Source organism: Arthrobacter sp. EM1, assembly GCF_029964055.1.
GTDB lineage: Bacteria > Actinomycetota > Actinomycetes > Actinomycetales > Micrococcaceae > Arthrobacter.
Genome location: NZ_CP124836.1, coordinates 3,493,451 through 3,608,793, shown reverse-complemented (window position 1 = coordinate 3,608,793; position 115,343 = coordinate 3,493,451). Strand labels below are relative to the sequence as shown.

Sequence of the window (115,343 nt, the reverse complement as noted above, 5' to 3'; positions counted from 1 at the left end):
CGGACGTTACCGGCGTTGTTGATCAGCAAGTCCACGGCATCCCACGCCACGACTGCCTCGACCACCCGGTCCACGGCGCCCGGCATGCTCAGGTCCTGCACAAGGATTTCGGCACTGCCGCCGGCGGCTTGAACCAGAGCAGCGGTTTCCTTCAGCGTTTCTTCCCTACGGCCCACGAGCAACAAGTGCGCACCGCGGGCGGCGAACTCGAGGGCCAGGGCCTGGCCGATGCCCTGACCTGCGCCGGTGATGATGCCTCGGCGGTTGCTGAGATCCATCTGGGGATCCTTCCGGTTTGAGGATGCCGGACCACGATGACGTCCGGCGGGGTGTTCAGTGAGTGTCAACCCACACCGTCCGCGGGCTATTCCGAAGTGGATGGGCCGCGACGGACCACCAGCGGAGGTAACGGGTTGGTTACGGGTTTGGGGTGACCCATCCGGGGTGGGGGGTGTTCCCGAAGTACTCCTGACAGACCAAGCCGGACCCGCTGGATTCATTGTCAGGACCGCACCGCTTACGGTGTGGCCGCGGGAACGGATACATCCACTGAACTACTTTCAAGGAGCATTCCCATGCGCACATCGATCAAGACTTTCGCCGGTATCGCCGCGGCCGGTTCGCTGATGTTCTCCCTGGCTGCCTGCAGCCCGGCCAGTAACACCTCCGCCGCTCCGGCGTCCTCCTCGGCCTCGATGTCCGCCGAGGCGCCCAAGGCGCTGGCCTCCATCCCGGCCCTGACCGGGACCTCCACCGCCGTGAAGCTCGATGCCTCCTTCGCCAAGGCCCTTGAGACCCTGAAGCTGACCCCGGGCACCGTCGGGACCGCGGCACTGACCGATGGTTCGCTGATCTTCCCGATCACCGGCGGCAAGGTCGATTACTACGACCCGGCCAAGGACTACCGCCCGTTCGTCCAGGGCCTGATCAGCCACGCCGGTTCCGGGTTCTCCCTGACCGCCGGAGACACCAAGGTTGACCTGACCAACTTCACCATCGACCCGGGCACCTCCAAGCTCTACGGCGACGTCGCGGTCAACGGCACCACCGCCGCGAAGCAGGCCTACATCTTCAACCTCGACGGCTCCACCCTCAAGCCCCTCGCCAAGGCCGGCGACACCGCCGTCCTGGAAGGCACCCGGGTGCTGATCTCCGACACCGCCGCCGGCCTGCTGAACAAAACCTTCAAGACCGACGCCGTGAAAGCCGACATGCTCGTCGGCATCGCCAAAATCACCGTCAACACCAAGTAACACCCACCCCTAAATCCTGCCGGTCGAATTGGCGGGCAAGCGAAACAGTGAAGCCACGGCTCTTGGGGGCCGTGGCTTCGCTGTTGCCTGAGCAAGTTTGTGTGTGTTCCCGCGGGCTGGCCAGCGGGATCGACATCCCGGAGCCGTTCGCGCCCCTTTCAGGCGGCCGGGCCGCCGCGAAGGGGTGCGTTGGCAAATTCGAGCATGCCTTCGTCAAAGCCCACGGCCGGGGACCAGCCAAGCTCCGTCTTGAGCAGCTCAGAGGACGCCGTGACGTGGCGGACGTCGCCCAGCCGGTACTCGCCGGTGACCACAGGCACGGGGCCGGAGCTGAACCGGGACAGGGCGGTTGCAACGTCGCCGATCGTGTGGGCTTCATCGGCTCCGACGTTGTAGACCCGGAATCCAGCGCCACCGCCGGCGCCCAGGGACTCGATGGCGGCGATATTCGCGGCGGCCACATCCCGGACGTGAATGAAGCTGCGCCGTTGCGCACCGTCTTCGAAGACCCGGGGCGCTTCACCCCGGGCCAAGGCCGAACGGAACAGTGACGCGACGCCGGCGTAGGGCGTATCCCGCGGCATCCGCGGTCCGTAGACATTGTGGTAGCGCAGCGCCACCGCTTCGCCGCCTGTGCTTCGCGCCCACGCAGCGGCAAGATGCTCCTGGCTCACTTTGGACGCGGCATAGACGTTGCGCGGGTCAAGGGGCGCGTCCTCCGTGACCATCGCCGGGTCCAGCAGGGCGCCGGTCGCCGGGTTGCGGGGATCGTAGACGCCGGCGCGCAGGTCCGCTTCGGCGCGGGGCCCGGGCCGCACCGGGGCACCGGTCACGGAGTCGGTGTAGGCACCCTCGCCGTAGACCACCATGGAGGAGGCCAGGACCAGCCGCTGGATACCGCGGCGTTCCATCGCGGCCAGCAGGATCGCCGTCGCGTAGTCGTTGTTGCGGATATAGTCGGGCGCGTCAGCGAAGCTGACCCCGAGGCCCACTTTCGCACTTTGGTGGCAGACCGTGTCGATGCCGTCCAGCGCACCGTGAACGGCGTCGGGGTCTGTGACGTCTCCGGTCAGCAACTCCACCCGGGGATCAAACGCCGGCGGTCCGTGATGGAGGCCCGGGTCCAGTGAATCCAGGACCCTCACGGACCAGCCGTTGGCGAGGGCGGCGTCGACGATATGGGAACCGATGAATCCGGCGCCGCCGGTGACAAGGAGCCTCATGAGGCGGACACCGCCCGGCGCACAACCGGTAACGCCAGCACACGGTCCACCGCCGTCGGATCCATCAGTGGACGGGGTGCGTAGTCATCATCGACGGCGGCAATCGTCGCCTCCAGCACAGCCAGGACAGTACCCTGGGCGTTCTTCAGCCGAGCAAACACGGCGTCGGCGGTGACCGGGTCCGAACCGTCGTGGCCGGTATCCGAGTCCGTAATGAATGCCAGATTCGCGAAGCCCATGTTCAGTTCGGCGGCGAGGACGGGTTCGGGGTACTGGGTCATGCTGATGATGTCAGCGCCCCCGCTGACGTACCAGGCGGATTCGGCTTTCGTGGAAAAGCGCGGCCCGTTGACAACCACCACGGTCCCCCGCAAAACATGGGAGACATCCTGGGCCAGCAACGCGGTAGCGAGGTGTGCACGCAGTGCCGGGCAGAAGGGCTCCGAGGCCGGCAGGTGCTGCACGCCGGCCGGCTCGACGCCGTCGGCAACTGTGCCGTCGTAATAGCTATCGGCGCGCCCCCAGGTCCGGTCGATCAGTTGGTCCGTGACCACAAACGTCTCCGGCCCGTAGCCTTCGTGCAGGCCGCCCACCGCCGAGGACGATATAACAGCCTTGACGCCAAGGCTTTTTAAAGCCCAGAGGTTGGCCCGGTAGTTGATCTTCTGGGGCGGGAGAGAGTGGCCGCCGCCGTGGCGGGGCAGGAATGCCACGGTCCGGCCGGCCACCTCGGCCAGCGTGATGGGGCCCGACGGCGGTCCGAACGGAGTCTCGACGTCGACGGTGTCCTTGACGACTGCGCCAGGGAGCCCGTACGTGCCGGATCCTCCGATGATTCCGATGCGCGCCTGCGCCGTGCCGGCAAATGATTGTTCCATAGGAACCATCCTGTCATCCGGGGGGAGGTGCCGCGGCGGGCCCGCCGCGTTCAGCGGAGTTTCCCGGCACTGTCGATGCCGTCCCACGCAGCTTTCTTCGCGGGCCGCGGCTCAATGTTTTCTGGACTCGCAGGGGCCGGCGGCACCGTGGGCGCAGGAATGATGGTGTGATCTAGCTATGGAAAAGCTCACCAACGCCTTGGCCGCCAGATTTGCCTCGCCGACGCGCAGCACCCGGCTGACTGTGGTGTTGGGACGCTGGCTGGGGCTGAGCTTCACCATCTGTTTCCTGACGGGCCTGTTCAGCCACGGGCTCCAGGAACCACCGTCGTGGATGTTTTTCCTTACCCGCCCTGCCTGGATTTACCAGCTGACCCAGGGAGTACACGTAACGGCCGGCATTGCCGCCATCCCGCTCCTTCTGGCGAAGTTATGGTCGGTGTATCCCGAACTGCTGACCTGGCCACCGGTTAAGTCCGTGGTGCACGGCCTGGAACGGGGTTCCATCGCCCTGTTCATCGCCTCTTCCCTGGTGCAGCTGACGACTGGCCTGATCAATACCTACAAGTGGTATCCCTGGCCATTCCCGTTCCGCGAAACCCACTTCTGGCTGGCCTGGGTCATCTGGGGGTCCCTGCTGCTCCACATCGCCGTCAAACTTCCGGCGATCATGGAGAACTGGCGCGCCCGTTCCGGCAGTGGTCCGGCGGACGAGACGGCGCCGGGCCGCTGGTCCCGGCGCGCGTTCCTGACCGGGGTCGCGGCCAGCACGGGGGCCCTGGTGGCCACAACCGCCGGTCAGTCCTTTTCCTGGCTGGACCCACTGAACCTCTTCGCACCCCGGAACATGGGCACGGGGCCCCAGTCCGTTCCAGTGAACCGCACGGCCGCCGACGCGAAAGTTGCGGACCTGGCGGGTTCCACGGACTGGAAGCTGAAAGTTACACATCGGGGAACCAGCCGTTCGTACACCCTGGCCCAGCTCAAAGCACTGCCGCAGTCCGAGCAAGAGCTTCCCATCGCCTGTGTTGAAGGCTGGAGCCAGACGGCCCGCTGGCGGGGCGTCCGGATCCGGGACCTGGTCAGTGGCGTCGGCGCCCCGTCATCCTCCACCCTGCGCGTCACCAGCCTGGAACCGGAAGGCGCCTACCGGACGATGCTGATGCCCGCAGCGTATGTGCAGGATGAGCAGACCCTGGTGGCCCTGGAACTTAACGGCCAGACGCTCGATCTGGACCACGGGTACCCGGCCCGCGTCATCGCCCCCGGACGCCCGGGTGTGCTGCAAACAAAGTGGCTGCAGACTGTGGAGGTCCTGTGAAAACCGCGAAGATCTACCGGATCGTCCTGGGCACGGCAGGGGTGGCGGTGATCGGCTACGGGCTCTTGGGGCTGCCGACCCAGCTCGGGCCGGCCCAGCTGCTTGGGCTGCTGCTCTGGCTTGCGGTGGCCGTCCTGCTCCACGACGGCGTCATCGTCCCGCTCGCCACCCTGGCCGGAGCGGGCCTGACCCGGATGGGCTCACGACTGCGTCCGGCGTCGACGGCAATCATTCGCGGCGCGCTCCTGACGGGCGCCGTGGTCACCCTGATCGCGGGTGTGCTGCTCAAGGCGCAGTCCGTGGCACGTAACACCAGCGCGCTGGAAGCCGACTATGCCGCCAACCTGCTCTGGTTCTGGGCGACCTTGGCAGTCGTCGCCGCAGCCCTGGTCTACGTCCTGGAGCGCGTCGGCTCCGGAGCCGGGGAGAGCCGGTAAAAGACGCGGCCCTGGAGCCGTTGGATGTGCGTGACGGTCCAGCCGCCGGTGTCGGCCCGGGCCGCCAGACCAGGACCGCCGGTCCGTGCCCAGCGGAACGGCTCGCTGCGGTTCCCATGTTCGTCTTCGAGGACGGCGGGGTAGGCGGTGTCGAGGTATTCGTCCGCTTCGACCTCCACCAGGAGGGTGCCGCACGCGGTGATCAGCTGGCGGCAGCGGCGCAGCAAAGCGGTGATGCTGCCCCCGATGCCGATGTTGCCGTCGAGCAAAATTATGGACTGCCAATCACCGGTGTGGGGGACCGACGCGAAAACGGACTGCTCCAGCGCCTGCTCGCCGCGGTTGACTGCGCGGCGGACGGCTTCGGCGCTGGTGTCCAGGCCCAGAGCCTGCAGCCCGAGTGACCGGGCGGCGGACAGCAGCCGGCCGGGCCCGCAGCCGACGTCCAGGACCGGGCCGCGTAGGCTCGCCAGCAGCGACCGCTCGAGCCCGTTCGCGTCCTCACACCAGCCGCTGACGTCAAATTCCACGGCCTCGGTGTGATAGTGCCGGCCCTCGGGGCGCAGCGTCAGCTTACCTGCACCGAGTTGCAGGGCCCGGGCGTACGGCTCTGCGTCGCCCTGGCCGAACACGGCAGCGGGGGCAGCCGCGGCGACGGTCACCGCAGCGCTCCTTCCAGGGGGCGTGACTTCGGCGCCGGGTCTGCGGCAGTCCTGGCGGCGTTGTCTACGGCGTGTGCGAAGTCAGTGTCGGGGATCTCCGCCGCGATCTGCAATGCGTCGCTGAAGTAGTCCATGTCCCGGAGTTCGGGGAGGGACCCGACGGTGAGCCCGGCGGCGGTCAGCCGGGCATGCTGCGCAGTTCCGGTGGTGTCGGTGGACATCGGCACGCCGCGGATCAGGGCGCCGTCGGGCCGGCGCAGGGCCAGGGCCCAGAAGCCGCCGTCGGCGGCCGGGCCGAGCCAAGCGTCGCGGCTCGCCTGCACGGTGGACCAGTCGCGCAGGAGCGCTCCAAGGTGGTCCGCCGCGACCTGTGGGGTGTCCATCCCGACGATGAGCAGCGGCCCGGTGGTGGCGTCGCAGATCGCGGCGAGCCGTTCGTCCAGCCCGCCGGTTACTTGCGGGACGACGGTGTAGCCTGCTGCGTCCGCGGGCGAAGGAGTACCGTCCATAACCAGGATCCGGTGCCGGACCGGGAGAAGCCGGACGGTCGCCAGGGTGCGGCTCAGGCTCGCCTGGGCCAGTGCCGCCGCATTTTCTGGGCTCAAGGGCGGGCTCAGCCGGGTTTTGACCCGGCCCGGCACGCACTCTTTGGCGATGACCGCCACGGTAAGATCCACGCTCTTTTCCATAACCATCATTCGTTGCCGGCCGCGCCGCGGACCGGTCCGGACGGCAACGCAGCGGAGGCCTCGGTGACGGCCTTGGCGGCCCGGAGCTGCGCGGACATGTCCTTTACCGCCGTCAGGGTGCCCCGGAGAGTCCCGGTGACCTTCGACTTGCCGGTGCGGGGGGCATAGGGAACGGGCAGCTCCACGATCCGCCAACGGCGCAGGTTTGCCTTGAGGAACATCTCCAAGGGATAGCCGCTGCGCCGGTCCGCCAAGCCGAGGGAAAGCAAACCCTCACGGCGGGCGACCCGCATTGGGCCCAGGTCCGTGATCCGTTCCCCGGTTAGGCGCCGGAGCCGCCACGCCAGTACGAGGTTGGCGATGCGGGCGTGCAGCGGCCAGGAACCGCGCTGGGGCCGGCGGCTACCCAGCACCAGATCCGCAGTACCGCCCAGGACAGGCCCGGCCAGCTCCGGCAGCCCGGCCGGATCCAGCGAGCCGTCGCAATCGCAGAACGCCACAAACTCCGACGTCGCGGCGAGGAGGCCGGCATGCGCGGCGGCGCCGAAACCCTTCCGTGCTTCATGGACCACTGTCGCACCCAGGCTGGCTGCGAGTTCGGCGGAGCCGTCGGTGGAGCCGTTGTCCACAACGATGGCACGGTATCCTTCGGGCAGCCGGGAGAGCACCCACGGCAGGGCACCGCGCTCGTTCAGACACGGGAGAACAACATCCACCAGGGCTGCGGTCATTTCAAACATCCTTATCAGGAGACGGATCAGGCAGCGCTGCTTCGCCCTGTAATCATTACGGTATACGCACAGTGCCACGGACCTCCAACAGGAGGTACCGTGGCACGCCCCGCCGGTGCAGACCCTGCACCGGGCGGCTTTTGCGGGTGGGTGTTACTTGGTGTTGACGGTGATTTTGGCGATGCCGACGAGCATGTCGGCTTTCACGGCGTCGGTCTTGAAGGTTTTGTTCAGCAGGCCGGCGGCGGTGTCGGAGATCAGCACCCGGGTGCCTTCCAGGACGGCGGTGTCGCCGGCCTTGGCGAGGGGCTTGAGGGTGGAGCCGTCGAGGTTGAAGATGTAGGCCTGCTTCGCGGCGGTGGTGCCGTTGACCGCGACGTCGCCGTAGAGCTTGGAGGTGCCCGGGTCGATGGTGAAGTTGGTCAGGTCAACCTTGGTGTCTCCGGCGGTCAGGGAGAACCCGGAACCGGCGTGGCTGATCAGGCCCTGGACGAACGGGCGGTAGTCCTTGGCCGGGTCGTAGTAATCGACCTTGCCGCCGGTGATCGGGAAGATCAGCGAACCATCGGTCAGTGCCGCGGTCCCGACGGTGCCCGGGGTCAGCTTCAGGGTCTCAAGGGCCTTGGCGAAGGAGGCATCGAGCTTCACGGCGGTGGAGGTCCCGGTCAGGGCCGGGATGGAGGCCAGCGCCTTGGGCGCCTCGGCGGACATCGAGGCCGAGGAGGACGCCGGAGCGGCGGAGGTGTTACTGGCCGGGCTGCAGGCAGCCAGGGAGAACATCAGCGAACCGGCCGCGGCGATACCGGCGAAAGTCTTGATCGATGTGCGCATGGGAATGCTCCTTGAAAGTAGTTCAGTGGATGTATCCGTTCCCGCGGCCACACCGTAAGCGGTGCGGTCCTGACAATGAATCCAGCGGGTCCGGCTTGGTCTGTCAGGAGTACTTCGGGAACACCCCCCACCCCGGATGGGTCACCCCAAACCCGTAACCAACCCGTTACATCCCGGCCAGGGAAAAGCACAGCTATTGTCGGCACAGCAACGAGCTAAAGTGATTGAGTGGCGGTCTTTTCAATCAGAATCGATCGCTGCAGCTAAGAAATCGCTGCACCTATGAACAGGAACTACATGACACTCGACCGGACCGAGCGCCTCGCCGCCGTACTCGACCTGCTCGCCGAGTCCGGCCAAATTGAGGTGGATGACATCATCAGAAGCCTCGGCGTCTCAGCGGCGACAGCCCGGCGGGACCTCGACACCCTTGCAGCCCAGCAACTGCTCACCCGCACGCGCGGCGGGGCGATTGGGCAGTCAGTGGCGTACGACCTGCCGCTGCGCTACAAGCGCGAGCAAAACGCGCCGCAAAAGCTCCTGATCGCGCGCGCAGCAAGCGCGCTCGTGGCGCGCGGCGCCGTCGTCGGGCTCTGCGGCGGTACCACGAGCACAGCGATTGCCGGCGTGCTGGGCGCCAGGGCGGACATTATGGAGGCGTCCCCGCACGCCACCCTGACAGTTGTGACCAACGCACTCAACATCGCCGCCCAGCTGGCGATGCGCCCACAGATCAAGACGGTGGTCACCGGCGGGGTGGTGCATTCGCGCTCGTACGAACTTGTTGGCCCTTACAGCGACGCGGTGCTGCAGCAGGTGCGGATGGATATCGCGTTCATCGGCGTAAACGGCATAGATCCGCAGGCTGGCCCCACCGTAAACGATGAACGCGAGGCAGCCGTTAATTCCCTGATGGCAGCGCGCGCCAGCAGGGCCATGATCGTGGCCGACTCCAGCAAGATCGGCCGCATAGCCTTCGCCGGGTTGGGCGAACTGCACCGATTCGACGGGCTCATTACCGACGACGGAATCACCCCAAAGCAGCAGGCCGATTTCGCCGACCAGGGCCTCGAGGTGATTGTCGCATCATGAGCCGCCCTCCCACCTGCATCATCCATTCCGCCCGCCTGGTCACCGGCGGGTCGAGCACCGCCGACGCCTGGGTCGCTTTCACGGGCGATACCGTGTCCGCCGTCGGATCCGGCACCGGCTGGCAGGCTTTCGGCGCCAGGGCCGGGGAGATAACGGATGCCGCCGGCCGCCCGCTCGTCCCCGGCTTCATCGACATCCACTGTCACGGCGGCGGCGGATTCGCTTTCGACGTTGAAACCAACGGGCACGCCGGACCCGATGCCATCGGCAAAGCCCTGGCCGTGCACCATCGCCACGGCACCACCCGCGCCGTACTCTCACTCGTCACCGCCCGCCAGAGCGACCTCGAGTCCCGGCTCGCCGCCGTCGCCGACGCGGCCGAAACGAACCCACTGGTGCTCGGCGCGCACCTTGAGGGACCGTTCCTCGACAACGACTTTCGCGGGGCGCACAACCCGGCGCTGCTGCGCTCCCCAGACGCCGAGTCGATCACACGGCTCCTGGCCGCGGCGAGGGGCCACCTTCGGCAGTTGACGCTCGCACCCGAACTGCCAGGGGCCGCGGCCGCCATCCGGACGCTTGTCGACGCCGGAGTCGCCGTGGCCGTCGGACACAGCTCGGCCGACTACGCCACCGCCCTGGCGGCGTTCGAGGCCGGCGCTTCGATCCTGACCCACGCCTTCAACGGAATGCAGGGCATCCACCACCGCGCCCCCGGTCCGGTTGCTGCCGCAACCCGCTCGCCCGGCGTCACGCTGGAGATAATCAACGACGGCGTGCACGTCCACCCGGAGGTGGTCCGCCTGGCCTTCGCCGGCGCGCCCGGCCGGATCGCCCTCATCACCGACGCCATGGCGGCCACCGGCTCCGAAGACGGCGAGTACATGCTCGGGTCGCTGGCCGTGACCGTGACCGGCGGAGTAGCCCGCCTCGCCGGCAACGGAACCGGTGGCGAGGGAGCAATCGCCGGCTCTACACTCACCCTGGACGCGGCCCTGCGCAGGGCGGTCACCGAGGTGGGCATCCCCCTCGAAGAGGCGGTCACTGCCCTCACCGAGACTCCTGCCCGGGCCATCGGCCGCGGCCATGACCTGGGCCGGCTCGCAGTCGGCTACGCCGCCGACGCGGTGCTGCTGGCCGATGACCTCACGGTCGACTCGGTATTCGCGGCCGGTCGACGCCTGCCGGCCTAAGGCACGGCCCTTGGGGCGATCTTGTCACGTCCGGCAACGGCACCGCCGCCGTGGCCGTGGCCGTGGCCGTGGCCGTGGCCCCCAGCACACGACAGGGTAGAAAATAATTTTCGACTGTGGTTACATGAGTGGATAATTATTTTCATCAAAGTCAGGCCAGTTAGTCCGCTACCACGTTTCAATGAGGAGACCGCATGCAGAAGCGCTATCTATCCGTCGCCATGGCCGCAGTCATGGCGCTTGCACTGTCCGCTTGCGGCGGCGGTTCCGCCGGGGGTGACGCGAGCAATGCCGAAGGCAAAACGCTTAACGTCTGGATCATGAAGGGCACCAACCCTGATTCCGAGGGGTTCTTCAAGTCCGTCGGCGAGGAGTTTACGAAGGAGACGGGCGCCAACCTCAACGTCGAGTTTGTACAGTGGGCCGATGCCCATGACCGCTTCGTCACGGCCATCGCCGGCAACACCACTCCGGATGTTGCCGAGACCGGGAATACATGGACGGCCGAGTTCGCTGACGCCGGCGCACTCGCCCCGATCGGCGACAAGGTCAAGGAAGCCGGAATCAACGACGACCTCGTAAAAGGCCTGCTCGAATCCGGCACTTACGACGGCGAACTCTACGGTATGCCCTGGTACGCCGGGGTGCGCTCGATCGTCTACCGAACTGACGTGTTCGAAGAGCTTGGACTGACCCCGCCCACCACCTGGCAGGAACTGGTCGACGTCGCAACTGTCATCAAGGCCAAGCGCCCCGACCTGATCCCCTTTCCGGTTCCCGGCGATGCCGAGATGCTCGCTTATCCATGGGTTTGGGGTGCCGGCGGCGACATCTCGGTGCAGAAGGGCGGGAGCTGGGCTTCCGGACTGGCCGGCGACAAGGCCCGCGAGGGAATCCAGTTCTACACGGGCCTGGCCACCAAACACGGCTTCTCCACTGCGGGCGCGACCACCTGGAAAGAAACCGACGTGCTCGACAACTTCGCCAGGGGCAAGGTCGCGATGGCGATCTCCGGATCCTGGACTCCGGCCAGCATCGTCGGGAAGGCTCCCGAGCTCAAGGGCAAGCTGGGCGCGATCCCCATCCCCGGCAAGGACGGCGGCATCAGCCCTTCGGTCCTCGGCGGCTCACACCTGAGCGTCTTCAACACGGCCAAGAATCAAGACCTCGCCTGGGCGTTCGTCAAGTTGTTGGGCACCGGCAAGTTTGCACAGGAGTGGGCCGACCAGAGCGGATACTTCCCGGGCCTCAAATCGATGCTGAACGAGACCATAGCGTCGGCTGACCCACTGGTGAAGTCGTTCGCCAAGCAGATGGTCGACGGCGGCGGATCCGTTCCCGTCACTCCCAAGTTCGGTGCGGTGCAGGCAAAAAAGACCACCAACACGATGATCCAGGCCATCCTGTCCGGCCAGAAGAATGTTGATGCCGCCACAACCGATGCCGCCGCGGAGATGGACAACATCATGAACGGCAACACGACTCCATGACCGTCAAGCTTCAGCAACCGCCCGTGAACGAGGGACGCAAGCTCCCATCGTCCACGGGCGGCCGTGCGCCGAAACGCCGGCGGCTCCTCACCATGGCTAAGGCCCGGCCGTGGCTGCTGCTCGCCCCCGCACTCATTCTGTTGGCCGGGTTGCTGCTCTGGCCGCTGGCGCGGGTTTTTATCTTCTCCTTGCAGGATTACGGCCTGCGCCAGATTGTCAGCGGCAAGACCAATTTCATCGGGCTGGAGAACTACGCCGAGATCTTCGGCGACTCATCCCTGTGGACTGTGGTGCTGCCGAATACGATCGGCTTCGCCATCGTGGCGGTCGCCTCGACAGTCATCTTCGGAACATTGGTCGCCTTGCTGATGGCCTCGCTCAGCCCGTCCTGGCGCACTATAGTCGGCAGCGCCGTTATGGTCGCCTGGGCGATGCCGGCCGTCACCGGCACCTACGTCTGGATCTGGATCTTCGACGCTGACCAGGGGCTTGTCAACGAGACCCTCAAAAGCCTCGGCCTGATGAGTGATTCCTTCAACTGGTTCACCAACCCGGTGACCTTTTACGGAATCGTAGCCCTGAACATCGTCCACCACGGCTTCCCGTTTGTGGCGATCACGGTGCTTGCGGGCCTGCTCGGCGTGCCGAAGGAGATGCTTGAGGCCGCCGAGATGGACGGTGCCGGCCCGGTGCGGCGCTTCTTCCAGATCACCTACCCCACCATCAAGCCGGTTTTCTCGGTGGTGGTCATCCTCTCGACCATTTGGGACTTCAAGGTCTTCGCCCAGATCTACCTGATGCCCGGCGGCTCAGGCTCCAACCGGGAAGTGCTCAACCTGGGCGTCTGGTCCTACGTGGAATCGTTCGGACAAAACCGCTACGGTTTCGGCGCAGCCATTGCCGTCCTCCTCACGGTGCTGCTCCTGGTCATCACCGCCATCTATGTGCGCACCTTGTTCAAGGAGGAAAAGGTATGAGGCAAGCCTCACTCGGCCGGAGGCTCGTCAAGGCCAGCCTGGTCGCCCTGCTCCTGGTTTTTACCCTGTTCCCCGCGTACTGGATGATCTCCAGCTCCTTTGACGCGAAGGCTTCCAGCGGCGGCCAGTCCCTGCTGCCCCGGGAGTTCACTCTCGCCAACTACGATTTTGTCCTCACCGAAGGCGGATTCGGCACCTTCCTCCGCAATTCGGCGATCGTCGCCTTTTTTACGGTGACCATCTCGGGCATCGTGGCCCTGCTGGCCGCCGTCGCGGTGGCGCGCTTCCGCTTCAAATTCCGCACCGGCATCCTGATCATGGTGCTCACCGTGCAGATGGTGCCGCTTGAGGCCCTGGTCATTCCCCTGTTTGTGCAGGTGCGCGACCTGCAGATGCTCAACTCGCTGCTGGGCCTCGTCGTTGTCTACCTGGCGTTCTCCCTGCCCTTCGCCATCTGGATGCTGCGCGGCTTCGTCGCAGCCGTCCCGGTCGAGCTGGAAGAGGCAGCCTACATCGACGGCGCCACCTGGGGGCGTATGTTCCGCTCGGTGATGCTGCCACTCGTGGCGCCCGGGCTCGTTGCGACAAGCGTCTTCTCGTTCATTGTTGCCTGGAATGAGTTCATCTTTGCGATGACCCTTCTGGGCGGGTCGGCCGAGAACTACACAGTGGCCATCGGCCTCAAACAATTCTTCGGCGTACATTCCAACGATTGGGGACCGGTCATGGCAGCCTCCACCATCATCACTATTCCGGTCATGATCTTCTTCATCCTGGTGCAGGGCAAGCTCAGCAGTGGTCTCGTGGCCGGGGCCGTGAAGGGATGACCGCGGCCACGGACCCCACGCTGCGCCGGCTGGTCAACGGCGTTCTCTGGCCAGGCTTCACCGGCCTCCGCGTCCCCGAATGGCTCGCCCGGGCACTCGACGAAGGCCTGGCCGGGGTGGTCTACTTTGGCCACAACATTAACGAGGACGATGCCGAGCAGCCCGCACGGCTCTCCGCCGAGTTGCGGGGCATTCGGCCCGAGGTACTCATCGGTATCGATGAAGAGGGCGGGAATGTGTCCCGGCTCGACTCTTCGCGGGGGACCCTCCTGCCCGGGCATGCCCAGCTCGGTGGCCTCAACGACCCTGAGGCCACCGAGGCCGTCGGCCGGATGATCGGCCGCCGGGCCGCATCTGCCGGTGCCAACATCGTGCTTGCCCCGGTGGCCGACGTAAACACAAATCCGGCAAACCCGGTGATCGGCGTGCGGGCGTTCGGCCGTGACACCGGCCTCGTGGCGCGCCATGTCGCCGCCTTCATCCAGGGCCTGCAGGACTCCGGAGTGGCCGCGTGCGTCAAGCACTTCCCCGGGCACGGGGACACGCACACCGATTCCCACCTTTCGCTCCCCCGGCTCGATCTCTCCTGGGCCGAGATCGAGCGCGACCACCTGCCGCCGTTCCATGCGGCAGTCGCCGCCGGAGTGCGGGCCGTGATGACGGCGCACATCGTGGTGCCCGAACGGGGCGAGCTTCCTGCAACCCTCAACCCGGGCATCCTCACCGCGCTGCGTGAGACCGGCTTTGCCGGCACGATCGTCACCGACGCCCTCGACATGGCGGCCATCCGGGCGTCTTTCGGCGCCGGGCCGGGCGCCGTGCTCGCCCTGGCCGCCGGAGCCGAGCTGCTGTGCATCGGCAATCCGTCCAATCTTGGACCGAACGGCGGCCGCAGCACCGACCAGGCCGACTACCTTCAGGTGCGGGGAGCCCTCTTCGACGCCCTCGACGGCGGCGTGCTTACCCCGGGCACTTTGGAGCGCGCCGGGCGGTCGGCTGCACGGCTTGGGCTGCCGGCCGACCTCGATGGGCGTCCCGGCGCCCCTGCCCCCAGCGCCGCACAACAGGCCATCGACGCTGCGCTTATGGTGCGCTCGGCCATCACAGTGCGCGGCGCCGCGTCCCTCGTCCAGCAGCGGCTGGCGCTGCTCGACGTGAGGGCACGGGCCACCCTTGCCGTTGCGTCCACCACCGATACCTTCACCACAAGCCTTTCACGGGCATATAAGCTGGACCGCTTTGCACCAGGAACGGACGAGGCTGCGGTGGCCAAAGCGGTCGCTGCGGTCCCACCCGGCAGCGGCCTGGCAGTGCTGGTGGACCGGATCGCTTCCGCGGGCGCGCAGCGGGAGGCCCTGGCCCGAATAGCCGGCCTGCGCCCCGACGCCGTCGTTATCAACGCTGGGCTGCCCTCCGCTGCCACCCTTCCGCTCGCCGTCATCGATGCCTTGGGTTCGTCAAGGATCACGGCGGACACCGTCAGCGCCATCCTGCAGGGTGGAAGACCATGAAGATCCTCTCGCTGCAGTCCGGAACGTCCGCAGACGGCATCGACGTTGCGATCGTCGACATCACTGCGGACGGCAGCCGGGGGCCCGATGCCTGCCGCACCCCGTGGCTGACCCTGCGCCCGCTGCTCACCCGCACCGTGGCCTGGACCCCGGAGTTGCGCACGCGCGTTCTGGCCTTGGCGGACGGGGGCAGCATCGACGCGGCCGAGCTATGCCGGCTGGACACCCGGATGGGCCAGGAGTTCGCCTCGGCGGCGGCGGCCGCGATCAAGCACCTTGGCACGTCCGTGGACCTGGTTGTTTCGCACGGACAAACGCTTTTCCACTGGGTGGACGGCGGTCACGCCCGCGGAACACTCCAACTGGGCGAGGCCGCCTGGATCGCTGAAGCAGCTGCCGCGCCCGTGCTCTGCAACCTCCGGGCGGCCGACATCGCCGCGGGAGGCGAGGGCGCTCCGCTAATGGGCGTCTTCGACCGGGCCTGGCTCGCCGCGGCCGCAGCGGACACCGGCGGTTCGGTGGCCACCGTCAACTTGGGAGGAATCGCGAACCTGTCTGTCGTAAGCTCCGACGGAACGGTGATGGCCTGGGATTCCGGCCCCGGAAATGTGCTCATCGACGCGGTCGTTGCACGAGCCAGCCACGGCGTGGACGGCTTTGACGCCGACGGCCGGCTCGGGGCTGCGGGGAAGGTCAACGACCGCCTACTCGCCTCGCTTCTCCAGCATCCCTACTTCCTCAGACCGGCACCCAAGTCGACCGGCCGTGAGACCTTCGGGCTGCCCTTCGTGGATTCCGCCCTCGCGTCGGTCGGCAGAGACTCGCCGATCGCGCTTGCGGACCTTGTGGCCACCCTGACCCGGCTGACCGCCCGCTCGATCGCTGCGTCCCTGCGCAGCAGCGGGGCCGCACAGCCGGCTCGCCTGATCGCGTCGGGCGGCGGCGTGCGCAACCCGTCGCTGATGTCGGCGCTTGGCGCGGAACTGGTCCGCGACGGCAGTGACCTGGTCTCCTCAAACACCTGTGGCATCGATCCCGATTTCAAGGAGTCGCTGATGTTCGCCCTGCTCGGATTCCTCAGCTGGCATGGCGTCCCGTGCGAACTACCCGCGAGTTCGCCGGGCCGCGCCCGGGTGGCAGGCCACATCGCCGCCGGGCCGAAGCCCTTGCGCATGCCGGAGCCGCTGAACGGGATCCGCGGCCTGCGCGTGCTGGCGCCACAGCACCGCACTCCGGCCGGCCCGGGGACAATCCTGTGAGCGGGCCGACCGTGCTGGCCGTCGACCTCGGCAAGACATCCTGCCGCGTCCGCCTCAGCCGCGGCACCGCGGTACTTGGCGACGCAGCCCATCAAGGCTCACCCGGCCTGGCCGAAGACCATGGCGCCGAACTGGCACGCCACGCTATCCTCGGCGCGTTGGCTGGACTTCACCCCGACGTGCAGCGGATGCTCCCGGACCTCGACGGCATCGGAATCGGCGCGGCTGGCGCCGTGGCGGCACCGGACGCGGTGCAACGGCTCATCAGGGTGCTCCGGGCCGATTTCGACGCCCCGGTCGCCGTCATCAGCGACGGCCTCTGCGCGCACGTTGGCGCGTTCGCCGGAGGACCGGGCACGGTCCTCATCGCCGGCACCGGAGCCGTCGTCTTTACCCTCGACGACGGCGGGCTGATTCGCCAGGTCGACGGGCTCGGACCGTGGCTCGGCGACGAAGGCAGCGGGCGCTGGATCGGCCAGCAGGGGCTGCAGGCAGCCCTCCGGGCCGGTGACGGCCGTGGCCCGGAGACCACCCTGCGACCGGTCGCTGCCGGACTTGCCGGCGGACTCGCCGCGTTGCCGGGCTGGGTATCGGCGGCCGGAAGTCCCGCCCGGACCGTCGGCACCTTTGCCCCCACCGTGATCACCCACGCCAGCGACGGCGACGGCGCAGCCACGGCCATCGTCGCGAAGGCGTGCGCCCTGCTTGCACTCGCCTGCAGTGCGGCCCGACCCGACGGCGGTCGCGTCTGCGTCACTGGCGGTCTTGTCTCCCATCCCTACTTCCGGGCCGCCCTCGAGGCTGCCCTGACCGATGCCGGCCTCTCGCTCATTTCGCCGCGGGGAGACGCACTGGCCGGCGCCGCACTCATCGTCCACTCCCGGGCACTACCCCATGAGAAGAGAATCATCCGTGGCTAAGCCGCAGCGACAAGACCACCCTGACCACGCCGATCTGCGCGATTCACTAGCAACGCTCGCCACGGAGCAGGTAAGCGAGAGGCATCCGGATCTGGACCTGCTCTCGGTTGCCGAGCTCGTGCGCGCGATGAACGAGGAGGACGCCGCAGTCGCCGCCGCCGTCGCCGGTGCGAGCTCAGCCATCACTGCCGCAGTTGAGGGCATCGTGGACCGGATGAGCGCAGGCGGGCGCCTGATTTACATCGGCGCGGGCACCGCCGGGCGGATGGGAATCCTGGACGCCAGCGAAGCACCGCCCACCTTCGGCACTGACCCCGGCCGGGTGCTCGGGGTCATCGCCGGCGGACCCGGCGCAATCCACGCCGCCGTTGAAAACGCCGAGGATGACGATCTCGCCGGAGCAGTTGACCTGCGCTCGGTGGGCGTTTCAGCCCAGGACGCAGTGATCGGCATTTCGGCGTCGGGCCGCACTCCGTATGTTCTCGGCGCCATCGAGTACGCGTCGTCGGTTGGGGCGTTCACGGCCGGCCTGGCATGCAATCCGGAATCTGAACTCGGGCGGGCGGCCGACGTCGCCATCGATGTTGTCGTCGGCCCGGAAATCCTTACCGGATCGACCAGGCTCAAGGCAGGCACCGCGCAGAAGATGGTGCTGAACATGTTGAGCACCATTACGATGGTGCGGCTGGGCAAGACCTACCGCAACCTAATGGTGGACATGCAGGCCACCAACGAGAAACTGCGGGCCCGCGCCGAGAGAACCGTTATGCTGGCGACACAGGCGAACGCAGTCGAGGCCGCGCGTGCGCTCAATGCCGTCGACGGCTCCGTGAAGGCGGCAATTTTGGTGCTATTGACTGATCTGGACGCAGGAACCGCCCTCCGGCTGCTCACGGCACACCGGGGTTTCCTCAACGAGGCCATTGGCGCAGCCTTAACTGACGGAGGAGCGGTGCATGGCCGCTAATGCCCTGCTGATGCTGCGGCAGGCACTGCCCGGCCTCAGCACCGCGGATTCCCGGATTGCCCGGGCCGTCATCGACAACCCCACCATCCTTGACCGCACGATCACGGAGGTTGCGACTTTGTGCAAAACTTCCCCGGGCACGGTCGCGCGGTTCTGCCAAAAAGTAGGCTTCTCAGGCTACCGGGAGTTCCGCATCGAGGTGGCGGCAGCGGCAGGCCGGGAGCAGGCACAGCGCGACCGTTTCCAGGTGGACGACGGCGAAATAAACCGGACCGACAGCGCCGAAGACGTGGTTGCCAAGATCGCCTACCAGGAGGTGCAGGCCATCGAGGAGACGGCCAAGGCGCTTGACCTCGCAACACTGGACCGGGTGGTGACCGCCATCTCGGCCTCGCCCCGCATTGACGTGTACGGCTTCGGTTCCAGCGGCCTGACCGCACAGGACCTGCAGCAGAAGCTGTATCGAATCGGGCTTTCGGCCACTTCCTTCTCCGACATGCACCTGGCCTGGGCTTCCGCGGCGCTTCAGCGCCCTGGCGGAGTCGCCGTCGCCATCTCCCATTCTGGCCTGACCAGCGAGACGAGTAATGCATTGAAAATCGCCCGCGCCGCCGGGGCGACAACAGTGGGAATCACCAATTCCGCCGACTCACCGTTGGCCGAACACTGTGACTTTGTGCTCACTACCCAGGCGAGGGAGAATCGCTACCGCGCCGGCGCCATGTCCAGCCGCATCGCCCAGTTGGCCCTGGTCGACATTCTCTTTGTGCGCATCGCCCAATCCATGTACGACGATATGACGGAGTCACTTCGGCTCACCTATGAGGCCGTTCAGAGCCACCGGATGCGGCCGGACGTCGGAACGGCGAATTAGATCCCTTGCCAGGCCGGCTTGTTAGCCCAGGCATAGCGGAAGTAGTCCAGGTTCGTAAGCCTGCCCGCCGCGGCCTCGTCGACGACGACAGTGGCGTGCGGGTGCAACTGGATCGCCGAGCCGGGCTGGCTGGACGTAACCGGACCTTCCACGGCGGCGGCGATCGCCGCAGCCTTACCGTGCCCAAAGGCGAGCAGGACCAGGTGGCGGGCACGCATGATCGTGCCGAGCCCCTGGGTGATGCAGTGTATGGGCACCTCAGCGGGCGAGTCGAAAAAGCGGGCGTTGTCGGCACGCGTCTGGGGGGTGAGCGTCTTCACCCGGGTCAGTGATGCAAACGAGGAGCCAGGTTCGTTGAAGCCCAGGTGACCGGTGCGTCCGATGCCCAGTAGCTGCAGGTCCACACCCCCGGCGTCGACGATCGCCTGCTCGTAGTCGGCGCCGGCGGTGGGAAGTCCGGCGGGGTCCCCGCTGGGCACCCGGATCCTGCCTGGTGTCAGCCCGAGGGGCGCCACGACGTCACGGGAAATAACTGCGCGGTAGCTTTCCCGGTGCCCGTCCGGCAAGCCGACGTACTCATCCAGCGAGAAACCGCGCATCCGCGATACGTCGAGCGGTCGTGCGGCGAGCGAGCGGGCGAGGGCGCGATACACGGGAAGCGGTGTGGAACCGGTCGCGAGACCCAATACCGCCTCCGGCCTGGCCGCTATCAGCTCGCGGATAGCTCCGGCGACGAGTTCGCCCGCGGCATCCTCGTTCTCAACAACAATGACTTCGGCCATCGCGCACGCACCCTTCGAAGTGATCAATTATGACTCAATAGTAATCGTTTCGATCACTAGTAATCATATTGGCGCGTTACACATCGTTGTACATGCGGTGTCCAGCGGTCGGGCGGCTGGCGCGAGGCGGCACGTGCCTCCGATCGGGTCCGGGCCCTACGTGCGGGTCTTGAGGATTTCCGCGAGCCACGTCAGGGCTGCGTTCCTGGAGGTGAAGAATTCGTGCGGATAACGGGTGTGCCTGGTCATTGCGGCAGCGATCACGCGGTCCACTGCACTGGATCCGAGGACCGCGATGGCCAGCACGCCTGAGGTCTGGGCAAACTCGCGCCTGGCCGCGGCACTGATTTCCACATCGGTCATTTCCGAGAGCATCGGCATCGGGATTCCGCCCGTGATCCGTTCCACGGCCAGCATGGCATCCTTGGCGTCCTGGACGTCAACGAAGGAGCCGGGGCGCCAGACGGATTCTATGATCCCGCCGCGGACACTCAGGGAGTTCTTACCCTCCGCGGCGAGAGTTCGTTCAGGCATCATTGTGATAATCCTAAGCCTCGGCCGGACATCCGCACGACAGCAGCGCCCCGGGGCGGCGCTGCCTGCGGTCCGGTGAAGCCAAAAAAGGGCCCGGCCGGTTCACGCCGGCCGAGCCCTTTTCCGCGGACGGGATTAGGCCAGCGTGGCGGTGTCAATCACAAAACGGTACCGCACATCTGAGGCCAGCACCCGCTCGTAGGCCTCGTTGATCTTGTCGGCCCCAATGACCTCGATCTCGGCACCGAGCTTGTGCTCGGCGCAGAAGTCCAGCATTTCCTGGGTCTCCCGGATGCCGCCGATCAGCGAGCCGGCGAAGGACCGGCGGCCACCGATCAGCGAAAAGACGTTCAGCGAGAGCGGTTCGGCCGGGGCGCCGACGTTGACCATTGCGCCGTCGACGGCCAGCAGGGACAGGTAGGCGTCCAGGTCGATCTTCGCGCTGACCGTGTTCAGGATCAGGTCGAAGGAGCCGGCCAGCTGCTCGAACGTGGACGGATCGCTGGTGGCGAAGTAGTGGTCCGCACCCAGGCGCAGCCCGTCCTCCTGCTTCTTCAAGGACTGCGAGAGCACCGTGACGTCAGCGCCCATCGCGTGTGCGATCTTGACGGCGACGTGGCCCAGCCCGCCAAGGCCAACAACCGCGACCTTTTTGCCGGGGCCGGCGCCCCAGTGGTTCAGCGGCGAGAAGGTGGTGATGCCTGCGCAGAGCAGCGGCGCGGCGACGTCGAGTTCCAGGCTTTCCGGAATCCGGACCACAAAGTCCTCGGTGACCACAACGTGCGTGGAGTAGCCGCCCTGTGTGATCGTTCCGTCGCGGTCCACGGCGCCGTAGGTGCCGATGTTGCCCTTGACGCAGAACTGCTCTTCACCCTTCAGGCAATTGACGCATTCGCGGCAGGAGTTGACCATGCAGCCGACGCCGACCCGGTCGCCGACGGCGTGCTTCGTGACGGCGGAGCCGACCTCGCTGACGATGCCGGCGATTTCGTGTCCCGGGGACAGCGGGTACTGCTGCGGTCCCCAGTCTCCGCGGACGGTATGGATGTCAGAGTGGCAGATGCCGGCGAACTTGATGTCGATCAGGATGTCGTGCGCGCCAACGTCGCGGCGTTCGATGGTGGTCGGAACAAGGGGTTCCGTCGCGGAGATGGCGGCATAAGCGTTAACGGTAAGCATGGGTCTCCTGTTTGTGGGGTTCAGGGGGAGTTTGCCCCGGCGTTCGGCACCGGTGCGGTGCGGCCTTTCGGCCCGGACGTCATCGGGGGCACTCTCCATCAAACACCAACCCGTTGCCGTTCAGGGAGTCACTGCCAGTACCCCTACCAGCAGGGCCTCCCTGGCAGCGCCTTACCCTCTAACGTTGGAGGCATGGACAATCAGAGCGAGACCCGGGACTTCCTTGCCACCCGGCGGGCGAAAATAACCCCCGAACAGGCGGGATTGCCCGTCTCCGGCGGCAACCGCCGCGTCCCGGGACTGCGGCGCGGCGAGGTTGCCCTGCTGGCCGGGGTAAGTGTCGAGTATTACACCCGGCTGGAACGCGGGAACCTCGCCGGAGTCTCCGAGGGAGTACTGGAAGCGCTGGCGCGGGCCCTGCAGCTGGACGCGGCAGAGCAGGCGCACTTGTTCGATCTGGCCAGGGCCGCGGGCAACAGCCGCAGGCCCCAGCGCCGCCGCGCGGCCGCCCAGCCGGTCCGTGCCGGCGTGCAGTTGATGCTCGACGCGATCGCGAACGCACCGGCTTTTGTGCATAACGGGCGACTGGACATCCTCGCGGCCAACCAGCTCGGCTTCGCCCTGTATTCGGAGATGTTCGCCGGCCCTGTCCGGCCGGCCAACCATGCCCGGTTCATCTTCCTGGACAACCGCGCGTACGGCTTCTACCCGGACTGGGACCGGGCCGCTGACGACACCGTGGCGATCTTGCGCACCGAGGCCGGCCGCGACCCCTACGACCGCGGCCTGACCGACCTGGTCGGGGAACTTTCCACCCGCAGCGAGGAGTTCCGCACCCGGTGGGCGGCGCACAATGTACGCCAGCACTACACCGGGCGCAAGCATCTCCGCCACCCCGTGGTGGGCGATCTCCACCTGATGTACGAGGCCTTGGATCTCTCCGCCGACGCCGGGCTGTCGCTGCTTGTTTATACCGCCGAGCCCGGTTCAAGCTCGGAGGATGCCGTCCGGCTGCTGGCCACTTGGGCCGCTAGTGGGCAGCCAAAGGCTCAGCCGGCACCGGCGCAGCAGTCAGCGCCTAGCCAATCAGAGCCAGCACCGCTCCAGTAGTGACAACGCCGCCGGCTTCCGCGCGGACGCCGGTCAGCGTGCCGTTGCGGTGGGCGGAGACCTGAGTTTCCATTTTCATCGCTTCCAGCACAACAACGGGGTCCCCCGCCGCGACTTCGGTGCCCGGTTCCACAAGCCACTTGACTACGGTGCCGGCCATGTCGGCCCGCAGTTCTCCCGGGTCAACGGGGGCAGGTCCGCCACCGGAGGCCTCCGCCTGGGTGATCCGCTCCGGGAGGGCGCCGCCGGAACGTGCCCAGCCGTCCAACAGTTCAGCCGGCAGCCCGACTGCCATCCGGCGGCCGTCCACCTCGACGGTGATGGTCCGGCGTTCGCCGTCGGGAACCGAAGTGCTGTAGCCCGGGTCGGCAGGGACACGGTCCGCGAAGTCGGTTTCGATCCAGCGGGTGTGGATTCCCAGGCCGGCTTCAGAGGTGAAGTCCGGGGATTCCAGCACGGCACGGTGGAAGGGCAGCACGGTGGCCACCCCGGTGATGCTGATTTCGGCGAGGGCACGGCGGGCACGGCGCAGGGCCTGCTGGCGGTCGGCGCCGGTGACGATCAATTTTGCCAGCAGCGAGTCAAACTGCGGCGGAACGAAGGAGCCGGAACGGACACCGGTGTCGAGCCGGATCCCCGGGCCGGTGGGGCCGTGGAACTCCGCTACCGTGCCGGGCGATGGCAGGAAACCGCGCCCAACATCCTCGGCATTGAGCCGGAATTCGAACGAGTGCCCCCTCGGCGCCGGGTCCGCCGTGAGGCGCAACCGCTCCCCCGCAGCGATTCGGAATTGCTCCTGCACCAGGTCGATCCCGGTTGTTTCCTCCGTGATGGGATGCTCCACCTGCAGTCGGGTGTTTACCTCGAGGAATGCCACTGTGCCGTCCGCGGCAACCAGGAATTCGACAGTGCCCGCGCCGGAGTAGCGGGCTTCGCGGCAGACGGCCTTCGCGCCGTTGTAGATCTGAAGCGTCTGGTCCTCGCTGAGGAACGGCGCGGGGGCCTCCTCCACGAGCTTCTGGTGCCGGCGCTGAAGCGAGCAGTCGCGGGTTCCGACGACAACGACGTTGCCGTGCGTATCCGCGAGGATCTGTGCCTCGACGTGCCGCGGACGGTCCAGGTAGCGCTCCACAAAGCAGTCGCCGCGGCCGAACGCGGCGACGGCTTCCCGGACGGCCGAGTCAAAGGCTTCCTCGACTTCGTCGAGGGCGCGGACCACCTTCATCCCGCGGCCGCCGCCGCCAAAGGCCGCCTTGATGGCGATCGGCAGTCCGTGCTGTTCTGCGAAGGCGCGGGCCTCTGCAGCGGATTCGACCGGGCCGGCACTGCCTGCGACAAGCGGGGCACCGGCGCGCACGGCCGCCTCGCGGGCAGTGATCTTATTGCCGAGCAACCGGATGGCCTCCGGGGTCGGCCCAATCCAGGTGAGTCCGGCATCGAGGACGGCCTGGGCGAATTCGGCGTTCTCCGAGAGGAAGCCGTAGCCGGGGTGAAGGGCGTCGGCGCCGGATTCGGCCGCTGCTGCCAGCAGCTTGGGGATATTCAGGTAGGTTTCGGCCGGTGAATTCCCGCCCAGGGCATAGGCCTCGTCGGCGACGGAAACGTGCAGGGCGTCGGCGTCGATGTCCGCGTACACGGCGACGGAGGCCAGCTGTGCGTCGTCACAGGCCCGGATGATCCGGACGGCTATTTCACCGCGGTTGGCGATCAGGACCTTGCGCATCAGTTACTCACTTCTTCTTTGGGGGTGGCGTGTTCGGTGGCCGGGTTTTCCGCCCAGCGGAAGCGGATCCGGCCGCCGATAGGGACCTGGGCGGCGAGATCCAGCTGGGAATCGACCACCACGGCAATCACGGGGTAGCCGCCGGTGATCGGATGGTCGGCGAGGAAGAGGACCGGAAGCCCTTCCGGCGGGACCTGCAGGGCGCCGGCGACTGTGCCCTCGCTGGCGAGTTCGCCTTGCCGGCTGCGCTGCAGCGCAGATCCCTGCAGGCGCATGCCGACCCGGTTGGACTGTGGTTTCACTTCCCACTCCTGGCCGCAGAAGGACGCCAGGGCTGCGGCATCGAACCAGTCGGCACGGGGACCGGGGACAACGTCGAGCACCGTCACTCCGGCGCCCGGGAAGTCCGGCTGCAGTTCGGGATGCCCGACGACGCCGGATTCGGCTTCGCCGCCGGCGGCGAAGAGCTGGCCGGCGGCCAGCGGTGCGGGGCCGATCCCGGACATGGTGTCAGTGGAGCGGCTGCCCAGCACCGGGGAGCTGTCTACGCCGCCGCGAATGGCGAGGTAACTGCGGAAACCACGTTCCGGCGCGCCGATGGTCAGGGTTTCGCCGTCGAGCAGGGCGAAGGGTGTGGCCATTGGGACAGTCCGGCGGGCGGCCGCACAGCCATCCGGGGGCAGCGATTCGATGGCCAGTTCCGATGGCGCCCCGGCGACCGCGAGGACCTGGTCGCCGACTGCCTGCACGCGAAGGCCTCCCGCGACCGTTTCGACAGCGGCGGCCGACGGCGCGTTCCCGACAAGGCGGTTGGCCCGGCGCAGCGAAGCCCGGTCCAGCGCCCCGGCGGCGGAGACGCCCATACCGGAGTGCCCGTGGCGGCCAAGGTCCTGGATCAGGCTCTGCAGACCCGGCGAAACAACCCGCAGGCCGGATTCCACCCCGGCATCGGCAACCCCGGCAGAGGGTTTCGGGGCCAGCGCCACTGCGTCCCGGACCGCGCGGAACTGGACCCGGTGGCCGGGGGCGGCAAGGGCGGGCTGTTCCCGGTCCAGGTCCCACATGCCGGCGCCGGTACGGCCGATCAGCTGCCACCCGCCGGGTGAGCGGCGCGGATAGACGGCCGAGTAGTTGCCGGCCAGCGCCACCGAACCTGCCGGCACGGCGGTGCGCGGCGAGCTGCGCCGCGGGACCTCGAGGGACTGGTTTTCCCCCACCATGTAGCCAAAGCCCGGGGCGAACCCGGCGAAAGCCACGGTCCAGATTTGCCCGGTATGGGCTGCGATCACGCCGTCGGCCCCAAGACCGGTCAGTTCCCCGGCTTCGGCGAGGTCCTCGCCGTCGTACACCGTTTCGATGACCACGAGCTCGCCGTCCCGCTGCACGGGCGCGGTGAGGTCGAGCTGGAGCAGTTGCCGGGCGATCCGCCGGGCGGACCCGGGCGAGTCAGCCATGACCAGCACAGTTTCGGCTGCCGCGAGGACGTCCAACTGGCCCGGCAACGGGTTCTCGAGCAGCATTCCCTGCAGGGCCAGCACATCTTGGGTTCCGGTAAGTTCGGCAAGTACCGCACGGGTTCCCACCGCCCGCACAAAGCGGACCTTTTGTACTGCCAGGGTTTCCATAGCTGCTTTCATCGTTGCCGGTGCCTTGAACTGGATCCGAACCGCGTCGGCGGCTAGACGAACGCGGCAGTGTTGATGCCCGCGGCGGACAAGGCCGCGCGGACCTCCGCCGCCATGCTGACGGCGCCCGGGGTGTCGCCGTGCACGCAGATGCTCTCGGCGCGGATCTTCAGGATGGAGCCGTCAATCGTGCGGACGGTTGAATCGGAGGCCATCCGGAGGACATGCTCGGTGACCTCCGCATGGTCGTGGAGGACGGCTCCGGGAAGCGTTCGGGACACCAGGGTGCCGTCCGGATTGTAGGCCCGGTCCGCGAAGGCTTCGGTCACGGCACGGAGCCCGGCAGCCTCTGCGAGACGGAGCACTTCGGATCCGGGCAGGCCCAGGATGGGCAGGTTCGGATCCACGGACTTCACGGCGTCGACCACGGCTTTCGCTTGCGCCGTGTGCGCGACAATTGCGTTATACAGGCCGCCATGCGGCTTGACGTAGGTGACAGTGCCGCCCTCGGCCGCGGCCAGGGCCTGCAGCGCACCGATCTGGTAGACGACGTCGTCAGCCAGTTCAATCGGGTCGATGTCCAGGAAGCGGCGGCCGAAACCGGCGAGGTCACGGTAGCCGACGTGGGCACCGATCACGACGCCGGCGGCGACCGCCTCGCGGCAGGTCCGGCGGATGACGCTGGGGTCACCGGCGTGGAATCCGCAGGCCACGTTGGCGCTGGAGACCGAGCCGAACATCGCCGTATCGTCGCCCAGGCTCCAGCGCCCGTAGGACTCGCCAACGTCGCTGTTCAGGTCAATGCTTGCCATTTGTGATCCTCATCTCATTGCTGCTCTTTAATAAGGATGCACTAAATACACGAATTGTTCAACAATTCTTCGAGCCGGTGCTGCGGCGCCGGGGCGGGACCACGCGCAGAACAAGCTGCGGCGCACATTCAGCCCTGCGACGCGGTAAATTCCCGCCGCTACCGGATTACGGCGTCCGCAAGTATTCCGCGCATCTTGATCGGCATTGCCCGCCCTGGGCCGCGGCCCGGGCAAGTGCACCGCCAGTTTCCGCCGGAGTTTTTCAGCCGAAGGGAGTCCTGCCGCCGCCGTTATGGCCACACAGGAGCCTGCCGGCGCCAACACAACAGCACTGGCCTCCGGTGACACGGGCCGTTCGTTGTGGCTTTTCCGCACCGCGTGATCTGGCGGCAGCGTCCCTGTTTTCCACCGAACCGTTTTCCACCGAACCGTTTTCCATCGAACCGGGGAGAAGCGCCGGCGGCCGGCTTCGGGCGAGCGGCCCTTGCTAGGGTGAACGAATGAAACTTCGCCTCGCCGCCCTGTCCGCTGCTGCCCTGATGATCGCGCTGACGGGCTGCGGGCAGGTGCAGGACGCCGCCAACAAGGCCGTCAGCGACGGCGCCTCCCAGGTTGCCACAGCTGCCGGGAGTGAAATCAAGAAGCAGGCGTGCTCCCTCGTGGCGGACGGCTTGGTCAGCGTGAAGGACAAGGAAGTGCTCGGCAGCCTGGTCTCCGGCGCGGAGAAAGCGGGAGTTCCCGCGGAGATCGTCACTCCGCTGCGCCAGATCGCCGACTCCGGGGATCAGGCGCCGGCCGAGTCCGTCCAGGCTCTCCAGGACGCCTGCGCCAAGTAGCTCCCGGGCAGCGGATCCTTAGCGCTTGCCTCTTTTCCTGGAACCTTTCCCGCGGCCCTTATCCGGGTTCGGGGCGTACCGTTGAGCCACCTTTGGCTTCTTTACGGCAGGGCCGCGCCGGTCAGGCTTCGGTTCCTTTTTGGGCTTTTCCTGGTTGGCAGAGGGCTGGCGGGAGCTCGCGGCAGTGCGGCCGCGGACAATTCCGATGAACTCCTCGATCACTTCATCAGTGGTTTCGCTGCGCCACGCCACTGCGATCTCCGTGGCGGGCGCCCCGGTCAGTTTGCGCGCCACAGTGTCCTTGACGTTGAAGTGGCGCGCCACGGACATGGGCAGGATAACGAGGCCAGCCCCCGTCGCCACCACCTGCAGGGCCATTTCGGGGCCGCCAAGTTCGGCGACGTCCAGGAACGACTCCGTGGCGAGATCGGCCAGCGCCACTTCCTCGAACACGGAGATCTCATGTCCCTTGGGCGCCACCACCACTGGCTGTTCCTCGTACAGGGCAATAACGCTCAAGCCCTCGCGCTCCACGGGCAGCCGGACAAAGCTCAGGTCGGCGGAACCGTCGCGCAGCACGGCGAGCTGGGTGCCGTCGTCGGACATAAAGGAACGTAGCGGAACATCAGGCATCCGCTCTTCCCAGCGCCGCGTCCACTTGCCCGGCGTTACGCCGGCGACGTACGCGAAACGCAACTCCCGGGCGGCTGCTTCGGCCGGGACGGCGGTGGCTTCATCTGGGGTCTGGGGAGGTTCTTCTGCTGCGGACACATGTTCACAGTACCGCCCGGCCCGGCGCATGGCGGGTCTTAGGGTTCAGTACCGGTGCCCGCTCCCGCTCTGGCCGGATACCCTTGAACCATGACCTCTGCAAACTCCCAGTCCATGAAGCCGGCCACCGTTGCCAAGAAGCTTGGCATCTACCTGCCCGCAACACCCCAGGAGTTCCAGGATTCGGTTATCAGCCGCGCCGATTTCGCCGAGCTCCAGGCCACCCCGCCGGAGTGGCTCGCGGAACTTCGCCGCAACGGCCCGCATCCCCGCCCGGTGGTCGCCCAGAAGCTTAACGTCTCCATCAGCGGCCTGGCCCGCGGCGGCGTCGAGGAGGCGCTGACGACGGCGGAGATCACCGCGCTGCTGCAGGCGCCCCCGGCTTGGCTGGTCGCCGAACGCTCCACCCACGCCGCCGTCCGTGCCGAAGCCCAGCGGGTCAAGGATGAAGCCGCGAAGAAGGACACCAAAAACGAACGCAACTCGGCCGAATAGCCGCTGAAGGCGGCGGGCAAGCTCAGTCCCGGTGCGGCCGGATGAAGTTCCCGCAACCGACATCGAATAACTGACACCCTCGGCCCCCGGCTGACCATTGACGGCCCGCCGTCCATGGACTCCAATGGAATCAGTGGAACCGCGCCCGCACCGGGCCGAATCCCTGGAGGTGTTGGAATGGCGTCACCGTTCTTGTCCGCCCCGTTCGCGTTATGGCAATTCCTGGCGCTGGCCGCCGTTGTGGTGATCGCTGCGGGAGCCTCGGTCTACCTGGTCCGCAAGCACAAGGCCGCAGAGGATGGCCTGCCGGATGCCGTTTTCTGGGATGCTTTCGCCGGGCTCGCCGTCGCCGTTCCGGCGGTAATCCTCCCCGCCCTGGCGGCACCTTGGGCCGGGCTCCTGCTCGCCATTCTCGCCGCCGCCGCGGCTGCCGCCAGCTACCTGGGGACGCCCGGGATCGTCGAGAAGACGGCGGCCCGCCGGTTCGCCCGGGAGACTGCTGGCCGCAACGAACTCGCAGCCGCCCGGCACCGCAGCGCCCTGGCACGATGGCAACGCTACGAACTCGACCCCGCGCATTGCATCGATTACCCCGCCATGAGTGACCCGCGGCAACCGGAGACGGCGGTGCTGATCCGGGCCATAAAGGCCGCAGAGCTGCTCCGGGGCGGAACCGATCCCGGCTACGCCCCGGCTGTCGCCCGCCTGGAACAAGCCCTCGCCGAGGCCGAACGCGCCGCCGGGGTGCAACACAAGGCCCCGGTCCGCACCGCGGCCTTGGTGACGGCGGATCCCGTGCTCGGCTGACGCCGGCGGCAACTCACCCGCGCGCGGCAACGCTCCGCCGCAAGCGGACCAGCATTACAGCTCCACAGTGCCGCTTTCGCCCACGCTCATCCGGTTGTGCATAACCTTGGACTTAACCCACTGGAGCACAGTCGCGGCCGTCCCGCCAGGGCTGGTCCAGTACTCGGCAGAGTCCGAATCGACATGCAGCAGCACCACGTCGGGGGTATCGGGACCGTCCGGGAACCAAGCCTCGACCATCGGGTTCCAGAGCCCGCGGATCTTCGCGCGGTCCGTAACAACTTCCGCCGTCCCGGCCACGGACACCCATTCCGTCCCTTTGCCGAAGGAGACGTTGACGGCCGGATGGGCCCGGACGTGGGCTACCTGGGAGGTGGTGGCGGAGGTGAAGAACCACATATCCCCGTCCTCCAACACGTCCTGGACGGCAAGCGGCCGGCTGACCAATGCGCCCTCGTTATTAACTGTGGTGAACATTCCGATCCGCGAATCGTTGATGATGTCCGTAACTTTGCTGATGTTTGCTGCGTCCGACATGCTGTCACCTCGTTCAGGTTCCGAACGGGGGAAGGTCCCCCTTCCGACAGCCTATTGGTAAGTGTGCTTACTTATCAACAACTGCCGGCAGGAGGACCTTCCCGGTGTTGACTGCGGGCTCAGTATCCCTTGGACAGAACCTTGCCCTTGAAGAACTCCGGGCGGAGCTTGTACATAACCAGCATCAGGACCACTCCCAGCAGGATCACGCCCATGCCCAGGATGAACACGAGGCCGATTCCGCCGACCGATGAACCGGAACCGTACGCCGGGTCCATGGAGTCATACGCGGTCTTGAGGAACATCACCAGAAGGATAATGCCGCCCAGCAGCGGGGAGAGGAATTTGAAGAAGAACGAGTGCGCCCCCTTGAAGGCCTCGCTCCGGAAGAACCAGACGCAGGCCAGAGCCGTGATGCCGTAGTAGAAGCAGATCATCATGCCCAGGGCGGTGATGGTGTCCCACAACGCATTCTCGGAGGTGGTCCGGGTGACCACGTAGAACGCCGCGGCGGCGATGGCGGCGGCAATCGTGGCGTAGCTCGGAGACTTGAACGTGGGACTGATCTTGCCGAATTTCGCCGGCAGCGCCTGGTAATGGCCCATCGCCAGCAGCGTTCGTGCCGGGGAAACGAACGTCGACTGCAAGGACGCGGCCGAGCTGCTCAGGATGGACAGGGACATCAGGATCGCGAACGGGCCCATCACCGGTCCGGCGAGGACCGCGAAGATACTTCCCTGGTTCTCGGGGTTTCCGGCACCCAGGCCTTCCTCTCCGACGCCGGCGAAAGACAGTGTCGCAAGGGCCACAGTCATGTAGATGATCACGATGACCAGCACTGTGACGGTGGCCGCTCGGCCCGGGGTCTTCTCCGGGTTGCGGGTTTCCTCGTTCATGGTCAACGTGACGTCCCAGCCCCAGTAAATGAAGATCGAGAGCGAGACGCCGGCGGCGAAAGCCGAGAAGGATCCAACGGCAAACGGGTTGAACCAGTCGGGGGTGATCGCCGTGGCGTCAAAGGCTGTGCCGTTGGCGACGTGGCTAAAAGCGGCGATGGCGAACCAGCCGAGCACAAAGAGCTGGAACGCGACGAGCACGTACTGGACACCCTTCGTCGTTTCCATGCCGCGGTAGGAGATCCAACAGGCCAGCGCGATGAACACCAGCGTGGTGGCGATGTTCACGGGCAGGTTCAGGGTCAGGTCAGCCAGATCGGGATTGCTGAACACCTGGGCCAGCATGAGGTAGAAGAAGTCAACGGCGACGGCCGCCAGGTTGGACAACACAATGATCGTCGCGGCGATCAGTCCCCAGCCGCCCATCCAACCGATCCATGGACCGAAGGCGCGCGAGGCCCAGGTGAAGGATGTGCCGGCGTCGGGCATCGCGTTGTTCAGCTCCCGGTAACCGAATGCGACGAGCAGCATCGGAAAGAACCCCACCAGGAAGATGGCCGGCAACTGCACTCCGACCTCGGCGACAGTGGGCCCGAGGGCGGCGGTCAGGGTGTAGGCCGGGGCAATACAGGAAACGCCAATAACGACGGCGCCGATCAGTCCCACCGATCCGGCTTTCAGGCCCTTGGCGCTGAGTCCTGCGTGGGTATCGTGCGCGGTCTTGGCCGTCGCGTGTTCGGTGCTCATGATGGGGCCTCTCCGGAGGTGTCATTCAACGTTGAATGGTTCTGGTGCTTGAGTTCGTAGCCGCTGGGTACCACAAACATCGGCACCGGAAGGGCGCGCAGGATGCGGTTCGCTGTGCTTCCCAGAAATATGGACCGCGGGTGGGCCAGCCGGCTAGAGCCGATGACCAGGATCTCCCCGTCCTCCCAGTCGAGGCCGTCTACGGCCTCTTCGATGCTCCGGCCCTGCGCAACGACCACATCCGTGGCGGCCGAGAGCGGGTCACCGGAAGGGCTGGCCGGCGCGGCGTCCGCGACAGTCTTTTCGGCGTACTCGCGGGCGGCCTCGGCCGACGCTGCCGAATCACCGCCGTCAAGAGCGAGCAACGACACCACCCGCAGCGGCACGGACCGGTTCGCTGCCATGCCGATGGCGAAGTCGAGCAGCTTCTCCGCCCCCGTCCGGGTGCCGAGTCCACAACTGATCCGGGCCAGGGCCTCCGTCCGGTGGTAGCCGCGGGGGGCCAAGGCCACCGGAACGGTCGATGCGTGGAGCAGCGCGCTGGCTACCGACCCGATGGTAAATCGCTTAAAAAGCCCGTTGCTGGTGGCCCCGATCACGAGGACGTCGGCCCCCAGCTCCTCGGCCGCCTGGATCAGTGTCCGGGCGTCGGAATCTCCGCTGCGGATATGGGCCCGCGCCGGGACGTCCGCCGGAACGAGGGCAAGGGCCTCGTCGAGCCATTGTTGTGCCTGCTCGTTCAGCAGCGTCTCGAAACCGGCCTTGGGTGCATGGGCGGCGGCTACCTGCTGGATTTCGGGCACTGCCAGCACCAAATCCAGGCTGGCACCGCGGCCCCGGGCCAGCGAGATGGCCAGGTTAATGGCATCGTGGCCTCTCGCATTGGCTGAATATCCCACTACATAACGCATCTGGCCGGTCCTTTCTGGAGGGTTGCGCGGGCTGGGCCGTAAAAAAGGGCTAATTGGCGGAGACAGACGCGCGGTCTGCCGCCGCGGCGATCCGGGCCGCCGTGTGGCGCCCCATCCGGACTGCGCCGTCGACATGCTGGTAGCCCTCAGCGGCGAGATCGGAGGAGGACCAGTAGATCGGACCAACGGGTGCGTGCTGGTCCTTTCCGTAGCGATGCAGTCCACCCAGGTCGTAGCTGGAAGCATAGGCGCCGCGCGTCCACTCCTCGGACCCCCAGTCCGACTCGTAGTAGACCTCCGGTTCGAGGGCTTTGTCCCCCAGGAAGCCGGCGATCGATTCGAGGATGGTGCGGCGGCGTTCCTCGGCGCTGAGCTCGAACATGGCGTCGGCCTTCTCATCCGAGATAAAGCCGACCAGGGTGCCGCGGGGGTCCTCGTGGTTGGTGTTGTCGTAGACCTCCTGGACCAGGGCGCCGGCGCCGAAGCAGGTTCCGGAGAGTCCGTCCTCGCGCCAGAACGGGGTGCTGTAGACGGCATGGACCTTGATCACCAGTCCCAGCGACTGGTGCTGGTGCATCTGGTGCTGGCGGCGCGGCAGCGGCGGATTGAACGAGACCCGGGAGTACAGGTTGGGCGGGACGGCCATAATAACGAACCGCGCGTTCACAGTGGCACGGTCCGATACGGCGGTGACACGCTGCTCCCCGCCCGCGTCCGCGCTCCAGTTGACGGTGCGCACCGGACTGTCCAATACAACGTCGTTCCCCAGTTCGGCGGCCATCAGGACCGAGACCTGCTGCATTCCCCCAACGACGCGCTTGTCGAGGATAAAGTCCTCATCGGTGAGGTGGCTGAAGGATCCTGCGGAGGCAGCCATCAGCACCGCCTGCAGGGCCGAAAAAGCGTGGGCCGGCTTGGTCAGCATGCCACCTGCAATAAAGAGGCCGATATTGTTGCAGGCTTCCTCCTCCGTGGAGTTCTCCCGCAGCCAGTGGTGGAAGGAGATGGTGTCCAACTCTCGGGCCTTGGGATGCGCCCACGGCTCGGTGGGGCCAATCTCGGCGGCGAGGGAGTCCAGCAGCGCCGTGAGCTTGTCCATTTCGGTCGCGGTCCTCTCGCTGACCGGGAAGGTAGCCCCCGAATAGAGCGTGCGCTTACCGTTGGATCCGATATAGACGGACTCGCCGTCGCGGTAGCGGGAATAGGTGTGGAGGCCCAGATCGTCGAGGAGCGCCAGCAGTTCGGTCTGATCCGGGGAGACCCACTGGCCACCGATTTCGAGCATGGCGCCATCGATGGTATCGGTCCAGGTGCGGCCGCCAACGCGGTCGCGCGCTTCCAGCACGGCCACGCTTAGGCCGGCCTTTTTCAGTTCACGGGCTGCGGTCAGCCCGGCGGGCCCGGCTCCGACAATAACGACGTCGCGGTCAAGTTCCAGCATGATGTCCTCTCCGTGGCCGCGAAGTGATGCGGCCCACTAAATGAATGCCATTCATTTAGACTCGACTATAGACCCATCGGGTGCGCTAGGGAAGACCTTCAGGCGAAGAAAATTCGGACGCAAAGTAAGGGCAGAATGGGAGAACCGCCCCACAGCAGAAAGGCCAGGAATGCCGGCATCAACCAGTGCCCCCGCAGAACCGCACCGCCAGGGCGCAAAACCCCGCCGCAGGGCTGGCCGGCCTGCTGCCGCCATCCTCGATCAGGACGTCATCACCGTGGCGGCGCTTCAGCTCATCGGCAAGAGCGGCTACGGCGGATTTACGATGGCCGCATTGGCGCGGACGCTCAACGTCGCTCCGTCGGCCTTGTACAACCACGTCTCGTCCAAACAGGACGTACTGGTGCTGGTCCAGGACCACCTCACGTCCTTCGTTGACGTGTCAGCCTTCGACGCCGAACCGTGGGACCAGGCCGTGCGCAGGTGGGCCTGGAGCTACCGGAACGTGTTCTCCCAGCACACCCCCCTGATCCCGGTGATTGCAGTGCTCCCGGTCACCGACGCGCCCAAGACCCTCGCCATGTACGAGGCCGTCAGCGCCGGATTCGGCCGAGCCGGTTTCCCGCAGGAGCGGATTATTTCCGCAATTGTGGCCCTGGAATCCTTCATTTTCGGCTCGGCGTATGACGTCACTGCACCCGCGGACATTTTTGACTCCGGCCGAATGGCTGCGTCGACACCGAATTTCACGGAAGCCGTGGCTCGCCTGGCCGAGCAAGGGCACGCGAATCAGGCCGACGCCGCATTTGAGCTGGGACTCGACACGCTTGTCACCGGTTTCGGCGCGCTGCGGGTCTAGCCGTCCGGGTCCGGCCCTCCGAAGGGCCCGGGAGCGCACAAAAAAGAACCCCGGTCCGAAGACCGGGGTTCTAGTGCGTGCGCGAGGGGGGATTTGAACCCCCACGCCCTTTCGGACACTGGCACCTGAAGCCAGCGCGTCTGCCGTTCCGCCACTCGCGCGCAACTTCTTCCACTTAATCCGGGCCCGGAATCCGGACCGCCAACCTCGTGAAAGCAGCGAGATCAAGCATAACGGACAAGAGCGGGAAAAGGCCAATCGACCCCCGGAGGGGGACCCCGGCGGAGCCGAAGGGCCAGCCAGGGGAAGACTTCAGCCACCCGCCGCACCCGGAATCCGGCTCCGGCCGGCACCCGGGATGCGACCGCCGCGGAGAAACGGAGGTCTTCGCGCCGGGCGGATTAAGCAGGTGTCAGCGCACGTCAGGAGGGCTCCGAGGTATTTTCCCTGGCACGCAGCGGTGGCCCGCATTAAGGCCATTTCCAGACTCGCCCAGTAGTATCTGATTAGGAGTGCCCGTTACCAGCGGGCTCCCGCAGATGCGGGAAACCGAGTTCCGGACAGAATTCTGCCCTGCAGTCGTCACGAAAGGAGAAGGACCATGGGATTGCTGGACAAAGTCGAGCGCGGCATCGAAAAGGCCGTCCGCGGGGTCTTCTCCACCGGTTCCCGCGCCCAGGTTGAGCCGGTCGAGATTGCCAGCCACCTCCGCCGCCAGGTGGATAACAAGGCCATCACCATCGCGGCGGGGCGGACCCTTGCTCCCAACGTCTTTGACATCCTCCTCAGTGACTCCGACTTCGAGCGGGCCCAGGAATGGGGCACTCCCCTTGCGGAAGAACTGTGCGATGTTGTGATCAACCACGTTCGCAGCCAGGGGTACACCCTCCAGGGCCCGGTCCGGATCAGTTTCCGCCGTGATGAGGAACGCCGCGCCGGAGCCTTCGAAATCACGTCGCGGACCGAAAAGACCCCCTCCGCCCCGCAGCCGGCGGGGCATGGCGGCATGCCGGCCGCACCGACGCGCCAGCCCTCTCGGATGCAGCCGGTTCTGGACATCGATGGGCAGCGGTACTCGCTGAACGCTCCGTCAATCGTTTTGGGACGTTCTTCCGAAGCAGACATCCTCATCGACGACACCGGCGTTTCCCGCCGCCACCTGGAAATCCGGACGGGGCAGGGGACCGCCCAGGCCGTCGATCTGGGCTCCACCAACGGCAGCTACGTCAACGGCCACAAGGTCGTGGGGTCCTCGGAACTCACCGACGGCACCACAATCACTATGGGACGGACCAAAATCATCTTCCGCCTTTTGCCCGCCAACCCGGGTGGCCGCCGGTGAGCGAACTGACGATCACCGCCCTGCGCTTCGGTTTCCTCCTGCTCCTCTGGGTGCTGATCTTCAGCATCGTTGCCGCCATGCGGCGCGATCTTATGATTGGCCGCAAGGCAGCGGCCGGCGCCCCGACGGCGCGGCAGGTGCGGAAAAACCCGGCCCTGGCCGAGCCGGCCACCCCCGCCAAACAGCAGCCCCGCCAACTGGTCGTCACGGAGGGTCCGCTCAAGGGCACAACGATCCAGTTGGCGGCGAGCCCCATCCTGCTGGGCCGCGCCCAGGAAGCCACTCTTGTGTTGGAGGATGACTACGCCTCGGGACGCCACGCGCGCTTGTTCCCGCAGGGCAGCCGCTGGTTCATTGAAGACCTTGGCTCGACAAACGGCACCTATCTGGCCGATCAGCAGCTCACCCGGGCCCTGCCCGTCGAGTTGGGTGTCCCCGTGAGAATCGGCAAGACGGTCATTGAATTGAGGCCGTAGCCATGGCTGCCACCGACCTTCCCGCAGGCAAGGCACCCGCCTCAAAGCGGCCACTGATCATGCGCTATGCCGCGCGTTCCGACGTCGGCAGGGTGCGCGGAAAAAACGACGACTCCGCCTACGTTGGCCGCCACCTCGCCGTCGTTGCCGACGGTATGGGCGGACACGCCGGAGGTGATGTCGCCTCTGCCGCAACGGTGCTGGACATGATCCATCTGGATAGCGACGACTACGACGGCGACGCGGGCACCATACTGGCGGACGAGATCCAGACTGCCAACTCGCTGCTCTCCGAACTCGTTCACATTGATCCCAAATTGGCCGGTATGGGCACCACCGTCACTGCCCTCCTGCTGGCCGAAGGCAAACTCCACTTCGCCCACATTGGTGACTCACGCGCATACCGGCTTCGAAACGGTGAATACGAGCAGGTAAGTGTGGACCACACCTTCGTCCAGCGCCTCATCGACGAAGGGCGGCTCCGGCCCGAAGAGGCCGAAACCCATCCACACAAAAATGTCCTGATGCGCGTCCTCGGTGACGTCGACGCGAGCCCGGAGCTGGACCTGGACACCCTCGAAGTGGAGCCGGGCGAACGCTGGCTGCTCTGCTCAGACGGACTGAATTACGTGGCCGGCCACGTCGTGGAACGCACGGTCCGGGAGACCAGGGATCTGCGTGAATGCGCCGAACTGCTGGTCGATCTCACGCTCGAAGCAGGCGCCCCGGACAATGTGACGGTCGTGATGCTGGAGATCGTCGAACAGACCGCCGACGACGTCCGGACGGCCGCCGTCGATGTTGTTCCGGCTCCAGAGAGCCCCATCGTGGCCTCCGGCGGGTCCGAAAGGACCGAGCAGGCCACCGGGAGCACCTTCGGCGCAGCGGCCAAATCCGCGGCCTCGTCACCGGGTACCCCGAAGGACACCGCCGGGGCACCGAGCTCAGCAGAGAGGGTCAGGCCGCAGGAAGAGCCGGAAAACTCCACCGATCCGCACTTGGGTGAGCACCTTTCCGCGGAGGTCCTCCGCGAGGAACTCTCCGGCCGGCCGCACGAGCTTGTGGGGGCAGCAGCCACCGCTGCCGAATCCGGCTCCATTCCCACCATCGCCGGGCGCACCATGGCGCGCCGGGCCGCGACCGTCCTGACCCACAAGTCGGAACAGGCCAAAGAAGAAGCCGAGGAGTTCAGCCCGGACGGACGGCCGCGCCGCTGGGTGACGATCGCAATCGCCGCCGCCATCCTGGCACTGCTCGCCGTCGGTCTGTGGCTGGGCTACGCCTGGACCCAGACCCGGTACTACATTGGCGAGCAGGACCAGCATGTAGCCATCTTCAACGGGGTCTCCCAACGCCTGGGACCCATCCAGTTATCCAGGCTCGAAACGGTGACCGAGGTCCGGATGTCGGCTCTGCCGGAATTCTCCCAGCAGCGGGTCCGACAGACTGTGCCTGCCAGGGATCTCTACGATGCCCAGCGGATCGTCAAGAACCTGGAGCGCACCGGAACCACAGCCCCCGCAGACGAGTGCATCACGCCATCTCCGGCGCCGGCTAGCCCAGGTGCGTCATCGGCTCCGGGAAATACCGCGAGTCCGGGCGGGGCCGGCAGCGCCACGCCAGCGCCGTCGTCGACCGCTCCGAGCTGTGAGGGTGCCAAATGACACCGATAGAGTCCACGCCAAAGCCCCGGCGGAATGTTGAACTGGTCCTGCTTGTACTGGCCCTCACCGTCGGCATCGGCGCCAACGTACTGGTCGGCGCGGACCAGCAGAAGGCATTCGACCCGGAGTTCTGGTTCCAGTCCAGCCTGTTGGCGGCCGCTGCCTTCGTATTCCACATCGTGCTGCGCCTCCGCGCGAAATATGCCGATCCGGTTATTCTTCCGCTGGTGATCGCCCTGAATGGACTCGGCCTCGCCATGATCCACCGACTCGACCGGGTCGGGGAAGACACGGGAAACAACCAGCTGCGCTGGACGCTGGTGGCCATGGCAGTTTCAATCGCCGTCATTTGGTTCCTCAAGGACCATCGGGTCCTTCGCCGTTTCACCTACATCTCGCTTGCCGTCAGCGCGCTCCTGTTGATCCTTCCGCTTCTTCCCGGCGTCTCGGCCGGTGAAATCCTGGGCGCCCGGGTGTGGATCAGATTTGGCTCGATGACCTTCCAGCCCGGTGAAATCGCGAAGATCACGCTCGCAATATTCTTTGCAGGGTACCTTTCCTCCAACCGGGATCTCATCCTGTTGGCCGGCCGGAAAGTCGGCCCCATCCAATTCCCCAGATTCAAGGACATGGGCCCCATGCTGGCGGCCTGGCTCGTGAGCATCGGCGTGCTGATCTTTCAGCGGGACCTGGGATCCTCAGTCCTGTTCTTCGGGCTTTTCCTCGTGATGATCTATGTCGCCACGAGCCGTATCAGCTGGGTGATCATCGGGATCGGGCTGCTCGCTGCCGGCGGGTTTGTGGCGTCCCGGGTCTTCTCGCACGTGGCCCTGCGGATCGACGGCTGGGTCAACGCCTTCACAGACGAGGTCTACGGCCGCGAGTTTGGCGGCAGCCTGCAAATCGTTGAGGGCTTGTTCGGTATGGCCAACGGCGGCCTGGTGGGCACCGGCCTCGGCCAGGGACGCCCCAATCTTGTCCCATTCGCCAACAGCGACATGATTATCGCGTCCTTCGGTGAGGAACTGGGACTCATCGGCCTGTTCGCGATCGTGCTGATGTACCTGTTGCTCTTCACCCGCGGCTTCCGCGCTGCGCTGGGGACGAGGGACGCGTTCGGGAAGCTGCTGGCCACCGGACTGTCCTTCGCGATTGCACTGCAGTGCTTCGTCGTCATTGGCGGCGTCACACGGCTCATTCCCCTCACCGGCCTCACCACGCCCTTCCTGGCCGCCGGCGGCTCTTCCCTGCTGGCCAACTGGATCATCGTTGGACTGTTGCTGATGATCTCGCACACGGCACGCGGCCCGGTCGATACGACCCCGCTGGCCCCCGGCGAACAACCCGACCAACAGAAAGTCACCCCTGCCATGCCTTCGAAGCCGGCCGCCGCGCCCGGTACCGGACGGACCAGCCCGGACACACCGACCGCGGCGGTGAAGCTGTGAACCAAGCCATCCGCAGCTCCTGGATCGCGGCGATCGCGATGTTCGTCCTGATCTTCGGCGCCCTCAGCTACGTCCAGGTCGTCGGCGCGGACGAATTGCAGGCCAATGCGTGGAACAAACGCACCCTGCTCCAGAATTACTGCAACGACCGCGGCGCCATCATCGTGGGCGGCACCCCGGTGGCGGAGTCAGTCGAGACGGCGGGGAGCTGCAAATTCCAGCGCACCTACACCCAACCGCCGCAGTATGCCGGCATCACCGGCTACTTCTCCAGGAGCTTCGGCGTGACCGGGTTGGAAAAAACGATGAACAAAGAGCTTGCTGGAAGCTCGGACCAGCAGTTCCTGGACCGTGTCGGCCAACTGTTCCTGGGCAACCAGCCCAAGGGCGCCTCCGTTGAGCTCACACTGGATCCCGCCATCCAAAAGCTCGCCTACGACCTCATTCCGGACGGACAGCGCGGCTCGATTGTGGTGACCAATCCGAAAACCGGCGCGATCATAGCGATGGTTTCCAAACCCTCCTACGACCCGAACCTGATCGCCACCCAGGATCCGGCAGCCGAGGCAGCCAATTTGGCCGAGCTGAACAAGGTCCCCGGGATCAACTTGAACCAGAACGTCAGCGGTCCCACCGGGGCCTTGCTGGCACCGGGCTCGGTGTTCAAAATCGTTGACACGGCGGCTGCCCTGAACTCGGGAAAATACAATAAGGACAGCATTCTGCCGAATCCGGCTGAGATGTCCTTTCCCGGCATCCAGTACAAGTTGCCCAACTACGCCGGCGGCAACTGCTACTCCCGCGACACGGCCACGTTTGCCTTCGCACTGCAGCAGTCCTGCAACACCCCGTTCGCCAAGATCGCCCTGGACCTGGGCCAGCAAGCCATTGTCGACCAGGCCGAAAAATTCGGTTTCGGGCAGGAATTTGGCGACCAGCTGAAGCTGGACTCCGCCCCCAGCTTCTTCCCAGTGGAAAAACTGGATGACGCCAGCCTCGCGCAGTCGTCGATTGGCCAGCGGGACGTCCGGGCGACTCCGCTTCAGATCAACCAGATGACAGCGGCGATCGCGAACGGCGGGGTACAGATGCAACCAAACCTCATCAAGGCCTTGCGTTCCCCGGACCTGCGGCCATTGAGCGAGCCGAAACCCCAGGTGCTGCGCACCTCCACCTCATCGGAGATTGCCCGGCAGATCAATGAGTGGATGGTCAGTGTCGTCAGCGACGGCATTGCCCGCGCGGCCGCCGTGCCCGGAGTCCAGGTGGCCGGCAAGACCGGTACCGCTGAGCTTGGCAACGGCCTGAACAATTCATGGTTTACCGGGTTTGCCCCGGCGAATGACCCGCAGGTGGCTGTCACTATCGTGATGGAAGGCGTAGACATCACCACCGGCGCACAGCTAACCAGTCCGAATGCGAAGAAGATCTTTGAGGCGGTGTTGAATAAGTGAGGCCTTCATCAGGAATCACCCTCGGCGGCAGATTTCAGCTGACGACGCGTATTGCGATCGGCGGCATGGGAGAAGTCTGGAAAGCCAAAGATCTGATCCTTGGCCGCATCGTCGCTATCAAGGTGCTCAAGGAGGAGTACACCGGGGACCCCGGTTTCCTCCAGCGCTTCCGGGCCGAGGCCCGGCACACGGCGCTGCTGAACCACGTGGGCATCGCCAACGTCTTTGACTACGGCGAGGAAGAAGGCTCCGCCTACCTCGTGATGGAGCTCGTTCCGGGCCAACCGCTGAGCAGCATCATTGAACACGAACAGGTGCTTTCCCCGGACCGCACCCTTTCCATGATTGCCCAGACGGCCCGCGCCCTCTCGATGGCGCACACCCAGGGCCTGGTGCACCGCGATATCAAGCCGGGCAACCTGCTCATCACCCCGGACGGGCGCGTAAAGGTCACGGACTTTGGCATCGCTCGGCTGGCAGACCAGGTCCCGCTCACCCAGACCGGACAGGTGATGGGAACGGCCCAGTATCTGGCCCCCGAGCAGGCTACCGGCCAACTCGCGACCGGAGCCTCGGACATCTATGCCCTCGGCGTGATCGGCTACGAGTGCCTCACCGGCCGCCGCCCGTTCTCCGGCGAATCACAGATCGCCATCGCACTGGCCCAGGTCAATGATGCGCCGCCGCCGCTTCCGGAGACCTTGCCGAAGCCGGTCCGCGCGCTGCTGATGTCGATGCTGGCCAAGGACCCCAAGAACCGTCCCGCCGACGCGCTCAAGCTGTCGGAGGCTGCCGAAGCCATCCGCAACGGCGACATTTCCGCAGCTCACGCCGCGGTTCCCGGCATGCTCCTCTTCGAGGCGGCGACCGGCCCGATCACCGCCCCGGTAGACGTCCCCACAGCAGCTACGGGTGTCATCGGCGCGGCTGACCGAACGACGTCGGCCACCTCGGCACTGCCGGTAGTCGGCGCCGCCGCAGCCGGTGCCGCAGCTGGGTTTGCTGCCGGATCCGACGCCGCCGGGGCCCGAAGCACACTCTCACGCGCCGATGCTCTCGCCGCGGAACGCACCTGGGACCAGGAGGACGACGACTACGACGATCCCGTCGATGAACCGGGGCACCGCGGACGCAGCCCCTGGACCTGGCCGCTGGTGGCGCTGATCCTGCTCGTGCTGTTCGCCTTGGTGGGCGTGGTATTGACCCAGGCCGGGATCCTGTTCCCGAAGACGCCGGCGAGCAGCAGCGCGGCGGTCACCACCAGCAGCAGCGCGCAGCCGAGCAGCTCCAGCGCGTCACCCACATCCTCAAGCGCGAGCCCCACCAGCAGCCCCGCGACGCCTACAAAGTCGACTCCGGCCGGGATCAACCTCATTCCGGAAAGCTATCTCGGCCGCCCCTTTAACCAGGTCCGCAGCGAACTCATCGGACTGGGCCTTGTGGTGACCGGAGCCGAGGTATTTGACGATTCCACCCCCGGAACGGTGGTCCAAATAGACCCGGCCGGACGGGTCCAATCGGGCACAACCATAACAGTGAGCTACTCCAAGGGCCCGGCGCCCGCCACGGTCCCGACGCTGCAGCCCGGTGCCAGCGAAGCCGCCGTGCAGCAGGCCATCGAAAGTGCGGGCCTGCGTTGGGCCAAGGGGGCTGACCTCGCTCCGGCCACCAAGACGCAGGCTCCCGGCACTTTCGTCAGCTCCGAGCCCGCCTCCGGCGCCAGCGTCCCCGCCGGCTCACTTGTGACCTACCACCTGGCCAAAGCAGCGCCCGCGGCAGCTACCCCAAGTCCGACGGGAACGTAGGCCATCATGTCCACTTCACCCCGCACCCCATCGCACCGGGAGGACCGCGGCCCCGTCAACACGCAGCGCGTCCTCAGCGGGCGCTATGAGCTGGGTGAACTGATCGGCCGCGGCGGCATGGCCGACGTTTTCCGCGGCGTGGACACCCGATTGGGACGCACCGTCGCGGTCAAACTGCTTCGCCCCGACCTTGCCCGGGACCCTCAGTTCCAGGCCAGGTTCAAACGCGAAGCGCAGGCGGTGGCCGCGTTAAACCATCCCTCAATCGTGGCCATCTACGACACCGGGGACCACTCCGTCCCCGGCGACCACGAGGACACTGTCCGGGTGCCGTACATCGTGATGGAGTTCGTTTCCGGAAAAACGATCCGGGACCTCATCCGGTCCAAGGACGTCGGAATCGACCAGGCGATTGACTTCACCCTGGGGGTGCTCGCCGCCCTGGACTACAGCCACAAGGCCGGAATTGTGCACCGCGACATCAAACCGGCCAATGTGATGTACTGCCCGGAGTCCAACAGCGTCAAAGTGATGGATTTCGGGATTGCCCGCGCCATGGCGGACTCGGCAGCGACCATGACGCAAACACAGGCCGTCGTGGGGACCGCACAGTACCTTTCCCCGGAACAGGCACGCGGCGAGACCGTTGATGCCCGCAGCGATCTCTACTCTGCCGGCTGCCTGCTCTATGAGATGCTCGCCGGCCGGCCCCCTTTCATCGGCGACAGCCCCGTTTCTGTTGCCTACCAGCATGTGCGGGAGATTCCGGAACTGGCCAGCAGCCTGAATCCTGATGTCTCCGAGGCACTGGACAGCGTACTGATGAAGGCACTGCAAAAGAACCGGGCGGACCGCTTCCAGGATGCCGCAGCCTTCCGCCGTGCCCTCCGGGCTGCCCGGAGCGGAGTTGGGGTCACCGCACCGCCGGCAAGCGAAGCGCCCACCAATCCCAATGACACCATTCCGACGCCGGACAACGCTCCGACGGCTGCCTTCTCGGTGACCGGAGCGAGGTTCCTGGACGACTCCCATACCGGCAGGCTCCGGCCCGCCCTGGAATCGCCCGCATATGATGACGGCGCTCCGATGGCACCCGGTGTTAGCTATGGCGCCGCGGACACCGGCAGTTTGCCGCTGGTCCTTCCCCCCGAGCGGGAGCACACCCGGCACCAGAAGTCGCGCCGCCGGACGTGGATCACGGCTTTGGTGATCGTCACCGTCCTGGTACTCGCGGGAGGTGGCCTGTGGCTGTACAACCTGATGAACCAGGCTCCGCCGCCCGTCGCCAAGGTCCTGGTGCCGTCGGTTACCTCGCTGACCGAAACTGAGGCCCTCCAGAAGCTGTACAACGCCGGGCTGAAACCCCAGCTGGAACACATGCAGAACGAGACCGTCACCAAGGGAATTGCCATCGGCACCGTTCCGGCTGTCGGCAGCCCCCTGGATCCGAACTCAGATATCACCCTCAACATCTCCGAAGGCCCCAGCGTTATCACCATCCCCGCTGACCTGCCCGGACGCACGGAGGCCGCCGCCCGCGACGTGCTGCGCCAGAAAGGACTCGCCGGTGCCCCCGGCACCACCATGGCCAACAGTCCCACCGTGCCGTCAGGGCTCGTGATCACGACAAATCCTGCGCCCGGACAGAATGTGGCCGCCGGCAGCACTGTGGAAATTATCGTCTCCACCGGCAAGGTTGTGGTTCCCCAACTGGTCGGACTTCCCCGGGCCGAGGCGGAGGCGGCGCTCAAGGCGCTCGGCCTGGCCATGAGCGCCACGGAAGTCGAAAACTCCCAGGTTGAACCGGGAAAGATCACTGCACAGGCCGACCCGGCGGACGCCCTCGTGGAACAGGGGAAAACGGTCACCGTTACCGTCGCCAAGGCTCCCGCGCCCCCGCCCGCGCCGTCGCCAAGCCCCACTCCCACGCCTACCCCCAAGGCAACCAAGAGCACCAAGGAAAGCGGGGCGTCCCTGCGCGGGTTTTCCGCCTAGTGTTTGATCAGCGGGCTTAGCGCCGAAGCCCGCTGGGCGGCGCCGGCCATCCCAAGGGATTCAAGCCAGTTCCCGAGCATTCGGTAGCCGCCTTCGGTGAGCACGGACTCGGGGTGGAATTGCACTCCACACAGTGGCGCGGTGCGGTGTTGCAGCCCCATAACAACGCCCGTCCCCGTTTCCGCCGTGATCTCCAGGACCTCGGGTATGCTCTCCCGGACGGCGGCGAGGGAGTGGTATCGGGTCGCCGTGAAAGGCGACGGCAGACCCTCGAACACTCCGCCGCCGTGGTGTTCCACGAGGGACGTTTTGCCGTGCATAAGTTCCGGGGCGTGGGTGACAGTTCCCCCGTAGGCCTCGGCCAGTGCCTGGTGGCCCAAGCAGACCCCAAGCATGGCTTTGTTGTGGCTTCCGCACCACTTGATCAGTTCGATGCAGACTCCCGCACCGGCAGGGTTTCCGGGTCCCGGCGAGATGAGGACGCCCTCACGTGCCTCCGCGAGATCGATCGCCTCAGCCAAGGTGACATCGTCGTTGCGGACCACTGTCGTCTCCGCACCGAGTTCCTGGAGGTAACCCACCAGGGTGTAAACAAAGCTGTCATAGTTATCGACGACGAGAATCTTGGTTGTACTCATGGGTGCCTTGCTGAACCAATCGTTGAATCAGTGAACTGGGTGAATTGTGCCATCCAGGGAAAAAGGAACTGAACCATCATTACCAGCACGCCGGCGACCAACACCAGCGCAGTCGTAATGCGGAGCCAGCGGGGGCCCGGCAAATGCCGGAAGATCCAGGCGTACACTCCTCAGTCCTCCCCGGCGGCACGCTGGACCTGGCCGGCGATCTCAGCCGGTGGAGGACCGGCCGATGCCGGTTGCCAGCGCTCAAGCACCGAGTAGGCGATGACCCGTTCCTGGGAGCCGAACCGGGGATTGCAACTTGTCATCGTCAGGTAGCGTTCCGTGGCTGCGGCGTCGGGTTGTGCGGGCACCGGCAGCAGGACGTCCGTCCTGGCAGGGAGGACGACCTCGCTGTTCCGGAAGCTGTACACGTAGTAGCCGTCCCTGGTCTGAATGTAGATCCGGTCCCCGGGGACCAGCTCATCGATGTTATCCAGAACGGCCCCATGGGTCTGCCGGTGGCCGGCGACCGCGACGTTTCCCACCGCGCCAGGCATGGCCGTGCCTTCGTAGTGGCCGATTCCGAGGGCATCCAGAATTGCCGGAGAGGTACCCTGGACCAGGGGTCTGGCATAGTCAGCGCCGAACCGGGGAATGTAGACAACGCCGAGAGTGGTACCGGTGGCAGGCTCCGCGGCGACAGTCGGCCGGCCGTCGACGACGGCGGGCGCCGCTACCGCCGCGGCCGGGTCCGCCAGATTCCGGCTGAACTCCCTGACCATCTCACGCTGCCGGGCATCCGCTGCCATGTTGGTCCCCCACAGCTGCCAGAGGACAAACAGGAAGACGATGAAACCCGCGGTGACGAGCAACTCGCCCAGGACCAGGACAGTCCGGCGGAATGTTCGGGGGCCGCGGGTGAAACGGCGTGCGGCGCTGTCCTGCAGTTGCAGCACGTGGCTTCTCCTCCCGGACGTTCGCGGCGGACACCGCCGCGGTGTTAACTACAGCTAGAATTGGGTCCGAATACGACCACAAACATGACCAAAAGCGCGCTGACCGCCGGTGCATTCCTCCTTGCAGGATATCAAGCCGGGGTCCCGCTTTTGTTCCAGCCGCCCAGGAGGACCCGTGCCCGAGTCAAAACGCCGCAAGCGCACAATCGAGGCAACGCCACAGACTTCCGCCGCGCAGGCCAACAAACCCAACCCGGTCTGGTTTAAGCCCGTAATGTTTGGCCTGATGATCCTCGGCCTCCTGTGGATCATCACTTTCTACATCAGCGAAGGCACACTTCCCGTGGCCGCCTGGGGATCAGGGAACATTATGGCTGGTTTCGGAATCGCCATCGCCGGCTTCCTAATGACCACCCGCTGGCGGTCCTAAGCCCGTCGCAACGACCGAAAGACCGGTACACCCCGTGTGCCGGTCTTTTGCGCAATTTGTCCCGGCAGCCCACGGGCCCGTCAGCCTGGAGCGGAGAATAGTGCGAGTGAGGAAACCCGGATGGTACGGGACGTAGCCGGCCCGATCCTCGGGGAGGACGGCCTCGCCAGGCCGCCCTGGGCGGCCGTGGATCCGATGCTGCGCGAGTACTACGACACGGAGTGGGGACTTCCGGTGCGGGACGAACAGGGACTGTTCGAACGCATCAGCCTGGAGGCGTTCCAGGCCGGACTGTCCTGGGCCACGATCCTCCGCAAGCGTCCGGCGTTCCGGGCCGCCTTCGGGAATTTCCGCCCCGAGACGGTAGCGGCCTTCACCGAAGCGGATGTTCAGCGTCTCCTCCTGGACGCCGGAATCGTCCGCAACCGGCTGAAGATCCGGGCAGCGGTCACCAACGCCCAAGCCACTATCGCCCTGCGGGCCGACGGCGGGCTGGTCGACTTCGTGTGGTCCTTCCAACCCGCCTCTACACCCCTGCCGAGAACGCATGCGGACATCCCCACAACGTCGACGGAGTCCATCGCCCTGTCCACAGCATTGCGCAAGCGTGGTTTCGCCTTTGTCGGCCCCACCACCATGTACGCCTTGATGGAAGCCATCGGAATGGTTGATACGCATCTGATGGACAGCCACCGTCGGGGAAGCTCGGGCATCTGGCCGCGCTAAGGACAGCAGGCTGTGAACAAGTATGGTTTAAGTTATCCACAGTGTGGATAACTTCTGGCAGTCTTTGGCTCTCGTCGCCGCCTTCCCCGCGGATGCTGGCCTTTAGGGGCCTCGTCCGGCGAGGGATACGCACACTCTGACAGTCCCGGTAGTTATTAACAGTGTGGATTGCCTGTGGATAAGTATTCGGTCCGGCACGCTCTTCGTCGCAGTGGGACTATTAGCCGGGAAATGACCGGCAAAAGGGCTCAACCGTGCCCCTTCTCACGAGTTATCCACTTAATAACAACCCAGTACCCACAACTTATCCACAGTTGGGGATAAGTTGGCCCGTCGGGTCCCGCTAGAGGCGCTCCAACGCACTGTGGGGCCGATCCTGGCTACCTTACTTGGAGCGACAAGTTATTAACACTGTGCAAAAACTTGTTGAAATCAACGTCGAGACGGCCACCTGACCGGAGTTTGCCATCCGTACCGGGCACCGATCGTCACTTCTTTGGCATCTGCACCGGATCGAACCCAAGCAGGACCCGGGTTGTCCACTTAACCACAGCCCTCCCCACCGCGGTTATCCACAATTGTGGAAATCGCTTGGCGCCGCTTCGCAAGATCCCCCGGTGTGGCCGTCAGATCAATGGTGGGCTGATGAACTACACGTGTGTAAGTTACCAACAGTGTGGATAACCCCTGTGGAGAACTACTGCGGGATACTGTCGCCGGGCCTGCCGGGCCCAGCCAGACAAGGAGTGGCAACACAAAAAACGCGCCCGTCAGGGCGCGTTGGCTAAAACGGCGTTTACGCTCCAAAAAAGGCCGCGGGAAGCCGGGAGTGGAATCCCTGGGAACAGAGTCCGCCGCAGGCAGGGTGGGGGAGGGATCACCGGCCAGCCGGGCTTCAGGCGGTGGCAACCCTGAAAACGGAGATGCCGACAAGCAAGGCCAGTACCAGGACCAGGCCGCCTGCCTGCATTAGTCCCTGGCGCGGTCCGCGCGGGGTGTAGGCAACAACGGCTGCGCACAGGGCACCGGTTACCGCCCCGCCCAGGTGGGCCTGCCAGGCAATCGTCGGTACCAGGAAGCCGATGACACCATTAATCAGGATGAGCACCCAGAGTTGCCTGGTATCGCCGCCGCGGCGGCGTTGGACCACAAGCATGGCGCCAAAAAGTCCAAAAATGGCACCCGAGGCACCCACAACGCCGCTGAGCGGTTGGCCCGGGACGTATCCGGGGGTCAGCACGAGGTAGCCGACCGAGCCGCCGAAGGCGGACAACAAATAGACGGCAAGGAAGCGGATCCGACCCAAAAGGGGCTCGAGCGCCTGACCAAACACCCAGAGCATGTACATGTTCAGCACAATGTGCAGGATGAAGCCCTGGGAATGGAGGAAGGCGGACGTCACCATGCGCCAGGGTTCGAAGACCCCGTACTCCGGGGTGGCATAAACCGTAGCGAACGCGAAGTTCTGGTAGATGTCGTCATTCGGCACCAGCCACTGGAGAACATAGACCAGGACACAGAGGCCGATGAGGGTAAGCGTGGCCACAGGTTTGCCTGTGGTTACCGCGCCGCCATAGACCGTCCGGACATCCGGCGTCGTACGTTTTGTTTCGTTGACGCAATCAACACATTGGAATCCGACGGCGGCCGCCCGCTGGCAGTCGGGGCAGGCGGGGCGCCCGCAACGCTGGCATCGCACGTAGGCGGCCCTATCCGGGTGCCTGGGGCACACCGGGATCTGCGCGGACGGCTCCGCCGCCGGAATTCCGTAGCTCATAAGCCGGGCTTAGAGCTTCACTACATCAATGCTGTTGATGGTGACGTCCTCGACCGGACGGTCGCCCATTCCGGTGCGGACACCTTCAATGGCGTCAACAACCTTCTTGGACTCGTCGTCGGCCACCTCGCCGAAGATGCTGTGTTTGCCCTGCAGCCAGCCGGTGGGGATGGTGGTGATAAAGAACTGCGAACCGTTGGTACCGCGGCCCATCTGGATGCCGGCGTTCGCCATGGCCAGTTTGTAGGGCTCGTTGAACGTCAGCTCCGGGTGGATTTCATCATCGAACTTATAGCCGGGTCCGCCAACACCACGGCCCAGGGGATCGCCCGCCTGGATCATAAAGTCCTTGATGATGCGGTGGAAGATAGTGCCGTCATACAGCGGCGTCCCCGTCTTGTCATCGCCCGATTCCGGGTGCGTCCAGGCCTTCTCGCCGGTCGCCAGGCCGACGAAGTTTTCGACGGTTTTGGGAGCATGGTTGCCGAAGAGATTAACAACGACGTCGCCCAGGCTCGTGTGGATAGTTGCTTTTGCAGTTGCGATGGCAGTCATGGCCCCTATTCTTCCACGAACGACCCCTGCAGGCGGGGCGGGTGCGCCAGTTCCGCGCTGGGTGAAATCCGCCCGGAATCGGCCTGAAGAATAGCCGGTGGGGTCCCGGACACGTAGGCTAACTCCAGAACCGTCACATTTAATCGGGAGGTAGTTGTGAAGAAAACGGATCGAATTGCCCGTGAGCTGGAGCATTCAGTCAGCACCGGGGTCGAGAACGCCAAGGAATGGGCGACCCCAAGGGTTGAAGCGGCAGTCAGCTGGGCCGTTCCGCGCCTGCAGCATGGCTTGGATTCAGCTTCCCCCAAGATCCAGGAGGGGCTCAAGTCGGCGGCACACAATCTCGCCGACGGCGTTGCTACGGTGACCCCGCGCCTCCAGGACGGGCTTGCCAATCTCGCGCCGCGGATCCATGACGCCGTTGAGGGAGCAACCCCCCGCCTGCAGGAGGCGCTGGACAAGGCAACTCCGGTCCTCGCCAACGCCCGCGACCGGGTTGTCGTGGACTATCTGCCGAAACTCTCGGACCAGCTCGGCCAGGCCTCCGACGCCGTACACCGATCACTCCAGAACGCGCCGGCCCATGTCGATGCAGTTGCCCAGCGCCTCGGCGACGCGGGGATCATCCACTCCGTCCAGGAGCAGGCCAAGACCGCAGGGACGCACGTCAAGGTCGCTGCCAAGAAGGCCGGCCAGGCCGTTGGCGTCGAGGTGGCCAAACCGCAGAAACCCAAGCACCGCGGGCTGCTGATCTTCGGCGTCATCGCGGCCGCTGCCGCGGCCGGTGTGGCCGCGTGGAAGGCTTCCAGGCCGGTCGAAGATCCCTGGCAGACGCCTGCACCGGTCACCCCCGCTCCCGTGCCGGCCACTACGGTCAACGACGTCAAGAATTCCGCTAAGGAAGCCGCTGGCCAGGCCGGCGCAGCAACGGTTGACGCTGCAGACGCTGCCGCCGACGCCACATCAGATGCTGCCAAGTCCACTGGCGACGCCGCGGACAAAGCCAAGCACGCTGCCAAGGTCGTCACGGACGCTGCCGAGGACGTCAAGGACACCTCAGCCAAGGTCGCCACGGACCTTGCCGAGGACGTCAAGGACGCCTCCGCCAAGGTCGCCACGGACGCGAAGACCGCAGCCCGAAACATCGCTGCGAGCCGCAACAACGGCACGGACAAGAACACCGGCAGCTAAGCACGCCTAGGGCCGTCACCAGGCGGTCGTTAAGGGAAGGACTCCGCCGCGGGCGGGGTCCTTCCCTTCTTTTCGCACGATGTTTACCAGTTCGTGGCCCGGTATTGCCCGGCGCCGGGCTGGAAAGACCGTGGTGGTGCTAAATTGGGGGGAATGTCACCCGAAAAATCCTCTGAGGATGCCTTAGACGATGCTGTCCAGACGCCCGACGTCTCGATCGTGATTCCGGCCTACAACGAGGAAAGTGTTATCCGGCAGTGCCTGATTGCTGCCGTGTACCAGTCCGTTCCGGCACACGAGATCATTGTGGTCGACAACATGTCAACGGACCGTACGGGTGAGATCGTCCGGCAAATGCAGTTGGAGTACCCGGAAAGCCCCATCATCCTGCTCAGCCAGGACCGGGACCAGGGACTGATCCCGACCCGCAACTTTGGCTTGGACCGCGCCACCGGAGACATCCTGGGCCGGATCGACGCCGACTCCGTTCTCGAACCCGACTGGGTCGAACAGGTGCAGAAGGCTTTCCGGGACAAGGCGGTGCACGCCGCGACCGGACCGGTCGTCTATTACGACATGCCGATGCGTCGTTTTGGCCTGAAAGCAGACGACAAAATGCGACAACTGATGCTCAGGCTGGCCAAGCATCAGTACCACTTCCTCTTTGGGTCAAACATGGCCCTCCGCCGCTCAGCTTGGGAAATAATCCGGAGCGAGACGTGCCGGGATGAGAAGGACGAGATGCACGAGGACATCGATTTGTCCCTGCACCTGGCCGACCATGAACTCCGGATCCAATACTGGCCACAGATGGTCTCGGGGATGTCCGCGCGCCGGCTGGAAGACTCGCCCCGCGACTACCGCTACTACGTGACGCGTTTCGACCGTACGTACAAGGCCCACAACGTCAAGAAGATGGCACTCAAGGCCCCCATGGTCGTTTTCTTCTCCGTCTACTTTCCTGCCAAGCTGCTCCGCGCCATCCACACTGTCAACACCGCCCAGCCTGGCCGCCGCGGCGGCCAGTAACACCCGTCGCTGCGACGCGGGGCCGCTGTCCCGCCGTCGTCAGTCCGTCCCCAGTTCCGCCAGCGGAGCCCCGGCACCCTGCACCGAGCGGGAACCACGCTGGCCCAGGACCACCACGCCGAGACCCACCAGGATCAACGCCAAACCCGCGTAGGTTCCGGCCGGCAAGGTCTCGGACAGAAACGCCGCAGCCAGCAGCGCGGCTCCAGGAATCTCCAGCAGGATGATCATCGAGACCAGCAGCGGACTCATGGTGGCCAGCAGGTGATTGAAGGCGGTGTGGCCGATGAGCTGTGCGCAGACTGTGATGGCCAGGATGCCGAGCCAGCCGGTTGTTTCGAAGCCGGCCAGCGGTTGCTGCGAGAACAGCGCCAGCAGCGCAACGACGGCCGCACACATCCCGTAGCACAGCGTGGTGTAGACGCCCGTCCCCAGGCTCTGGCGCGCCTTGCCGCCGGCCATGGTATAGATTCCCGCCAGGGCGCCGCCTACCACCGCCAGGAGGTCGCCCAGCAGGGCACCCTGGGAAGCTCCCATGTCGAATCCCGTGATGGCAATAACCCCAACAAACGCGAGGCCCAGGCCGGCCAGGACGGGCCAGCGGTGCCGGACGCCGCGGAAGAGCTGGAAGATGGCTATCCAGCCGGACTGCAGGCAGACGAGGGCAGTGGCTGCCGCGACCGAGGTCAACTGCAAAGAGGTAATAAAGCACGCAAAGTGCAGCGCCAGGGCAACTGCAGCCGCCAGTGACCAACGGAACTCGCTGCCGGTGACCCTGCCGAACTGACGCGGGCCCCGGACCAGGACGGGGCCAGCCATCACAACCGACCCGATGGCATTACGCCAAAAGGCGATCGCCAGTGCACTGACCGAGGTGGCCCCCAGCGTCGCTGCTATAAGCGGCCCGGAGGAAGCCACGCCAAGGACGCCCAGGGCGGCTAGGAAGAAGTTCACGGTCTAAGAGTAATGGGCGCGGAAAGGCTGCACTTAACCGTGTGCGTCCGGAGTGAAACGAGGGTCCCAGCGCTGGCCTGCACGTCAGCGGGAATGCAAAAGGCCCCGGTCCGCGTTTCCGCGGGCCGGGGCCTCTCCTATGGTGGAGGCACGGGGACTCGAACCCCGAACCCCCTGCTTGCAAAGCAGGTGCGCTACCAATTGCGCCATGCCCCCATAAGAAGCAACCCGACAATCATACCCCAGTTCGTGGAGCTGTTTTCCAGCTCCTGCGCCTGGGATCTGGGCTAATCAACCGTGTCGGTCGATCTGCTCCAGACTGTTTTCCGGGCCTCGGATTCCTGCACTTTCTTGTAGAGCAGGACGCCTGCGATCGTGGCTATAAAAACCAGCAACTTCTTCACATGCACCCCGTTCCGGTTCAGTGGTAAGTACTACCACCGACCCTCCACTTGAATCTGTACAGATTCCGTGGGCGTACCAGGACTTGAACCTGGGACCTCTTCGTTATCAGCGAAGCGCTCTAACCGCCTGAGCTATACGCCCCGATGCCTCATCGGGCCGAGATACGACTTTACAGCACATCCCGGCCCGATCTCAAATCGAGGCATTTTCCCGCGATTTTTCGGGGAAAACCGCGGGTTTAGTCGTCCGTGAGGGTGACGCCGATGCCGCCTACCAGGGTGGCGGAGATGTTGTACAGCACGGCCGAGAGCATGGACAGCGCCGTCAGCAGCACAACGTTGATGACGGCAATGATGGTAGCGAACGATGCCACTTGCCCCAATGAGGCGACCTTTTTCAACTCGAAGCCGCCGCCTTCGGAGCCGGCCAGCGTGCCGAGGAGGCCATCGACCTGGTCGAAGATTCCGGTCAGGTCCAAGACCGTCCAGAGCACAATGGCTGCCACGACCGTCACGATGCCCAGTGCCACGGAGAGCAGGAATGCCATCTTCAACACGGACCAAGGGTCAACCTTGCTCACCAACAGGCGCGCCCGGCGGACCTTGGCCTTGGGCGCCGGCTTAATCAGTCCGGCTGTGTTTTGTCCCGGACGGTTTTGTCCCGGACGGGTCTGCCCAGGACTGGTCTGCCCCGGGCGGTTCTGCCCCGGGCCCTGTCCGGGGGTGGCCGGGCGCTGCCCGGCAGCAGCGGGTCGTCCCTGTGCGGGACGCTGCCCGGGGGCCTGCGGCCGCTGGGCCGAGCCAGCAGCCGCACCCGAAGCTCCCGGACTTTGCTCGGGACGCGACGGCGCACCTACCCGCGGTGCGGAGGCGGGCTGCCGCACCCCGCCGGGTACGCCGCTGTTCGGCTTGGGATATGAGTCGGAATTACTCACGCGTTACCTCCGGTGTTGTCTTCGTCCAGCTCGGCATTGCCTGATGACTCATCTGACTCCGGGGCCGGTGCTGATTCTTCCGCTGCGGACCCCTCGTGTGATCCGGTATCTTCAGCCAACGTTACGTCATCCGTCGCCGATGCCTGACTTTCGGCAGCATCGACTGCATCTTCGTCTTCGACCACCTCGTCGGTTTCCAGTCCACGCTCGCTGTTGCGTGCCACCTCGATGATGCGGTCGTTCTTGTCGGGTTTGGCGAAGATAACGCCCATGGTGTCGCGCCCCTTGGCCGGCACTCCGGCCACCGAGGAACGGACCACCTTTCCGCCTTCCATAACCACCAGGACCTCATCTTCGGCCTGGACAATCAGGGCGCCCACCAGATGGCCGCGCTCTTCCTGGTACTTGCCCACCTTGATGCCGAGGCCGCCACGGCCCTGGAGGCGGTATTCCTCCACGGCGGTGCGCTTGGCGTAGCCGCCCTCCGTGACGACAAAGACGAAGGAGCCCTCCGTAACCACGTCGGCGGCCAGAAGTTCGTCGTCCTCGCGGAATTTCATGCCGGTAACGCCGGACGTTGCCCGCCCCATCGGGCGCAGGGCTTCATCGGTGGCGGTGAAACGAATCGACTGGCCCATGCGGGAAACCAGCATCAGGTCATCCGTTTCGGAAACCAGCTGTGCCGAGACCAGTTCATCTTCATCGCGAAGGTTGATTGCGATGACGCCTGCGGAGCGGTTGGTGTCATAGTCCTCGAGGCGGGTCTTTTTCACCAGGCCACGCTTGGTGGCGAGGACCAGATACGGCGATTGCTGGTAGTCCCGCAGGTCCAGCACCTGGGCAATGTGTTCGTCCGGCTGGAACGCGAGCAGGTTGGCCACGTGCTGGCCCTTGGCGTCGCGCCCGGCTTCCACGAGCTCGTACGCCTTCGCCCGGTATACCCGGCCAAGGTTCGTGAAGAACAGCAGCCAGTGGTGGGTGGTGGTGACGAAGAAGTGTTCGACGACGTCGTCGCCACGCAGCTGTGCGCCCTTGATGCCCTTGCCGCCGCGCTGCTGCGAGCGGTAGTTGTCGCTGCGGGTGCGCTTGACGTAGCCGCCGCGGGTGATCGTGACGACCATTTCCTCTTCGGGGATCAGGTCCTCCATCGACATGTCCCCGTCGAAGCCCAGCAGGACCTTGGTACGCCGGTCATCGCCGTGTTTGGCTACGATTTCGGCCAACTCGGTGCTGATGATTCCACGCTGGCGTTCTTCCGAGGCCAGGATCGAGTTGAACTCGGTGATCATGGCTTGGAGTTCTGCGTGGCGGTCCTGGATCTTCTGCCGTTCCAGGGCCGCCAGCCGGCGCAGCTGCATGTCGAGGATGGCCCGGGCCTGGAGTTCGTCAATGTCCAAGAGTTGCATCAGACCATCGCGGGCCGCTTCGGTCGTGTTCGAGGCCCGGATCAGTGCAATGACTTCGTCGAGTGCATCGAGCGCCTTCAACAGGGCACGCAGGATGTGCGCTTCCTCCTCGGCCTTGCGGAGCCGGTACCGGGTCCGGCGGGCGATGACGTCGAGCTGGTGGGTCACCCAGTGCCGGATAAAGGCATCCAGGCTCAGGGTGCGGGGCACACCATCAACGATCGCCAGCATGTTTGCGGCGAAATTGTCCTGCAGCTGGGTGTGCTTGTAGAGGTTGTTCAACACCACCTTGGCAACTGCGTCGCGTTTGAGCACAATCACGAGCCGCTGTCCGGTGCGTCCCGAGGTCTCATCCCTCAGGTCGGCAATACCCGAGATTTTGCCGTCTTTAACGAGCTCGGCAATCTTGATCGCCAGGTTGTCCGGGTTGGCCTGATAGGGCAGCTCGGTGACCACAAGGCAGGTACGGCCCTGGAGTTCCTCGACGTTGACAACGGCCCGCATCGTAATCGAGCCGCGGCCCGTACGGTAGGCATCCTCAATCCCCCGGTGGCCCAGGATGGTGGCCCCGGTCGGGAAGTCGGGCCCCTTGATGCGTGTGATCAGCTCTTCGAGCAGTTCCTCCCGGCTGGCGGTCGGGTTGGCCAGATACCACTGCACCCCGTCGGCAACCTCACGGAGGTTGTGCGGCGGAATGTTGGTTGCCATACCAACGGCAATGCCCGAGGATCCGTTGACCAAAAGGTTCGGGAACCGCGCCGGCAGGATGGTGGGTTCCTGGTTTTTACCGTCGTAGTTGTCCTGGAAATCGACAGTTTCCTCGTCGATGTCGCGGACCATTTCCATGGCCAGCTGCGCCATCTTCGTTTCGGTGTATCGGGGTGCCGCCGCGCCGTCATTGCCGGGAGAGCCGAAGTTACCCTGGCCCAGCGCCAGCGGGTAGCGCATCGTCCAGTCCTGGATCAGGCGCACCAGGGCATCGTAGATGGCGGTGTCGCCGTGCGGGTGGTACTGGCCCATAACTTCGCCGACCACACGGGCGCACTTATTGAAGGAGCGCTCCGGTCGGTAGCCGCCGTCGAACATGGCGTAGAGCACGCGGCGGTGGACCGGCTTGAGGCCGTCGCGGACGTCCGGGAGGGCACGCCCCACAATCACGGCCATCGCGTAGTCAAGGTAGGATCGCTGCATTTCGGTCTGCAGGTCAACCTGTTCAACACGGTCGGTCAGCACGTCGGTACCAAGGACGGTGCCCTCAATAACGGGCTCAGCGTCGGCCGCGCCGGCCGGAACTTCTGGTGTTTCGTCACTCATAGTCTATATTTTCCGTTTCAGGTATATATCGGTCCAGGGATATGTAGGGCTTGAGTACCCTAGATGTCCAGGAACCGAACGTCCTTGGCGTTCTGCTGAATGAAGTTTCGACGGGATTCAACGTCCTCACCCATCAGGGTGGAGAAAGTTTGGTCCGCGGCCAGGGCATCGTCCATCGTGACCTGCAACAGTGTGCGGTGATCGGGGTCCATGGTGGTGTCCCACAGTTCCGTATAGTCCATTTCACCCAAGCCCTTGTAGCGCTGGATGCCGTTGTCCTTGGGAATGCGGCGGCCGGCCGCCTGGCCGGACAGCAGGCGCGCATCGCGCTCCCGGTCGCTATAGACGTAGTCGTGCGGAGCGTTGGACCACTTGATCCGGTACAGCGGAGGCTGCGCCAGATAGACGTAGCCGTTTTCTATCAGCGGGCGCATGTAGCGGAACAACAAGGTCATCAGCAAGGTGGTGATGTGCTGGCCGTCGACGTCGGCATCCGCCATCAGGACAATCTTGTGGTACCGGAGTTTGCTCAGGTCGAAGTCTTCGCCAATCCCCGTACCGAAGGCGGTAATCATGGACTGGACCTCGGCGTTGCCCAGTGCCTTGTCCAGCCGAGCCCGTTCAACGTTGAGGATTTTTCCACGCAGCGGGAGGATGGCCTGGGTTTCCGGGTTGCGTCCGCGCTTGGCGGAACCACCGGCGGAGTCGCCCTCGACGATGTAGACCTCACACTTTTCCGGATTCTTGGAAGAGCAGTCCGAGAGCTTGCCAGGCATCCCGAAAGATTCCAGCGGGCTCTTCCGGCGGGCGTTGTCGCGGGCCTTGCGGGCTGCCATCCGGGCCTGGGCCGCGGAGATGGCCTTGCGGATAACGTCGCGGGCCGGGCCGGGATTCCTTTCCAGCCAGTCGCCAAGGCCGTCTGTGACGACTCGCTGGACGAATCCCTTCACCTCGGAGTTGCCGAGCTTGGTCTTGGTTTGGCCTTCAAACTGGGGCTCGGCCAGCTTGACCGAAATGACTGCCGTCAGTCCTTCACGAATGTCGTCGCCGGTAAGGTTGTCATCCTTTTCCTTGATGATGCTCTTTTCCCGCGCATAGCGGTTGATGAGCGAGGTCATCGCAGCGCGGAATCCCTCTTCGTGGGTGCCACCCTCGTGGGTATTAATGGTGTTGGCATAGGTGTGGACACTCTCGGAGTACGCGTTGGTCCACTGCATCGCCATTTCCAGCGCAATGTGACGTTCGGTATCCTCGGTTTCAAAGGCGATGACATCCTCATGGACGACGTCGACCTTTTTGCCGGAGTTCAGGTGCTTGACGTAGTCCAGCAACCCGTCATCGTATTGGTACACAACGGTGTGGAACTCCGCCGGGACTTCACCGTCGACTGCAACGGCGTCGAGATCGAGGTCAGCGTCCTCGGTCGGCTCCTCGGCAGCGCGCCTCTCATCGGTCAGCGTGATCCGCAGTCCCTTGTTCAGGAACGCCATCTGCTGGAAGCGGGCGCGCAGTGTTTCGAAATCGAACTCCGTCGATTCAAAAATACCGGCATCCGGGTAGAACGTCTGGGTGGTGCCGGTCTCGCTGGCTTCCTCGCCCTGGACAAGTCCGCCCTGGGGTTTGCCGCCGTCCGCGAAGGACATCCGCCAAACATGGCCCTGGCGGCGGACCTCGGTATCGACCCGGCTGGAGAGCGCGTTGACGACTGAGATGCCCACCCCGTGCAGGCCGCCGGAGACGGCGTAACCTCCGCCGCCGAACTTGCCGCCAGCGTGCAGGATGGTCATCACGACCTCCACCGTGGGCTTGTGCTCCGTTGGGTGCATGTCCACCGGGATGCCGCGGCCGTTGTCAACCACCTTGACCCCGCCGTCGGCCTGCAGCACAATTTCAATGTGGGTGCAGTACCCGGCCAGGGCCTCATCGACGGAGTTATCCACGACTTCATAGACCAGGTGGTGCAATCCGCGCGGTCCGGTGGAACCGATGTACATGCCGGGACGTTTCCGGACGGCCTCCAGGCCTTCGAGCACCGTAATGTCGCTGGCGCCGTAGCCGTGGGCAATTGCGGCTTCCGGCGGGGTATCCGCCGCTACCACTGCTGGTTCCACTGCCGGGATCTCTGCATTGTCGTTAGCCACAGGCGCTTTCGACTCCTCTTTTTTCGTTAAAGGCCAGCCGTCGCCCCTTCCCGGAGGAAACAGCTTCTGCCAACGGGCACGGCACTGATGACACCGGTTGTCCTGCCGACTCGAGGATCCGTTAACCGCACGCGAAAATTGCGTCGGAAACGGACTCAGTCAACGTTTCACCGGCGCCCAGTTATCTCCCCCGATTCTACCGTGTTATAGGGGTGAATCCCGCATTCCATCGCGCCAAACGGGAAGGAAAGTGCCGCTGGGAGGCCACAGACTCCACCTGCAAGGCTCCGGGAGTACCGGATGCGGGTGACTATACGACTCCGGTACGTCTGAGCGCCCTACACGCCGTTTGCGGAATTTTCAAGAGTTTTTGCAAGGAGTGCTTCAGACCTGTCGTACCAGCAGGCTGAACGCTATCCGTAGGTATCCCGCGGTCCGCGCCCGTTGACCGTCCGGCCACCCTTGCGCCAGCTCGGCGCCGCAGGTCCGAGGACCTGGATCTTGGTCACCACACCTTCACCAAGTTCGGTGCGGAATTTCTCCAGCAGGCTGATGCTGAGCAGGCGCAATTGCGTTGCCCAGGCGGTGGAATCGCAACGGACATGCAAAGTGGTATCGGTGAAACTCTCCGGCGTGCAGTGCGCGGATATTTCCGGTCCCACAAGCGTTGACCATTCGGCCATCACCGATCCCACGGCCACAGGAGAGCTCCAACCACGCTCGGCAACAAGGCGGCCCACCACTTTGCCCAGCCCCATCGGGTCCCTGCCGGTACCGTGGAATTGTCCGAAGCCACGGGTGCTGCTGGAGCTGCGGCCAGGCTTTTGCGGAGCCGTTCCGAGGCGTGGTGGGGCTTTGCGCCGTATTTCGCCACGGGCCGCGGCTGCCTCACGCATTCTGTTTAATGCCGACTGCGCGGCATCGATATCGTCCGGATCACGTCCCGGCTGCAGCCCGCCGTCGGTATCCTTATTCATCGATCTTCCCGCACATCGATTCCTCCCGGGACTACCCTCACCCGCCGTCCGGCCAGTTCCGTGGGGATATCGTCCTCGACGGCGGCGGTCACGAGCACCTGCTCGGCACCGGATACTATCGCGGCCAGTTTACGCCGGCGCTGGACATCAAGCTCCGCGAACACATCGTCCAGAATCAGGATGGGAGCTGATCCGCCCGTGCGGGCATCATCGAGCATGACATAGTACGAAGCCAGGCGGAGGGACAGACACATGGACCACGTTTCACCATGCGAGGCATAGCCTTTGGCGGGGACGGAACCGAGCACCAGTTCGAGTTCGTCACGGTGCGGGCCAACCAGGGAGATCCCGCGTTCCAATTCCCTGCGCCGAGACGAGGCGAAAGCCTGGACGTAGCGTTCGGTTAGCTGTTCAATCGAGAGAAGCCGCAAATCCCCGGGTCCCGGAACTTGCCCGCTGGCACCCGGAACGGCCACCAAGGCTTCGGCCGGCACAGCGCCGTCATCGTCCACAACACCCTGCAGGGTGGAACGGTAGATCGCGCCTGCTTCCTTGGACCCGTCGGTGAGCTGGGCATAGGCGCTTTTGAGATGCGGCCCAAGCCTTTCCACCAATTCGAGTCGTGCATGCAGCAACTCCGCTCCCGCCCGGGCCATGTGCTGATCCCAGACATCCAGGGTGGATTCGTGTCCCGGACTGAATTTTCCTGACCGGGCGGACTTCAACAGCGCGTTGCGCTGTTTCAGCACCCGGTCATAGTCGCTGCGGGTGGCAGCATGCCTCGGGATGAGACTGACCAGGAGCTCATCGAGGAAACGGCGCCGGCTGGACGGGTCACCCTTGACCAGGGCAAGATCCTCCGGTGCAAACAAAACGGTCTGGCAAATACCCAAGATGTCCCGGGCCCGGACCGGGTTGCTGCGGTTGATCCGCGCGCGGTTGGCGCGCGCGGCGTTGATTTCGAGTTCGAGCACCGTGGACTGCTCGCCGCGGACCAGCTTGGCACGAATCATCGCCCGATCGGTTCCAAACCGCAGCAGCGGCGCATCGGAACTGACCCGGTGCGAACTGAGTGAGGCCAAATAGCCGATGGCTTCCATCAGGTTGGTTTTGCCGATGCCGTTTGACCCTACCAACACGGTGACACCCGGCTCCAGGCTCAGCTCTACCTGGGCATAGCTGCGGAAGTCCGTGAGCGAAAGTTGTTCTAGGTACACGCCGGGTCAGGATTTCGGGGCAGGACTATTTTGCCGGACGGGTTGCGTGGCCGCCGAATTGATGCCGCAGTGCGGAAACCATCTTCATGGCGGGTGAGTTGTCCTCGCGCGATGAAAAGCGGGCAAAGAGGGCTGCCGTGATGGCTGGGGCCGGCACGGCGTTGGCGATCGCTTCCTCCACGGTCCAACGCCCCTCGCCGGAATCTTCAACATAGTCATCGATCGATTCCAGGCCGGGATCCTCATCGAGAGCCTTCACCATCAGGTCCAGCAGCCACGAGCGGACCACAGTCCCCTTCTGCCAGGCGCGGAAAGTACCGGGAAGATCGGTCACAATGTCCTTAGCGGCGAGGAGTTCATACCCCTCGGCATAAGCCTGCATCAGGCCGTATTCGACGCCGTTGTGAACCATCTTGGCGTAGTGGCCGGCTCCAACCCCGCCGACGTGAACGAAGCTGTCGGCCCGTTCGCCCTCGGGACGAAGTGCGTCGAAGACGGGCATGGCGCGCTCAATATCCACCACATCCCCGCCGGCCATCAATCCGTAACCGTTCTGCAGGCCCCATACGCCGCCGGACACACCGCAGTCGGCAAATTGGATGCCCACTTCGGCCAGTGCGGCGCCGTGTTTCTGGTCCTCGGTGAAGCGGGAATTGCCGCCGTCGATGACCAGGTCACCGGCGTCGAGTTTAGTGCCAAGTTCGGTAATGACGGCGTCGGTGATCCCGCCGGAGGGAACCATCACCCAGATCACGCGCGGCGCCGGGACGGCGGCGATCAGGTCATCCACGCTGGCGACGTCGGTGACCGCAGGGTTGCGGTCGAAACCGGTAACGTCAATTGCACCCGCGCGCAGCCGTTCGCGCATGTTGAAACCCATTTTTCCAAGGCCGATCAGTCCAATGTGCACTTAGATGAACTCTTTTCTGCGCTGGGGTGTTTCGGGTAATGGCGTCTACCCAACTGACTGGCAGCTGAGGCCGTTTTGATCCCTCAAAACGGCCTCAACTGCGGGTTAGTTGGGCAACCGCACCGGCATAACCAGGTAACGGTAGTCGCCCTGGTCTTCTCCGTCGGCATCGTTTTGGGCCGTAATCATGGCCGGCTTGGGCGCACTGGTGAAGGAGAACCGGACAAACTTGGTCTCGATGACGCTCAGGCCCTCAATCAGGTAATGCGGGTTGAACGCGACGGTGATGTCTTCGCCCGTGAGCTGGGCCTCGAGCTCTTCTGATGCCTGTGCATCTTCGCCGGTGCCGGCATCGAGGTGCAGCTGGCCTTGGGTGAACGCGAGCCGGACCGGAGTGTTCCGTTCCGCAACGAGCGAGACACGACGGACGGCCTCGACGAGTTCCGAGGTCTGCACGGTGGCATGGATCGGCGTGGACTCGGGAAAAAGTGATCGAATCTTGGGGTAGTCGCCGTCAACGAGGAGGGACGTGGTGGTGCGGCCGCCGCTTTCAAAGCCAATGAGCCGACTGTCGTCATCAGCGAGGGCGAGGTGGATGTCACCGCTGCCGCCGAGAGTCTTGGCAACTTCATTGAGGGTCTTGGCCTTGACGAGTGCGCTTGTGGAGATGCCCGGAGTGACCGGTTTCCACGGAACCTCGCGCATGGCCAGACGGTAACGGTCGGTGGCCAGCAAGGTGATCAGGTCGTCCTCGATTTCCATCCGGACGCCGGTGAGGATGGGCAGGGTGTCATCTTTGCTCGCTGCGATGATCACCTGGGAGACAGCCTGGGCGAAGGCGTCGCCGGGTACTGTGCCGCTGATTGCGGGCAGAGCAGGCAGCGGAGGGTATTCGGCCTCGGGCATGGTGGCGAGATGGAAGCTGCTGCGCCGGCAGGTCAATGTGACTTTGTTGCCGTCGGTCTCAACGTCGACCGGCGCCGAAGGGAGGCTGCGGCATATCTCGGCGAGCAGCCGTCCCGATACCAGAATCGTGCCCTCGGTGGTGATGTCAGCAGCGATCTCGAGCCTTGCCGAGGTCTCGTAGTCAAAGCTCGAGAGGCTCACCGTACCGGCTTCAGCCTTCAGTAGCAGACCGGAAAGGACGGGTACTGGCGGCCGCGGAGACAACGACCGGGCGGTCCAGGTCACGGCTTCTGCCAGGACGTCCCGTTCGACTCTGAACTTCACGGAAGGGTGCCGCCTTTCATTGCTGCTGTCATCACTGATGGCCGGGCCACCGGCCCGGCAAGGAATCACAAAAGATGTCCAGGACGGACATACTGCAGACAGCTTAGCCGCATGAAGTGTGATTCTCCCATCTCCGAGTTGGAACCGGGCAGATTGTCCGGGCGGCTCCGGTGCCCGGGTTCTGCCGACGGCCGGCTCGTTCCTGGCCGTGTTCCTGGGTGGGACGGAGATTGTTATTTGAGGGAATTTCATTATTGAGGGATTAGTAGTGTTAATAACTGCTGTGGATACTGTGGATAACCCCGTTTGACGGTGCGTTCCCGCGGTTAACGCCTGTTCATGGACTGTGGGCGGAGTAGGTTTTAAACAGGGTGTGGATGGGGATAACGTTTTCGCCGCTGCCCGTGATCCACAGGCGCCTTAAGGGTTTTAAGCCCATTAACCGCAGTTGTCCCCTTAACTATCCACAGGGTTGTCCACAGGCGTCTGTTAATAAGGTAAGAGTGCTTGGCGCGACTGCCTAGGAATTACGCTGCTGCTGCTTGATCCTGTTGGTCAGTTCGGTGACCTGGTTGTAGATCACTCGGCGCTCCGCCATCAACTCACGGATCTTGCGGTCTGCATGGATGACCGTGGTGTGGTCGCGGCCGCCGAGTTCCTGCCCGATCTTGGGAAGGGACATATCCGTGAGTTCACGGCACAAATACATGGCGATCTGCCGGGCGGTGACCAGGGTCCTGGTCCGCGACTTACTGCAGAGCTCCTCCATGCTGAGCTTGAAGTAGTCGGCGGTCTGGGTGAGGATCTGCGCGGAGGTGATTTCCTGGGCCCCGTCATCGGTGATGAGGTCCTTGAGCACCATCTCTGCCAAGGCAACGTCCACCGGTTGGCGGTTGAGGCTGGCGAAGGCCGTGACCCGGATCAGTGCCCCCTCCAGTTCGCGGATGTTGCTGGAGATCTTCGACGCGATGTATTCCAGGGCGTCGTCCGGTGCCGAGAGGCCCTCGCTGAGGGCCTTCTTGCGCAGGATTGCGATCCGGGTCTCGAGTTCCGGCGGCTGGATGTCGGTCAGCAGGCCCCATTCGAAGCGGGACTTCATCCGGTCCTCGAAGCCAGCGAGCAGTTTGGGTGGTTGGTCGGAGGTGATGACCACCTGCTTGTTGTTGTTGTGCAGGGCGTTGAAGGTGTGGAAGAACTCCTCCAGCGTCCGGTCCTTGCCGGCCAGGAACTGGATGTCATCGATCAGGAGGACATCCACGTTGCGGTACGTCGTTTTGAAGCTGGTGCCTTCATCGTCGCGGATGGAGTTGATGAAGTCGTTGGTGAATTCCTCGGAGTTCACGTAGCGGACCCGGATTCCGCTGTACAGCCTGCGGGCATAGTGGCCGATCGCATGGAGCAGATGAGTCTTGCCCAGACCGGAATCGCCATAGATGAAGAGCGGGTTGTAGGCCTTGGCCGGCGCTTCAGCGACGGCCACCGCCGCAGCATGGGCGAAACGGTTGGAGGAACCAATCACAAAGGTGTCGAAGACATACTTCGGATTGAGGCGGCCAAATTCATGCGACGTGCTCGGCAGCATGGGTTGTGGTTTTAGTTCGACGGAAGGATCGGCCACGAGAGACAATTCGACGGCGGGTTCGGGTTCCGGGTGCAGCGGGACCAGATCGGTGTCGACGTCGATTGCACAACGGATTTCGTCGGAGAAGACGCTCCGGAGGGCGTCGTCGAGGGCTTCCTTCACCTGTGTCTGGAGTACCTCACGGGTGAGTTCATTGGGGACCGCCACCAGCAGGGTTGAACCGATGAGCCCCTGGGCTTGGGCGAGGATGACGAAGCCGCGCTGCCGGGGTGATACCCGGTGATCGTTCTCCAGCAGGCTTACTACCCGCCGCCAGGAACTTCCGACAGTGTTGGCTTGGTTGGCTTCGTCTACTGTCATCAATCAGTTCCTCAAACTTGCTTGCCTAAATTGCCGGCAGCCACATGGCCCGAACCAGTGCGCTGGCCCCGGCTTAATCCACAGGGTTATGCACAGTCCGTGGATAATCGGCTACTGGGACACTCTAGGGGATCAAATGGGCAGAAGATAGCTGGGTTCTGTCCTGTGGATAATCACACTGCTGTAGTTCGAATTGGGACCCTTTGGCACTCGTCATCCACAGGCCGGGAAGGGAGTTAGCCACAGCTGGGGAAACTCTGCGGCGCGACGCCCGGTTTGACTCTGGAGGGCGGCAAGCCCTAACGTTGTGAAGTCCCATGTGTACGCTTTAAGCCTCATTTGAATCTTTCCCGGCGCCCCGCGCGTCTTGCGAGTTGAGGTAAGCGGCACATACAAAACTTAGCGTCGACCAGTTCTTCCCCTTGATCGGGTGGGCGCACCTTTGATCCCACTGGAGTAACTAACGTGAGCAAGCGGACTTTTCAGCCGAATAACCGCCGTCGAGCCAAGAAGCACGGCTTCCGCCTTCGTATGCGTACCCGTGCCGGCCGTGCCATCCTGGCAGCCCGTCGTGGCAAGGGTCGCACCGAGCTGTCGGCCTAAATAACTGACTCGTCGGTCCACATCCCTGTGCGAGTTTAACGGTGCTGGCCACCCGCAACCGTCTGAGGACATCAACCGATTTTTCAACAACTGTACGTTCCGGTGTCCGCAATGGACGCCGGAACGTAGTGTTATATACGGCAGCCTTGGCTGCCGGTGAACCAAGCCGGATCGGATTCATCGTTTCCAAGAGTGTCGGGAACGCTGTTGCCAGGAACCTCGTTAAGAGGAGACTGAGAGAAGTCGGCGCCTTGTCCTTGCAGAAATACGGCAGCGGGTTCGCGATCGTGGTTCGGGCCTTGCCCGCCGCGGCGGGAGCCAGTTGGGACCAACTGCGATCGGACTATGACGCCGCACTGGAAAACAACATGAAACGGCTGGGCAGCCGCCTTCCTAAGGCTGCTTCGTCAGTTTCTTACGAGACAACACAGGAAGGGACCTCGCGTGCGTAACTTAACTGCCGCCGTCGTCCCTCCTGCAAAGTTCGCAGCGGAATGGTTGGGCCGGGCAGTCTGGAATGCGCCCCGCAATATCCTCATCCTGCTGCTCCTGGCATACCGCAAGGTGATTTCGCCGCTGTACGGCCAGGTCTGCCGTTTCTTCCCGAGCTGCTCGGCCTATGCCCTTGAAGCGGTCACCGTGCACGGCGCGGTTAAGGGAAGCTGGCTGGCGGCCAAGCGCCTGGTGCGCTGCCACCCCTGGAATGCCGGTGGTGTGGACCATGTCCCCGCCGGTAAATGCGAATGGCCCGCAGACCACACCCCCACAATTGTTGTGATGAACAATCCGGACAAGTATCTGGCTGCTCGGACTGATGGAGAAGGCCGCTCTGCGGCCTGACGAATAGGGATATCGTATGGATTTCTTTGGAACAATCATGTTTCCTTTCAAGTGGCTTGTGTCCGCCATTATGTTGGTCTTCCACGATGGCCTGAGCGTCATCGGGTTGCCTGCCGCCAATGGCTGGACGTGGACCCTATCCATCATCGGGCTGGTGCTGGTGATCCGCGCGGCGCTTATTCCCGTATTCGTCAAACAGATCAAGGCCCAGCGCGGGATGCAGCTCCTGCAGCCGGACCTGAAGAAGCTGCAGGACAAGTACAAGGGCAAAACTGATCAGCTGTCCCGCCAGGCCATGGCCCAGGAACAGATGGCCATGTACAAGAAGCACGGCACCAACCCATTCTCGGCGTGCCTTCCCATGCTGATCCAGATGCCGTTCTTCTTTGCGCTCTTCCAGGTCCTTTCCGGGATTACGTCGGCGGCGACCAGCGGTGTCGGCATCGGCGCGATGAGTCACGAACAGGTCCTGCAGTTCGATGAGTCGAGCATTTTTGGTGCCCCGCTCTCTGCCACCCTGCTGCACGGTACGCCGGCCGGCGGCAACGTCGTTGCGGTGTGGATTCTCTCGATTGTGATGATTCTGGCGATGACGGCCTCACAGTTCATCACCCAGAAGCAGATCATGGCGAAGAATATGTCCGAGGAAGCCATGGCGAGTCCGTTTATGCGCCAGCAGAAGATGATGCTGTACATCCTGCCGCTGGTCTTCGGCGTCGGCGGGATCAACTTCCCCATCGGTGTCCTGATCTACTGGACCACCACAAACCTGTGGACCATGGGTCAGCAGTTCTTTGTTATTCGCCGTATGCCGACGCCGGGATCCCCCGCCGCCAAGGCGCTGGCTGAGCGTCGTGCTGCCAAGGGCCTGCCTGCCTTGCCGTTGACTAGTGCCAAGAAGGCCGAGGCCGAATCCGCGGAGGCTGCGGCCGCTGCGGCCCTGGCGGCTAAGAGCCAGCGTGTCCAGCCACAACGCAAGAACAGGAAGAGGAAGTAATGTCCGCCGAGAGCACCGAACACGCTATTTCCGCTGAAGCCATTGATGAGCAGGGCGAGGCCCTGAGCGGAACCCACGATGCTGACCGGACCACTGATGAAGGTACCGAAGAATCGGCAGCTGACGAGGGCAAGGGTTCATCCGCCGGTCGGCTGGAAGAAGAAGGCGACGTGGCCGCGGACTACCTCGAGGAACTTCTGGACATCGCCGACATTGACGGCGATATTGACATCGAAGTGCGTAATGGTCGCACGTACATTTCAATCGTTACCGAGGAAGAATCAGCCGGTCTGGAAAATCTGGTTGGTGCGGACGGGGAGGTACTCGAAGCCCTTCAGGAACTGACCCGGCTGGCGGTGTTGTCCGCGACCGAAAACCGCTCGCGGTTGGTTCTGGATATCAACGGCTACCGTTCCGAGCGTTCCGGCGAACTGCAAAAGATTGCAGACGCCGCCGTTGCCTCCGTTAAGGAGTCCGGTAAAGCCGTTGCTCTTGCTCCGATGAGCGCCTATGAGCGCAAAATTGTGCACGACGCCGTTGCCGATCTGGGACTCGTCAGCGAGTCTGAAGGCGAAGGCGCCGAACGTCACATCGTCGTTTCTGCAGACTGATGCCGGCGGATACCTTGATGGTTGAGATAACCGACGCTGAATTGCAGGCAGCACAGACGATCTTTGGGGACCGCCTGAACCTGGCAAAGCGGTATGTGGAGCATCTGGCCACCTCGGGCACGGAACGGGGCCTCATCGGTCCCCGCGAAGTTCCCCGGTTGTGGAGCCGGCACGTGCTGAACTGTGCCGTAATTGAGAGTCAGATTGCCGAGGGAAGCCACGTGGCGGATGTCGGCAGCGGGGCCGGATTGCCTGGCCTGTGTCTGGCCATTGCCCGCCCGGACCTTGAACTGACCCTGATTGAGCCCCTCGAACGCCGCGTGGTTTGGCTTCAGGAGGTCGTTGATGACCTGGGCCTTATTAATGTAACGGTGATGCGCAGCCGGGCAGAGCTGGCGGTTGGGATGGTGAAGGCCGACGTCGTGACGGCCCGGGCCGTCACAGCACTCTCGAACCTTGCCGGCCTCACAATTCCGCTGTTGGCGGGCAAAGGTGAAGTTATCGCGATCAAGGGACGAAGCGCCGGCGAGGAAGTCGAAAAGGCAGCCAAGGTGATCCGCAAGCTTGGTGGCACGCAGACCACTGTTTTGCTTGTGGGTGAAGGACTCCTCGAAGAACCCACAACGGTTGTCCGTATCGTTGTGAATAAGCCTCAAAAGAAAGCCTAGCGTCCGCCCGGTGCCCTCTGTCCCCTTGGGTAAGAGGTTAGGCTAGTAACCGGCAGCAAGAGCCGAACGAGAGTGAGTGTGTCACAGTGACCAGTAGCGAAGCCTCCACACAGCGGATTCCCCCGTTTGTGTCCCTGGGGTCCGCACGGGCCACGGTTGTGCCCCCCGTCGTTCATCGGAAAACTGGTAATCGTCCGGTATCGGTTGCAAAGGCCAGCGGTATGGCTGGTGTTTCACGTGAAACCTCGGTAGTTGCCAATGGAAATGTGCTTGATTCCCTTGACGACTCCAGTCCGATTGCCCGGGAACTCGCCCATGAGAACAAACGGCGTGAACGTCTTCTTGGCCGTGAACTCCCGAAGCCCGCGAAGACCAGAATTTTTACCGTCTCCAATCAGAAGGGCGGAGTGGGCAAGACGACCACAACGGTCAATATTGCTGCCGCCCTGGCCGCCGCTGGCTTGAACGTCCTGGTTATCGACATCGATCCCCAGGGGAATGCGTCGACAGCGTTGGGAATTGAACACCACGCCGAAGTCGACAGCATTTACGACGTGCTCATCAATGACTTTCCCTTGCGGGACGTTGTAGCTCCCTGCCCCGACATTGCCAAGCTGATCTGTGCGCCAGCCACCATCCACCTCGCCGGGGCGGAGATCGAGCTGGTCAGCCTCGTTGCCCGCGAGCAGCGGCTCCGGCGGGCGATTGATGTGTATGCCCAGGAACGCGCCAAGAATGGTGAGGAACGCCTGGATTACATCTTCATCGATTGTCCCCCAAGCCTAGGCTTGCTGACAGTCAACGCGTTTTGTGCTGCCAATGAGGTTTTGATTCCGATTCAATGCGAGTACTACGCACTGGAGGGACTCAGCCAGCTGCTGAAAAACATCGAAATGATCCAGAAGCACCTAAATGCGGATCTGGTCGTCTCTACGATTCTTCTGACGATGTACGACGGCCGCACCAATCTCGCTGCCCAAGTGGCTGCAGAGGTTCGCGAACACTTCCCGGAACAGGTACTCGGGGCTGTGGTGCCGCGATCGGTACGGATTTCTGAAGCCCCCAGCTACCAGCAGACCGTGATGACGTACGATCCCTCGTCCAGCGGGGCGCTGTCCTATCTTGAAGCCGCAGCCGAAATCGCACAACGTTAGTATCTTTTCGAGAATTGCACTAGCTAGAGTCCGGTGCTGACCGACTCTTCCAATGGAGGGATTTATCCATGAGCGATAAGCGACGCGGCCTCGGCCGTGGACTTGGGGCACTCATTCCAAGTTCCGCTGCGGCTTCAGGCAGTGGTTCCGCGCCGTCCCGCCCCGTGGATCTCTTCTTTCCGGAAGGCCGAAAGCGAACACCCGATGCAGGTGCAGCAGCTGGTGAATTAGTCCCCGCCGAGGACATGGTGGCGGCGCCGGCGGAGACGTCTTCGCCGGCAGCGGCAAACATTGATGGGTCGGCGCATACGTCCTCGAAGCCTGCTTCCGAAACCAGGAAGGCGCCGGTCCGCAAGGCGCCGGATGCTGAGACTGGTTCCCAAAGGCAGGGCCAGGACGTGGAGCTCGTCGAAGTTCCCGGGGTCCGGTTTGCGGAGATTCCGGTCACCGACATCCATCCCAACCGGAAACAGCCCCGTTCGGTCTTCGACGAGGACGATATGGCAGAGCTGGTGCATTCAGTTCGTGAAATCGGCGTCCTCCAGCCAATTGTTGTTCGTACTTCAACCGAAATAGGTGGAGAACCCTACGAGCTTGTTATGGGCGAGCGTCGTTGGCGGGCTGTACAGGCTGCTGGGCTCGAAACCATTCCGGCCATCGTGCGGGATACGACGGATGATGACCTGCTTCGCGACGCCCTCTTGGAGAACCTCCACCGCAGTCAGCTGAACCCGCTGGAAGAGGCCGCGGCATACCAGCAGCTGCTGGAAGATTTTGGCACCACACATGAACAACTGGCGGACCGTATTGGGCGATCCCGGCCCCAGGTGTCCAACACACTGCGTCTGCTCAAGCTGCCTCCACTGGTTCAGCGCCGCGTAGCTGCCGGTGTTATCTCTGCCGGTCATGCCCGCGCGCTGCTCGCCCTCCCCGACGCCCCCGCGATGGAAAGAATGGCCCAAAAGATCGTTGCCGAGGGTATGTCCGTCCGCGCGACGGAGGAAGCTGTAACGCTGTATCAGAACCCGACAGCGACACCGAAAAACAACATTCCGCGGCCCGGTGCACGGCACGAGCGCCTGGACTATCTGGCGTCTTCACTTTCTGACCGCCTTGATACCAACGTCAAGATCTCGTTGGGGGCGCGAAAGGGTCGTGTCAGTATTGAATTCGCAAGCGTGGAGGATCTAAACCGCATCATGGATGTCTTGACGCCGGGAGCGGCAGGATAGCGCATCAACGACACACTGGAAGGGGCCTGTTTCACGTGAAACAGGCCCCTTTCTATTGGTAGCGGTGGCGGTTCCAACGCCAGCAAGGTCTGCGCGGACCCGTTGGTCGTTTGGTGGCTCCTGCTATGCAGTCCAAATTCTGCGGACTCAGCTGCCGGGCCACGCTTGGAACCCGCTCAGTCGTTCAAGTGCCTATGGTGCAATAGCAAGGCTGTCCTGCAGTCAAGGGACGGAGCTGGCACGCATGCCAAATGCCCCCCCAACGACCATGGACGAACTGGAGATAAGAGGACATGCCAGCGGCAGTTTTCGGTGCCCATTCATTGATCCACGGTGTTTGCACGGAAGATTTGCGCCCGCGCTGAACACACGTTTCACGTGAAACATGGACGTCAATTCTCACGAAGGTGCTGCACCTGCTGGTGATGCCCTGTCGGCTGAAGCAGCAAAAGGCGCCCGTTCACCGAAGTCACGGCTGGAAATGGCAAATTCCTGCTGGCCCAACACAAAAGCACGTGCTGCCGCGGGCTACCCGGCCAGACGCCAATACTAACTATTGGGCTATCGCCGCAGTCAGCTGGTTGTTGCTTCGACAATTCCCGAAAGTGGAGACTGTGCCTCCGCACGCTGGCGGCCCGGCATCGAGTCTGCATTCAGCTGGCGGTCGGATCCTTCCTTGTCTCGGTTGATGGGGTATGGCACGGACTGGGGTACGGTAGACGGCGGTAGGCCCGGGTGCCGGACATTCACATAACCCCGCTGGATCCGCGTCTCATTGCAGCGAACCCAGGGCATGACCAACACGCCTGGCATCGCCGGGCGGTGATCGCCATGACTCACAATTGCAGGGCGCTAGGCTGGCAGGTCTTGGCCGCAGATCAAGGACAGGTGCAATTCGCAGCGGTCTAGGGGCCCCTAGGCCGCTCTCTGGACCCCTTGCGTCTCGGTTCTCGACAACTGCACTCCGCACCGCTCTATGTACGCCTGGAGGCCGTGCACAAGCCCTAGACAGGCATGCGGGCGCGCCCCCCATGAGCCGGCAGCGTGCCCACAGCTCCTTTCTGCCCACACCCTGTGGGCGACCTTCGTTGCCGTGCTGTTTCGTCGCGGGCCTTACCCGGCACAGCGGGTGGCACGGTGGTAGACCGGTTCTTTATGCTCGCGCCAAGCGACAGACATCAGTGTGAGTTTGGCGATGACGGGGCGCGGCTGGGGGTCTGCAAGCTTCGGGTGGCCGTCCGATCGTATGGGGCTTCGAGTGACGGAAATCGACGAGCCCCCCGTGTGGAGCTTTGAGGGTCGCTGCAGCCCAATCGTGTGTAGTGGCTATTCACAGTAGTTGTCCCGGCCGTCACGGACGTGAGCGAGTGCTCTTTTGATCGCGGGGTACCGTCACGTTTATCCGTGCTGCCACGGCTGCTGGACGGGGTGGCGGACGCCAGACATGGGCCGATAACGGATGCCTCCAGCTCGGCGGGTGATGGTGAAGATTGGGACCGCGTACCCGGAGGCTTCCCTGGGCTGTTGTGGTCGGCGGTGGATAACCCGGTGGATAGTGCTGTGGATAAAGCTGTGGATTACTCGACACACAGGTCAGGGCCGCGACGCTGCTGCCAGGGCCGTTGGAGCGCCAGCTGCGAGCTGCTTCCAACCGGGCGTTAGGACTCCCGTAGCGTTTCACGTGAAACATCCGGCGACGCTATTTTGGCGGCACCGAAAACGCTAGGCTGTGCTTACTTAATCCACTGCAGCTGGTTAATTTTCCACGAATATTCAGACAAGGTGCTGTTGATGCAAGCCACAATCTGTACGTGGGTCGATGACCAGGGACGGCCTCGAATCACGGGCAATGGCGCGAACCGAGTTAACGTCAAATGGCTCTCTGGGCGCCGACGCTTCGACCGTGTGATCAGTCCCTCATCCCCTGTGGATAACCCTGTGAGTAACCTCTGTGGAGAAGGCTGTGGGAATCTACCCGGTTTGGGGCTATTGGGTATGATCGGCAGTCTTAGTCCGCCTCCCTGCATCACCATCCGCGTGCCGCCAGGGCACACTGGATTCGGGAAGCGCTGGGCCAAATCCCGGTCGCTGCGGCACAGCCCATTCTTCGAGGGCAACAAGAGAAGTGGGGAGGTATCGGCTAGGCCTGCTTCCCTCAGCCTCCCCCATCGGATGCCCGGACCATCGTGATCTGGCGACCCCTGTCGAGGTACGTTCTAGGGTGTCCGAAGTGACATTGGAGGCCCGCACCAAAGGGTTCCGCTGAAGGCTGGGTATCAGTTGGCTGATGCAGCAGAACGCGGGCTGGACGATACCGCTTAATCCGTGGGCCCTCCCAAGAGATCCACGGCGGCCAAATGGCAAAATGATGTCGCTAGGGATGGTTCGGCCGGGCATTCCAGCCGGTCCTTGCAGGCGTTCTCGCCCGGCGGAAGAGAGAGCGCCCAGTGGACCTCTCCATCTACGGTGCAGTCCTCTCGGCGGCGGGGGGGTATCACGGTCCCCCTGTGGCAGAGTTTGCCGTATTTTCCTCGGGTTTTCTATTGTCAGTCCTTCACCGCAGACTGGAGCGCGAGGCACCGGCGTTCGCTGCAGGAGGTGCCGCGGATAGACGCGCGGTGCCCGAAGGACATCGGGACCCCAACTGCAGTACGAGGTCCTTGATCGTGGCCCGCACCGCCTCTGTGCCCCGTGTCCCCCAGCTGGCTGGCCCTGAAGATATTGGGCTCTGTACAGGAAGTGAACCCGCCCGTGCCGCCTGAGACTCCGCATCGTTTGTGACCGGAGACGGCGACGATGCGAGGGATGATGTGTTTCACGTGAAACATTGGCGTAGTTCCGGCGACGGCGTCCGGTTTACCCGGCGCTAGCGCCGCCCGGCCGCCGCTGCGATAAAGGCACTGACCGGGTGCCAACAATGGTAATCAGGAGTGATCCGGCTCCAGGGAGTCCATTGCGAAGGTTCCAAATTGGTTCCGGTGGGTCCGCCGCAGTTGAACCATCCTTTGACCCCCGATATCCGTGCCGAGCTCTCCTGAGAGGCTATAGGTGGCGTTGCGTCTGGATGTACAGGCAGCCCTCTTGGTTAGGCACGCAGTAGTTGGTGGTGCGGATCGCGACGGGTCAACACACCGTGGGAGTAGGCGCCTGCAATCAGGGGTGCGGACGTTTCACGTGAAACATATGCAGCCAGGTGAAACTGGCACCACGCTGTCCACGGAGGGCGGCTGAATATGTACTTCACCCCGCGGGGTGGAGGGGTGGACGCAAGCCAGGAGCGGGCTGCTGCCAGCTGGACAATCCGGCATTTGGGCACTTCCGCCGCGTATGGTGCGGCGCCTGACGCCGTTATTGGGCTCTTTGGCGGACACAAGCGCGGCCCGATCTGGCGGTGGCCAGGAACTGCAATCAGGTCGGACCAAGGCCCTATGGAGATGGTGGCTGGTCGCGACGTGGGTGTCTGTGAGACTCTTTTGAGATTTCGATAAGCGCGAGTTCCGAGAGTTCTGGTCACCGGCTAAGAGCTGACCAAACTGTTTCACGTGAAACGGAATTCACTGAGATCCACAGAAGTTCAACGATCCGGTCCGGCAGCAATACCTGCGCGCCCTACGTTGAGCGCCTTGGTATCAGCTCCGACCGTGAGGTCCCTGGTTGCACTACGTCCACCCCGTCACCGGCGAGGGAATGGAAAGCCCCAAGGTGTACAACGCTCGTGGAGCAAATTTCCCGGAGAAACAACCGGTAATTAATGCAGTTCGCGTCACGCGTCCCCGAAGCGTTGCCTATCGAGCTCGTGGGGCGGCAACGAGGAGCGAACGGGAGGTTGAGGCGGAGGGCCAAAATGGCCCCGCTTCCGGGGGGAAGGAGGGCCATTCTTGGTGTTGGCCGGTGACACGCACCGCCCCAAACTGGAATCAGGACAGAACGTCAGCGAATTCTTTCTCAAAGAACTGCTTGGGTCGAGCCCCGATGACGGTGCTCTTCACTTCGCCGCCCTGGAAAAGGTAAACAGCCGGGATCGAAGTGATCCCGTACTGGGCTGCGATTGCCGGGTTGTCGTCGACGTTGACCTTAACGACATCCACCTTCTCGCTGTATTCCACCGAGATCTCGTCCAGGATCGGACCAAGCTTGCGGCACGGTCCGCACCATTCGGCCCAGAAGTCCACGATGACCGGCTTGTCAGAAGCCAGTACATCGGTGCCGAAACTAGCGTCTGTTACTTCTTTTGCGTTGCTCATAGCCTTGTCCTTCTCTTCGGTTGATTTCTGCGCGCGCCGTTTAGGCGGGGAGGTCGGCCAGGTAGTGCTCGACGTCGAGTGCGGCTACACAGCCGGAACCCGAAGCCGTGATGGCCTGGCGGTATGTCGGGTCGATGACGTCGCCTGCCGCAAACACACCCTTGAGGCTTGTCTTCGAGGTGCGCCCGGCGACGGCGATGGTTCCCTCGGGAGTCAGGTCCAACTTGCCCTTGACGAGGTCCGTGCGGGGATCGTTGCCAATGGCCATAAAAACACCCGTAACGGCAAGTTCGGTCTCAGTGCCCGCCACAAGGTTCTTCAACCGAAGGCCGGTGACCTTGTCTTCACCGAGCACGTCCTCGACGCCGGTGTTCCAGACGAAGCTGATCTTTTCGTGGGCAAGGGCGCGGTCGGCCATGATCTTGGACGCACGCAAGGTCTCACGACGGTGGACCACTGTGACGGACTTCGCGAACTTGGTAAGGAACAGCGCCTCTTCCATAGCCGAGTCACCCCCGCCGATCACGGCGATGTCCTGATCCTTGAAGAAGAAACCGTCGCAGGTTGCGCACCAGCTCACGCCGTGGCCGGATAGACGTTTCTCATTGGGGAGGCCAAGCTCGCGGTAGGCCGAACCCGTCGACAAAATGATGGAGCGGGCGCGGAAGGTCTCCCCCGAGCCAGTGGTCACCGTCTTGATGTCGCCTTCAAGGTCCAGTTCTGTTACGTCCTCAAACTGGATTTCGGTACCGAACCGCGCGGCCTGCTTTTCAAAGTTTTCCATCAGGTCCGGACCCATGATGCCATCCGGGAAACCGGGGTAGTTCTCGACGTCGGTTGTGTTCATCAGCTCGCCGCCGGCGGTTACCGATCCTGCCAGGAGCAGCGGCTTCAGGTTGGCGCGTGCGGTGTACACCGCTGCGGTGTAGCCCGCGGGGCCGGAGCCGACGATGATGACATCACGTACTTCGGACGTGCTGTTTTCTGCGTTGCTCACTGAACGGTGAACCTCTTCCTTTGTCGATGCGCCCGCCTGGGTGGCCGGCCACATGGCACAACTACTGCTAAGCGTTGAATATTCCGGCCGGACACGGTAGGACGCATCGAAGGCCGGGGTTACTGACGGTGGTACTGAGGCGCTACTGGACTTTTATTTCCGCCAGGCGAAGCCCGAATCCGTAGCGCGTCTTGGGTGCAGCGAGCTTGGGCAGGGATTCAATCGAAACGATGACGTACTGGGCAGTCGCCGGCTCCGGCAGGGGCATCGTCAGGTCAGGGGAGGTGAAGCTGTTGCTGCCGACTTTTTTTGCACCATCGAGGGACGGGCGGTCGTTGGTATAAACACTGATGTTTCCGCCCGAGGCGCCCAATTGGCTCAGCGTCACCGACGAGACCTTGGCCGGGGCCTTCAGTTTGACTACGAGTGGAACCTCCGAGGCCAGCCCACCCCAGTTTTCGGTCGCAAATTCCATGTCCGACCAGTAGCTGGCTCCGTTGCCGTCGACGGTCTTGACCAGGTCGCCGTCGTACGTTCCGGCGAAGTCGAAGTTCCCCAGCCGGGTGACGCCCTCGACGGCGGGCGGGCCGGCGGCCTGCGAAGGGCTGGCGCTGGCTGACGTCTCCGTTGAGGTTGGACTGGGGGCGACGGTGGAAGAAGTACCAACGGCGGCGGGCTGTGGTGTGCTCTTGAAAAGGCCACCGAGGTTCGTTACGGCGAGGACCAGCCCGACAACAAGGACCGCTGCCAGTAGTCCACCGACCAGCCAGCGCATGGAGCGGGGCTCGCGGCGCGGCTCGTCGTCCGTGTCGTAGTCTTCCTCAGCAGCCGGATCCTCGGTATTGCGGGCTGAGCCCGGGAAAAAGCCCGGGGCGCGATCCGCTGCGGAGCCGGTGCCTGCAGAGACCGCCTGGTTTTGCCGGGGAGCGCGGTCGTTGCCGGTATCCGGGTGATCGTAATCGTCGTCAGACCACAGCGAAACCTTGGGTGATTCGGCGGGATCCTCCGCTGTGGTGCCTCGTTCGCCGGAGCCCGGGGCGCGTCCCTGGACCGGCTGGGGGGCTGTTACCTGCGGCGCAGCTTCTTGCGGCGCGGTCTCGGGGTCATTCGCGGTGGACGCCGCGGCGCCGCCGGCGATTGCAGCAGCGCCGGCAGCAGGCCCCGCGGTCGGACGTGAGGGCATTCGGGTCGCCGCTGCCGGGGGTGCGGCCGGCGGCTGGTTCGTCCCGTAGTTGATGTATCCCGCGTCTACGTCTTCCTCGTCGTAGAGTCCGTCGTAGGTTTCGGGCTCGCTGGAGCGGGGTTGCCCGAAGATTTCACTGCCCAGGGTGTCCGTGAAGAACGGTTCGACGTAGGGCGGATTGGCGGAGACAACCAGGTCCAGCAGGTCAGCGGCCGAGGCGTGGTTGGTGATGAGGTACGTCGTGTCGTCGCTGACACCAAGGTCCAGGATCTGCACACTGCCGGGACGCTCGCCGGTGGCGACTTCCCGTGCACTGTGTGCCACTTGGTCCGCGTTGCCGGGCCCGGCCACAAGGATGCTCACCGCACGGTTGAGTACCTGGTCCACACCGTCCAGCACCAGATCCTGGTCATGTGAGGTCAGTACTGTGGCAGTGACCTTGTAGCGGCCACCAAGTACTGATCCGACATCGATCGGGTGGGACACGGGCTCCTCCTAGACTGTCCGGGAGCCGCTGAACTGATCACGTCGTCAGTAACCGCAGATCGCCCGGTAAGCCGGTGGACCCTTGGTCTGCAACTCCCCTTGTTAGTCTTCGATCCTAGCCGATGCACTGTCCCGGCCGCGGACGCGCAGCGCTGCGAATCCCGCCGTCTGCTATTTTTTCTTCCTGCCGCCGAACGGAAAATAGGGGTTGTGGCCCACCGGGCCCTGGTACGTCCTGCGCCCGGGCAGGGGAACGTCACCGCTCAGGCCGCCCTCAGCGGTGCTGGGCAGGTCCTCGGCGGGGAGGTAGCCGCCGTCGGGTCCGCTGTGGGCTGAGCGTTCGTCCTGTTCAGCCAGATCGGGGCCGGCGCGGAAGGATGCGGCGTCGAATTCCCCGGAAATCCTCGGGATGAGTCCGGTATCCACCGATACTGTGGCGCGCTCCGGTTTCGGGTGCGCCGCCGCAGCGCCGTCGGGAAGATTCCCGGCATCCTGCGGAACAACCGACCGGCGGCGCAGGCGGCCGATCAGTGGCTGAAGCAGGTCGCTCAGCTCGGTCACCCGGAAGATCTTGAGCAGCAGCAGATAAGCCGCCAGCATAACTGGCCCGACGACGATGATGCTCACTAGGGCGGCAATGGGACTGCTCCAGGCGAAGCCATCGGGGGTGTAGCTGCCCAACAGCCACAGGGCAACCGCTCCGGCCGCCGCGGAACCCAGCGCGGCGTAGCCCATCCGAATGTAGGCATTGGCGATCCGCGGGCCGTCCAGGTGGCCCAGGAGGCGCCGCAGGAAGACTGCGCTGACGATTACGGAGAGGATGTTGCCGCCGGTGTACAGGAGTGCAATCGCGAAGATGATCTGGCCGAAGGGGAGGAACTGGATGGCAAAAGCGGTAACCACATTGACGATGGCCAGGACCAGTTGGATGAAAAACGGTGTCCTGGCATCTTCATTGGCGTAGAAGACGCGGGACATCATAAAATTGGCGCTCATAAACGGCGTGCTGAGGGCCAGGATGGTCAGCGTTTGGGCCAGCATAACGCCGTCCTGGGGCACCCCGCCGGAGAAGAACATGCCCAGCGGTCCGGCTAGGGCAAACAAGGAAAGGGCACCAAAAACCGTCGCCACGGCCATGGTTCGCAGCCCGTGCGAGAGCGCGTTGCGCAGCGCCACACGATCGCCGTCCTGCGAGGCACGCGTCATCCGGTTGAACAGCACAGTGGCCAGGGACAGGGCAATGATGGAATGCGGGAGCAAGTAAAGCTGGCTCGCCACCTCCAGCACAGCATTGCCCGGCAACGAGCCTGCGGCCGGATCCCCCGTCTGCTCCAGCCTGAGCCGTTCCGCGCCCGGGATCGTGGCGATACGCATGACATAGAGGAAAGCAAGCTGCCCGACGGCGGCCGTCGCGAGGGTCCAGACACTGAGCTTGGCGGCCTGGCCCAGCCCAACCCCGCGCCAGCCGAAACGCGGGCGCAGTCCGAGCCGGAGCCTGAACACCGGAATCAGCAGGATGGCGGTCTGGGCAATCACGCCAATTGTCGAGAATCCGGCCACCAGCACTGTCTGGGTCGAGTCCCAGGTGTCCAGGGTGTGAGAGTTGGCCGCATTGGTGCCCATAATCCCAATGAACATCCCCAGCCCGGCGATTGCCACGATGTTGTTCAGGATCGGCGCCCACATTGCCGGACCGAACGCTCCGTGGGCATTAAGGACCTGCGTCAGGAGGGCGTACAGGCCGTAGAAGAAGATCTGCGGCAGGCACCAGAACGCGAAGGACACCGCCAGTGCCTTCTGCTGCGGCGAGTAACCCTGAGTGGTCAGTTCAATGACCGAAGGCGCCAGCAGCGTTACCGCCAGGGTCAGGCCCAGCAATACCAGGACGGCCAGCGTCAGCAACCGGCTGATGTAATCAGCGCCCCGGTCGGCGGCCTTGCTTGCCTTGATGATCTGGGGCACCAGCACGGCGTTGAACACCCCGCCGGCGACCAGCAGGAAGATCAGGTTCGGCAGGTTGTTGGCATTGATAAAGGTGTCGTTGACGGTGGAGCCCAACCCGAGTGCGGCTGCCAGCAGCCACGTCTTGGCAAAGCCCAGGAAACGCGAAACCAGCGTGCCGGCGGCCATGATGGCGCTGGAACGGACTTCTCCGGATTGGACAGCTTGGGAGTCGGCAGGGCCGGAGGGCGCGGGGGTGGGTTTGGCAGATGACATTAGCTTCATCGTCTCACCCGAATGTGGCTTTGTGCGCTATCCGGGCCGCAATGCGGGGCGGGCGAGGCCCTAGCGGTGGTCCGGAAGGACATCCTTGGCGAGGTCGGCGATGCGGCGCTCGTTCGGGAAAGAAAGCTTCCGGGCCAGTTCGTGAATGGGAACCCAGGCGACGTCCACGGCTTCTTTATCCGGATCGTTCTCGATCGTCAGGTCACCGCCGGTGGCCTGCAGCAGATAATGGTGGACGGTTTTGTGCACGCGGTGTCCGCTGACCGTAAACCAGTAGTCGATGCTGCCCAGCGGGGCGAGGATCTTGCCCTCGATGCCGGTTTCCTCCGCGATTTCACGGACGGCGGCTTCCTCGTTGCTTTCCCTGCCCTCCGGGTGACCCTTCGGGAGGCACCATTCCAGCCGCCCGCCGCGGTTTAGGCGGGCAATAATCGCTACGCGGAGTTCGGCGTCGGTGGTGTCCACCACAACGCCGCCGGCCGAAATTTCCTCGACAGTAGGGAGGGACGCCTGCCCGGAGTGCTGCACCGGCGCGACGTTGGCACCGATTGCCGATGGCAACGGTGCGTTTGTCCTCCTGCCGGGAGCGCTCGGTACGGGGTGGGCCATGATGTCCACTCTAACGACTCTTGCCCGCACTTGATGACCTGAACATGGCAGGAAAGTGGACGCCAGGGAAAGTCGGACGCTTGTTCCCGCTCCCTCTGGGGGCCAGCAGCCGGACTCGGAAGGCTTTCGGTGTGGTGCTGGCCGGGATTTCTGCCAAGCTTAAGAAACTATGGCGCACGCACATCACGAGATTTACCCGCACACCGTTGATTTCCAGGTAGACCCGGTGGTCCTGGAGCTCGGGCAACGGTTTGTCGACGCCGGCCACGAGCTCTCCTTGGTGGGCGGACCCGTTCGCGACCTTTTCCTGGGCCGGACTTCCCCCGATCTGGATTTCACCACCGACGCCACTCCGGACCAGACAGTTGCCCTCATCAAGAAATGGGCTGATAACTTCTGGGAGATCGGGCGGGCCTTCGGCACCATCGGGATGCGCAAGTCGGGCTTCCAGATCGAAATCACCACCTACCGCGCCGAAGCCTATGATCCCGATTCCCGCAAACCCGTCGTTGCGTTCGGAAAGTCGTTGACGGATGACCTGCTGCGCCGCGACTTCACGATCAACGCCATGGCACTGCGCCTACCGGCGCTAGAACTCGTGGATCCATTCGGCGGAGTACGCGACCTGCAGGCGCTAATCCTCGCCACCCCGGGCGCGCCGGAAAGTTCCTTCTCCGATGATCCGCTGCGCATGATGCGTGCTGCCCGTTTTGCCGCGCAGCTGGGAATCACTGTGCACGGGGATGTCCGCGCCGCCATGTCCCGGATGGCAGAACGAATTACCATGATCTCGGCCGAACGCGTTCGCGATGAACTGGTCAAACTCATTTGCGCCCCGCACCCCCGGTCCGGAGTGGACCTGCTCGTGGACACGGGACTGGCCGGCTTTGTCCTTCCTGAGGTCTCGGCCCTGCGGCTGGAGGCGGATGAACACCACCGGCACAAGGACGTCTACCAGCACTCGCTCCAGGTCCTGGAGCAGGCGGCTGCACTTGAAACAGCCAGCGACGGCGCCGTGCCGGGTCCGGACTTTGTGCTGCGGTTCGCCGCGTTGATGCACGACGCCGGCAAGCCGGCCACGCGCCGTTTCGAAGCGGGCGGCGCCGTGAGCTTCCGCCACCACGACATGGTCGGGTCCAAACTAACGTCAAAACGAATGAAGGCGCTGCGCTTCGACAACGACACCACAAAAGCTGTGGCCAAGCTGGTGGAACTGCACATGCGCTTCTACGGCTACGGCGATGCCGGCTGGAGCGATTCTGCCGTCCGACGCTATGTCACCGACGCCGGTCCGCTCCTGGAGCGGTTGCACCGGCTCACCCGCTCGGATGTGACCACCCGCAACCAGCGCAAGGCCGAACGGCTTTCCTTCGCCTACGACGACCTGGAGGCACGGATTGCGGCGCTGCGCGAGCAGGAATCCCTCGAGGCCGTCCGCCCGGACCTGGACGGCGGCCGGATCATGGAAATCCTGGGACTCAAGCCGGGACCCGTCGTCGGCCGGGCCTACAATTTCCTCCTGGAGGAACGGATGGAGCACGGGCCGCTGGATGCCGATGTGGCCGAGGCCAAACTTCACCAATGGTGGGCAGCCCAGCCCGAGTCCGCCCTCCCACTTTCAACCGAGGAGTCCTAAGTGATTGCACCCTCCAACAGTCCCCGTCCGCAGCTGTGGATCCTCCGGCACGGCGAAACCGAGTGGTCCAAGAGCGGCCAATACACCGGCCTCACCGACGTGCCGCTCACAGTGGAGGGCGAGCAGCAGTCCGTTGAGGCCCGCAAGGTACTCGACGCCGTCGACTTTGACCTGGTGCTGACTTCACCGCTTCGCCGGGCCCGGCGAACCGCGGAACTGGCTGGATTTCCCGACGCGCAACTGGAACCCCTCGCGGTCGAATGGGACTACGGCGATTACGAGGGCATCAGTTCGGACCTCATCCGCAAGGACAACCCGGAGTACCTGATCTGGACCCACGACGTGCCCAACGGCGAATCGCTGGATGACGTTGCCGCGCGCGCAGACAAGATCGTGGCCCGGGTGCTGGAATCCGGCCTGGATAATGTGTTGATCGTGGCCCACGGACACTTCTCCCGGATCCTCACCGCGCGGTGGTTGGGGCTCGATGCGCACGAAGGACGCCACTTCGTCTTGGGAACCGCCAAAGTCTGCACACTCGGTTGGGATAAAAAGACGCCGGCAGTGGTCCGCTGGGGCCTATAAATACTGTTTATAAAACAACTCCAAGAAAGTTAATGAATTCACTGGTCAAACGCTGGATTCATAGTGTAATTTTAATTCTGACTCCAAGGCTTCCTGCCGGGGTCAAGGCGCAGGTCGCCCGGCCGATCAGCCGGAGCCACGGCACAACAGAAAAGGAGGTTGGGAGAAATGATTACTTTGACTAGCGGACGGATGTACCTCGTCACTGCCACCCCGGCCTCTGTCGCTGAGCCGCGCCCGAATTTTGGCCCGACTGTCTCCTGAATTTTCTGCTCGCGGCCTAGTTTCTTGTAACTGGGCCCCCAGCCGGGATAACACCGCCACCGCCCGTCCTGGCGGTGGCGTGACAACGGACCAAACCGGACGGAACCACGTGGTTTCGCAGCATCCCTAAAGTTCGGAACCCAGCTTCTTGTTGGGGTTGCCGCTTTCCGCGCCCAGGAGCCACTTTTTCGCTTTAGCGAAATTCCTTAAAGAGCCTCGGCTTTTCCGTGCCCCATTAAGGCCCTTTCTTCCTTATTTAACAGAGGCCTTAATTGTCATGCCCAATTACTCCCTATTCCAGTAGCACCAATGAAAGGTCCATCGTGACTATCGCCAGTACCACTCCCCGGCCGCGCGGCGCGAACCACCGGAGGGAGGTGACCGCCATGAAGAAGAAACTCCAGAGACTACTGCAGCTGAGCCTCAACCCTGGCCCACGGCGAAAGACGCAGTTCAACGGCCCGCTCCTGGACCAGAAGCGGGAAGATGTCTTTCTTACAATGCACCGGATCGGGTTCATCCGCTGAGGCAGGTTCGCGCCATCGAAGGAGGACCTGGTGCCTGACAACGGAACTGATCCGCAAGGAGCCCACGCGGCGACGCGTGGGCTCCCCCGTTAACTGCCCGTTCAGGAAACACCGGCGCCATTCCCGCGGGCACCGGCCCTGCCCGGCGCGGTCAGGCGCCTCCACCCCGGTATGCTCAGGGACATGCAGGAGACTAAGCCGCCGGAGCACCGCAGACGTGTCCGGCTGGTTATCCCCAGCCGCAGCGATGCCCTGCTGAGGAACTTCACGGAGCTGGTCGGCGGACCGATGGGCCGCCGCTGCGCCCCCGGCGTCATTTCCCCCGGATTTTTTACCGTCGAACGCGTCCTGATCATGCTGACCGTCCTGGCAGCCGTGCTCGGCATCCTCATCAAGTCCTACTGCCGCACCAGCGGCTGGGAAACCCCTGGTCAGTTCTACGCGACCTGCTATTCGGACTTCCCTGAGCTGTTCAAGAACCGCGGGCTGGGAGACGGTGCCTTTCCCTTCATCACCCCAGGGACTTTTTTCGAATACCCCGTCCTGATGGGATTCATCGCCGGCAGCACCGCCGTGCTGGTACCCGGCGGGGGCGTTTCTGCGGCCCGGATTCTTGCCTACTTTGACATCAATGCCACCCTGATCGCCGCCGTCTGGATCATTACGGTGCTCGCCACGGCACGGATGGCCCGCCGACGGCGGTGGGACGCGGCCATGGTGGCGGTGGCTCCCGGTATTATCCTGGCCGGAACCATTAACTGGGACATGTGGGCGGTTGGGCTGCTGGCTCTGGGCATGTATTGCTTCTCCCGGAACAAGCTCGTGCTGGCCGGGATCTTCATCGGACTGGGCACCGCAACCAAGCTCTACCCGCTGCTGATCCTGGGGGCGGTCCTGCTCCTGGCGCTGCGCACGGGAAAGGTACGGGCGATCCTGGTGACTGCCGGCGCCGGCGCTGCCGCGTGGCTGGCAGTCAATGTTCCGGTCGCCGCCGCTAACCCGGAGGGTTGGCGATACTTCTACCAGTTCACCGAGGACCGGCCTGCCGGCTACAGCTCGCCCTGGTTTGCCTACAACCTCGTCGCCGGCCGCCTCGGATGGCAACCCCTGCAGGCAGAGGCGATCAACACCCTCGCCCTGAACCTGTTTGTGCTCGCCTGTGTGCTGATCGCGGTGCTGGCCCTTGCAGCGTCCAGGCGTCCCCGGCTCGCGCAATTGGCGTTCCTGATTGTTGCCGCGTTTATCCTGACCAACAAGGTGTACTCACCCCAGTTCGTCATCTGGCTCATCCCGCTGCTGGCCCTGGCCCGGCCGAGGTGGCGGGACTTCCTGATCTGGCAGACCGTCGAGGGCCTGCATTGGGCGGCAGTCTGGATGTATCTCGGACAGGTGACGAGCGGTGGGGTCTCCCAGCACAATATTGATATGCCCTACTACGTCCTCGCGGTGGCCTTCCATATGATCGCCATTGGCTACCTGATGGTGCGGGTGGCGTGGGACATCTGGGACCCCGGCTATGACGTGGTCCGCCGCCAAGGCATGGATGACCCGCAGGGCGGCCCGTTCGACGGCGCGCCGGACAGGTTGCGGGTGGACCTGTTCCACCCCACTAAATCCGTTCTGCCCTGGCGTAAGGAATCAGCGGATGCCTGATGTCGCAGTTGTGGGATCAGGACCGAACGGGCTTGCCGCGGCCGTGACCTTGGCCCGCGCCGGACTGAAGGTGCACGTTTACGAGGCGGCGCCGACACTGGGCGGCGGCCTGCGCACCGGGGAACTGATGGAGCCCGGCCACTTTCATGATGTCTGCTCGGCAGTACACCCGATGGCCTTGGCCTCGCCTTTCTTCCGGCAGTTCGAGCTGTCCCGCCGGATCCGGCTGGAGGTTCCCGACGTTTCGTACGGGACACCTCTCGACGGCGGCCAGGCGGCCCTTGCGTACCGCTCACTCGAGCGCACCGCTGCCGGCCTGGGCCGCGACGGCGTGGCTTTCGCGCGGCTCATGGCCCCGTTGGTGGACCGTGCCGATGGCGTTACGGACCTGGCCTTGAACCAGCTTCTGCGCCTGCCCAAGGACCCGATGGCGGCGGCCCTGTTCGGTGCCCGGGTGCTGGAACAGGGCTCGCCGCTCTGGCGGGCACGGTTCCGGGAGGAGCTGGCACCGGCGCTGTTGACCGGCGTCGCGGCGCACGCAGTGTCTAAGCTGCCGGCCCCGGCGGCGGCCGCAGCCGGCCTTATGCTGGCGACGCTGGCCCACACGGGGGGCTGGCCCGTTCCGATAGGCGGATCCGCGGCAATCGCCCAGGCCATGGTGGCGGACATCAAAGCGCACGGCGGAGATGTGGAAACAGCTGCCAGGATCGGGTCCCTGGCGGAGCTTCCACCGGTCCGGGCGACGTTACTGGACGTGGCACCGCCGGGGCTGCTGGCTCTGGCGGACGGACGGCTCCCGGAACGGTACCGGCGCGCCCTGGAGTCGTTCCGGTTCGGCGACGCGGCCTGCAAGGTCGACTTCATCCTGTCCGGACCCGTCCCTTGGGCCGCGCCCGAACTGGCCGATGCCGGCACTGTCCACGTCGGAGGCACCCGGGCGGAGATGGCCGAAGCCGAAAACCTTGTCGCCGCGGGCCGGCATCCGGACCGGCCCTACGTCCTGGTCTCGCAGCCATCACGCTTTGACGCCGGCCGGGCACCCGCCGGCCGGCACATCCTGTGGAGCTATTGCCACGTGCCGGCAGGTTCCACCGTGGACATGGCCGAAGCCGTAACAGCCCAGCTGGAGCGCTTCGCCCCCGGATTCCGCGACCTCGTCCGCAGCCGCCACGTCACGACGGCGGCCGGCCTGGCAGGGTATAACGAGAACTATGTCGGCGGTGACTTCAGTGCCGGAATGATGGACCTCCGCGGGATCATCAGGCGGCCCGTCCTGGGCACCGCACCCTGGCGCACGCCGCTGCCGGGCGTGTACCTGTGTTCGTCCTCCACACCTCCGGGTCCCGGGGTGACCGGGATGCCGGGGTACCATGCTGCTAAATATGCCTTGAAGGACATATTCGGGCTCACGCTGCCTTCGCTCGCACTTTAGGCGTCACCCTCCAAGAGCCCGGCACAGGCCGGCCCAGGGTCCGCCGGCCTCCCGCTCCGGAACCCCTGATCGCCGGCAAGGACCATGTGACACGAGATTCTTCCGCTGGCCGGTGCATAATGGCGCGATGGGGAAATCATCAAAACTTTCACTTGCCCTGGTGGGGCTCATACTTGGCGGCTCGTTGGTGGGCTGCTCCGATGGCCGCGCCGGCGCGCAGGATGCGGCGAAACAGCTTGCTTCCGCTGTCGCGGCGCTCGACGTCGCGGCAGTGCTGTTCGAAGGCAAAGACTCCGGAGCGGCCAACGAACAGCTAAAAGAGGTGTTCAAGGCGCTGGATCCGGCCAAGCCTTCAGTCGTGACCGGCGAGCTGAAACTGGACAAGGACACCGCTACGATCCCGCTGGACTACAGCTGGAAGATCGGCACCGGCGAGTGGAAATACACCACCTTCGCCCAGCTCAAGAAATCGGGCGACAAGTGGCTCACCGTCTGGAACCCGGCGTCGCTGGTGCCCGAACTGGCAGACGGCGAAGTCCTCGGCACCATGTCCCAGTCGCCGGCGCGGGCTGACATCCTGGGTGCTGGGGACGCCAAGCTGGTTACCTACCGGCCGGTGGTGAACGTCGGCATCGACAAGCCCCGGCTGGGGACCGCCGATCCCGCAGCTTCCGCCACCCGGCTCGCCCAACTGGTGGGAGTCGACCCCGCCGCCTATTCCCAACAGGTCGCCGCGGCCGGTGCGGAAGCCTTTGTCCCGGCCATTACCCTGCGCCAGGACGGCCAGAGCATCACTGACGATCAAATTGCCGCGATTCCCGGGGCCCGGGCGATCGCTGACTCCCTTCCGCTGGCACCGACCCGAACCTTCGCCCGCGCACTTCTGGGCACCGTTGCCGAGGCCAACGCCGAACAAATTGAAAAGTCCGGCGGGGCACTCAAAGCCGGCGACACCACGGGAACCGGCGGACTGCAGCAGCAGTACGATGCCCAACTCCGCGGCACCGACGGCATCCAGGTCTTCGCGGAAAAAGCCGGCCTCTCCGCCGAAGAACGGCAAGGGCTGCTGAACGGCGGACGCCGGGGCTTGTTCCAGGTGGAGATCACGCCGGGGACGGCGCTGAAGACCACGCTGGACCCGGCCCTGCAACAACTGGCCGAGGATGTTCTGGGCAAGGTCGCACCGGCGTCGGCCATCGTGGCGCTGCGGCCCTCCAGCGGCGCGGTGCTTGCCGCCGCTTCAGGCCCGGGAAGCAACGGCTACGACACTGCCATGCTGGGCCAGTACGCCCCCGGTTCCATCTTCAAAATCGTGGATTCCCTGGCCATGATCCGCAACGGTATAACTCCCGATTCGATCGTTGAGTGCCCCGCAACATTGTCCGTCGACGGCCGTACCTTCAAAAATGCCGAAGGCTATCCGGCGGCTTCTCTGGGTTCCGTGACCCTGCGGGACGCTTTTGCGCACTCCTGCAACACGGCCTTTATCAATGCCCGCGATACTGTCAGCCAGGCCCAGCAGGAATCCGCGGCCACCTCCTTGGGCGTGGCCGTGGAAGCTCCCGGTCTTGGAGCCGGCGCGTTCCTTGGCTCCGTCCCCGGGACCTCCGAAGGCACCGAGCACGCCGCGTCGATGATCGGCCAGGGCAAGGTGCTGATGTCTCCGCTGTCAGCGGCCATTATGGCCGGATCCGTCGCCAAGGGCGCCCCCGTTACCCCGCAGCTCGTGCTGAATCCCAACGCCGGCGACGATTCCACCCGGGCGGGTGCGACGGCCGAGCCGACGACGACATCGGCTGGCCCGGCGTCGTCAGCTCCGGCTCCGGCGAAAACCTCGGGGACGCCGGTGACCGCGGCCGAGGCCGCCTTGCTCTCGGACATGATGCGGGCCGTCGTGACCTCCGGACATGCAGGCTTCCTCGCATCCGTTCCCGGAGCGCCGGTGGGCGCCAAGACCGGGACCGCAGAGTTCGGCAAGGACGATCCACCCAAGACCCACGCCTGGATCGTGGCGGTGCACGGCGACCTTGCTGTTGCTGTCTTCGTCGAGGACGGCGGACTCGGCGCCACGACCTCCGGCCCGCTCCTGAAGGAGTTCCTTACCGCTGCGGGCTAGGGGCGCCCCCGGCGGCGCGTGTGTGCCGTGGGAGGATGGAAGGGTGGCTCATATTGACGTTTCCAACATCGATTACTTCCTCTCCGACGGCACACAGCTGCTCAACGGTGTGACCTTCAAGGTTCCGGACGGCACTAAAACTGCTCTGATCGGACCCAACGGAACCGGCAAAACAACGCTGTTCAGGATCATCTCCGGAGACCTTGTCCCGGACGAAGGTGTGGTCGGGCGCTCCGGCAACATGGGAATTATGCGGCAGTTCGTGGGTCAGGTCCGGGATGATTCAACCGTCCGTGACCTTCTGGTCTCCGCCGCGCCTCCCGCCCTGGCAGCCGCCGCCCGCACCGTCGACGAGGCCGAACTGGCGATGATGGAGCACGACGACGAGCCCACCCAGATGAAGTATGCCCAAGCCATTGTGGACTGGGGCGACGCCGGCGGGTACGACGTCGAAACGGTCTGGGACGAGGTCTGTATGGCTGCCCTGGGGCTCCCCTTTGACCGGGCGCAGCACCGGCCCGCGTCCAGCCTCTCCGGCGGTGAACAGAAGCGCCTGGTGCTGGAGGCACTCTTCGCCGGCCCGGACCAGTTGCTGCTGCTGGATGAACCGGACAACTACCTTGACGTTCCCGGTAAGCGCTGGCTCGAGGCGAAGCTCAACGAATCGAAAAAGACAGTCCTATTCATCAGCCACGACCGTGAGTTGCTCAACAATGCAGCGGGCCGCATCGTTACCCTTGAACCGGGTATTAACGGTGCCGGGGCCTGGATCCACGGCGGCGGGTTCGGGACCTACGTGGAGGCCCGAGCGGACCGGAACGCGCGCTTCGAGGAGCTCCGGAAGCGCTGGGACGAGGAGCACGTGAAGCTCAAGGAACTTGTCAACATGTACAAGAACAAGGCCGCGTTCCGCTCGGACATGGCCAACCGCTACCACGCCGCCCAGACCAGGCTGGCGAAGTTCCTCGAAGCCGGCCCGCCCGAGGCGCTGCCGATCGAGCAGAACGTGCAGATGCGGCTCAAGGGCGGGCGCACCGCCAAGCGCGCCGTCGTCGCCGAGAAACTGGGCCTCACCGGTTTGATGAAGCCGTTCTCGACCGAAGTGTGGTTCGGCGACCGAGTCGGCGTCCTGGGTTCCAACGGCTCCGGCAAGAGCCATTTCCTGCGTCTGCTGGCCACCGGCGGTACCGACCCGGAGCGGGAGCACCTGCCGGTTTCCGACGTTGACATCGCCGAAGTGCCGCACGACGGAACGGTGAAGCTGGGCGCCCGCATCCGGCCCGGTTTCTTCGCCCAGACGCACGTCCGCCCGGACCTGCTGGGCAAGACCCTGCTCGAAATCCTGCACCGCGGAGACGAGCACCGCTCCGGGATGGGGCGCGAAGCCGCCGCCGGTGCACTCGACGGATACGGCCTGGCCCCGCAGTCGGAACAGAAGTATGAATCCCTCTCCGGCGGCCAGCAGGCCCGCTTCCAGATCCTGCTGCTGCAGCTCTCCGGCGCCACATTGCTGCTGCTGGACGAACCTACGGACAACCTGGACCTGCATTCGGCCGAAGCGCTGGAACGCGCCATCAACCACTTCGAAGGCACCGTCCTGGCGGTGACGCACGACCGCTGGTTCGCACGGACCTTCGACCGCTTCCTGGTCTTTGGCTCCGACGGCAAGGTCTACGAATCGGCCGAGCCCGTCTGGGACGAAAAGCGCGTCGAGCGCGCCCGCTAGCCACAAGCCCGCGGACGGAGTTCCTCGACGCGCCTTCCCTTGCTGCAGGTTTTGCGCCAACTACTCCGTAAACAGCCCGGACGGCTGTGCAGCCTCCGGGCCGGCGGTTCCTCCCATGGCAGCGACCAGCCGCTCACGGGCGCGCCCCAAGTGTTCGTCGAGGAGGACGGCGGCAGCCTCGCCCTGTCCGGCCCCGATCAGCTCGAGGATCCTCTGGTGTTCCGCCTGGATCAGCGCGGTGTCCAGGAGGTGGAGGGACTGAATCCGGACCATGCACAGCCGCACCTCACCCACGAGCGAGCGGTACATCCGGCTGATGCGTTCGTTGCCCACGGCGTCGATCAGGCTGGTGTGGAACCGCATGTCCGGTTCGACGACGTCGAGCGGAGCGCCGGTCTGAACCGCCGCGATGTCGCGGTTGGCCTGCACCGCCGCGGCCGGAACCTCCCGCGCGGTTGCGAGCCGGCGCAGCACTTCGCTTTCCAGATACGCGCGGGCGAGATAGATGTCCCGCACGGAATCCGGGCCGAGTTCGACCACCCGGGCGGTTTTGTGGGTCCCGCGGTCCAGCAGCCCCTCGCCGACCAGCTTCTCGATTGAGGCCTTCGCCGTCGGCCGCGCCACGTCGTAGGAGGAGGCGACCTCCGACTCCGTCAGGGCGTCCCCGGAGCCAAGCGCACCGGCAAAGATCCGGTTTCGCAGATCCGAGGCGACCGCGTCCACGATCGAGACTGCTGCAATTCGGCCAGGCACCGGAGCTCCCATTCCGCCAAGAGTTTCTTGATTCAGTCCCAATCTTGCCAGACAAGACAACTGGTCAGGCTTGACCAACATGTGCACTTGTAAGACAATCGAAGGGCGCCACGGTGTTGTGACGCCTAACACAATCTGGAGACTCATGTTTCAGCAGATCCTCGATCCCATTGCCGGGTCCCTGGTGATTTCGGCCCTTTGCGCGGCGCTTCCGCTCGTCCTGCTCTTCGTCCTACTCGGCGTCTTCAAGGTGAAAGCCCCCAAGGCGGCCCTGGCAAGCCTGGCCTTGTCCCTCCTGCTGGCCATCGTCGGCTGGCAGATGCCGGTGAACCAGGCCCTGAGCGCCACCGCGGCCGGCATTTTCTACGGACTGTTCCCGATCCTGTGGATCCTGGTCAACGCACTCTGGATATACCGGCTCACCGTGGCCACCCCGTGGTTCGAAGTGCTGGGACGCACCATCCGTTCCATCTCAAACGACCTGAGGATCCTGTCAATCCTCATCGCTTTCTGCTTCGGCGCCCTGCTGGAATCCCTGGCCGGATTCGGCGCGCCAGTGGCAATCTCCGCCGCCATGCTGATGGCAGCCGGCATGAAACCACTGAAATCAGCAGTGGTCTCGCTGCTGGCCAACACCGCTCCCGTCGCCTTCGGCGCGATGGCCGCGCCCATCATCGCCCTGAACGGCGTCACCGGCTTGCCGCTGCATGATCTGTCCTCCATGGCCGGCCGCCAGACGCCGTTCATCGCACTGATCGTGCCGCTGCTGCTGGTGTTCATCGTCGACGGCCGCCGCGGCGTCAAGCAGACCTGGCCCGTGGCCCTCGTGGCAGGCGCCGCCTTCGGCGTGGCCCAGTTTGTCACGTCCAACTTCTTCGCCGTTGAACTGACTGACGTTGTCGCCGCCGTCGTGACCGTGGCCGCGGTGCTGCTGATGCTGAAGTTCTGGCAGCCGACAGAAACTGTCGGGATGGACGGGTCCGCCGAGAGCACCCCGGAGGCTGTGCACGCCGCTGCTGCCGCAACGACCGGAAGAACTTCCCGGGACGGCGGTTCCGCCGCCAAGGGCTCCGTGGCCGCCGCCCCCGGCACCGGGGTTCCGATCGATAACTCCCGGCCCGAACCCCGGCAGATCTGGATGGCGATCGCACCCTACCTGATCATCATCGCGGTGTTCTCCGTCGCCCAGCTTCCGGCCGTCAAAACCTGGCTTGGCCAGGTCGGCAGCGTGACGTTCGCCTGGCCGGGCCTGGACATCACCGATGCGGCCGGCAAACCGGTTGCGGCCACCAAGTTCAAGCTCGACCACCTCAAGGCGACCGGCACCCTGCTGCTGTTTTCTGGGCTGATCACCATGGCGCTGTACAAGATCACGGCATCCCAGGGCCTGCGCATCTACAAGGAAACTCTGGTCCAGCTGCGCTGGACCATCGTTACCGTCACCGCCGTCCTGGGCCTGTCTTTCGTGATGAACCTGTCCGGCCAGACCACCACCCTGGGCTTCGCGCTGGCGTCAGCGGGCGGCTTCTTCGCCATCCTCTCGCCACTGATCGGATGGATCGGCGTCGCACTGACCGGCTCCGACACCTCCTCCAACTCCCTGTTCGGCCAGATGCAGGCCACCGCAGCGGCGCAGACGGGTCTGTCTCCGGTGCTGATGGCCGCCGCCAACTCCTCCGCCGGCGTGATGGGCAAGATGCTGTCGCTGCAGAACTTGGCCGTTGCCGCCGCGGCGGTGGGGCTTGACGGCGCCGAGGGGACCCTGTTCCGGAAACTCATCGGCTGGAGCCTGGGGCTCCTTGCGCTCATCACCGTGCTGATCTTCCTGCAGTCCACCCCCGTGCTCGGCTGGATGGTGCCCTGATGGCTCCCCTCGATTTGGCTGGCCTCCGCTCGGCAGTGCAGGACCCCGCCCAGGTGAAGACCCGGGCGATCGACCTGCACGCGAATGCCCATGACGCCTCGCACTTCCTGCTGATCCCGCAGGCCGTCGTCACGGCCGGGAGCGCCGCCGACGTCGGCGGTCTGCTGCGCGCCAGCGCGGCCCAAGGAGTGCCGCTGACTTTCCGCTCCGGCGGCACCAGCCTCAGCGGGCAGGCAGTCACCGATGGCGTGCTCGTAGACGTCCGACGCAACTTCAGGGACATCGAAGTGCTCGACGGCGGCGCCCGGGTCCGCGTCCAGCCCGGCGTCACCGTGCGGGCGCTCAATGCGAGGCTCGCCCGTTACGGCCGGAAATTCGGGCCCGATCCGGCCAGCGAGGCAGCGTGCACTATCGGCGGTGTGGTCGCCAACAACTCATCCGGCATGAACTGCGGCACAGTGGACAACACCTACCGCACCCTGGAGTCGCTGACCGTGGTGCTGCCCTCCGGCACCGTGATCGACACCGCGGCGGCCGACGCCGACCAGAAACTCCGTGCCCTCGAGCCGGAACTCCACGAAGGCCTGGCCCGGCTGGCCGCGCGGGTCAGGAACAATCCGGACTCCGTGCAGCGGATCCGGCAGCAGTTCTCCATGAAGAACACCATGGGCTACGGCCTGAACTCCCTGCTGGACTTCCAGACCCCCGTGGACATCATGGCCCACCTGATTGTCGGCAGCGAAGGCACCCTCGGTTTCGTGGCCGAAGCGGTCTTCCGCACCATCCAGCGGCTCCCGCATGCCGCCGCAGGCCTGCTGGTGTTCCCGGACCTCGAGGCCGCCAACGCCGCCCTGCCCGCCCTCGTCGCGACGGGGGCCGCCACCGTTGAGCTGATGGACGGGCTGTCCCTCAAGGTGGGCCAGACGCTCAAGGGAACACCCGCCGTCGTGCAGGACCTGGTCGTCCGGGACCACGCCGCCCTGCTCGTGGAGTACTCCGCCGGCAGCGCCGCGCAACTGGAGGAACTCCAGCGCCATGGCGAGGACATTCTCCCTGGCCTCGGGCTGTCCGCCCCCGCCCGGTTCACCGGCGACTCCCGGGAACGCGGCCAGCTCTGGCAGTTGCGCAAAGGCCTCTACGCCTCGGTCGCCGGAGCGCGTCCCCAGGGAACCACCGCGCTGCTGGAGGACATTGTGGTCCCGGTCCCCGTGCTGGGACGCACCTGCCGGGAATTGATCCGGCTCTTCGATAAATACAGCTACAGCAACAGTGTGATCTTCGGCCACGCCAAGGACGGCAACGTCCACTTTATGCTCACGGACGGCTTCGCCACCGCGGCCGAACTGGACCGCTACGGCGCGTTCACCGAAGACATGGTGGACCTGGTCCTGGCCGAGGGCGGATCGTTGAAGGCAGAGCACGGGACCGGGCGAGTCATGGCCCCCTACGTCCGACGGCAGTACGGGGATGAGCTCTACGACGTCATGCGCACCGTCAAGCGGCTCTTCGACCCCGCCGGGATGCTCAACCCGGGCGTATTGATGGATGAGGATCCGCTGGCGCATCTGCGCCATATCAAGACGGCGCCGCCCGTCGCGGAGGAAGTGGACCGCTGCGTCTCCTGCGGCTACTGCGAGCCGGTGTGCCCCAGCAAGGACATCACCCTTACGCCGCGGCAGCGCATCGTCACGCTGCGCGCCATCGAATCCGCGCGGCTGGCCGGGGACACGGTGCTGGTCAAGGAGCTGGAAAAGGACTACGAGTACGAATCCGTGGACACCTGCGCCGTGGACGGGATGTGCCAGACCGCCTGCCCCGTGGACATCAACACCGGATCGCTCGTGAAACGCCTGCGGAAGGCCGACGCCGGTCCGCTCGCCAACGGTGCCTGGAACGCCGCCGCCAAGCACTGGGAGGGCGTTACGCGCGGCGCCTCCCTGGCGCTGACGGTCGTCAACAAGCTCCCGGCCGCTGCCATCGCCGCACCCAACCACGCAGCGCGGGCAGTGCTCGGGAAAGATACGGTGCCGCTGTATTCCGCCGAACTGCCCGGCGGCGGCCCGGTGCGCAAGCGTCAGGCCCCGGCGGGGGAAGTTGACGCCGTCTACTTCCCGGCCTGTGTTGGCGCTATGTTCGGACCGGCAGGAGCCGGTCCTGACGGTCAGGGACGCGGCGTCCAGTACAGCTTCGAACAACTCTGTGCCCGGGCCGGGCTCACCCTCCTCGTACCCGAAGGCATCGATGGCCTGTGCTGCGGCACGCCCTGGTCCTCGAAAGGCATGGCGGCGGGCCAAAGAACGATGAGGGAGAAGACCCTGGCCGCCCTCCGGGAGGCGACCCGGGAGGGGGAGCTTCCAATCGTGTGCGACGCGTCCTCCTGCACCGAGGGCCTGCGCCAGGCGGTGGAATCGGACGCACCCGCGGCAGGGCAGCGCGCCCTGCGGATGCTGGACGCCGTGGACTTCGCCGCGGAACGGATCCTGCCCCGGCTGCCCGGCCACGAGAAGCTGGAGTCACTGGCGCTCCATCCCACCTGCTCGTCCACCCGGATGGGCCTCAACGATGCCCTGGGCGCCGTCGCCGGCGCCGTGGCGGACCGGGTTGAGATCCCGGAAAACTGGGGCTGCTGCGCGTTCGCCGGGGATCGGGGCATGCTGCACCCGGAACTGACAGCGTCGGCGACCGCGAAACAGGCTGCGGAAGTGGCCGACATGGAAGCCGCCGCCCACGCCTCCTGCAACCGGACCTGCGAACTGGGCATGACCCGGGCCACGGGTGCCCAGTACAGGCACGTGCTCGAGCTGCTGGAAGAGGTCACGCGGTAGACAGAACGCTCCCTCCTTTCCTGCACGTTTTGCGCCAACGCTCTCTCACGGGATGGGAGAGCGTTGGCGTTTTTCGTGCGAAAGGTGAGAGAGCGTTGGGCTATTTGAAGGTCTTGCGCTTGGTTTCGGTGCCGTCCGGGGCGTAGGTGATCCATTCGCCAGTCTTCCGTCCGACGTCGAAGGATCCCTCGTCCAACAGCTCGCCGCTGCGGTGCCACCGCTGCCAGAAGCCGTCCTGCTGCCCGTCCCGGAATGCCCCCTTCTGCAGCAGTCCGCCTCCTTCGCGGTACCAGACGCAGTCGCCGTTGAGCTGTCCGCGACGGTAACCTGCCTCGGCTTTGACTTGGCCGCTGCGGAAGTAAAAGACCCACCGGCCGTGGCGTTCGCCGTCGAGGTACTCCCCGGCGCCGGAGACCCTGCCGTCCGTAAATAGTTCTTCAGCCATAACGCCAGAATACATTTGCGCAAGGAGTGATCAAATGATCACGCTCGGTTATCATTTGTACATGGGGACTGAGGAGCGCCACCGCCGCATCGGAGCACTGTTGCGGCACCAGGAGCATGTAACGATCGATGAGCTGATGGGCGCCGTTGGTGCCTCCGGTGCGACGATCCGCCGTGACCTGGATGTCCTGGCCCGGCACGGCGTTCTCCGCCGGGTCCATGGCGGTGCCCGGAGCCTCGTTCTGGGGGGCGGATACCCTGAGTACGGCCAACGCGAAATCGAGGACCACGCCGTGAAGGTGCGGATTGCGGCCGGCGTCGCCGCACTGCTGCCGGACCGCGGGCACGTCTGGGTGGACAGCGGCACCACTGCCACCGCGGTGGCCCGCCAGCTGAGGCTGCGGCAGATGACCGTGATGCCGATGTCGTTGCAGGCCGTCAGCGCGTTGACCGAAGGGGGCCCAGCTGCCGGCCGTCATCCCGACCTGCTGCTGCCCGGCGGGAGTTTGCTCGCCGGCGAACGGTCTTTCCGCGGACCCATGACGGAATCGAACATCCGTTCGCTGCGGTTTGATGCAGCCGTCCTCACGCCCTGCGCACTGAACCTCCGGGATGGGATGATGGCCCACGACCTCGACGACGCGGCGGTAAAACGCGCTGGAGTGGAGTCCGCGGCCCGGGTGATCGTGGCCTGCTGCGCAGCCAAATGGGACGCCACCGCCGTCGCACTTGTCGCGTCGCTGGACGCCGTGGACGTCCTCGTCACGGACCATCAGTTCAGTGCCGGAGACCTTGACCAGCTCACCCAACACTCGGTGGAAGTAGTGATCGTATGACCAAGACGGCAACCCGCCCGCAACTCAACGCCGCCGCAGCGGCCACCTTCCTGATCTTCGGAATTAACGGGCTGGTATTCGCCAGCTGGGCCGCCCGCATCCCGGCGGTGACGGACATCCTTGGCATCTCCTCCGGGCAGATGGGGACCCTGCTGTTGTGCGTGGCGGCGGGATCCCTGGTCGCCCTGCCCACTGCCGGCCACGTGGTGGGACGGATCGGGACGGCGAATGCCGTGCGCGCCGCCGGCCTGGTCGCGGCTCTTGCCGGCGTCGGTGTGGCGCTGGCGCTGCTGGCCGGCTCCGTGCCGGGAACCGCCGTTGCACTGTTTTTCTTCGGTGTCGGCATTGGCCTGTGGGACGTGTCCCAGAACATTGAAGGCGCCGACGTCGAACACCAGCTCGGGCGCACCATCATGCCGCAGTTCCACGCAGCCTTCAGCGGCGGCGCGTTCCTCGGCGCCCTGATCGGCGCTGGCCTGGCGGGTCTGGGTGTCGGGCTTCCGGCGCACCTGCTGGTGATCGCCGTCATCGTCGCCACACTGACGGTTGTTGCGCCGCGCTATTTCCTGCCGCACCTCCCGGCACCAGCGGCGGTAGCCGGGGAGCGGACGGAACCCAAGGGGCACACGGCCTGGCGGGACGGTCGGACACTGCTGATCGGCGTGGTGGTGCTCGGGGCGACACTTACCGAAGGCGCCGGCAACGACTGGATCGCGAAAGCCGCCGTCGACGGCCTGAAGGCCACAGATTCCACCGGTGCGCTGCTTTTTGCCGCCTTTGTGCTGGCCATGACCGCTGTGCGGTTCTTCGGCGGCCGGGCGATTGACGCCTACGGCCGGGTACCCGTGCTCCGTGCCAGTATGGCGGCGGCCGCCGCAGGGCTGGGGATCTTTGTGCTGGCCGGGAATCTTTGGTGGGCCACGGCCGGCGCGGTGCTCTGGGGTGCAGGGGCCGCCCTTGCGTTCCCGATGGGGATGTCGGCCGCGGCTGACGATCCCAGGCATGCCGCCGCCCGTGTTGCAGTGGTTTCCACGATCGGGTACATCGCATTCCTGGCGGGGCCGCCGCTGCTGGGCTACCTCGGAGACCTGGTCGGCATCCGGGTGGCACTGCTGACCATCATGATTCCAATTCTTGGGGCACTGCTGCTCGCCGGCGCCGCGAAGCCCGCGCGCGCCAGCTGATAAGCCGGCGGGCATCTCCATTTTCCTGAATGCAGATGTTCCGGCAGGACAGCCAGAGCAGGAGCACCACCGGGACGGCCAGGCATATGCTGCCGACCGTGTCCACGAGCCAGTGGGCGGACAGATACGTGCGGCTGACCATCATGGCCAAGACGCCAAGACCGGCAAGCACCCCGGCCCAGGCGCGGCCCAGCAGAATTGCCACCACCACCAGGAAAGCGGCTGTGCTCGCAACGTGGCCGGAAGGGAATGATCCCGTGTCGGTCAGGACAATGGTGTTGGCGGGCCGCTCGCGGAGGATGGCCGCCTTGAGGATCTGGGTAAGACCAAGGACAACTATCCCTGCTGCGGCGGCGAAAACTGCCGTCCGCGCCCGCCTTCGCAGCAGCAGGACCACGACGAGCAACCCGTGCAGCACCAGGACGCCCCGGTAGCCGGCCAGGTTGAGGAAGCCATTGAGCCCGTCCCAGAACGGAGCGCGCAGGGCGGTGATCGCGCCGGCCCAGCCTTCGTCCAGGGACTGAAACGGGGGATGCTGGACGTCCGTGAGCAGCATCCCCGTCAGTACTGCGCCCAGGGTGAGCAGGGCCGTACTGGCCGCAAGCACGCGGCCCGCGGACAATCGCTGAGGGTCCAGCACTCGGGTCATCGTCTCATCCTAGCGAAGGGATCGTCCCGCCCGGGCAGTAAGGTGGTCGGATGCGAAGCATGCTGAGGAAGGCGCCGGGGCGCGTGGGAAGAGTGGACCGCCGAATTGTCCGTGCGGTGGCCGGCCTCCCCGGGGGAAATTACGACGAGTTCTTCCGGCGGCTTTCCGCGGCAGCGAATAACGGCAGGTTGTGGATAGGCATCGCCGCCGTGATGGCACTGTTTCCGGGGCGGACCCGTCGTGCTGCCGTCCACGGGGTGCTGGCGCAGGCCGTTGCCTCCGCAGTCACGAACCTCGGATTCAAGACGCTGCTGCCGAGGGCACGTCCGCTGCCGGAGCACCTTCCGGCCTTCAGGTTTGTCCACCCCCAACCCAAGAGCTCGTCCATGCCCTCGGGCCACTCGGCCTCTGCCGTCGCGTTCGCCCTTGGCGTCGGTATGGTCCGGCCGCCCCTCGGAGCCGCGCTCGCGCCGCTTGCCGCGGGCGTCGCCTACTCCCGTGTTCATACCGGCGCGCACTGGCCCTCTGATGTGTTTTTCGGCTCGGCGATCGGGGCCGGGGCCGCCCTGGTCGCCCGGAAATGGTGGCCTGTCCGGCCGCCCTTCCCGGCCATCCGCCGGAGCGCAGCGACAGTCGCCAAGCTTCCGGAGGGTGCAGGCCTGGGTATAGCTGTGAACACGCTGGGCGGCTCCTACGCGGCGGAAACCGCGGCGGCCCTGCACGAAATATTCCCCAAGGCGCATATAAAGGAAGTTTCCCAAGACGAGGACCTGGCGGAGGAGATTGCGCGGGTCGTTGGCCAGCCCGGTGTTGTGGCCCTGGGCGTCTGGGGCGGTGACGGAACCGTCGGAACGGCGGCGGCTGCCGCCGTCGAGCATTCCCTGCCGCTGCTGGTCCTGCCGGGCGGAACCCTGAACCATTTCGCGCGCGACGCGGGCATTCCAACCCTCTCCGAGGCGGTGGAAGCCGCGACCCGGGGGGAAGCGGCCCGGGCGGACCTGGGCTTGGTGGCAGTGGAACGGGGGCTTCCCGGTAACCCCGAGCAGGTGCACGTGACGATGCTCAACACGGCGAGTATAGGCCTCTACCCGAACCTGGTTCGCCGGCGTGAGCTGTTGCAGCCGGCGCTTGGCAAACCCTTGGCCGGCATCGTCGCGATGTTCCGGACCTTCGCGGCCGGGACCCCCACCAGCCTGGTCGTCGACGGCGTACGGCACAAAGTCTGGATCCTGTATATCGGCCGCGGACGTTATTATCCCCGCGACCATGCCCCGCTGGTTCGTCCGGTCCTTGACGACGGCGTCTTCGACCTCAGGATGATCACGGCCGACGAATCGTTTGCCCGGTTGCGGCTGCTGTGGGCTGTTTTGACCGGGACGGTCGCCACCTCGCGCATTACGCACCTGTCCGAAGCCACCCGGATCCGGGTGGAACCGTTGGATTCGACAATGGTCCTAGCGGTCGACGGCGAGGTTATGCCGGCGGTCCGGACCGTCGAGTTCTCGGTGCGGCCGGCCGCCCTGACGTACTACTCCCCGCTGACTGAACGCTGACGCATTTACCGGCCCGCCCGGCATGGACCGGCGTAGTCTGTGAGTGAGTCCTGACCGGCCTGAAGGGATAAGCCATGCAGCCAGTGCAGCAGTCCTCCGTCCAATCCGCAGACGGCACCAGCATTGGCTTTGAGACCGCCGGGGCCGGCGAGCCGCTGATTTTCGTCACCGGCGCCTCGAATGACCGGATGACCGCGGCGCCTCTGGCGGCGGCGCTCAGGGACAGTTTTACCTGCATCAGCTACGACCGGCGGGGCAGGGGCACCAGCGGGGACACCCGGCCCTACGACATCCGCCGTGAAGTGGAAGACCTTGAGGCGCTGTTGGGGCTCTACGGCGGCCGCGGCCACGTCTTTGGGTACTCATCCGGCGCCATCCTGGCCCTTCGGGCTGCCGTGGACGGCCTCGACTTCCAGACAATTGTGCTTTATGAGCCTCCGCTCTTTATGGCCGGCGGTACTCCGGCCTCCACCGTTGAACATGTCCGGCGGATAGAAGAGCTGGTGGCCGGGGGAAGGCCCGGTGACGCCGTCGAATATTTCCAGACTGTCGTCGTGGGGATCCCGCCAGCGGCTCTGCACGGCCAGCGCAAGGCACCCTTCTGGCCGGGAATGGAGGCCATCGCCCAGACGCTGGCTTACGATCAGGCCATCTGCGGCGACCCGTACGTGAGCGTAGAGGCACTGTCCCGGGTCTCGATCCCCAGCTATGTCCTGAGCGGCGACGCAACTTTCCCCGGACTGGCCGAGGCTGCGAAGGCCGTAGCCGCCATGATTCCCGGCGGCGTCTGGCGCAACATCGCCGGCCAAGGACATGATTTGTCGGCGGAAGCCCTGGCGCCGGTTTTCCGGGAGTTGCTGGGCCGCTGACCGGCGTCGGGTCGACTCAGGGTCATCCTCCCGGACTACCCTGGGTGGACCCGGAATCATCCCTGAGACCGGTGAAACCGGCGGTTGGCCTCGGTAGCGTGGTGGGTACACCAACCACTCCTACGCAAAGGACCGCTTCCATGATCGAAGCACGAGGCCTGACGAAGGTGTACGGCGATAAAACCGCCGTCGCCGGAGTCAACTTCACTATTGAAGCCGGCAGGGTCACCGGATTCCTTGGCCCTAACGGCGCCGGCAAGTCCACTACCATGCGCATGATCATGGGACTGGACCGTCCGACGTCGGGCACCGTCACCGTCAACGGCACCCCGTTGGCGCGCCACGCTGCACCGCTGCGCGACGTTGGGGCGCTGCTCGACGCCAAGGCAGTCCACACCAGCCGCTCCGCCTACAACCACCTCCTGGCCATGGCCGCCACGCACAGCATCCCCAAAAAGCGCGTCCACGACGTGATCGAGATGACGGGGCTGGCGGACGTTGCCAAGAAAAAGGTCGGCGGCTTCTCGCTTGGCATGGGACAGCGGCTCGGGATTGCCGCGGCACTTCTCGGCGACCCGCAGACCATCATCTTGGACGAGCCCGTCAACGGACTGGACCCGGAAGGCGTTGTCTGGGTCCGCAACCTCGTTAAGTACCTCGCATCCGAGGGGCGCACGGTCTTCCTCTCCAGCCACCTGATGAGCGAAATGGCAGTTACCGCCGACCACCTGATAGTGATCGGCCGCGGCCGGATCATCGCCGACGCGCCGATCCAGGACATCATCACCGGCAAGGGCCAGGTCCGCACGCGTGTGCGCACGGACAGGCCGGACCAGCTGATGCAGCTGTTGGCCTCTGACGGCGTCTCCGTGGAACTGCAGGACAACGAACTCCTCGAGGTCTCAGGCCTGGATCCCCGCGGGATCGCGCGCGCTGCCCTCGACAGCCACGTCCTGATCTACGAACTCACCCCGCTTCGGGCCAGCCTCGAGGAGGCATACATGGAATTGACCAAGGATGAGGTCGAATACCACTCGCTGATCACCGCGGGCGCTGCGGCCCCCGTCCAGACCGGAGGCAACTAAGCCATGAGCTCAACAACCCTCGAACCCTCCCGCCGCGGCGCGCATGCAGGCGCCGGTGGCGTTGCGGCCGGCCAGAAGTCCAGCACCGGCCCGGGACCGAGCTTCTTCCGGGTCCTGAATTCCGAATTCATCAAATTCCGCACCCTCCTCTCCACCCTGATCCTGCTTGCTTCCACCGTCCTGGTGATGGTTGGCTTCGGTGCCCTGTCCGCGTGGGGAACGGGACAGTTCTCTGAGGCGGCCTCCCGGGACCCGCAAGCGGCAGCGGCATTTGCCGCGCAGGGCGGAGATCTCGCCGTCGGCGTCCCCACATCCGGCATCGCATTCGCCCAGCTGATCCTGGGCTCGCTGGGTGTGCTGCTGATGAGCTCCGAATTCACCACGGGTATGGCCCGCTCCACCTTCGCCGCCGTCCCCAAGCGGATCCCGGCCTATGCCGCGAAACTGCTTGTTGTTATGGTGACGGCGTTTGTGCTCACGGCGGCTTCCGTGTATCTGGCCGGCCTTGTGTCGCTGCCGATCCTTGGCAACTACAACCTTAAGTTGGACCTCGCCAGTTCGCAGTCGGTGAAGATGATGCTCGTCAACAGCGCCTACATCGCCGCGGTCGCCGCTATCGGCATGGCACTGGGCTCGCTGGTCCGCAACTCGGCCGGGGGCATTATGAGCCTGGTCGGGCTGTTCTTTGTGGCTCCGATCGCCTTCCAGCTGATCCCCGGCGATTTCTTCGTCGAAGCCCGCAAGTACCTCCCCGGCAACACGATCGACCCGATGATAGCCGTGCAGCACGTCCCGGACACGCTGGAAGCCTGGCAGGCTGTCTTGGTCCTGGGCGCCTGGGTCGTCATCCCAGTGGTCCTGGCCGCCGTGGTGCTGAAACGGCGGGACGTCTAGCCTCCGCCGGCCCAGCGTCTAGGCTCAGAACATGATCGATGCAGTTCCTGTGAAGGACGCGCCAGCCGGCCCGGCTGACGCGTCCTTCGCCGAAATCACCGACCGCCGCCGGGGGCGGTTCCGGCGCTACCTGTTTCAGCATCCGCGGGTGATGGATACCGCTGTGGTGCTTTGCTACCTTGGACTGGTCATTCCAGCGGGCGTCGAGTCAGCGCACGACGGCGTGTGGCCGGTTGTGGGACTGCTCGCGGCGGGCGCAGGGGCGCTCTTCTTCCGGCGAAGCCGGCCGGTGGCGGTCTTGGCCCTCGTTGCCGCGCTCGACCTGGGTGTGACATTGCTGCATCCTTGGGGTTCGAACGTCTCCGCCGGACTGTGGTTTGCGCTCTACTCCGTGGCGGTGGCGCGCAGCCGGCGGTTTGCCCTGTTATCCCTTATGTCGGCTACTGCGCCGCTGGTGATCCCCTACGTCCTGCTGGCGGTTGGGCCGCTGGACGGCAGGTTGCCGGACACGGGTGTGAACACGCCGGAGAACTTCCAGCTGATTAGCAGCATCGCCTCCGGCGTCAGCATCACACTCTCCAACGTTATTGCTACCGGGATCGGAATATCCGTCCGGCAGCGGCGCGAGCACGAACAGGAGATTGCCGCCTGGGCCGTCCGGGCCGCACGGCTCGGATCGGCCGCCGAACGCAACCGTATCGCCCGGGAAATGCACGACGTCGTGGCGCATGCGCTCACGGTCATGATCAGCCTTTCGGACGGCGCAGCCGTGGTTATCAAAAAAGACCCGGTGCGGGCGGTCGATGTCCTCGGGGAACTCTCCAGCACCGGGCGCACCGCCCTGGCGGACATGCGGCGCGTCCTCGGCGTGCTGCGTGACGAGTCGGCCACCGGGCAGGCTCCGCGCGAACCTCTCGTGACAGGTGACAACCTGGGCAAATTGCTGGCGGGATTCCGGACCGCCGGACTCCCGCTGCACTACACCCACACCGGTCCCGCGCTGCCCCTGGACACCGCGTTCCAGCTAACGGTCTACCGGATCGTGCAGGAATCGCTGACGAACGTGCTCCGCTACGGCCGGTCGCTGGGCCGGGTGGACGTGGTGATTGCCCGGGACGGCTCCACCGTCACCATCGAAGTTGTGGACGATGGCAAGGGCAGCCTGGACGCCGGCGGTTCGGCTGCGGCCCGGGGGATCCTGGACTCCCCCGGAACTGTGGGCACCGGCCAGGGCCTGGCCGGAATGCTGGAGCGGGCCAGATTCTATGCGGGCACCGTGGAGGCGGGACGAAGCGGAGAATACGGTTGGCGAGTGCGGGCCGTCCTGCACTTGAACGGCGACAACGGAAAGTAAGTGCATATGAGTCAAGGGGAACCGATGGGCGAGACTGCACCGATCCGCATCCTTCTGGTGGATGACCAGCCGCTCCTGCGGATGGGATTCCGGCTGATCCTGGAGGGCGAAGCCGATCTGGGAATTGCGGGCGAGGCGTCCGACGGAGCCGAAGCAATCCGTCAGGTCCGTGACCTTCAGCCCGACGTCGTGCTGATGGACGTGAGGATGCCGGTGTTGGACGGAATCGAGGCCACCCGGGCCATCACCGCGTCCGGAATCCACTCGAAGATCATCATCCTCACCACTTTCGACCTCGACGAATACGCTTTCGCCGGCCTCCAGGCCGGCGCTTCGGCCTTCCTGCTTAAAGACGTCGCTCCCGCTGAACTGATCAGCGCCGTCCGGGTGGTGGCAAGTGGTGACGCCGTGGTGGCGCCGCGCATCACCCGGCGGTTGCTGGAAACGTATGTCCGCAGCGGCGGTGCCGGCACGGGCGGCGGTGCTGCAGGCAGCGGGGTGGGCCCGGGCACACCCGGTGCGGGATCCGCGGCCGGGGCCCGTCCGGTCAAGGATCCGCTGCTGGAGGACCTAACCCCGCGCGAAAACGAGATGCTCGGGGCGATGGCCGAGGGACTCTCCAATGCCGAGATTGCGCACCGGTATTTCCTCTCCGAAGCCACCGTCAAAACACACGTGGGCCGGATCCTGACCAAACTGCACCTGCGCGACCGGGTCCAGGCCGTGGTGTACGCCTACGAGACCGGCCTGGTGGTGCCCAGCAACCCCGACTACTGAGCCCGCGGTGAGCGGCCGGCGGAGGCCTGTTTGCTTGAAGCAGTGGTTTCAGACACACGGGTGAATTGCCTAGGGGGCAACTTTCATTGCCTTCTAGGCCTTGGTGTTGGGGTAGTGCCCCGCCTGCCCACCCGTCATTTGTGGGATTGCACAGGACAGGCGGTCCTGAGTCCGGTTTAGGGTGAAACGTCAATGTGGTCCGCCACACAAATAGTTACTTGCCACCGCGGACCCGCACAATTCCCGAAGGACGGCGCCTTATGCAGGCTGACCAGCAGCTCTCCAAGTCCCTGAAACCCAGGCACTTGTCCATGATTGCCATCGCCGGAGTGATCGGCGCAGGCCTGTTTGTCGGCTCCGGTGCGGCAATCCAGCAGGCGGGGCCCGGGATCCTGGTCGCCTACACAGCGGCAGGGCTCGTTGTTATTCTGGTCATGCGGATGTTGGGCGAGATGGCCGCTGCCAACCCGGAAACTGGTTCGTTCTCGACCTACGCGGACAAAGCCCTGGGTCGCTGGGCCGGGTTCAGCATCGGCTGGCTCTACGCCTGGTTCTGGATCATCGTCCTGGGCATTGAAGCCACGGCCGGCGCGGCCATCATGCACCGCTGGGTGCCGGGGATCGACCAGTGGGTCTGGGCGCTGCTGCTGATGGTGCTCCTGACCTTGACCAACCTGGGCTCGGTGAAGTCCTTTGGTGAATTCGAATTCTGGTTCGCCTCCATCAAGGTCGCGGCGATTGTGCTGTTCCTGATATTCGGCATCGCCGCCATCCTGGGCCTTATACCGGGCGTGCCGGCTCCCGGCGTGAGCAACCTGCTCGAAAACGGCGGCTTTATGCCCAACGGACCGGGTGCCGTGCTGGCAGGCATCCTTGTGGTCGTATTCTCCTTTTTCGGTGCTGAAATCGCCACGATCGCTGCCGGCGAATCCGAAAACCCTGTCGACGCCGTCAAAAAGGCCGTGAAATCGACCGTCTGGCGCATTCTCGTTTTCTACATCGGATCCATTGCGGTGGTGGTTACGCTGCTGCCCTGGAATTCCGCCTCCGTGGCCAAGAGCCCGTATGTTGCCGTCATCGAGCTCTTCGGAATCCCCGGCGCCGGCACCATTATGGACATCGTGGTGCTGACCTCCGTGCTTTCCTGCCTCAACTCCGGCCTGTACACCGCCAGCCGGATGCTGTTCTCCCTCTCCCGCCGCGGCGATGCCCCGCGGTCCTGGATGCGGATCTCCAGGCGCGGCGTACCCGCCGCGGCAGTCCTGGCCTCCACAGTGGTCGGCTTTGTCACTGTTGGCCTGAACTACGTCGCCCCGGATACGGTCTTTTTGTTCCTGGTTAACACCTCAGGTGCCATCGCCTTGTTTGTGTGGCTCGTGATCGCCGGCTCGCAGCTGATCCTGCGCCGCAGGATGGGCGCTGCGGCCAAGGACCTGCAGCTCAAGATGTGGCTCTTCCCCTATTTGACCTGGGTGGCAATCATCAGCATTGTTGCGTTGCTGATCGGCATGGTGGTCCTGGAGTCCACCCGCGAATCGCTGCTGCTTTCCCTGGCCCTTGCCGCGGTTGTTGTTGGTATCGGCGTGTGGCGCTACCGCAAAAACGGCGGGAAGCCTGCAGCTCCCGCGGCCGACGAGGTCAAGATGGGAGCGTCTGAGGTACCCCTCGAAGACGCCGCTGCAGGGTCGCGCCCCGCCTCGTAGCACCGAAAGCCCCTGCCTGGTGCTGGTCCGTGGGCTGGATGTGTCCCGCGGGCCAGCACCGCGGGACATGTCCAGCTCTGCCGCTCACGGGTGGACATGATGGACATATGTACACCGGGCCTCGCCACGGGAGGGCATGCCCACCGGCCGGGGAACCGGCGCCCGGAACTTCCCGCGGAGCACGCTGAGACGGGACAATGTCTCGGCGACGCCGGCGGCATTTACCAACTGGCCACCATGACCGGGTCAGTGTCCGGCGGCTACGCGGCCGGCCTGAACGTCGCCGTCTACCGGCAGCGCCAGGACCACGGCATTAGAATCGGAGCCATGCCTTCACAGCCCAACGCCGCAGCCCACATCCAGGACCTTGGTGCGTACGTCACCGCGTCGCCGTCGAGCTTCCATGCCGTCCACGAAGCCGCCCGCCGGCTGAACGGAGCAGGATTCACGGCCCTTGACGAGCGGGAGCCCTGGCAGATGCCCGCCGGCGCAGGGAAGTTCTACGTGATCCGCGACGGAGCCATCATCGCCTGGGTGGTGCCCGGGACAGCCCATCCCACCACGGCCTTTAACATTCTGGGCGCCCATACCGACTCCCCCTCGTTTAAGCTCAAGCCCAAACCCACGACGGGCAAGTTCGGTTGGCTGCAGGCCGGCGTCGAGGTCTACGGCGGTCCGCTGCTCAACTCCTGGCTGGACCGCGAATTGCAGCTCGCAGGGCGCCTCGTGCTGCGTGACGGCAGCCAGCATCTCACGGCCACCGGGCCGCTGCTGCGTTTCCCCCAGTTGGCCATCCACCTGGATCGTGCCGTCAACGAGGGGCTGGCCCTGGACAAGCAGCAACACATGAACCCGGTGTATGGGCTCGGCGATCCGGCAGGGGAAGACCTGTTGGGCCTGCTCGCGGACCGGGTTGCCGGTGCCGACGTGGACGCTGCCCAGATCGGCGGCTACGACGTTGTCATTGCGGATACCCAGGCCCCGGCAGTGTTCGGCGCGAAAGGCGAGTTCTTCGCGTCCGGCCGGCTGGATAACCTGTCCGCAACCCACGCCGGACTCACGGCCCTGATCGCCCACGCCGCCGCGTCACTCCCGGCCGGGTCGCCGATTGCCGTGCTGGCCGCGTTTGACCATGAAGAGATCGGCTCCGCCTCCCGCTCCGGTGCCAGCGGGCCCCTCCTTGAGGACATCCTGGTGCGCATTTCCGACGGTCTGGGGGCTTCTGCGAGCCAGCGGCGGCAGGCCTTCGCCGCGTCATTTTGCGTCTCCGCCGACGCCGGTCACGCCGTCCACCCCAATTATGCTGAACGGCACGATCCGGCCAACCGGCCGGCGCTGAACGGCGGCCCGCTGCTGAAGATCAACGCGAATCAGCGCTACGCAACGGACGCAACCGGCGCAGCTCTTTGGTCGCGGCTCTGCGCGGACGCCGGCATCCCGTACCAGGAGTTCGTCTCCAACAACGAGATGCCCTGCGGCTCCACCATCGGTCCGTTGACCGCCACCCGACTCGGTATCCGGACGGTCGACGTCGGTGTGCCACTGCTTTCGATGCACTCGGCCCGGGAGCTCTGCGGCGTGGACGATCCTTACCGGCTTGCGAGGGTGACGGAATTGTTCTTCCGCACCGCGGCGTAGTCGCTCAAGGTGTAACCCTGTAATCCTGCGGCCGTTAGGGCAGGCAGGAAGCGGCGGCCCCGTTGATTCGGTAGAGGTGGACCGCGTTGCCGTCCTTGAACGTGTCCCGTATGGTGCCGTTGCTGACGTGCACCGTGCGGTCCTCGTCCAGCACCGCGGCGGTGAAATCCGCGCCACGCAGGCACCCCAGAGTGAGTTCAGCATGCTGTGCCTGTGCCTGCGCCGAGCCCGCGAAGATGTAGAGGTCGCCGTCGAGTACTTTCACGGCCGTGTCGACGCCCGCAGTCCGGGTCAGGGCACCGTCCAGGAACGGCGCGTTGAGCACCGGTGCCAGGACGGTGATTTGTTGGTTGACGGAGGTCACCCAGGGCCTTATCTCGTCACCGCATGATTCCCGGAGGATGTGGAAGGATTGGCACGGGCCGCCGAAGCTGTGGTTGAAATAGACAATTCCCCGTGCGCCGTGGATCAGGCTGCTCCAGACGGCGGCCCTGATTTGCGGGCCGGTGATGGTGGGGGCTTTGGCCTCGCCCGCCGGATGCCCTAGTTCCACAAAGGCCCACACCGGTTTGCTGCCGGCCGGCCGGACCAGGGATCGGACCCGGTCAACTGTCCAGCCATAATTGGCGCCCAGCCGGCATTCCAGGTCCGTCAGGTTGCGTCCCCCGCCCAGCCTTCCGCCACCCTCCCCTTGGCCGCAGATGTTGGGGTCGGTGAACCAGTAGTTGTCGACCGAAACCACGTCCTGGAATTCATTGACGAAGACCGACGCTTCTTCATCGGTCTCCCAGAAGCTGACGCCCTTGCCGTAGTTGGCATACGTCATGGTTCCGTCGGCAATAGCTGCAGAGAGCTTCCGCTGCACAGAATAGCCACAGGGCACTCCCGCGGGGTTGCAGACCTCCCCCTGCCCGGGCCACTTTCCGGTCCATTTGGAGGACCCCGGCCCCGCCCACATGTCGGGTTCGTCGGCAAGGACCAGGCCCGAGCTCCATGGCGAGGGTTCGCTCGTCACAGCGTGGACACCGCCGGGCTGCAGCAGGGCGGTGTCGGAGTTCGCAGTCAAGTTCACGTAGGTGTTCAGCCCGACGCTTTTGTCCATTTCTATGTCGCCCGGCTCCAGGACGCTTTCCAGCCAGACACCAAGCGGGAAGTAGTCCGGGGTGGCAGGCAGTGGGTTCTCGAATCCGCCGTAGAAACCAGCCCCGCCATCGACTGCACGGAGGCCATTGGCCGCAGCATCATCCGCGGGTGTCGTGGCGTTCGCCGCCAGAGCTTCCCCGGGTGGCGCTCCACTGCCGCTGAAGAGCAGCGCGATCGCCAGACAAAAGGCGGCGGTCAAGACCGCGTGGGAGCGTTCTGGGCTAATTTTCACGGGCTATACCCCTCGGATGAGTTGGGCCAGGATTGCGGCGCTGCGGGTGCTGTCAAACCGCTCCGCCACGCGCTGCCGACCTGCAGCGCCCAGGCGGCTGGCCAGATCCGGGGAGTTCAGCACAAGGGCGACGGCGGCCGAGAGCCGGACGGCATCGTTGGCGGCGACCAGAAGGCCGCTCTGCTGGTCCTGCACCAACTCCGGGACGCCCCCAGCGCCGGTAACGACCACGGGGACGGACCATGACATAGCCTCCATGATTGCTACCCCCAGCGGCTCGGCATGGCTCGCGAGGGCAAAAACGTGTGCCTCCTCAAGTCCGGATCGGATGACTTCTTCGGATACGGCCCCGAGGAGCGTGATCCTGCCAGCCAAGTCCAACTCGGTGATGAACCGCTCAAGCTCAAGCCGGTATCCGGTTCCGCCAACTTCGTCCTCGCCGGCAACCACGAGCCGTGCGTCTATTCCCGCGTCCGCCAGCAATCGGACCGCGGCGACGAGGTCTTTGTGGCCTTTGCTGGGGTTGAGCCGCCCGCAACTGAATATCCTGGCGGGTCCCGCGCCCGTCCAGGGTTCATAAGGGGTCCGCCTGATGAAATTTGTGGTGTCGACCCCCATGGGCGCGATTTCAACCCTGCCTGGAAGCGCCGCGCCGAGCTGCTGGCCAATGTCCCGGAGTAGCCCCTTGGTGATGACCACGGCGAAAGCGGCATTTTGCCACTTGTCGGCTTGATTGGGCCCGTAATCGGCCAGCGGACCGTGAAGCGTCAGGCTGTAGGGGAGGCCTGAGAGGCGGTGGGCAAAGAGTGCTATCTGTGCGGCGTCCGCGCAGGAGTGGACGTGGATATGCGTCCAGGCCCTGCTCCGGGAAACCCGGACCAGATCGGCAGCGGCAAGGACAAGCGCGGCCAGGTAGAGTGCGCCCATGACCTGCCGGCGCAGTCCGACCGCCGGTGCACGCCCAGCTCGGTATTCCCTGACCGACCACCGGAGGGCGGGCGCCCGGCCGGACATCAGTCCTCTTAGCAGGGTTGCTGAGGCAAGGACGAGGGTTGCCGGTGAGGGTGGCACGAGGTAGTACGTCTCATTTTCCGCGCCCCCGGCCCAGCCATGGCTCACCCTCCCCCCTTTGGGGCGGCGGGTGGAGATCAGTTCCGGCTCCATTCCCAAGGTCCGCAGTGCGGCCACTTCACGCCAGAAGAAACTGTGGGTCTGCCCCGGAAACTCAGGGACCAGATATCCGAATGCCATGGGAACCCCTTCAAACTTTGAAGGTCTTCGTGGGGAAGGTCCGGCAGGGCGGGCCTGTGCGCCATCCTACTAAATTACTGCCTCCGGCACAGCCGGAATCGGTAAAGACGTTTTCGGAAAAGTACTGTTTCCGGCGCGGCCCAAGGGCTAGTGTCAGAAAAGACGGGCACTGGCGTTGTGACCCGGCGGTCCTCTAGGTAGGTTGGGGAAGTGAATGGCCGGTACTGTCCGAATCCCGGAGCAAAGATCCGGCGCGTCACCACGCCAATCCTCCGCGCTGGCCGACTTCGAGATATCCCCGGCGCCAAAGGGCCACCCGCCGCTGCTCCTCCGAATGGTCGCGTTTGGCGTGTTTTTCTTTCCCTCAAGCATGGTCTTGGGCGGGCTGGGGGCGGCCGGGACCGTGCCGCTGTTGCTATCGGCCGGGCTCTTTGTGCTGTGGGTGGTCTCTTTCCTGCTCGGCCTGCATGACCCCGTGGGCTTCCGGCATCCGGGACGGCTTGCCCTGGGCGCGCTGATCCTGGCGTCGTGCCTGTCCTATATCGGGCTCGTATCCGGCTGGACCGGGGGCAGCACCCCTGTTGTTCGGGCTTCGGCGGACAGATGGCTGATCCTGTTGGCAGCCAGCGCAGGGATCGTCCTGGTCACCACCGAACAGATCCGAACCGTCACCCACGCATTGGTGCTGGTCAGGGCCCTGCTCGCGGGCGGCGTCTTCTGTTGCCTGGTGGCCGTGGTCCAGTTCTACTTCCGGGTGAACCCGATGGAATGGATCCAGGCCGCCATGCCCGGCTTTACCTACAATGGCGGTGATACGCCGTTCCAGGCGCGAGGCGCCCTGATGCGGGTGTCCGGCAGTACTTTTCACTCCATTGAGCTCGCCGTGGTCACGGCGATGCTGCTGCCGCTGTCGATCTGGCGCGGGCTCTACGATCCCGTCGGCCGCAAATGGATCCATTGGGGAGTCACTGCGCTCCTGGTCTTTGCTGTGGCGTCCACGGTGTCGCGCTCAGGAGTCCTTGGCCTGACGGTGGGAATGTTGACGTTCCTGCCGTTCCTGCCGAGGGGGGCCCGGCGCTGGCTGAGCCTGATTCTGCCGGTGGTGCTCGCGGGACTCTTCCTGACCGTTCCTGGTCTGGTCAGTACGATCAGCGAGAGCGTCAGCGTCGGTGAGTCCGACCCCTCGATCAGCAACAGGACCAATAACTATCCCCTGGTGGCCGCCATGTTCGAGGAGCGTCCCATCTTCGGGACGGGACCCGGAAACTACGTGCCGCAAAACGCTGTATTCATTCTCGACAATCAATACCTGAATACCGCGGTAACCCTCGGATTGGTGGGACTGCTCGCAGTGGTCCTCTACCTGTTGCTCCCGGGTCTGGCCGCTGTGCAGGCAGCCCGGGTTGCCCGGACCCAGTCGCTGAAATGCCTGGCCGGTGCCATCGCGGCGGCGGGACTCGTCGCGGGTGTCTGCTCTTTGGGGTTCGACTCCCTCTCATTTCCGGTCTTTGCGCTTGTCTACCCGCTGTTCGTTGGCCTCGGCGGAGCCGTCTGGATCCTCGTCAAGCGCGAGACAAAGGTTCTGGCGGTCGTTGACGTCGCGGCGCCACCGGATAGTTTGCCCAAGAACGGCCCAACTGCGCGAAATGGAGACAACTAATGGATCCCCTGGCTGTGCTCAAAACGTTGTGGCACCATAAGTTCTTCGTCCTTCCTGTTGTGCTGCTTACGCTCCTGGCCGCGGGATATGTTTACCAGTTCGGTCCGAGGTCGTATGAGGCGAGCATGAGCTACGCGGTGGTGAATCCGATCGTCCCGACGAGCGAAGACATCCAAAAGAAACCGGAACTTGGACTCGTGAATAAGGACAATCCCTACCTGCGGTCGGCAGACCCTGCCCTGGTCATCGATGTGCTGATCACCAGGCTCAACTCTCTGGCCGTGGGGGACAAGCTGCAATCGGCAGGGCTCGGCAATGAATACGCCGTGAGCCGCGGCCTCGGGGGCAACGGGTTTGTGGTGGACATCAGGGGCGTTGGCGACTCAGCACAGCAGGCCGTCGCGACCACCGAAGCCCTGGGCCAGCTACTGGAATCCAATCTCCTGGAAATGCAGAGCATCAATGGGGCGGACAAGACTTATTACTTCGCCCCGCTGATGGTCTCGAAGCCGGACCGTGCCACCGAGCTGTACTCAAACCGCCTGCGGGCAGCGATCATCGTTTTTCTGGTGGGCGCGATTCTGGTCTTCGGCGCGGTGTCCCTCGCCCGAGTGGTGGAGGTGGCGGGAAGAAAGCGGGCCGCCCGCAAGGCAGCGTCCCCAGCCGCCGGGGACGGGCCAGCCGGGCCGCCACCAGCGGACGGCCTCCGCATCCCTGATCCATCCGCTGGCATTCACAA

At 64.8% G+C, this 115,343-nt stretch carries 100 protein-coding genes and 3 tRNA genes (2 of these 103 running past the window's edge); 58 read left to right on the top strand and 45 right to left on the bottom strand.

Annotated features, from left to right (window positions below; genetic code table 11):
• Positions 1 to 278 carry the beginning of an SDR family NAD(P)-dependent oxidoreductase gene (locus QI450_RS16725; RefSeq protein ID WP_226774704.1) on the bottom strand. It extends 535 nt beyond the left edge of the window, so the window shows 278 of its 813 coding nt (coding positions 1-278); it begins with the start codon at positions 276 to 278; the stop codon falls past the left edge of the window.
• A gap of 297 nt (positions 279 to 575) precedes the next feature.
• Here QI450_RS16725 and QI450_RS16720 point away from each other — a divergent pair, with 297 nt between their 5' ends.
• Positions 576 to 1,253 carry a hypothetical protein gene (locus QI450_RS16720; protein ID WP_282468051.1) on the top strand — a complete coding sequence of 226 codons (678 nt, stop codon included), beginning with the start codon at positions 576 to 578 and terminating at the stop codon, positions 1,251 to 1,253.
• Between the two features lie 158 nt (positions 1,254 to 1,411).
• On the opposite strand, the gene QI450_RS16715 is transcribed toward QI450_RS16720, so the two are convergent.
• Positions 1,412 to 2,476: an NAD-dependent epimerase/dehydratase family protein gene (locus QI450_RS16715; protein WP_226774302.1), complete on the bottom strand. Its 1,065-nt coding sequence runs from the start codon at positions 2,474 to 2,476 to the stop codon at positions 1,412 to 1,414.
• Positions 2,473 to 3,354: an MTAP family purine nucleoside phosphorylase gene (locus QI450_RS16710; RefSeq protein WP_226774303.1), complete on the bottom strand. Its 882-nt coding sequence runs from the start codon at positions 3,352 to 3,354 to the stop codon at positions 2,473 to 2,475. Before QI450_RS16710 ends, QI450_RS16715 begins: the two co-directional genes overlap by 4 nt.
• 178 nt (positions 3,355 to 3,532) lie before the next feature.
• On the opposite strand from QI450_RS16710, the gene QI450_RS16705 reads away from it, so the two are divergent.
• Both QI450_RS16705 and QI450_RS16700 read left to right on the top strand, forming a co-directional pair.
• Positions 3,533 to 4,675, top strand: coding sequence for a molybdopterin-dependent oxidoreductase (locus QI450_RS16705; RefSeq protein WP_226774304.1), 1,143 nt, complete (start codon positions 3,533 to 3,535; stop codon positions 4,673 to 4,675).
• Complete coding sequence (locus QI450_RS16700) at positions 4,672 to 5,112, top strand: hypothetical protein (RefSeq protein WP_226774305.1); 441 nt, start codon at positions 4,672 to 4,674, stop codon at positions 5,110 to 5,112. The genes QI450_RS16705 and QI450_RS16700 overlap by 4 nt, the downstream gene beginning before the upstream one ends.
• Here QI450_RS16700 and QI450_RS16695 read toward each other — a convergent pair.
• The 4 genes from QI450_RS16695 to QI450_RS16680 all read right to left on the bottom strand — a co-directional run bounded on the left by QI450_RS16695 (position 5,067) and on the right by QI450_RS16680 (position 8,025).
• Positions 5,067 to 5,774 carry a class I SAM-dependent methyltransferase gene (locus QI450_RS16695; RefSeq protein WP_226774306.1) on the bottom strand — a complete coding sequence of 236 codons (708 nt, stop codon included), beginning with the start codon at positions 5,772 to 5,774 and terminating at the stop codon, positions 5,067 to 5,069. The two genes, QI450_RS16700 and QI450_RS16695, sit on opposite strands and share 46 nt — an antisense overlap.
• Positions 5,771 to 6,451 (bottom strand): DUF2064 domain-containing protein, encoded by a 681-nt coding sequence (locus QI450_RS16690; RefSeq protein ID WP_226774307.1) that lies wholly within the window; start codon positions 6,449 to 6,451, stop codon positions 5,771 to 5,773. Before QI450_RS16690 ends, QI450_RS16695 begins: the two co-directional genes overlap by 4 nt.
• Positions 6,452 to 6,468: 17 nt before the next feature.
• Positions 6,469 to 7,194, bottom strand: coding sequence for a glycosyltransferase family 2 protein (locus tag QI450_RS16685; RefSeq protein WP_226774308.1), 726 nt, complete (start codon positions 7,192 to 7,194; stop codon positions 6,469 to 6,471).
• Between the two features lie 153 nt (positions 7,195 to 7,347).
• Positions 7,348 to 8,025: a hypothetical protein gene (locus QI450_RS16680; RefSeq protein WP_282468051.1), complete on the bottom strand. Its 678-nt coding sequence runs from the start codon at positions 8,023 to 8,025 to the stop codon at positions 7,348 to 7,350.
• A gap of 282 nt (positions 8,026 to 8,307) precedes the next feature.
• Here QI450_RS16680 and QI450_RS16675 point away from each other — a divergent pair, with 282 nt between their 5' ends.
• The 10 genes from QI450_RS16675 (at position 8,308) to QI450_RS16630 (ending at position 19,135) form a co-directional block, all read left to right on the top strand.
• Complete coding sequence (locus tag QI450_RS16675) at positions 8,308 to 9,117, top strand: DeoR/GlpR family DNA-binding transcription regulator (protein WP_226775515.1); 810 nt, start codon at positions 8,308 to 8,310, stop codon at positions 9,115 to 9,117.
• Positions 9,114 to 10,310, top strand: a complete 1,197-nt coding sequence (gene nagA / locus QI450_RS16670; RefSeq protein ID WP_226775516.1) for an N-acetylglucosamine-6-phosphate deacetylase — start codon at positions 9,114 to 9,116, stop codon at positions 10,308 to 10,310. The genes QI450_RS16675 and nagA overlap by 4 nt, the downstream gene beginning before the upstream one ends.
• A 194-nt stretch (positions 10,311 to 10,504) precedes the next feature.
• The gene (locus QI450_RS16665) at positions 10,505 to 11,800 is read left to right on the top strand and encodes a sugar ABC transporter substrate-binding protein (protein ID WP_226775517.1); all 1,296 of its coding nucleotides are present in this window, start codon (positions 10,505 to 10,507) and stop codon (positions 11,798 to 11,800) included.
• A gap of 92 nt (positions 11,801 to 11,892) precedes the next feature.
• Positions 11,893 to 12,777, top strand: coding sequence for a sugar ABC transporter permease (locus QI450_RS16660; RefSeq protein WP_226775668.1), 885 nt, complete (start codon positions 11,893 to 11,895; stop codon positions 12,775 to 12,777).
• The gene (locus QI450_RS16655) at positions 12,774 to 13,604 is read left to right on the top strand and encodes a carbohydrate ABC transporter permease (protein WP_226775518.1); all 831 of its coding nucleotides are present in this window, start codon (positions 12,774 to 12,776) and stop codon (positions 13,602 to 13,604) included. Before QI450_RS16660 ends, QI450_RS16655 begins: the two co-directional genes overlap by 4 nt.
• Complete coding sequence (locus QI450_RS16650; RefSeq protein ID WP_226775519.1) at positions 13,601 to 15,115, top strand: glycoside hydrolase family 3 N-terminal domain-containing protein; 1,515 nt, start codon at positions 13,601 to 13,603, stop codon at positions 15,113 to 15,115. The genes QI450_RS16655 and QI450_RS16650 overlap by 4 nt, the downstream gene beginning before the upstream one ends.
• On the top strand, positions 15,112 to 16,374 hold the full coding sequence (locus tag QI450_RS16645) for an anhydro-N-acetylmuramic acid kinase (RefSeq protein WP_226775520.1): 1,263 nt from the start codon (positions 15,112 to 15,114) through the stop codon (positions 16,372 to 16,374). The genes QI450_RS16650 and QI450_RS16645 overlap by 4 nt, the downstream gene beginning before the upstream one ends.
• Complete coding sequence (locus QI450_RS16640; RefSeq protein WP_226775521.1) at positions 16,371 to 17,294, top strand: BadF/BadG/BcrA/BcrD ATPase family protein; 924 nt, start codon at positions 16,371 to 16,373, stop codon at positions 17,292 to 17,294. Before QI450_RS16645 ends, QI450_RS16640 begins: the two co-directional genes overlap by 4 nt.
• On the top strand, positions 17,287 to 18,261 hold the full coding sequence (gene murQ, locus QI450_RS16635) for an N-acetylmuramic acid 6-phosphate etherase (RefSeq protein WP_226775522.1): 975 nt from the start codon (positions 17,287 to 17,289) through the stop codon (positions 18,259 to 18,261). Before QI450_RS16640 ends, murQ begins: the two co-directional genes overlap by 8 nt.
• A complete protein-coding gene (locus tag QI450_RS16630; protein WP_226775523.1) occupies positions 18,251 to 19,135 on the top strand; it encodes a MurR/RpiR family transcriptional regulator in 885 nt (294 codons plus the stop codon). The genes murQ and QI450_RS16630 overlap by 11 nt, the downstream gene beginning before the upstream one ends.
• On the opposite strand, the gene QI450_RS16625 is transcribed toward QI450_RS16630, so the two are convergent.
• The 3 genes from QI450_RS16625 to QI450_RS16615 all read right to left on the bottom strand — a co-directional run bounded on the left by QI450_RS16625 (position 19,132) and on the right by QI450_RS16615 (position 21,630).
• Positions 19,132 to 19,917 carry a glucosamine-6-phosphate deaminase gene (locus QI450_RS16625; RefSeq protein WP_226775669.1) on the bottom strand — a complete coding sequence of 262 codons (786 nt, stop codon included), beginning with the start codon at positions 19,915 to 19,917 and terminating at the stop codon, positions 19,132 to 19,134. The two genes, QI450_RS16630 and QI450_RS16625, sit on opposite strands and share 4 nt — an antisense overlap.
• A gap of 156 nt (positions 19,918 to 20,073) precedes the next feature.
• Entirely contained in the window at positions 20,074 to 20,454 is a 381-nt protein-coding gene (locus QI450_RS16620; protein ID WP_226775524.1) for an STAS/SEC14 domain-containing protein, read from the bottom strand.
• 132 nt (positions 20,455 to 20,586) lie between these two features.
• Complete coding sequence (locus QI450_RS16615; RefSeq protein WP_226775525.1) at positions 20,587 to 21,630, bottom strand: NAD(P)-dependent alcohol dehydrogenase; 1,044 nt, start codon at positions 21,628 to 21,630, stop codon at positions 20,587 to 20,589.
• A 192-nt stretch (positions 21,631 to 21,822) separates the two neighbouring features.
• On the opposite strand from QI450_RS16615, the gene QI450_RS16610 reads away from it, so the two are divergent.
• Entirely contained in the window at positions 21,823 to 22,740 is a 918-nt protein-coding gene (locus tag QI450_RS16610; RefSeq protein WP_226775526.1) for a helix-turn-helix transcriptional regulator, read from the top strand.
• Here the strand turns inward: QI450_RS16610 and QI450_RS16605 are convergent.
• Genes QI450_RS16605 through QI450_RS16595 form a run of 3 tightly spaced genes read right to left on the bottom strand, consistent with a single transcriptional unit; the run spans position 22,709 to position 26,900 of the window.
• The gene (locus QI450_RS16605; protein WP_226775527.1) at positions 22,709 to 24,463 is read right to left on the bottom strand and encodes a biotin carboxylase N-terminal domain-containing protein; all 1,755 of its coding nucleotides are present in this window, start codon (positions 24,461 to 24,463) and stop codon (positions 22,709 to 22,711) included. The genes QI450_RS16610 and QI450_RS16605 overlap by 32 nt on opposite strands.
• On the bottom strand, positions 24,463 to 26,100 hold the full coding sequence (locus QI450_RS16600; RefSeq protein ID WP_226775528.1) for a 5-oxoprolinase/urea amidolyase family protein: 1,638 nt from the start codon (positions 26,098 to 26,100) through the stop codon (positions 24,463 to 24,465). The genes QI450_RS16605 and QI450_RS16600 overlap by 1 nt, the downstream gene beginning before the upstream one ends.
• A gap of 41 nt (positions 26,101 to 26,141) precedes the next feature.
• Complete coding sequence (locus QI450_RS16595; protein WP_226775529.1) at positions 26,142 to 26,900, bottom strand: 5-oxoprolinase subunit PxpA; 759 nt, start codon at positions 26,898 to 26,900, stop codon at positions 26,142 to 26,144.
• Positions 26,901 to 27,400: 500 nt separating this feature from the next.
• On the opposite strand from QI450_RS16595, the gene QI450_RS16590 reads away from it, so the two are divergent.
• Positions 27,401 to 27,736 carry a hypothetical protein gene (locus QI450_RS16590; protein ID WP_226775530.1) on the top strand — a complete coding sequence of 112 codons (336 nt, stop codon included), beginning with the start codon at positions 27,401 to 27,403 and terminating at the stop codon, positions 27,734 to 27,736.
• Positions 27,737 to 27,754: 18 nt separating this feature from the next.
• On the opposite strand, the gene QI450_RS16585 is transcribed toward QI450_RS16590, so the two are convergent.
• Entirely contained in the window at positions 27,755 to 28,507 is a 753-nt protein-coding gene (locus QI450_RS16585) for a LysR substrate-binding domain-containing protein (protein WP_226775531.1), read from the bottom strand.
• Positions 28,508 to 28,597: 90 nt separating this feature from the next.
• Here QI450_RS16585 and QI450_RS16580 point away from each other — a divergent pair, with 90 nt between their 5' ends.
• Both QI450_RS16580 and QI450_RS16575 read left to right on the top strand, forming a co-directional pair.
• Positions 28,598 to 29,002 carry a DUF5997 family protein gene (locus tag QI450_RS16580; RefSeq protein WP_226775532.1) on the top strand — a complete coding sequence of 135 codons (405 nt, stop codon included), beginning with the start codon at positions 28,598 to 28,600 and terminating at the stop codon, positions 29,000 to 29,002.
• A 177-nt stretch (positions 29,003 to 29,179) separates the two neighbouring features.
• Complete coding sequence (locus QI450_RS16575; protein ID WP_226775533.1) at positions 29,180 to 29,809, top strand: hypothetical protein; 630 nt, start codon at positions 29,180 to 29,182, stop codon at positions 29,807 to 29,809.
• 54 nt (positions 29,810 to 29,863) lie between these two features.
• On the opposite strand, the gene QI450_RS16570 is transcribed toward QI450_RS16575, so the two are convergent.
• The 4 genes from QI450_RS16570 to QI450_RS16555 all read right to left on the bottom strand — a co-directional run bounded on the left by QI450_RS16570 (position 29,864) and on the right by QI450_RS16555 (position 34,341).
• On the bottom strand, positions 29,864 to 30,346 hold the full coding sequence (locus QI450_RS16570) for a pyridoxamine 5'-phosphate oxidase family protein (RefSeq protein ID WP_226775534.1): 483 nt from the start codon (positions 30,344 to 30,346) through the stop codon (positions 29,864 to 29,866).
• Between the two features lie 119 nt (positions 30,347 to 30,465).
• Positions 30,466 to 31,989, bottom strand: a complete 1,524-nt coding sequence (locus QI450_RS16565) for an APC family permease (protein WP_226775535.1) — start codon at positions 31,987 to 31,989, stop codon at positions 30,466 to 30,468.
• Positions 31,986 to 32,900 carry a universal stress protein gene (locus QI450_RS16560; protein ID WP_226775536.1) on the bottom strand — a complete coding sequence of 305 codons (915 nt, stop codon included), beginning with the start codon at positions 32,898 to 32,900 and terminating at the stop codon, positions 31,986 to 31,988. The genes QI450_RS16565 and QI450_RS16560 overlap by 4 nt, the downstream gene beginning before the upstream one ends.
• Before the next feature lie 49 nt (positions 32,901 to 32,949).
• Positions 32,950 to 34,341: an NAD(P)/FAD-dependent oxidoreductase gene (locus QI450_RS16555; protein ID WP_226775537.1), complete on the bottom strand. Its 1,392-nt coding sequence runs from the start codon at positions 34,339 to 34,341 to the stop codon at positions 32,950 to 32,952.
• A 169-nt stretch (positions 34,342 to 34,510) separates the two neighbouring features.
• Between QI450_RS16555 and QI450_RS16550 the strand changes: the two genes are divergently transcribed.
• Complete coding sequence (locus QI450_RS16550) at positions 34,511 to 35,200, top strand: TetR/AcrR family transcriptional regulator (protein WP_226775538.1); 690 nt, start codon at positions 34,511 to 34,513, stop codon at positions 35,198 to 35,200.
• 78 nt (positions 35,201 to 35,278) lie between these two features.
• Here QI450_RS16550 and QI450_RS16545 read toward each other — a convergent pair.
• A tRNA-Leu gene (locus QI450_RS16545) sits at positions 35,279 to 35,361 on the bottom strand.
• Between the two features lie 440 nt (positions 35,362 to 35,801).
• On the opposite strand from QI450_RS16545, the gene QI450_RS16540 reads away from it, so the two are divergent.
• Genes QI450_RS16540 through pknB form a run of 7 tightly spaced genes read left to right on the top strand, consistent with a single transcriptional unit; the run spans position 35,802 to position 45,384 of the window.
• Positions 35,802 to 36,542: a DUF3662 and FHA domain-containing protein gene (locus QI450_RS16540; protein WP_226775539.1), complete on the top strand. Its 741-nt coding sequence runs from the start codon at positions 35,802 to 35,804 to the stop codon at positions 36,540 to 36,542.
• Positions 36,539 to 37,018: an FHA domain-containing protein gene (locus QI450_RS16535; RefSeq protein WP_226775540.1), complete on the top strand. Its 480-nt coding sequence runs from the start codon at positions 36,539 to 36,541 to the stop codon at positions 37,016 to 37,018. The genes QI450_RS16540 and QI450_RS16535 overlap by 4 nt, the downstream gene beginning before the upstream one ends.
• Positions 37,019 to 37,020: 2 nt before the next feature.
• Positions 37,021 to 38,682 (top strand): PP2C family serine/threonine-protein phosphatase, encoded by a 1,662-nt coding sequence (locus QI450_RS16530; protein WP_226775541.1) that lies wholly within the window; start codon positions 37,021 to 37,023, stop codon positions 38,680 to 38,682.
• The gene (locus QI450_RS16525) at positions 38,679 to 40,130 is read left to right on the top strand and encodes an FtsW/RodA/SpoVE family cell cycle protein (protein WP_226775542.1); all 1,452 of its coding nucleotides are present in this window, start codon (positions 38,679 to 38,681) and stop codon (positions 40,128 to 40,130) included. Before QI450_RS16530 ends, QI450_RS16525 begins: the two co-directional genes overlap by 4 nt.
• Complete coding sequence (locus tag QI450_RS16520; protein WP_226775543.1) at positions 40,127 to 41,584, top strand: penicillin-binding protein 2; 1,458 nt, start codon at positions 40,127 to 40,129, stop codon at positions 41,582 to 41,584. The genes QI450_RS16525 and QI450_RS16520 overlap by 4 nt, the downstream gene beginning before the upstream one ends.
• Entirely contained in the window at positions 41,581 to 43,389 is a 1,809-nt protein-coding gene (locus QI450_RS16515) for a protein kinase (protein WP_226775544.1), read from the top strand. The genes QI450_RS16520 and QI450_RS16515 overlap by 4 nt, the downstream gene beginning before the upstream one ends.
• Positions 43,390 to 43,395: 6 nt before the next feature.
• Positions 43,396 to 45,384, top strand: a complete 1,989-nt coding sequence (gene pknB / locus QI450_RS16510; RefSeq protein WP_226775545.1) for a Stk1 family PASTA domain-containing Ser/Thr kinase — start codon at positions 43,396 to 43,398, stop codon at positions 45,382 to 45,384.
• Here the strand turns inward: pknB and QI450_RS16505 are convergent.
• Entirely contained in the window at positions 45,381 to 46,022 is a 642-nt protein-coding gene (locus QI450_RS16505; protein ID WP_226775546.1) for a gamma-glutamyl-gamma-aminobutyrate hydrolase family protein, read from the bottom strand. The two genes, pknB and QI450_RS16505, sit on opposite strands and share 4 nt — an antisense overlap.
• 170 nt (positions 46,023 to 46,192) lie before the next feature.
• Positions 46,193 to 46,954, bottom strand: a complete 762-nt coding sequence (locus QI450_RS16500; RefSeq protein ID WP_226775670.1) for a class E sortase — start codon at positions 46,952 to 46,954, stop codon at positions 46,193 to 46,195.
• A gap of 184 nt (positions 46,955 to 47,138) precedes the next feature.
• Here QI450_RS16500 and QI450_RS16495 point away from each other — a divergent pair, with 184 nt between their 5' ends.
• Entirely contained in the window at positions 47,139 to 47,393 is a 255-nt protein-coding gene (locus tag QI450_RS16495) for a cell division protein CrgA (protein WP_226775547.1), read from the top strand.
• Between the two features lie 120 nt (positions 47,394 to 47,513).
• On the top strand, positions 47,514 to 48,119 hold the full coding sequence (locus QI450_RS16490) for a DNA-3-methyladenine glycosylase I (protein ID WP_226775548.1): 606 nt from the start codon (positions 47,514 to 47,516) through the stop codon (positions 48,117 to 48,119).
• Positions 48,120 to 49,014: 895 nt separating this feature from the next.
• Here QI450_RS16490 and QI450_RS16485 read toward each other — a convergent pair.
• On the bottom strand, positions 49,015 to 49,896 hold the full coding sequence (locus tag QI450_RS16485) for a rhomboid family intramembrane serine protease (RefSeq protein ID WP_226775549.1): 882 nt from the start codon (positions 49,894 to 49,896) through the stop codon (positions 49,015 to 49,017).
• A 9-nt stretch (positions 49,897 to 49,905) separates the two neighbouring features.
• Positions 49,906 to 50,451, bottom strand: coding sequence for a peptidylprolyl isomerase (locus QI450_RS16480; protein WP_226775550.1), 546 nt, complete (start codon positions 50,449 to 50,451; stop codon positions 49,906 to 49,908).
• 156 nt (positions 50,452 to 50,607) lie between these two features.
• On the opposite strand from QI450_RS16480, the gene QI450_RS16475 reads away from it, so the two are divergent.
• Both QI450_RS16475 and QI450_RS16470 read left to right on the top strand, forming a co-directional pair.
• A complete protein-coding gene (locus QI450_RS16475; RefSeq protein WP_226775551.1) occupies positions 50,608 to 51,642 on the top strand; it encodes a hypothetical protein in 1,035 nt (344 codons plus the stop codon).
• Between the two features lie 153 nt (positions 51,643 to 51,795).
• On the top strand, positions 51,796 to 52,671 hold the full coding sequence (locus QI450_RS16470) for a glycosyltransferase family 2 protein (RefSeq protein WP_226775552.1): 876 nt from the start codon (positions 51,796 to 51,798) through the stop codon (positions 52,669 to 52,671).
• Positions 52,672 to 52,710: 39 nt separating this feature from the next.
• Here QI450_RS16470 and QI450_RS16465 read toward each other — a convergent pair whose 3' ends face one another.
• The 12 genes from QI450_RS16465 to dnaA all read right to left on the bottom strand — a co-directional run bounded on the left by QI450_RS16465 (position 52,711) and on the right by dnaA (position 66,101).
• Entirely contained in the window at positions 52,711 to 53,625 is a 915-nt protein-coding gene (locus QI450_RS16465) for a DMT family transporter (RefSeq protein ID WP_226775553.1), read from the bottom strand.
• A gap of 140 nt (positions 53,626 to 53,765) precedes the next feature.
• A tRNA-Ala gene (locus QI450_RS16460) sits at positions 53,766 to 53,841 on the bottom strand.
• Between the two features lie 71 nt (positions 53,842 to 53,912).
• Complete coding sequence (locus tag QI450_RS16455; RefSeq protein WP_226775554.1) at positions 53,913 to 54,029, bottom strand: DLW-39 family protein; 117 nt, start codon at positions 54,027 to 54,029, stop codon at positions 53,913 to 53,915.
• A gap of 68 nt (positions 54,030 to 54,097) precedes the next feature.
• A tRNA-Ile gene (locus QI450_RS16450) sits at positions 54,098 to 54,171 on the bottom strand.
• Between the two features lie 97 nt (positions 54,172 to 54,268).
• A complete protein-coding gene (locus tag QI450_RS16445) occupies positions 54,269 to 54,964 on the bottom strand; it encodes a DUF3566 domain-containing protein (RefSeq protein WP_226775555.1) in 696 nt (231 codons plus the stop codon).
• A complete protein-coding gene (gyrA, locus tag QI450_RS16440) occupies positions 54,961 to 57,684 on the bottom strand; it encodes a DNA gyrase subunit A (protein ID WP_226775556.1) in 2,724 nt (907 codons plus the stop codon). The genes QI450_RS16445 and gyrA overlap by 4 nt, the downstream gene beginning before the upstream one ends.
• Positions 57,685 to 57,743: 59 nt before the next feature.
• Positions 57,744 to 59,825 (bottom strand): DNA topoisomerase (ATP-hydrolyzing) subunit B, encoded by a 2,082-nt coding sequence (gene gyrB / locus QI450_RS16435; RefSeq protein WP_282468050.1) that lies wholly within the window; start codon positions 59,823 to 59,825, stop codon positions 57,744 to 57,746.
• Positions 59,826 to 60,238: 413 nt separating this feature from the next.
• Complete coding sequence (locus QI450_RS16430; RefSeq protein ID WP_226775557.1) at positions 60,239 to 60,802, bottom strand: DciA family protein; 564 nt, start codon at positions 60,800 to 60,802, stop codon at positions 60,239 to 60,241.
• The gene (recF, locus tag QI450_RS16425; RefSeq protein WP_226775558.1) at positions 60,799 to 62,019 is read right to left on the bottom strand and encodes a DNA replication/repair protein RecF; all 1,221 of its coding nucleotides are present in this window, start codon (positions 62,017 to 62,019) and stop codon (positions 60,799 to 60,801) included. Before recF ends, QI450_RS16430 begins: the two co-directional genes overlap by 4 nt.
• 25 nt (positions 62,020 to 62,044) lie before the next feature.
• Complete coding sequence (gene gnd / locus QI450_RS16420) at positions 62,045 to 62,929, bottom strand: phosphogluconate dehydrogenase (NAD(+)-dependent, decarboxylating) (RefSeq protein ID WP_226775559.1); 885 nt, start codon at positions 62,927 to 62,929, stop codon at positions 62,045 to 62,047.
• 105 nt (positions 62,930 to 63,034) lie between these two features.
• Positions 63,035 to 64,159, bottom strand: coding sequence for a DNA polymerase III subunit beta (dnaN, locus tag QI450_RS16415; protein ID WP_226775560.1), 1,125 nt, complete (start codon positions 64,157 to 64,159; stop codon positions 63,035 to 63,037).
• 520 nt (positions 64,160 to 64,679) lie between these two features.
• Positions 64,680 to 66,101: a chromosomal replication initiator protein DnaA gene (gene dnaA, locus QI450_RS16410; protein ID WP_226775561.1), complete on the bottom strand. Its 1,422-nt coding sequence runs from the start codon at positions 66,099 to 66,101 to the stop codon at positions 64,680 to 64,682.
• A 465-nt stretch (positions 66,102 to 66,566) separates the two neighbouring features.
• Between dnaA and rpmH the strand changes: the two genes are divergently transcribed.
• The 8 genes from rpmH to QI450_RS16370 all read left to right on the top strand — a co-directional run bounded on the left by rpmH (position 66,567) and on the right by QI450_RS16370 (position 72,206).
• Entirely contained in the window at positions 66,567 to 66,704 is a 138-nt protein-coding gene (rpmH, locus tag QI450_RS16405) for a 50S ribosomal protein L34 (protein ID WP_003800212.1), read from the top strand.
• Between the two features lie 41 nt (positions 66,705 to 66,745).
• A complete protein-coding gene (gene rnpA / locus QI450_RS16400; RefSeq protein WP_226775562.1) occupies positions 66,746 to 67,156 on the top strand; it encodes a ribonuclease P protein component in 411 nt (136 codons plus the stop codon).
• Entirely contained in the window at positions 67,149 to 67,544 is a 396-nt protein-coding gene (gene yidD / locus QI450_RS16395) for a membrane protein insertion efficiency factor YidD (RefSeq protein WP_226775563.1), read from the top strand. Before rnpA ends, yidD begins: the two co-directional genes overlap by 8 nt.
• A gap of 16 nt (positions 67,545 to 67,560) precedes the next feature.
• The gene (gene yidC, locus QI450_RS16390) at positions 67,561 to 68,541 is read left to right on the top strand and encodes a membrane protein insertase YidC (protein WP_226775564.1); all 981 of its coding nucleotides are present in this window, start codon (positions 67,561 to 67,563) and stop codon (positions 68,539 to 68,541) included.
• Positions 68,541 to 69,152: a R3H domain-containing nucleic acid-binding protein gene (locus QI450_RS16385; RefSeq protein WP_226775565.1), complete on the top strand. Its 612-nt coding sequence runs from the start codon at positions 68,541 to 68,543 to the stop codon at positions 69,150 to 69,152. The genes yidC and QI450_RS16385 overlap by 1 nt, the downstream gene beginning before the upstream one ends.
• Positions 69,153 to 69,169: 17 nt before the next feature.
• Positions 69,170 to 69,820: a 16S rRNA (guanine(527)-N(7))-methyltransferase RsmG gene (rsmG, locus tag QI450_RS16380; protein WP_226775566.1), complete on the top strand. Its 651-nt coding sequence runs from the start codon at positions 69,170 to 69,172 to the stop codon at positions 69,818 to 69,820.
• Between the two features lie 86 nt (positions 69,821 to 69,906).
• The gene (locus QI450_RS16375; protein WP_226775567.1) at positions 69,907 to 70,974 is read left to right on the top strand and encodes a ParA family protein; all 1,068 of its coding nucleotides are present in this window, start codon (positions 69,907 to 69,909) and stop codon (positions 70,972 to 70,974) included.
• 68 nt (positions 70,975 to 71,042) lie between these two features.
• Positions 71,043 to 72,206, top strand: a complete 1,164-nt coding sequence (locus QI450_RS16370; protein WP_226775568.1) for a ParB/RepB/Spo0J family partition protein — start codon at positions 71,043 to 71,045, stop codon at positions 72,204 to 72,206.
• A 3,917-nt stretch (positions 72,207 to 76,123) separates the two neighbouring features.
• Here the strand turns inward: QI450_RS16370 and trxA are convergent.
• The 5 genes from trxA to QI450_RS16345 all read right to left on the bottom strand — a co-directional run bounded on the left by trxA (position 76,124) and on the right by QI450_RS16345 (position 81,951).
• Complete coding sequence (gene trxA / locus QI450_RS16365; protein ID WP_226775569.1) at positions 76,124 to 76,450, bottom strand: thioredoxin; 327 nt, start codon at positions 76,448 to 76,450, stop codon at positions 76,124 to 76,126.
• 40 nt (positions 76,451 to 76,490) lie between these two features.
• Positions 76,491 to 77,447 (bottom strand): thioredoxin-disulfide reductase, encoded by a 957-nt coding sequence (trxB, locus tag QI450_RS16360; RefSeq protein ID WP_226775570.1) that lies wholly within the window; start codon positions 77,445 to 77,447, stop codon positions 76,491 to 76,493.
• Positions 77,448 to 77,589: 142 nt separating this feature from the next.
• A complete protein-coding gene (locus QI450_RS16355) occupies positions 77,590 to 79,116 on the bottom strand; it encodes an ABC transporter substrate-binding protein (protein WP_226775571.1) in 1,527 nt (508 codons plus the stop codon).
• Positions 79,117 to 79,287: 171 nt separating this feature from the next.
• Positions 79,288 to 81,342 carry a murein biosynthesis integral membrane protein MurJ gene (gene murJ / locus QI450_RS16350; protein ID WP_226775572.1) on the bottom strand — a complete coding sequence of 685 codons (2,055 nt, stop codon included), beginning with the start codon at positions 81,340 to 81,342 and terminating at the stop codon, positions 79,288 to 79,290.
• Between the two features lie 60 nt (positions 81,343 to 81,402).
• Complete coding sequence (locus QI450_RS16345; protein WP_226775573.1) at positions 81,403 to 81,951, bottom strand: NUDIX hydrolase; 549 nt, start codon at positions 81,949 to 81,951, stop codon at positions 81,403 to 81,405.
• Positions 81,952 to 82,120: 169 nt separating this feature from the next.
• Between QI450_RS16345 and QI450_RS16340 the strand changes: the two genes are divergently transcribed.
• The 7 genes from QI450_RS16340 (at position 82,121) to QI450_RS16310 (ending at position 91,890) form a co-directional block, all read left to right on the top strand.
• Positions 82,121 to 83,587: a CCA tRNA nucleotidyltransferase gene (locus QI450_RS16340; RefSeq protein WP_226775574.1), complete on the top strand. Its 1,467-nt coding sequence runs from the start codon at positions 82,121 to 82,123 to the stop codon at positions 83,585 to 83,587.
• Positions 83,588 to 84,172: a histidine phosphatase family protein gene (locus tag QI450_RS16335; RefSeq protein ID WP_226775575.1), complete on the top strand. Its 585-nt coding sequence runs from the start codon at positions 83,588 to 83,590 to the stop codon at positions 84,170 to 84,172.
• 650 nt (positions 84,173 to 84,822) lie between these two features.
• A complete protein-coding gene (locus QI450_RS16330) occupies positions 84,823 to 84,963 on the top strand; it encodes a hypothetical protein (protein WP_226775576.1) in 141 nt (46 codons plus the stop codon).
• Positions 84,964 to 85,146: 183 nt separating this feature from the next.
• Entirely contained in the window at positions 85,147 to 86,616 is a 1,470-nt protein-coding gene (locus QI450_RS16325) for a glycosyltransferase 87 family protein (protein WP_226775577.1), read from the top strand.
• Complete coding sequence (locus QI450_RS16320; protein ID WP_226775578.1) at positions 86,609 to 88,048, top strand: NAD(P)/FAD-dependent oxidoreductase; 1,440 nt, start codon at positions 86,609 to 86,611, stop codon at positions 88,046 to 88,048. The genes QI450_RS16325 and QI450_RS16320 overlap by 8 nt, the downstream gene beginning before the upstream one ends.
• A gap of 127 nt (positions 88,049 to 88,175) precedes the next feature.
• The gene (locus QI450_RS16315) at positions 88,176 to 90,164 is read left to right on the top strand and encodes a penicillin-binding transpeptidase domain-containing protein (RefSeq protein WP_226775579.1); all 1,989 of its coding nucleotides are present in this window, start codon (positions 88,176 to 88,178) and stop codon (positions 90,162 to 90,164) included.
• A gap of 43 nt (positions 90,165 to 90,207) precedes the next feature.
• Positions 90,208 to 91,890 (top strand): ATP-binding cassette domain-containing protein, encoded by a 1,683-nt coding sequence (locus tag QI450_RS16310; protein WP_226775580.1) that lies wholly within the window; start codon positions 90,208 to 90,210, stop codon positions 91,888 to 91,890.
• Between the two features lie 60 nt (positions 91,891 to 91,950).
• Here QI450_RS16310 and QI450_RS16305 read toward each other — a convergent pair whose 3' ends face one another.
• Positions 91,951 to 92,643, bottom strand: a complete 693-nt coding sequence (locus tag QI450_RS16305; RefSeq protein ID WP_226775581.1) for a GntR family transcriptional regulator — start codon at positions 92,641 to 92,643, stop codon at positions 91,951 to 91,953.
• Positions 92,644 to 92,788: 145 nt separating this feature from the next.
• Between QI450_RS16305 and QI450_RS16300 the strand changes: the two genes are divergently transcribed.
• Positions 92,789 to 94,507, top strand: a complete 1,719-nt coding sequence (locus tag QI450_RS16300) for an L-lactate permease (RefSeq protein WP_226775582.1) — start codon at positions 92,789 to 92,791, stop codon at positions 94,505 to 94,507.
• Entirely contained in the window at positions 94,507 to 97,332 is a 2,826-nt protein-coding gene (locus QI450_RS16295; protein ID WP_226775583.1) for an FAD-binding and (Fe-S)-binding domain-containing protein, read from the top strand. The genes QI450_RS16300 and QI450_RS16295 overlap by 1 nt, the downstream gene beginning before the upstream one ends.
• 100 nt (positions 97,333 to 97,432) lie before the next feature.
• Here QI450_RS16295 and QI450_RS16290 read toward each other — a convergent pair whose 3' ends face one another.
• Positions 97,433 to 97,777 carry a hypothetical protein gene (locus QI450_RS16290; protein ID WP_226775584.1) on the bottom strand — a complete coding sequence of 115 codons (345 nt, stop codon included), beginning with the start codon at positions 97,775 to 97,777 and terminating at the stop codon, positions 97,433 to 97,435.
• Positions 97,778 to 97,838: 61 nt separating this feature from the next.
• Between QI450_RS16290 and QI450_RS16285 the strand changes: the two genes are divergently transcribed.
• Together QI450_RS16285 and QI450_RS16280 are read left to right on the top strand one after the other, a co-directional pair.
• The gene (locus tag QI450_RS16285; protein WP_226775585.1) at positions 97,839 to 98,612 is read left to right on the top strand and encodes a DeoR/GlpR family DNA-binding transcription regulator; all 774 of its coding nucleotides are present in this window, start codon (positions 97,839 to 97,841) and stop codon (positions 98,610 to 98,612) included.
• Positions 98,609 to 99,796: an MFS transporter gene (locus tag QI450_RS16280; protein WP_226775586.1), complete on the top strand. Its 1,188-nt coding sequence runs from the start codon at positions 98,609 to 98,611 to the stop codon at positions 99,794 to 99,796. The genes QI450_RS16285 and QI450_RS16280 overlap by 4 nt, the downstream gene beginning before the upstream one ends.
• On the opposite strand, the gene QI450_RS16275 is transcribed toward QI450_RS16280, so the two are convergent.
• Positions 99,732 to 100,445, bottom strand: coding sequence for a phosphatase PAP2 family protein (locus QI450_RS16275; RefSeq protein WP_226775587.1), 714 nt, complete (start codon positions 100,443 to 100,445; stop codon positions 99,732 to 99,734). The two genes, QI450_RS16280 and QI450_RS16275, sit on opposite strands and share 65 nt — an antisense overlap.
• Positions 100,446 to 100,495: 50 nt before the next feature.
• Between QI450_RS16275 and QI450_RS16270 the strand changes: the two genes are divergently transcribed.
• The 8 genes from QI450_RS16270 to QI450_RS16235 all read left to right on the top strand — a co-directional run bounded on the left by QI450_RS16270 (position 100,496) and on the right by QI450_RS16235 (position 110,318).
• Positions 100,496 to 101,998: a bifunctional phosphatase PAP2/diacylglycerol kinase family protein gene (locus QI450_RS16270; RefSeq protein WP_226775588.1), complete on the top strand. Its 1,503-nt coding sequence runs from the start codon at positions 100,496 to 100,498 to the stop codon at positions 101,996 to 101,998.
• Positions 101,999 to 102,072: 74 nt separating this feature from the next.
• Entirely contained in the window at positions 102,073 to 102,867 is a 795-nt protein-coding gene (locus QI450_RS16265; RefSeq protein WP_226775589.1) for an alpha/beta hydrolase, read from the top strand.
• 140 nt (positions 102,868 to 103,007) lie between these two features.
• Positions 103,008 to 103,952, top strand: coding sequence for an ATP-binding cassette domain-containing protein (locus tag QI450_RS16260; protein WP_226775590.1), 945 nt, complete (start codon positions 103,008 to 103,010; stop codon positions 103,950 to 103,952).
• A gap of 3 nt (positions 103,953 to 103,955) precedes the next feature.
• Positions 103,956 to 104,846, top strand: a complete 891-nt coding sequence (locus QI450_RS16255; RefSeq protein ID WP_226775591.1) for an ABC transporter permease — start codon at positions 103,956 to 103,958, stop codon at positions 104,844 to 104,846.
• Positions 104,847 to 104,877: 31 nt separating this feature from the next.
• Positions 104,878 to 106,200 carry a histidine kinase gene (locus QI450_RS16250; RefSeq protein WP_226775592.1) on the top strand — a complete coding sequence of 441 codons (1,323 nt, stop codon included), beginning with the start codon at positions 104,878 to 104,880 and terminating at the stop codon, positions 106,198 to 106,200.
• A gap of 24 nt (positions 106,201 to 106,224) precedes the next feature.
• Positions 106,225 to 106,977 (top strand): response regulator transcription factor, encoded by a 753-nt coding sequence (locus QI450_RS16245; RefSeq protein WP_226775593.1) that lies wholly within the window; start codon positions 106,225 to 106,227, stop codon positions 106,975 to 106,977.
• Between the two features lie 260 nt (positions 106,978 to 107,237).
• Entirely contained in the window at positions 107,238 to 108,680 is a 1,443-nt protein-coding gene (locus QI450_RS16240) for an amino acid permease (protein ID WP_226775594.1), read from the top strand.
• Positions 108,681 to 109,007: 327 nt separating this feature from the next.
• The gene (locus tag QI450_RS16235) at positions 109,008 to 110,318 is read left to right on the top strand and encodes a M18 family aminopeptidase (RefSeq protein WP_226775672.1); all 1,311 of its coding nucleotides are present in this window, start codon (positions 109,008 to 109,010) and stop codon (positions 110,316 to 110,318) included.
• 34 nt (positions 110,319 to 110,352) lie between these two features.
• Here the strand turns inward: QI450_RS16235 and QI450_RS16230 are convergent, their stop codons facing one another.
• Positions 110,353 to 111,693: a hypothetical protein gene (locus QI450_RS16230; protein ID WP_226775595.1), complete on the bottom strand. Its 1,341-nt coding sequence runs from the start codon at positions 111,691 to 111,693 to the stop codon at positions 110,353 to 110,355.
• Positions 111,694 to 111,696: 3 nt separating this feature from the next.
• Positions 111,697 to 112,944 (bottom strand): exopolysaccharide biosynthesis GT4 family glycosyltransferase EpsE, encoded by a 1,248-nt coding sequence (gene epsE, locus QI450_RS16225; protein WP_226775596.1) that lies wholly within the window; start codon positions 112,942 to 112,944, stop codon positions 111,697 to 111,699.
• Between the two features lie 214 nt (positions 112,945 to 113,158).
• Between epsE and QI450_RS16220 the strand changes: the two genes are divergently transcribed.
• Together QI450_RS16220 and QI450_RS16215 are read left to right on the top strand one after the other, a co-directional pair.
• On the top strand, positions 113,159 to 114,604 hold the full coding sequence (locus QI450_RS16220) for an O-antigen ligase family protein (protein ID WP_226775597.1): 1,446 nt from the start codon (positions 113,159 to 113,161) through the stop codon (positions 114,602 to 114,604).
• A protein-coding gene (locus QI450_RS16215; protein WP_226775598.1) for a hypothetical protein crosses the window boundary here: on the top strand, positions 114,604 to 115,343 show its 5' portion. Its footprint extends 217 nt past the window's final position; 740 of the gene's 957 nt are visible here — the first part of the coding sequence; its start codon is at positions 114,604 to 114,606; the stop codon falls past the right edge of the window. Before QI450_RS16220 ends, QI450_RS16215 begins: the two co-directional genes overlap by 1 nt.

Bases quoted from the DNA above. Each gene is read 5' to 3' on its own strand.
- QI450_RS16240 (WP_226775594.1), top strand. From the start codon at position 107,238: ATGCAGGCTGACCAGCAGCTCTCCAAGTCCCTGAAACCCAGGCACTTG.
- QI450_RS16280 (WP_226775586.1), top strand. From the start codon at position 98,609: ATGACCAAGACGGCAACCCGCCCGCAACTCAACGCCGCCGCAGCGGCC.
- QI450_RS16710 (WP_226774303.1), bottom strand. From the start codon at position 3,354: ATGGAACAATCATTTGCCGGCACGGCGCAGGCGCGCATCGGAATCATC.
- QI450_RS16255 (WP_226775591.1), top strand. From the start codon at position 103,956: ATGAGCTCAACAACCCTCGAACCCTCCCGCCGCGGCGCGCATGCAGGC.
- QI450_RS16370 (WP_226775568.1), top strand. From the start codon at position 71,043: ATGAGCGATAAGCGACGCGGCCTCGGCCGTGGACTTGGGGCACTCATT.
- QI450_RS16285 (WP_226775585.1), top strand. From the start codon at position 97,839: ATGGGGACTGAGGAGCGCCACCGCCGCATCGGAGCACTGTTGCGGCAC.
- QI450_RS16505 (WP_226775546.1), bottom strand. From the start codon at position 46,022: ATGAGTACAACCAAGATTCTCGTCGTCGATAACTATGACAGCTTTGTT.
- QI450_RS16675 (WP_226775515.1), top strand. From the start codon at position 8,308: ATGAACAGGAACTACATGACACTCGACCGGACCGAGCGCCTCGCCGCC.
- QI450_RS16560 (WP_226775536.1), bottom strand. From the start codon at position 32,900: ATGCGTTATGTAGTGGGATATTCAGCCAATGCGAGAGGCCACGATGCC.
- QI450_RS16330 (WP_226775576.1), top strand. From the start codon at position 84,823: ATGAAGAAGAAACTCCAGAGACTACTGCAGCTGAGCCTCAACCCTGGC.
- QI450_RS16715 (WP_226774302.1), bottom strand. From the start codon at position 2,476: ATGAGGCTCCTTGTCACCGGCGGCGCCGGATTCATCGGTTCCCATATC.
- QI450_RS16705 (WP_226774304.1), top strand. From the start codon at position 3,533: ATGGAAAAGCTCACCAACGCCTTGGCCGCCAGATTTGCCTCGCCGACG.
- QI450_RS16270 (WP_226775588.1), top strand. From the start codon at position 100,496: ATGCGAAGCATGCTGAGGAAGGCGCCGGGGCGCGTGGGAAGAGTGGAC.
- QI450_RS16290 (WP_226775584.1), bottom strand. From the start codon at position 97,777: ATGGCTGAAGAACTATTTACGGACGGCAGGGTCTCCGGCGCCGGGGAG.
- trxA (WP_226775569.1), bottom strand. From the start codon at position 76,450: ATGAGCAACGCAAAAGAAGTAACAGACGCTAGTTTCGGCACCGATGTA.
- QI450_RS16530 (WP_226775541.1), top strand. From the start codon at position 37,021: ATGGCTGCCACCGACCTTCCCGCAGGCAAGGCACCCGCCTCAAAGCGG.
- QI450_RS16220 (WP_226775597.1), top strand. From the start codon at position 113,159: ATGGCCGGTACTGTCCGAATCCCGGAGCAAAGATCCGGCGCGTCACCA.
- QI450_RS16680 (WP_282468051.1), bottom strand. From the start codon at position 8,025: ATGCGCACATCGATCAAGACTTTCGCCGGTATCGCCGCGGCCGGTTCG.
- murJ (WP_226775572.1), bottom strand. From the start codon at position 81,342: ATGAAGCTAATGTCATCTGCCAAACCCACCCCCGCGCCCTCCGGCCCT.
- dnaA (WP_226775561.1), bottom strand. From the start codon at position 66,101: ATGACAGTAGACGAAGCCAACCAAGCCAACACTGTCGGAAGTTCCTGG.
- QI450_RS16570 (WP_226775534.1), bottom strand. From the start codon at position 30,346: ATGTCGGACGCAGCAAACATCAGCAAAGTTACGGACATCATCAACGAT.
- QI450_RS16340 (WP_226775574.1), top strand. From the start codon at position 82,121: ATGGCGCACGCACATCACGAGATTTACCCGCACACCGTTGATTTCCAG.
- epsE (WP_226775596.1), bottom strand. From the start codon at position 112,944: ATGGCATTCGGATATCTGGTCCCTGAGTTTCCGGGGCAGACCCACAGT.
- gyrA (WP_226775556.1), bottom strand. From the start codon at position 57,684: ATGAGTGACGAAACACCAGAAGTTCCGGCCGGCGCGGCCGACGCTGAG.
- QI450_RS16655 (WP_226775518.1), top strand. From the start codon at position 12,774: ATGAGGCAAGCCTCACTCGGCCGGAGGCTCGTCAAGGCCAGCCTGGTC.
- QI450_RS16300 (WP_226775582.1), top strand. From the start codon at position 92,789: ATGTTTCAGCAGATCCTCGATCCCATTGCCGGGTCCCTGGTGATTTCG.
- QI450_RS16610 (WP_226775526.1), top strand. From the start codon at position 21,823: ATGGACAATCAGAGCGAGACCCGGGACTTCCTTGCCACCCGGCGGGCG.
- QI450_RS16605 (WP_226775527.1), bottom strand. From the start codon at position 24,463: ATGCGCAAGGTCCTGATCGCCAACCGCGGTGAAATAGCCGTCCGGATC.
- QI450_RS16470 (WP_226775552.1), top strand. From the start codon at position 51,796: ATGTCACCCGAAAAATCCTCTGAGGATGCCTTAGACGATGCTGTCCAG.
- pknB (WP_226775545.1), top strand. From the start codon at position 43,396: ATGTCCACTTCACCCCGCACCCCATCGCACCGGGAGGACCGCGGCCCC.
- QI450_RS16320 (WP_226775578.1), top strand. From the start codon at position 86,609: ATGCCTGATGTCGCAGTTGTGGGATCAGGACCGAACGGGCTTGCCGCG.
- QI450_RS16720 (WP_282468051.1), top strand. From the start codon at position 576: ATGCGCACATCGATCAAGACTTTCGCCGGTATCGCCGCGGCCGGTTCG.
- QI450_RS16345 (WP_226775573.1), bottom strand. From the start codon at position 81,951: ATGGCCCACCCCGTACCGAGCGCTCCCGGCAGGAGGACAAACGCACCG.
- QI450_RS16650 (WP_226775519.1), top strand. From the start codon at position 13,601: ATGACCGCGGCCACGGACCCCACGCTGCGCCGGCTGGTCAACGGCGTT.
- QI450_RS16590 (WP_226775530.1), top strand. From the start codon at position 27,401: ATGAAACTTCGCCTCGCCGCCCTGTCCGCTGCTGCCCTGATGATCGCG.
- QI450_RS16615 (WP_226775525.1), bottom strand. From the start codon at position 21,630: ATGCTTACCGTTAACGCTTATGCCGCCATCTCCGCGACGGAACCCCTT.
- QI450_RS16245 (WP_226775593.1), top strand. From the start codon at position 106,225: ATGGGCGAGACTGCACCGATCCGCATCCTTCTGGTGGATGACCAGCCG.
- QI450_RS16485 (WP_226775549.1), bottom strand. From the start codon at position 49,896: ATGAGCTACGGAATTCCGGCGGCGGAGCCGTCCGCGCAGATCCCGGTG.
- QI450_RS16480 (WP_226775550.1), bottom strand. From the start codon at position 50,451: ATGACTGCCATCGCAACTGCAAAAGCAACTATCCACACGAGCCTGGGC.
- QI450_RS16315 (WP_226775579.1), top strand. From the start codon at position 88,176: ATGGGGAAATCATCAAAACTTTCACTTGCCCTGGTGGGGCTCATACTT.
- QI450_RS16430 (WP_226775557.1), bottom strand. From the start codon at position 60,802: ATGAATAAGGATACCGACGGCGGGCTGCAGCCGGGACGTGATCCGGAC.
- QI450_RS16550 (WP_226775538.1), top strand. From the start codon at position 34,511: ATGCCGGCATCAACCAGTGCCCCCGCAGAACCGCACCGCCAGGGCGCA.
- QI450_RS16295 (WP_226775583.1), top strand. From the start codon at position 94,507: ATGGCTCCCCTCGATTTGGCTGGCCTCCGCTCGGCAGTGCAGGACCCC.
- QI450_RS16250 (WP_226775592.1), top strand. From the start codon at position 104,878: ATGATCGATGCAGTTCCTGTGAAGGACGCGCCAGCCGGCCCGGCTGAC.
- QI450_RS16555 (WP_226775537.1), bottom strand. From the start codon at position 34,341: ATGCTGGAACTTGACCGCGACGTCGTTATTGTCGGAGCCGGGCCCGCC.
- QI450_RS16525 (WP_226775542.1), top strand. From the start codon at position 38,679: ATGACACCGATAGAGTCCACGCCAAAGCCCCGGCGGAATGTTGAACTG.
- QI450_RS16645 (WP_226775520.1), top strand. From the start codon at position 15,112: ATGAAGATCCTCTCGCTGCAGTCCGGAACGTCCGCAGACGGCATCGAC.
- nagA (WP_226775516.1), top strand. From the start codon at position 9,114: ATGAGCCGCCCTCCCACCTGCATCATCCATTCCGCCCGCCTGGTCACC.
- QI450_RS16265 (WP_226775589.1), top strand. From the start codon at position 102,073: ATGCAGCCAGTGCAGCAGTCCTCCGTCCAATCCGCAGACGGCACCAGC.
- rsmG (WP_226775566.1), top strand. From the start codon at position 69,170: ATGGTTGAGATAACCGACGCTGAATTGCAGGCAGCACAGACGATCTTT.
- QI450_RS16235 (WP_226775672.1), top strand. From the start codon at position 109,008: ATGCCTTCACAGCCCAACGCCGCAGCCCACATCCAGGACCTTGGTGCG.
- QI450_RS16600 (WP_226775528.1), bottom strand. From the start codon at position 26,100: ATGAAAGCAGCTATGGAAACCCTGGCAGTACAAAAGGTCCGCTTTGTG.
- QI450_RS16580 (WP_226775532.1), top strand. From the start codon at position 28,598: ATGACCTCTGCAAACTCCCAGTCCATGAAGCCGGCCACCGTTGCCAAG.
- QI450_RS16325 (WP_226775577.1), top strand. From the start codon at position 85,147: ATGCAGGAGACTAAGCCGCCGGAGCACCGCAGACGTGTCCGGCTGGTT.
- QI450_RS16260 (WP_226775590.1), top strand. From the start codon at position 103,008: ATGATCGAAGCACGAGGCCTGACGAAGGTGTACGGCGATAAAACCGCC.
- QI450_RS16630 (WP_226775523.1), top strand. From the start codon at position 18,251: ATGGCCGCTAATGCCCTGCTGATGCTGCGGCAGGCACTGCCCGGCCTC.
- QI450_RS16385 (WP_226775565.1), top strand. From the start codon at position 68,541: ATGTCCGCCGAGAGCACCGAACACGCTATTTCCGCTGAAGCCATTGAT.
- QI450_RS16565 (WP_226775535.1), bottom strand. From the start codon at position 31,989: ATGAGCACCGAACACGCGACGGCCAAGACCGCGCACGATACCCACGCA.
- QI450_RS16575 (WP_226775533.1), top strand. From the start codon at position 29,180: ATGGCGTCACCGTTCTTGTCCGCCCCGTTCGCGTTATGGCAATTCCTG.
- QI450_RS16595 (WP_226775529.1), bottom strand. From the start codon at position 26,900: ATGGCAAGCATTGACCTGAACAGCGACGTTGGCGAGTCCTACGGGCGC.
- QI450_RS16275 (WP_226775587.1), bottom strand. From the start codon at position 100,445: ATGACCCGAGTGCTGGACCCTCAGCGATTGTCCGCGGGCCGCGTGCTT.
- QI450_RS16540 (WP_226775539.1), top strand. From the start codon at position 35,802: ATGGGATTGCTGGACAAAGTCGAGCGCGGCATCGAAAAGGCCGTCCGC.
- QI450_RS16625 (WP_226775669.1), bottom strand. From the start codon at position 19,917: ATGGCCGAAGTCATTGTTGTTGAGAACGAGGATGCCGCGGGCGAACTC.
- QI450_RS16490 (WP_226775548.1), top strand. From the start codon at position 47,514: ATGGTACGGGACGTAGCCGGCCCGATCCTCGGGGAGGACGGCCTCGCC.
- QI450_RS16685 (WP_226774308.1), bottom strand. From the start codon at position 7,194: ATGACCGCAGCCCTGGTGGATGTTGTTCTCCCGTGTCTGAACGAGCGC.
- QI450_RS16660 (WP_226775668.1), top strand. From the start codon at position 11,893: ATGGCTAAGGCCCGGCCGTGGCTGCTGCTCGCCCCCGCACTCATTCTG.
- QI450_RS16665 (WP_226775517.1), top strand. From the start codon at position 10,505: ATGCAGAAGCGCTATCTATCCGTCGCCATGGCCGCAGTCATGGCGCTT.
- QI450_RS16620 (WP_226775524.1), bottom strand. From the start codon at position 20,454: ATGATGCCTGAACGAACTCTCGCCGCGGAGGGTAAGAACTCCCTGAGT.
- yidC (WP_226775564.1), top strand. From the start codon at position 67,561: ATGGATTTCTTTGGAACAATCATGTTTCCTTTCAAGTGGCTTGTGTCC.